General features: G+C 66.0%; 72 protein-coding genes and 1 pseudogene. 35 read left to right on the top strand and 38 right to left on the bottom strand.

Translation table 11 applies throughout. The features are described from left to right. A partial coding sequence (locus tag FFS09_RS16955) for a hypothetical protein (protein WP_212745116.1) occupies window positions 1–258 on the bottom strand: 258 nt, incomplete at its 3' end. Between the two features lie 82 nt (window positions 259–340). Here FFS09_RS16955 and FFS09_RS16950 point away from each other — a divergent pair. From FFS09_RS16950 to FFS09_RS16935, 4 genes are read left to right on the top strand one after another with little or no spacing between them, the layout of a single operon-like run. Further along, window positions 341–1,348 (top strand): zinc-dependent alcohol dehydrogenase, encoded by a 1,008-nt coding sequence (locus FFS09_RS16950; protein WP_137920072.1) that lies wholly within the window; start codon window positions 341–343, stop codon window positions 1,346–1,348. A 12-nt stretch (window positions 1,349–1,360) separates the two neighbouring features. Beyond that, the gene (locus FFS09_RS16945) at window positions 1,361–1,792 is read left to right on the top strand and encodes a 6-pyruvoyl trahydropterin synthase family protein (protein ID WP_137920071.1); all 432 of its coding nucleotides are present in this window, start codon (window positions 1,361–1,363) and stop codon (window positions 1,790–1,792) included. 4 nt (window positions 1,793–1,796) lie between these two features. Further along, window positions 1,797–2,846 carry a glycosyltransferase family 4 protein gene (locus FFS09_RS16940; RefSeq protein ID WP_137920070.1) on the top strand — a complete coding sequence of 350 codons (1,050 nt, stop codon included), beginning with the start codon at window positions 1,797–1,799 and terminating at the stop codon, window positions 2,844–2,846. Then, window positions 2,843–3,676, top strand: a complete 834-nt coding sequence (locus tag FFS09_RS16935) for a class I SAM-dependent methyltransferase (RefSeq protein ID WP_137920069.1) — start codon at window positions 2,843–2,845, stop codon at window positions 3,674–3,676. Before FFS09_RS16940 ends, FFS09_RS16935 begins: the two co-directional genes overlap by 4 nt. On the opposite strand, the gene FFS09_RS16930 is transcribed toward FFS09_RS16935, so the two are convergent. Together FFS09_RS16930 and FFS09_RS16925 are read right to left on the bottom strand one after the other, a co-directional pair. After that, entirely contained in the window at window positions 3,670–4,620 is a 951-nt protein-coding gene (locus tag FFS09_RS16930) for a RibD family protein (protein ID WP_137920068.1), read from the bottom strand. The genes FFS09_RS16935 and FFS09_RS16930 overlap by 7 nt on opposite strands. A gap of 4 nt (window positions 4,621–4,624) precedes the next feature. Further along, the gene (locus FFS09_RS16925) at window positions 4,625–5,191 is read right to left on the bottom strand and encodes a hypothetical protein (protein ID WP_137920067.1); all 567 of its coding nucleotides are present in this window, start codon (window positions 5,189–5,191) and stop codon (window positions 4,625–4,627) included. A gap of 152 nt (window positions 5,192–5,343) precedes the next feature. Here FFS09_RS16925 and FFS09_RS16920 point away from each other — a divergent pair, with 152 nt between their 5' ends. The 3 genes from FFS09_RS16920 (at window position 5,344) to FFS09_RS16910 (ending at window position 7,769) form a co-directional block, all read left to right on the top strand. Then, window positions 5,344–6,237, top strand: coding sequence for a universal stress protein (locus FFS09_RS16920; RefSeq protein WP_171020071.1), 894 nt, complete (start codon window positions 5,344–5,346; stop codon window positions 6,235–6,237). Between the two features lie 30 nt (window positions 6,238–6,267). Next, complete coding sequence (locus tag FFS09_RS16915; RefSeq protein ID WP_137920065.1) at window positions 6,268–6,894, top strand: FMN-binding negative transcriptional regulator; 627 nt, start codon at window positions 6,268–6,270, stop codon at window positions 6,892–6,894. Window positions 6,895–6,992: 98 nt separating this feature from the next. After that, entirely contained in the window at window positions 6,993–7,769 is a 777-nt protein-coding gene (locus FFS09_RS16910; protein ID WP_137920064.1) for an SGNH/GDSL hydrolase family protein, read from the top strand. On the opposite strand, the gene opgC (FFS09_RS16905) is transcribed toward FFS09_RS16910, so the two are convergent. The 3 genes from opgC (FFS09_RS16905) to nhaA are packed head-to-tail and all read right to left on the bottom strand — an operon-like array spanning window position 7,744 to window position 11,478. Further along, a complete protein-coding gene (gene opgC, locus FFS09_RS16905; protein WP_137920063.1) occupies window positions 7,744–8,910 on the bottom strand; it encodes an OpgC domain-containing protein in 1,167 nt (388 codons plus the stop codon). The two genes, FFS09_RS16910 and opgC (FFS09_RS16905), sit on opposite strands and share 26 nt — an antisense overlap. A gap of 41 nt (window positions 8,911–8,951) precedes the next feature. Next, complete coding sequence (opgC, locus tag FFS09_RS16900) at window positions 8,952–10,097, bottom strand: OpgC domain-containing protein (RefSeq protein ID WP_137920062.1); 1,146 nt, start codon at window positions 10,095–10,097, stop codon at window positions 8,952–8,954. A gap of 25 nt (window positions 10,098–10,122) precedes the next feature. Then, complete coding sequence (gene nhaA / locus FFS09_RS16895; RefSeq protein ID WP_171020070.1) at window positions 10,123–11,478, bottom strand: Na+/H+ antiporter NhaA; 1,356 nt, start codon at window positions 11,476–11,478, stop codon at window positions 10,123–10,125. A 123-nt stretch (window positions 11,479–11,601) separates the two neighbouring features. Here nhaA and tadA point away from each other — a divergent pair, with 123 nt between their 5' ends. Both tadA and FFS09_RS16885 read left to right on the top strand, forming a co-directional pair. Beyond that, on the top strand, window positions 11,602–12,987 hold the full coding sequence (gene tadA / locus FFS09_RS16890) for a tRNA adenosine(34) deaminase TadA (RefSeq protein WP_252374408.1): 1,386 nt from the start codon (window positions 11,602–11,604) through the stop codon (window positions 12,985–12,987). A gap of 26 nt (window positions 12,988–13,013) precedes the next feature. After that, window positions 13,014–14,012, top strand: coding sequence for an LD-carboxypeptidase (locus tag FFS09_RS16885; RefSeq protein ID WP_137920061.1), 999 nt, complete (start codon window positions 13,014–13,016; stop codon window positions 14,010–14,012). 15 nt (window positions 14,013–14,027) lie between these two features. Here the strand turns inward: FFS09_RS16885 and FFS09_RS16880 are convergent, their stop codons facing one another. Beyond that, window positions 14,028–14,360, bottom strand: coding sequence for a hypothetical protein (locus FFS09_RS16880; RefSeq protein WP_137920060.1), 333 nt, complete (start codon window positions 14,358–14,360; stop codon window positions 14,028–14,030). A 277-nt stretch (window positions 14,361–14,637) separates the two neighbouring features. On the opposite strand from FFS09_RS16880, the gene FFS09_RS16875 reads away from it, so the two are divergent. Both FFS09_RS16875 and FFS09_RS16870 read left to right on the top strand, forming a co-directional pair. After that, the gene (locus FFS09_RS16875; protein WP_137920059.1) at window positions 14,638–15,582 is read left to right on the top strand and encodes an adenylate/guanylate cyclase domain-containing protein; all 945 of its coding nucleotides are present in this window, start codon (window positions 14,638–14,640) and stop codon (window positions 15,580–15,582) included. Window positions 15,583–15,649: 67 nt separating this feature from the next. Further along, on the top strand, window positions 15,650–18,157 hold the full coding sequence (locus FFS09_RS16870) for a penicillin acylase family protein (protein WP_137920058.1): 2,508 nt from the start codon (window positions 15,650–15,652) through the stop codon (window positions 18,155–18,157). A gap of 9 nt (window positions 18,158–18,166) precedes the next feature. Here the strand turns inward: FFS09_RS16870 and FFS09_RS16865 are convergent, their stop codons facing one another. The 6 genes from FFS09_RS16865 to FFS09_RS16840 all read right to left on the bottom strand — a co-directional run bounded on the left by FFS09_RS16865 (window position 18,167) and on the right by FFS09_RS16840 (window position 23,490). After that, entirely contained in the window at window positions 18,167–18,967 is an 801-nt protein-coding gene (locus FFS09_RS16865; RefSeq protein ID WP_137920057.1) for an ABC transporter ATP-binding protein, read from the bottom strand. A 31-nt stretch (window positions 18,968–18,998) separates the two neighbouring features. Continuing rightward, the gene (locus tag FFS09_RS16860) at window positions 18,999–20,138 is read right to left on the bottom strand and encodes a succinylglutamate desuccinylase/aspartoacylase family protein (RefSeq protein ID WP_137920056.1); all 1,140 of its coding nucleotides are present in this window, start codon (window positions 20,136–20,138) and stop codon (window positions 18,999–19,001) included. Between the two features lie 22 nt (window positions 20,139–20,160). Further along, window positions 20,161–20,874, bottom strand: coding sequence for an ABC transporter permease (locus FFS09_RS16855; RefSeq protein WP_137920055.1), 714 nt, complete (start codon window positions 20,872–20,874; stop codon window positions 20,161–20,163). A 10-nt stretch (window positions 20,875–20,884) separates the two neighbouring features. Next, window positions 20,885–21,574 carry an ABC transporter permease gene (locus FFS09_RS16850; RefSeq protein ID WP_171020069.1) on the bottom strand — a complete coding sequence of 230 codons (690 nt, stop codon included), beginning with the start codon at window positions 21,572–21,574 and terminating at the stop codon, window positions 20,885–20,887. 8 nt (window positions 21,575–21,582) lie between these two features. Beyond that, window positions 21,583–22,428: an L-arginine-binding protein AotJ gene (aotJ, locus tag FFS09_RS16845; protein ID WP_137920054.1), complete on the bottom strand. Its 846-nt coding sequence runs from the start codon at window positions 22,426–22,428 to the stop codon at window positions 21,583–21,585. A gap of 114 nt (window positions 22,429–22,542) precedes the next feature. Beyond that, window positions 22,543–23,490, bottom strand: a complete 948-nt coding sequence (locus tag FFS09_RS16840; RefSeq protein ID WP_171020068.1) for a LysR family transcriptional regulator — start codon at window positions 23,488–23,490, stop codon at window positions 22,543–22,545. Window positions 23,491–23,621: 131 nt separating this feature from the next. Between FFS09_RS16840 and FFS09_RS16835 the strand changes: the two genes are divergently transcribed. The 8 genes from FFS09_RS16835 to FFS09_RS16800 all read left to right on the top strand — a co-directional run bounded on the left by FFS09_RS16835 (window position 23,622) and on the right by FFS09_RS16800 (window position 33,233). Next, window positions 23,622–24,635, top strand: a complete 1,014-nt coding sequence (locus FFS09_RS16835) for a Bug family tripartite tricarboxylate transporter substrate binding protein (RefSeq protein WP_171020067.1) — start codon at window positions 23,622–23,624, stop codon at window positions 24,633–24,635. A gap of 1 nt (window position 24,636) precedes the next feature. Continuing rightward, on the top strand, window positions 24,637–25,848 hold the full coding sequence (locus tag FFS09_RS16830) for a CaiB/BaiF CoA transferase family protein (RefSeq protein WP_137920051.1): 1,212 nt from the start codon (window positions 24,637–24,639) through the stop codon (window positions 25,846–25,848). Window positions 25,849–26,413: 565 nt separating this feature from the next. Continuing rightward, the gene (locus FFS09_RS31420; protein WP_289509308.1) at window positions 26,414–26,905 is read left to right on the top strand and encodes a type IV pilin protein; all 492 of its coding nucleotides are present in this window, start codon (window positions 26,414–26,416) and stop codon (window positions 26,903–26,905) included. Further along, window positions 26,899–27,516 carry a GspH/FimT family pseudopilin gene (locus FFS09_RS16820; protein WP_137920050.1) on the top strand — a complete coding sequence of 206 codons (618 nt, stop codon included), beginning with the start codon at window positions 26,899–26,901 and terminating at the stop codon, window positions 27,514–27,516. The genes FFS09_RS31420 and FFS09_RS16820 overlap by 7 nt, the downstream gene beginning before the upstream one ends. Before the next feature lie 11 nt (window positions 27,517–27,527). Further along, window positions 27,528–27,971, top strand: a complete 444-nt coding sequence (locus FFS09_RS16815) for a type IV pilus modification PilV family protein (RefSeq protein ID WP_137920049.1) — start codon at window positions 27,528–27,530, stop codon at window positions 27,969–27,971. Beyond that, window positions 27,968–29,098 carry a PilW family protein gene (locus tag FFS09_RS16810; protein WP_137920048.1) on the top strand — a complete coding sequence of 377 codons (1,131 nt, stop codon included), beginning with the start codon at window positions 27,968–27,970 and terminating at the stop codon, window positions 29,096–29,098. The genes FFS09_RS16815 and FFS09_RS16810 overlap by 4 nt, the downstream gene beginning before the upstream one ends. A gap of 26 nt (window positions 29,099–29,124) precedes the next feature. After that, entirely contained in the window at window positions 29,125–29,790 is a 666-nt protein-coding gene (locus FFS09_RS16805; protein ID WP_137920047.1) for a pilus assembly PilX family protein, read from the top strand. 32 nt (window positions 29,791–29,822) lie between these two features. Beyond that, entirely contained in the window at window positions 29,823–33,233 is a 3,411-nt protein-coding gene (locus FFS09_RS16800; protein WP_137920046.1) for a pilus assembly protein, read from the top strand. 58 nt (window positions 33,234–33,291) lie between these two features. Here the strand turns inward: FFS09_RS16800 and FFS09_RS16795 are convergent, their stop codons facing one another. Next, on the bottom strand, window positions 33,292–35,271 hold the full coding sequence (locus tag FFS09_RS16795) for an ATP-binding protein (protein WP_137920045.1): 1,980 nt from the start codon (window positions 35,269–35,271) through the stop codon (window positions 33,292–33,294). A 122-nt stretch (window positions 35,272–35,393) separates the two neighbouring features. On the opposite strand from FFS09_RS16795, the gene FFS09_RS16790 reads away from it, so the two are divergent. After that, complete coding sequence (locus FFS09_RS16790; protein WP_137920044.1) at window positions 35,394–36,128, top strand: response regulator; 735 nt, start codon at window positions 35,394–35,396, stop codon at window positions 36,126–36,128. Window positions 36,129–36,149: 21 nt separating this feature from the next. Here the strand turns inward: FFS09_RS16790 and petA are convergent, their stop codons facing one another. Beyond that, window positions 36,150–36,764, bottom strand: coding sequence for a ubiquinol-cytochrome c reductase iron-sulfur subunit (gene petA / locus FFS09_RS16785; protein ID WP_137920043.1), 615 nt, complete (start codon window positions 36,762–36,764; stop codon window positions 36,150–36,152). A 203-nt stretch (window positions 36,765–36,967) separates the two neighbouring features. Between petA and FFS09_RS16780 the strand changes: the two genes are divergently transcribed. Continuing rightward, on the top strand, window positions 36,968–37,312 hold the full coding sequence (locus tag FFS09_RS16780) for a hypothetical protein (RefSeq protein WP_137920042.1): 345 nt from the start codon (window positions 36,968–36,970) through the stop codon (window positions 37,310–37,312). Window positions 37,313–37,319: 7 nt separating this feature from the next. Then, the gene (locus FFS09_RS16775) at window positions 37,320–37,757 is read left to right on the top strand and encodes a hypothetical protein (RefSeq protein WP_137920041.1); all 438 of its coding nucleotides are present in this window, start codon (window positions 37,320–37,322) and stop codon (window positions 37,755–37,757) included. On the opposite strand, the gene FFS09_RS16770 is transcribed toward FFS09_RS16775, so the two are convergent. The 4 genes from FFS09_RS16770 to FFS09_RS16755 all read right to left on the bottom strand — a co-directional run bounded on the left by FFS09_RS16770 (window position 37,754) and on the right by FFS09_RS16755 (window position 43,270). Further along, window positions 37,754–38,977 (bottom strand): PepSY-associated TM helix domain-containing protein, encoded by a 1,224-nt coding sequence (locus tag FFS09_RS16770; RefSeq protein WP_137920040.1) that lies wholly within the window; start codon window positions 38,975–38,977, stop codon window positions 37,754–37,756. The two genes, FFS09_RS16775 and FFS09_RS16770, sit on opposite strands and share 4 nt — an antisense overlap. Before the next feature lie 14 nt (window positions 38,978–38,991). After that, the gene (locus FFS09_RS16765) at window positions 38,992–41,418 is read right to left on the bottom strand and encodes a TonB-dependent siderophore receptor (protein ID WP_252374407.1); all 2,427 of its coding nucleotides are present in this window, start codon (window positions 41,416–41,418) and stop codon (window positions 38,992–38,994) included. Window positions 41,419–41,525: 107 nt separating this feature from the next. Then, window positions 41,526–42,638, bottom strand: coding sequence for a FecR family protein (locus FFS09_RS16760; protein WP_171020064.1), 1,113 nt, complete (start codon window positions 42,636–42,638; stop codon window positions 41,526–41,528). A gap of 80 nt (window positions 42,639–42,718) precedes the next feature. After that, window positions 42,719–43,270 (bottom strand): sigma-70 family RNA polymerase sigma factor, encoded by a 552-nt coding sequence (locus tag FFS09_RS16755; RefSeq protein WP_137920038.1) that lies wholly within the window; start codon window positions 43,268–43,270, stop codon window positions 42,719–42,721. A 315-nt stretch (window positions 43,271–43,585) separates the two neighbouring features. Here FFS09_RS16755 and FFS09_RS16750 point away from each other — a divergent pair, with 315 nt between their 5' ends. The 8 genes from FFS09_RS16750 (at window position 43,586) to FFS09_RS16715 (ending at window position 62,924) form a co-directional block, all read left to right on the top strand. Further along, on the top strand, window positions 43,586–43,996 hold the full coding sequence (locus FFS09_RS16750; RefSeq protein WP_137920037.1) for a hypothetical protein: 411 nt from the start codon (window positions 43,586–43,588) through the stop codon (window positions 43,994–43,996). Between the two features lie 489 nt (window positions 43,997–44,485). Continuing rightward, the gene (locus FFS09_RS16745; protein WP_137920036.1) at window positions 44,486–55,465 is read left to right on the top strand and encodes a peroxidase family protein; all 10,980 of its coding nucleotides are present in this window, start codon (window positions 44,486–44,488) and stop codon (window positions 55,463–55,465) included. 85 nt (window positions 55,466–55,550) lie between these two features. Then, window positions 55,551–55,853, top strand: coding sequence for a hypothetical protein (locus FFS09_RS16740; protein ID WP_137920035.1), 303 nt, complete (start codon window positions 55,551–55,553; stop codon window positions 55,851–55,853). A 33-nt stretch (window positions 55,854–55,886) separates the two neighbouring features. After that, window positions 55,887–57,569 carry a type I secretion system permease/ATPase gene (locus FFS09_RS16735; RefSeq protein ID WP_137920034.1) on the top strand — a complete coding sequence of 561 codons (1,683 nt, stop codon included), beginning with the start codon at window positions 55,887–55,889 and terminating at the stop codon, window positions 57,567–57,569. Between the two features lie 19 nt (window positions 57,570–57,588). Then, complete coding sequence (locus tag FFS09_RS16730; protein ID WP_137920033.1) at window positions 57,589–58,926, top strand: HlyD family type I secretion periplasmic adaptor subunit; 1,338 nt, start codon at window positions 57,589–57,591, stop codon at window positions 58,924–58,926. Between the two features lie 34 nt (window positions 58,927–58,960). Continuing rightward, window positions 58,961–60,745, top strand: coding sequence for a multicopper oxidase family protein (locus FFS09_RS16725; protein ID WP_252374406.1), 1,785 nt, complete (start codon window positions 58,961–58,963; stop codon window positions 60,743–60,745). A gap of 52 nt (window positions 60,746–60,797) precedes the next feature. Continuing rightward, window positions 60,798–61,421 carry an SCO family protein gene (locus FFS09_RS16720; protein ID WP_137920032.1) on the top strand — a complete coding sequence of 208 codons (624 nt, stop codon included), beginning with the start codon at window positions 60,798–60,800 and terminating at the stop codon, window positions 61,419–61,421. Window positions 61,422–61,535: 114 nt separating this feature from the next. Further along, complete coding sequence (locus tag FFS09_RS16715; protein WP_252374405.1) at window positions 61,536–62,924, top strand: TolC family outer membrane protein; 1,389 nt, start codon at window positions 61,536–61,538, stop codon at window positions 62,922–62,924. 82 nt (window positions 62,925–63,006) lie between these two features. Here FFS09_RS16715 and FFS09_RS16710 read toward each other — a convergent pair whose 3' ends face one another. The 9 genes from FFS09_RS16710 to mltG form a co-directional block, all read right to left on the bottom strand. Next, on the bottom strand, window positions 63,007–63,621 hold the full coding sequence (locus FFS09_RS16710) for a hypothetical protein (protein ID WP_137920030.1): 615 nt from the start codon (window positions 63,619–63,621) through the stop codon (window positions 63,007–63,009). Window positions 63,622–64,056: 435 nt separating this feature from the next. Then, entirely contained in the window at window positions 64,057–65,568 is a 1,512-nt protein-coding gene (locus FFS09_RS16705; protein WP_137920029.1) for a tripartite tricarboxylate transporter permease, read from the bottom strand. A 16-nt stretch (window positions 65,569–65,584) separates the two neighbouring features. Continuing rightward, entirely contained in the window at window positions 65,585–66,073 is a 489-nt protein-coding gene (locus FFS09_RS16700) for a tripartite tricarboxylate transporter TctB family protein (protein ID WP_137920028.1), read from the bottom strand. Window positions 66,074–66,199: 126 nt separating this feature from the next. Then, a complete protein-coding gene (locus tag FFS09_RS16695; RefSeq protein WP_137920027.1) occupies window positions 66,200–66,871 on the bottom strand; it encodes an ankyrin repeat domain-containing protein in 672 nt (223 codons plus the stop codon). A 17-nt stretch (window positions 66,872–66,888) separates the two neighbouring features. Next, entirely contained in the window at window positions 66,889–67,719 is an 831-nt protein-coding gene (locus tag FFS09_RS16690; RefSeq protein ID WP_137920026.1) for a TatD family hydrolase, read from the bottom strand. A gap of 74 nt (window positions 67,720–67,793) precedes the next feature. Beyond that, window positions 67,794–68,165, bottom strand: coding sequence for a PilZ domain-containing protein (locus FFS09_RS16685; RefSeq protein ID WP_137920025.1), 372 nt, complete (start codon window positions 68,163–68,165; stop codon window positions 67,794–67,796). 35 nt (window positions 68,166–68,200) lie between these two features. Beyond that, window positions 68,201–69,235: a DNA polymerase III delta subunit-related protein gene (locus tag FFS09_RS16680; protein ID WP_137920024.1), complete on the bottom strand. Its 1,035-nt coding sequence runs from the start codon at window positions 69,233–69,235 to the stop codon at window positions 68,201–68,203. Next, window positions 69,232–69,891, bottom strand: coding sequence for a dTMP kinase (gene tmk / locus FFS09_RS16675; protein WP_137920023.1), 660 nt, complete (start codon window positions 69,889–69,891; stop codon window positions 69,232–69,234). Before tmk ends, FFS09_RS16680 begins: the two co-directional genes overlap by 4 nt. 28 nt (window positions 69,892–69,919) lie before the next feature. Further along, window positions 69,920–70,921, bottom strand: coding sequence for an endolytic transglycosylase MltG (gene mltG / locus FFS09_RS16670; RefSeq protein ID WP_137920074.1), 1,002 nt, complete (start codon window positions 70,919–70,921; stop codon window positions 69,920–69,922). 74 nt (window positions 70,922–70,995) lie between these two features. Here mltG and ygfZ point away from each other — a divergent pair, with 74 nt between their 5' ends. Then, on the top strand, window positions 70,996–71,940 hold the full coding sequence (gene ygfZ / locus FFS09_RS16665; protein WP_252374404.1) for a CAF17-like 4Fe-4S cluster assembly/insertion protein YgfZ: 945 nt from the start codon (window positions 70,996–70,998) through the stop codon (window positions 71,938–71,940). A gap of 20 nt (window positions 71,941–71,960) precedes the next feature. Further along, on the top strand, window positions 71,961–72,797 hold the full coding sequence (locus FFS09_RS16660; RefSeq protein WP_137920021.1) for an NRDE family protein: 837 nt from the start codon (window positions 71,961–71,963) through the stop codon (window positions 72,795–72,797). A gap of 19 nt (window positions 72,798–72,816) precedes the next feature. Here FFS09_RS16660 and FFS09_RS16655 read toward each other — a convergent pair whose 3' ends face one another. Genes FFS09_RS16655 through FFS09_RS16640 form a run of 4 tightly spaced genes read right to left on the bottom strand, consistent with a single transcriptional unit; the run spans window position 72,817 to window position 76,199 of the window. Further along, complete coding sequence (locus FFS09_RS16655) at window positions 72,817–73,836, bottom strand: TRAP transporter substrate-binding protein (RefSeq protein WP_137920020.1); 1,020 nt, start codon at window positions 73,834–73,836, stop codon at window positions 72,817–72,819. A gap of 38 nt (window positions 73,837–73,874) precedes the next feature. Next, window positions 73,875–75,167, bottom strand: coding sequence for a TRAP transporter large permease (locus tag FFS09_RS16650; RefSeq protein ID WP_212745115.1), 1,293 nt, complete (start codon window positions 75,165–75,167; stop codon window positions 73,875–73,877). A 4-nt stretch (window positions 75,168–75,171) separates the two neighbouring features. Beyond that, window positions 75,172–75,663, bottom strand: a complete 492-nt coding sequence (locus FFS09_RS16645; RefSeq protein ID WP_137920019.1) for a TRAP transporter small permease subunit — start codon at window positions 75,661–75,663, stop codon at window positions 75,172–75,174. Next, a complete protein-coding gene (locus FFS09_RS16640; protein WP_137920018.1) occupies window positions 75,660–76,199 on the bottom strand; it encodes a gluconokinase in 540 nt (179 codons plus the stop codon). The genes FFS09_RS16645 and FFS09_RS16640 overlap by 4 nt, the downstream gene beginning before the upstream one ends. Window positions 76,200–76,381: 182 nt before the next feature. On the opposite strand from FFS09_RS16640, the gene gntR reads away from it, so the two are divergent. Continuing rightward, window positions 76,382–77,407 carry an HTH-type transcriptional regulator GntR gene (gene gntR, locus FFS09_RS16635; protein WP_252374403.1) on the top strand — a complete coding sequence of 342 codons (1,026 nt, stop codon included), beginning with the start codon at window positions 76,382–76,384 and terminating at the stop codon, window positions 77,405–77,407. Window positions 77,408–77,436: 29 nt separating this feature from the next. Here gntR and FFS09_RS16630 read toward each other — a convergent pair whose 3' ends face one another. After that, window positions 77,437–78,303 carry a YbgC/FadM family acyl-CoA thioesterase gene (locus FFS09_RS16630; protein WP_137920016.1) on the bottom strand — a complete coding sequence of 289 codons (867 nt, stop codon included), beginning with the start codon at window positions 78,301–78,303 and terminating at the stop codon, window positions 77,437–77,439. Between the two features lies 1 nt (window position 78,304). After that, the gene (locus FFS09_RS16625) at window positions 78,305–79,291 is read right to left on the bottom strand and encodes an alpha/beta hydrolase (RefSeq protein ID WP_137920015.1); all 987 of its coding nucleotides are present in this window, start codon (window positions 79,289–79,291) and stop codon (window positions 78,305–78,307) included. Between the two features lie 93 nt (window positions 79,292–79,384). Here FFS09_RS16625 and gbd point away from each other — a divergent pair, with 93 nt between their 5' ends. Then, window positions 79,385–80,521 carry a 4-hydroxybutyrate dehydrogenase gene (gene gbd, locus FFS09_RS16620; RefSeq protein ID WP_137920014.1) on the top strand — a complete coding sequence of 379 codons (1,137 nt, stop codon included), beginning with the start codon at window positions 79,385–79,387 and terminating at the stop codon, window positions 80,519–80,521. Between the two features lies 1 nt (window position 80,522). Here gbd and trhO read toward each other — a convergent pair whose 3' ends face one another. Then, on the bottom strand, window positions 80,523–81,461 hold the full coding sequence (gene trhO / locus FFS09_RS16615) for an oxygen-dependent tRNA uridine(34) hydroxylase TrhO (RefSeq protein WP_137920013.1): 939 nt from the start codon (window positions 81,459–81,461) through the stop codon (window positions 80,523–80,525). Between trhO and FFS09_RS31585 the strand changes: the two are divergent. Beyond that, window positions 81,460–81,588 (top strand): annotated as a pseudogene (locus FFS09_RS31585) (Fic family protein); the annotation flags it as partial. The gene trhO and the pseudogene FFS09_RS31585 overlap by 2 nt on opposite strands. Before the next feature lie 369 nt (window positions 81,589–81,957). Here FFS09_RS31585 and FFS09_RS16605 read toward each other — a convergent pair. The 3 genes from FFS09_RS16605 to FFS09_RS16595 all read right to left on the bottom strand — a co-directional run bounded on the left by FFS09_RS16605 (window position 81,958) and on the right by FFS09_RS16595 (window position 84,856). Then, window positions 81,958–83,052: a patatin-like phospholipase family protein gene (locus FFS09_RS16605; protein WP_137920012.1), complete on the bottom strand. Its 1,095-nt coding sequence runs from the start codon at window positions 83,050–83,052 to the stop codon at window positions 81,958–81,960. Between the two features lie 39 nt (window positions 83,053–83,091). Then, window positions 83,092–83,916, bottom strand: a complete 825-nt coding sequence (locus FFS09_RS16600; RefSeq protein ID WP_137920011.1) for an HDOD domain-containing protein — start codon at window positions 83,914–83,916, stop codon at window positions 83,092–83,094. A gap of 112 nt (window positions 83,917–84,028) precedes the next feature. Continuing rightward, a complete protein-coding gene (locus tag FFS09_RS16595) occupies window positions 84,029–84,856 on the bottom strand; it encodes an HDOD domain-containing protein (RefSeq protein WP_137920010.1) in 828 nt (275 codons plus the stop codon). Window positions 84,857–85,049 lie beyond the last annotated feature (193 nt).

Genomic DNA, 85,049 nt, shown 5'->3' with positions numbered 1-85,049 from the left:
GTTGGCGGGGCCGAAACGCGGGTGGGGGTGGCTGGGCAGCGCGTGCCAGACCAGCCCCGCGCCGGCCGCGAAGCCCAGCAGGGCCTTGAGGCGGTAGTCGATGCCCAGACCGGCCATGTCGCCCATGAACCACGCGAGCGCCGCCACCCCGGCGGCCACCGCGATCAGGTCGCGCGCGGCGTCCCGGCGCAGGGCGCCGACGTCCTGCGTCAGGTCGTTGTGGGAGGCGTGGGATGGGCTGGCGGTTTTCATCGGCATCGGGTTCGTCCGTGGTCAGGCACCGGGTTCTCGGCGATCATGCACGCTCTCTTCCTCCGACACCACTTTCGCCCTTTCGTTCATGTCCCTTGTCGCTGATGCATCCCTGGTAACCGCCCAGGCCTGCTGGGTCGTCGCGCCCGGGCAGGCCGAGATCCGCAGCGAAACGCTGCCCGCCCTGGCGGAGGGCGAGGTGCGCGTGCGCACCCTGCACACCGGGGTGAGCAGGGGCACCGAAGGCCTGGTGTTTCGCGGCGAGGTGCCGGCCAGCGAGGCGCAGCGCATGCGCGCGCCATTCCAGGCCGGTGAGTTTCCCGGTCCGGTGAAGTACGGTTATGTGAACGTGGGCGTGGTCGAGGCCGGCCCCCCCGAGTTGCTGGGCCGCACGGTGTTCAGCCTGTTCCCGCACCAGACCGTGTTCCAGGTGCCGGGCTCGGCGGTGGTGCCGCTGCCGCCCGGTGTGCCCGCGCCACGCGCCGTGCTAGCCGCCCACCTGGAAACCGCCATCAACGCGCTGTGGGACGCCAACCCCAGCCCGGGCCATCACATTGCCGTGGTCGGCGGTGGCACGCTCGGCCTGCTGGTGGCCTGGCTGGCCGCGCGCCTGCCCGAGGGCACGGTGCAGGTGGTGGACACGAACCCGTCGCGCGCGGGCATCGCGGCCGCGCTCGGCGCGGGCTTTGCCCTGCCGGAGCAGGCGCAGCCCCAGGCCGATCTGGTCATCCACACCAGCGCGCAGGCCGCCGGCCTGGCCACCGCGCTGGGCCTGGCCGCCTTCGAGGCCACTGTGCTGGAACTCAGCTGGTATGGCAGCCGCCCCGTCAGCGTGCCGCTGGGTGGGGCCTTTCACTCGCAGCGGCTCACGCTGAAAAGCTCGCAGGTTGGCCATGTCGCCGCGCGCCAACGTGACCGCTGGAGCCACCGCCAGCGGCTGGAACTGGCGCTCTCGCTGCTCACCGAACCGGTGCTGGACCAACTCATCACCGACACCGCACCGTTCGCCGAACTGCCGCGGGTACTCGCGCGCCTGGCTGGCCCCGACGCGCCCGACACGCTGTGCCAGCGCATCGACTATCCCCCACCACCCTAGGACTTCACACCGATGTACGCCGTCAACGTCAGAGACCATTTCATGATCGCCCACAGCTTCCAGGGCGAGGTGTTCGGGCCCGCGCAGCGCATGCACGGCGCCACCTACGTGGTCGACCTCGAACTGCGCCGCGAGGCGCTCGACGCCGATGGCATCGTGGTCGACATCGGCCTGGCCACGCAGGTGCTGCGCGATGAACTCGCAGCGCTCAACTTCCGCAACCTGGACGAGGTGCCCGAGTTCAAGGGCCGCAACACCACCACCGAATTTCTCGCGCGGGTGGTCTTCGACCGCATCGCCGCGCGCATCGCCGCCGGCGCGATGGGGCCACACGCCGCACCCACCGCGTCGTCCAGCGGTCTGCAACACATGCGCGTGACGCTGCACGAATCGCACGTGGCCTGGGCCGCCTACGAAGGCGCACTGCCGGTGCAGGGCGCCTGAACATATGCCAGTGCGCGCCTGCCACATCCTGATTCCGGGCGACTGGAACACACCCACCGGCGGCTACACCTACGACCGGCGGCTGGTGTTGGCGCTGAGGGAGCTGGGCTGGTCGGTGGACGTGCACGAATTGCACGGCACCTGGCCGCACCCCGGTGCGCCCGACCTCGCCGCCGCGTCGGCCTGCATCGCCGCCTTGCCCGATGGCGCCCTGGTGGTCGCCGATGGTCTGGCCTTCGGTTGCCTGGCCGATGCCGTGCGTCCACACGCCGGGCGGCTGCGCTGGGTGGCGCTGGTGCACCACCCGCTGCACCTGGAAACGGGGCTGAGCGCGAACGACAGCGCGCAGTTGCGGGCCAGCGAGTCGCAGGCGCTGCAGTTCGCGCGGCAGGTAGTCGTGGTCAGCCACAGCACGGCGGCCGAGGTAGTGGCCCTGGGTGTGCGCCCTGACGACATTGCCGTGGTGGAGCCTGGCACGGATCCCTCGTTGCCACGTCCCAGTCCCCGCCCAGACGGCCCGGTGCAGTTGCTCTGCGTGGCCACGCTCACGCCCCGCAAGGGCCACGCTGTGCTGCTGCAGGCCCTGGAAGGCCTCGTGCATCTGCCGTGGGTGCTGCACCTCGTGGGCAGCGCCGAGCGTGACCCTGGCACCGCCGCGCGCCTGCAGGCCCAAGCCCAGCCGCTGGGCGAGCGCGTGGTCTGGCACGGCGAACTGCCCGGTGCGGCGCTGCACGCGCACTACGGCGCGGCCGACGTCTTCGTGCTGCCTTCGCTGTACGAGGGCTACGGCATGGTGGTGGCCGAGGCCATCGCGAACGGGCTGCCGGTGGTGTGCACCGACGGCGGCGCCTTGGCCCACACGCTGCCCAGCGCGGCAGGCCTGCAGGTGCCTGCGGGCGACGTGCCGAGCTTGCAAGCTGCGCTGGCGCGGGTCATTGCCGAACCCGCGCTGCGCGAGCACCTGGCCGCCGGTGCTCGAGCAGCGGCGGGCCAACTCCCCACGTGGCCGCAGCAAGCGGCGCTTTTTGCCGCGGTGCTGGAAGGCGTGGTATGAGCCGCAAGGAGACCTTCAGCGCCGATTGGCTTCAACAACGCGAACCCTTCGACAGCGCCGCGCGCAACGGGGCTGCAGGGCGTATGCAATTGCTGTCCCGGCTGACGCCGCCACAGGGCTCGCCCTGGCGCGTGATCGATCTGGCCTGCGGCACCGGCGCCAACCTGCGCTGGCTCGCGCCCCGGCTGGGCGGGCCGCAGCAGTGGTTGATGGTGGACCACGATGCCGCTTTGCTGCGGCGCATTCCGTGGGATTTTTCGGGCGCCGGTTTTCAGGCCAGCACGGTGCGCCAGCAGACCGATCTCGCGCGGCAACTCGATACCTTGCCCTGGCACGCGGCCCACCTCGTCACGGCCTCGGCACTGCTGGATCTGGTGAGCGCCGAATGGCTGCAGCGGCTCGTGGCCCACGCCATCGCCGCGCGCGCGGCGCTGCTGTTCGCGCTCAGTGTCGATGGCAGGCACCAATGGACGCCGCAGGACCCACATGACGCCACCGTGGACCGCCTTTTTCGCGCCCACCAGCGGCGTGACAAGGGGTTTGGCCCAGCGTTGGGCGCGGACGCGATCGCGGCCTGCCGGCGTGCGTTGCGCGCTGCCGGCTACCGCGTGTTCACCACTTCAAGCGACTGGGTGCTCGATGGCCACGAACAACCGCAGGCCGCCGCACTGCAGCGCGCGCTGATCGGTGGCATGGCGGCCGCGGCGCGCGAGCAGGATCCGGCGTCACAGGCCACGCTGCAGGCATGGTGCGAAAGACGGCAAGCCGCCGTGGCCGACAGCCGCCTGCGCGTGGGGCATGTCGATCTGCTGGCCTTGCCGCCTCATTGAAGCGCAGCGGGGCGCAGGTCCAGATCCCAGAGCATGTCTTCGCCCAGCGCCAGCGTGCGCGCGCGTGGGCGCGGGCAGTCGGCCATCACGTCGTGTGCCGGCACCTGCAGGCCGCGGCGGCCGTTGCCGATGAGCACCGGGGCCACCACAAGGTGCAGGCGGTCCAGCACGCCGGCCTTGAAGAAGCGCGACACCGTCGTGCCGCCGCCTTCCACGAACAGGATGCGCAGGCCGCGTTGGCCCAATGCGGCCACGGCGCGTTCCGGCCGGCAGATGGCGGTGTCGTCGAGCAGGCCGTCCACCGCCAGCACCTCGGCCGGTTGAGTCCCCGTCGGTTCGCCCAGGCGCGCCCGGGCCTGCGGCGCATGGCGCGCATCGCACACCCAGAGGCTGGGTGCCTGGCCATCGCGGAACACGCGGGACTGGCCATCGAGCCGCGCCGAGGGGTCCATCACCACCCGCACCGGTTGCGGCCCTGGCACGCGGCGTGTGGTGAGCTGCGGGTTGTCGATCGCCACCGTGCCCGCGCCGACGATCACCGCGTCGCACAGCGCGCGCAGGCGGTGCAGGTGCAGCAGGCCGTGTGGGCCATTGACGTAATAGGAGTCGCCCGTGGCGGTGGCGACGAAGCCATCCAGGCTCTGGCCCATCTGGGCCACCACCCAGGGCGATGCGAGCCGGGCCGTGCGCGCATCGAGCAGCGGCTTGTAGAGCTTGAACAAGGCAACACTGCGTTCGCTGAACGGGCCTACAAGCGCCCAACTGTGGCCGGAAGGGTTGGTCAGCCGTTGCGTTGGGTGGGGCGAGGCGGCTGCCTGGAGCATCTGCAGCCACAGCGCTGGCCAATCGTCAGGAATGTCGGTGGCGCTCGCGGGGACCGCGGAAGAAGGCTCGGCCTTCGGCATGGGGGGCGTGATCACTTCGCATGTTTTTGCCCTGCGCATGGCGTTACCTCCACTGCGGGGTGTAGTACAGATCGTCTTCGCCCGCAGAGCCCTGGGGCGGCTGCGCGCTGAACAAGGACAGGGCAATGAGCAGCGCGGCAACGAAGGCCGGCAGGAGCGCCGCGAGCGGCACCCGCAAGCCCGACGCGGGCCGCCACCACACCCACAAGCCCAGCACCGCCGTGGTCGCCGCCACCATCAGTGCCAGTTGCGCGAGCAGCAAGGAGCCGCCGAGACCGCCCACGGCGGCCAGGCCCAGCGCGGCCACCGTCAAGGCGGCGGACAGCACCACGCCACGCAGGCGGTGGGTGTTCTGCCCGGGCGCGAACCACAGCCAGGCCCCGGCCATCAGGGTGGCCAGGAGCACGATCCAGGGCAGCTTCTGCACGCGCGACAGGGCGGGCCAGTCGAACCCGGGCAACAGCGCCAGCGCCGCCAGCAAGCCCAGGGCCGCTCCCAGTGGCGCCCAGCGCGGGCCCGCCATGCGGGCGAGCAGCCAGACCGCGAGCCACGCCATCAGCGGGGGCAGCACCAGGCTCTGGATGGCGGGGTGGTTGAACAGCGCGTTCATGATGTGCCCATCATCGCAGCTTGCTTGCGCGGTGGGCAGCCCCTGTGGATAGTTGATCCAGCTCAAAGGCCGCCGCAGCCCCATGCTTGCAGAGCGGTTATGGTGAGCGCCTGTATTGCATCAGCCCTTGCATGCCCGAAAGGAGCTTTGATTTGAACCTGCCCGCCGTCCCTCGCCACATCCTGCTGGCCACCGACCTCGGCAGCCGCAGCGACCGCGCGCTCGATCGCGCCGTGCTGACCGCCCGCCAATGGCAAGCCCGCCTGATCGCGCTCACCGTGGTGGAGAACGAGCCCGTCGAAGCGGCCAGCTCGGTGCTGGCGCGTGCGACCGGGCAGATCGGTGGCGACCGCATGCGCAAGGTGCGCGCCGAACGCCGCTTGCGCGCGGACCTGGTGGGCGAAGACGACTTGCAACTCATGCCCATGGTGGAGCAGGGCCCGGTGACCGACACGGTGCTCACCGTGGCCACGGCCGAGGGCTGCGGGCTCATCGTCACCGGCGTCGCGCGCAACGAGGCCTTGAGCCGCGTGGTGCTGGGCTCGACCGTCGACGCCCTCGTGCGCCGCTCGCCCGTGCCCCTGCTGGTGGTGCGCAACCGCGCGCGTGCACCGTACCGCCACGTGATCGTGGCCAGCGATTTCTCGCCGGCCTCGCGACACACGCTGCGGCGCGTGGCCAACGACCTGTTCCCCGACGCCGAACTCACGCTGTTCCATGCCTTCGACAACCCCTACCCGGCCATCGGTGGGGTGGACCAGGCCAAGGTGCGCGCCGATGGCCTCGCGCAAGCCGAACGCGACGCCGAAGACTTCATTCGGTCTTGCGAGCTCCCCGAGAGCACGCACGCACGGCTACGGACCTGGCTGGAGCACGGCGACCCCGGCATGCTGCTCAACGCCCACGGACAGGAGCACCCGGACGATCTGGTCGTGCTGGGCACGAAGCAGCGCGGCGGTGTGCTCGGCCTGTTGCTGGGCAGCGTGGCGCAACGCATGCTCGAAATCGCCGAGAACGACGTGCTGGTGGTCCCCAACGGCGCCTGAACACCAGGGCCATCATGCATGATGGCAGCCATGTACCTGCCACCCCAATTCGCCGCCAAGGACCCCGCGATCGCCCTGGAGCTGATGCGCGCCCACCCCTTCGCCAGCCTGATCTCGGTCGACGACGACGGCCTGCCTTTCGTCACGCCTTTGCCGCTGCACCTGCTGGAGGAAGAGGGCGGTCTGACGCTGCTGGGCCATTGCGCCAAGCCCAACCCGCACGGGCGCTACCTGCAGGCCCGCCCCAAGGCCGTGGTGAGCTTTCTCGGCCCGCACGCCTACATGACGCCGCGCGTCTACCCGGACCTGGTGCGCGTGCCGACCTGGAACTACCTCGCGGTGCACGCCACGGTGCAGGCACGGCTGCTGGACCACTTCGACGACAAGGACCGCCTGCTCAAGCACCTGATCCACGACCACGACCCGGCCTATGCGGACCAATGGCGCGGCCTGGACGAGGACTACCAGCGCAAGATGGCGCAGGGCATCGTGGCGTTCGAGCTGCGTGTCACCGAACTGCAATGCAAGGTGAAGATCAACCAGCACCGGCCCGAGTCGCATGCCGCCCTGCTGGCCGCCTACGATGTCGGCAACCCCGACGAACGCGCCCTGGCGGGCTGGATGCGCCGGCTTGGGCTGGCCGGCGGTGTTGCCTGAGGCCAACCCCTGATAGACGGGAAAAATACGCTTATTTACACTGCTGACGTCTGAACTTTCCGGGCCTGTGGCGGGTCCATTCAGCGCCTCAACCTCCGATGTCCGCCTTGCCCCACACCTTTCCCCGTCCGTCGCGCCCTGCGTTCTTCATCCGGAACCTCATCCTGGCCTGCGTGCTGGGGGCTGGCATCGCCCAAGGCGCATTCGCCGAGCCACCGAAGCCGGTCAGCGTCCCCGTCCCCGCCGCCGCACCGCCGGCAACGCTGCAACTGGCGGCCATCGACCCCCGCTGGACGGCCAGCATGGAGGCTTTCGCCGCCGCCGACCTGCGCCAGGCGCCCCAGCCCGGTGGGGTCGTGTTCGTGGGCAGTTCGTCGATCCGCATGTGGAACGACCTCGAAACCAGCTTCGCCGACCATCCGGTGGTGATCAAGCGCGGATTTGGCGGCTCCCAGCTGATCGATTGCGTGAAGCTGGTCCACCGGCTGGTGCTGCCGTACAAGCCGCGCCTGGTGGTGGTGTACGCCGGTGAAAACGATCTGGCCGAGGGCGTGTCGCCGTGGGCCGTGACGCAGCGGTTCGCCGACTTCGTGCAATCGGTCAAGGCCGAGCTGCCCCAGGCCCGCATCGCTTTCGTTTCCATCAAGCCCAGCCCGTCGCGCGCGGGCATGCTCGCCGCCGTGCGCGAGACCAACGCGATGATCAAGGCCTACAGCCAGATCGAACCCCAGCTCGATTTCATCGACGTGTTCTCGCCCATGCTGGGTGCCGACGGCCAGGCCCGCCCCGAACTGTTCCTGGGCGATCGCCTGCACCTCAACGCGGACGGCTACACCATCTGGCAACGCGTCATTGCCCAACACCTGAAGAGCTGAGCGCGCGTTTGCGCCGCCGGGTGCGGTGCTCGGCAAGCCTGTGGTCGTACGCCAACGACGCGCGCGCCGTCACCCACAGCGTGTAGAAGCCGACGAACAGCACCAGTCCGTCCACCGACCACGGTCGTCCGGGTTTGACAGGCCCGAACACCGCGAGTGCCAGCAGGGCCACCACCAGGTGCGCGCAAAACACCGGCAAGGCCGCTCGGCCCAGGGTTTCCAGCACGCGCCAGCGCGGCAGGTGCTGCTGGAGCCAGGGCGCGAAATGCATCACCAGCACCATCAGCGCGAGCAGGTTGATCAGGCGCAAAGGGCCGAGGTGCCACTTGTCGAACATGAGGTTGACCGGCGATCCGTCGGGCATCGGAGTTTGGCCGACCGCGTGGCGCCACACGAAACCCACCAGTGCGAGTGCAATGGCCAGCAGCACCATCCAGCGCGGGAAGCGTGTGGGCGGGTGATCGGGCTGGCTGTGCTGGGTGCCCAGCCACAACCCGAGAACCCACAGGAACTGCCAGGCAAAGATTTCGAAGGCGCCCATGTCCTGGTAGCGCACCGGCAGGTCAAACCAGCCCGTGGCCCAACCGTAGAACGCCGGCCCCAGGCCGAACTGCGCGCCCACCCACAACAGCAGGCTGAACGCCATCACCGTGCGCCAGCCATGCGCCATGCCGTGCAGCAGCACCAGCGGGCTGAGCAGCATGAACACGATGTAGATCGGCAGGATGTCGAGCAGCGCCGGGCTGTACAGCAGCAGGCCCGCGCTCAGCGTGGCCACCACGGGCCGTTCCAGAAAGAAGGACAGCAGATCGGTCACAGCCCCCTCGCGCAGCGCCACGCCGATGCCGGCGATGACGGTGAACGCGAAGAGCACCAGCGCGAGCTGGCAGGCGTAGAGTTTGAGGGCGCGGTTGAAGAAGGCCCTTTTCATCGCCTCCGGGCCCTTGTCGTCCGCCGCGGCCGAGTACACCCGGCCCGCCATGTAGGCCGACAGCAGCACGAAACCCTCGGCCGCCGACACATAGCCCAGTGGCTGGCCCAGTGGGTCGGCCAGGCGCGTGGGCAGGTGTGTGAGCGTCATCAGCACGAGCATCAGACCGCGCAGGGCATCGAGTTCCCACTGGCGTTCGGCCTGGCTCATCTTGTGTGGGGGCGTGAGAGGCCCCGAAAGTTCCCGCTGGCCTAGTGGGTTGTCGAGCGCGCGCTCAAGAACGGCAACATGCCCTGCCAACCCTTGCGATCGCGCTCTTCACCCAGCAGCGCCACGGCGAACAGGCCCGCGAACGCGGCGAGCAGCAAGGTGACGTCGGTGCTCCAGGGTCGGACCACCTGGGTCGATCCGAAGAAGGCAAGGGTGAACAGCGCGATCACGATGTGGGCGCAGAACACCGAGAGCGAGTGCCGCCCCAGCAGCTCCAGCGGCTGCACGCGTGGCAGCACCCGAACCAGCCAGGGGCCGGCCGATACCAGCACGATGAACACGCTGGCGAAGTTCAACACGCGCATCGGCCCGAGCGACCATTTGTTGAGCAGCATGTCGACGGCCGGCAACCAGGGCAGGGGCGCCTGGCCGGCGATGTGCCGCCACGCCAGCATGCCCAGCGCGTACGACGCGGCCGGCACCAGCAGCCACAACGGCATGCGCGGCAGCGGTTCGGTGCGTGCGCCGAGCCACAGGCCGGCGATCCACAGGGCCTGCCAGGCCGTCCAGTGGAAGGCGCCGGTGTCCTTGTAGGGAATGGACAGGCCCGTCAGCTCCACCGCCGCGCCGTACAAGGCCTGGCCCAGGCCCCATTGTTCGCCCAGCCAGACCAGGCCGCTGACCATGAGCATGCCGCTCCAGCCGTGTCGCAGGCCGCGGCGCAGCAACCAGGGGCTGGCCAGCATCAGCACGATGTACATCGGCAGGATGTCCAGCAGCGGCGGGTTGTAGACCAGCAGGGCGGCGCCCACGACCGCGGCCTTGGGGTCGATGAACAGAAACTCCAGCAAGCCCGTCACGCCACCCTGGCGGTTGTGGACGCCGAGCCACGCAATGAGCGTGAACGCCAGCAGCAGCAAGGCCAGCTGGCAGAGGTAGAGCTTGAGCGCGCGCTCGTGAAAAGCCGCCTGCATGGCTTGCAGGCCGTCGCGCCGTGCGCGCTTGCCATAGACGCGGCCGGCCATGAAGGCCGAAAGAAACACAAAGCCCTCGGCCGCCGAGACAAAGCCGAACGGCTGGCCCGATGGCAACGAATACATCGTCGGCATATGGGTCAGCGTCATCAGGACGAGCATGAGGCCGCGCAGGGCATCCAGCTCCCAACGTCTTTGGGGGGCTTGTGGCATCAGGGAAAACGAGGATAGCCCGCGATCATGCCAGAGGTGCGAGCCGGCGCTCGCGCCGTGCCAGCAAGAACCCCCAGGTCAGACCGAGCACGGCCGCCATCAGCGACGCCAGCAGCACACCCAGCTTGGCGGCGTTGAGCAGGTTGGCGTTGTCGAAGGCCAGCGTCGCGATGAAGATCGACATCGTGAAGCCGATGCCCGCCAGCAGGCCGACCAGGCACACGCCGGACCAGGTCACGCCCTCGGGCAGGCGGCACCAGCCCAGGCGCACGGCCAGCCAGCTCGCCACGAGCACACCCAGCGGCTTGCCCAGCACCAGCGCCAGCAGCACCCCCACCGTCACCGCCTGCGCACCGTTCTGGCTGAGGTCCACGCCGTCGAGCGTGACGCCCGCGTTGGCCAGGGCGAACAGCGGCATCACGCCATACGCGACCCAGGGGTGCAGCGCCATCTGCACGCGGGTCACGGGTGGCAGCACCTCGCGCTGCGCCTGCCGCAATTCTTTCAATGGCCCCGCGAGTTCGTGCGGCGTGAGGTCGGTGCGTGTGTTCAGGTCATGGACCGCGCGGGTGGCCATGTCCAGCGGCCGCTCGCGCATGCGCCCTGGCAGCACGGGTGTCATCAGACCCAGCACGACGCCGGCGAGCGTGGGGTGCACGCCGGTCTGCAGCAGACCCACCCACAAGACCGCGCCCGGCACGATGTAGGCCCAAGCCGAGCCCACGCCGATCTGTTGCAGGCCCAGCACCATCAGCATGCCCATGCCGGCCACCAGCAGGCCGCTGAAGTCCAGCCCGCCCGAGTAGAAGAGCGCAATGATCAGCACGGCCACGATGTCGTCGATGATCGCCAGCGCCAGCAACAACACGCGCAGGTTGCCTGGAATCGAGCGGCCCAGCAGCGCCAGCACGCCGACGGCAAAGGCGATGTCGGTGGCCGTGGGCACCGCCCAGCCGCGCAGCTGGGTGGGGTCGCTGTTGAACGCCACATAGATCAGCGCGGGCACCAGGACGCCGCCCAGGGCAGCGGCCAGCGGCAAGGCCGCGAGCCGGAAACTGGCCAGCGCGCCTTCGTGGATCTCGCGCCGGATTTCCATGCCGACCACCAGGAAGAACACCGCCATCAGCGCGTCGTTGATCCAGAAGTGCAGCGACTGGGACACCACATGGCTGCCCAGGCCGATCGACAGAGGTGCGTGCCACAGCGCGTGGTAGCTGGCTGCCGCGGGCGAGTTGGCCCACACCAGCGCAATGGCCGCGGCCAGCAGCAGCACGATGCCGCTGACGGCTTCGATGTGCAGGAAGCGCTCGAGGGTTGAGAAGGCGCGCTCGGCCAGGATCTGGGCGCGAGGCAGGGTCTGCCGAGAAGCTTGTTGGTTCATAGGTCGTGGCAATCCTGCGCGGCGGCCCGACCAGCGCATGAACCTGTTTCGCCGCAACATGCGGCGCGAACACCCGACGGTATTTTACAAGGTGGGACGTGGACGCTGACCTACACTCGCCGCATGCCCGATACGCCCGCCCCAGACGACGCCCATTGGATGCGCCTGGCACTGGCCGAAGCCCGTGCCGCAGGAGAGGATGGCGAGGTGCCGGTGGGTGCCGTGGTGGTGAAGGACGGCCAGGTGATCGCCACCGGGCGCAACGCACCCATCGACGGGCTCGACCCCACCGCTCACGCCGAAATCGTCGCCTTGCGCGCCGCCGCGCAGGCCCTGCGCAACTACCGGCTCGATGGCTGTTCTCTCTACGTGACCCTGGAACCCTGCGCCATGTGCAGCGGCGCGATGCTGCATGCCCGTCTGGCGCGCGTGGTGTTCGGCGCGGCCGATCCCAAGACCGGCGCCGCAGGCTCGGTCCTCAACCTGTTCGGGCATCCGCAGATCAACCACCAGACCGTGGTGCAGGGCGGTGTGCTGGCCGAGGAGGGCGCGCAACTGCTGCGCGGTTTTTTCAAGGAGCGCCGCGTGAACCCTCATCCCTTGCGCGACGACGCCCTGCGCACGCCCGACGAGCGCTTCAACGCGCTGCCGGATTACCCCTGGGTGCCCAACCATGTGAGCGACTTGCCGGCGCTGGCGGGTCTGCGCATGCACTACCTGGACGAAGGGCCGAAGACGGGCGCGCCATTGACCTGGCTCTGTCTGCACGGCAACCCGGCGTGGAGCTACCTGTACCGCAAGATGATCCCGACGCTGCTCGCCAGTGGCGCGCGCGTGGTCGCGCCCGACCTCATCGGTTTTGGCCGCAGCGACAAACCCAAGAAGGACAGCGCACACGCGTTCAACTGGCACCGGCAGGTGCTGCTCGAATTCATCGAGCGCCTCGACCTGCGCCACGTGGTGCTGGTGGTGCAGGACTGGGGCGGCCTGCTCGGCCTCACCCTGCCCATGGAAGCCCCGCAGCGCTACGCCGGCCTGCTCGTGATGAACACCACCCTGGTCACGGGTGAGGCTCCGCTGTCGCCCGGCTTCCTGGCCTGGCGCAAGATGTGCGAACAGAACCCGGAGTTCGACGTGGCGCGCTTGTTCGCGCGCGGCAACCCGCACATGTCGGCGGAAGAATGCGCGGCCTACAACGCACCGTTTCCCGATCGGGGCCACCGCGCCGCGCTGCGCGCCTTTCCCCCCATGGTGCCCGAGCACGCAAATGACGACGGCGCGGCCATCAGCCGGCGCGCGCGCGACTTCTGGTCGACCCAATGGCAAGGCCAGAGCCTGATGGTGATCGGGCAACAAGACCCGGTGCTGGGTGAGCCCGTCATGCGCGCGCTGCACACATCGATTCGCGGTTGCCCGCCGCCGATGCTGCTGCCGCAAGCTGGCCATTTCGTGCAGGAACATGGCGAGGTCATTGCCCAGGCCGCCGTGCGCCATTTCGCCCCGCGATAATCCCACCCTTTGCCTGCTTCCAAGCCATGAGCCTCGACGATCACGTTTGCAGCCCCACCTGCGGTCACGACCACAGTCACAGCCACGGCCCGCGCCACATCTACATCTATTCCCCCTCCAGCGCCGTGCGCGACAAGGCCGCCTTCCGCCGCGGTGTGGCGCGCCTCAAGGCCTTGGGCCACGAAGTGGAAATCGACGAAACGGCGCTGAGCAGCCACACGCGTTTCGCCGGGGACGACGCCACGCGCCTGGCCGCGATCGGCCGGGCCGCTGCCAGCGGCGCCGACGTGGCGCTGATCTCGCGCGGTGGCTATGGCCTCACGCGCATCGTGGGCGAGCTTCCATTCAAGGCCATCACCAAGGCCATCGAGCGCGGCACGCAGTTCGTGGGCCTGAGCGATTTCACGGCCCTGCAGATGGCGTTGCTGGCCAAGACCGGTGCCACCACCTGGGCCGGCCCGGCACTGGGCGAAGACTTCGGCGCAGAGGCGCCCGACGAGATCATGGAAGCCTGCTTCGACGACCTGCTGGTCGGCCACGGCGAAGGCGCGGGCTGGCGCTTGCCGGTGTCGGACGGCAAGGCACTCCAGAGCAAAAGCACCCCCGACAAGCCCTACCGCCTCAAGGTGAACGGCGCCACCCTCTGGGGCGGCAACCTGAACGTGATCTGCGCACTGGTCGGCACGCCACACCTGCCGGCCATTGAAGGCGGCATTCTGTTTCTGGAAGACGCCAACGAGCACCCCTACCGCATCGAGCGGCAACTCACGCAGTTGCTCAATGCCGGCATCCTCGGCAAGCAGAAGGCGGTGCTCATGGGTTCGTTCAACCGCTTCAAGCTGGTGCCGGGTTACGACCGCGGCTTCAAACTGCAAACGGTGATCGACTGGCTGCGCACGCGCACCAAAACGCCGGTGTTCACCGGCCTGCCGTTTGGCCACGTGCCCACCAAGGTGCTGCTGCCCGTGGGGCGCAAGGTGGATCTGCTGGTGGAAGGGCGTGACGCCCTGATCTTCTGGGGGTGATCCCCTGAGGGCGCCTTAACGCCGGGTGCGGCTGGCGTCCATGAGGCTCTTGGGGATGAGCCCCTGAAACACCGGTGAGAGGCTCTGCACTCGATGCACCGCAAGCGCCTCGCCATGCAGGCGGCTCAGCACGGCGACCATTTCGGCGCGGGCGTACCACAGACCGTGTGCATCGCGCACGTACCGGAGCTTGCGCGTGAGCTCCGGGTTGGCCTTGGCGCCTTCTTCGCCCAGCACCGCCAACATGGCTTCGCGCACAGGCTCCAGGGATTCGGGCGAATCCTTGCGCACCTCTGGGCTCAGAAGTGCGGAAATGCTGTTGCGGATACCGGGTTTGAACCAGCGCATGGAAGTGGCCTCAGCGACTTTGTATCAATTGGATGCAGGATACCCCCCAGAAGTACAACACCGCAATCCCGAAACGGTGACACGAACTAAAAAAACAACAAATAAATCAGTCGCTTACCGCCGACTTTTGAATTATTTCCTGAGCTGTTAATACCTTCTTACACTTTTGTGGTGTCCGAACGGTCCGTGCACATCGGTGGTATTCATCCGACCATTGCGCCCCATCCAGATACCCGGGGGTGGTGTGTTGTAATTCGGACGTTATTCCTTGCGTCCTATGGCTGAACTGACCATTGCTTTCGTGGATTTGACCGGTAGCGTCTCGGTGTTTGAAACACTGGGCAACGACCGTGCCACCAAGGCCGTCACCAAACTGACCCAGTGGATCGGTTCGATGGGCGCCGAGGGCGGCGGTACCGTGGTGAAGATGCTGGGCGACGGCGTGTTGATGTCGTTCGCCAACAACCGCCAGGCCGTCGACGCCATGCTGAACATCCAGCAGGAACACGCCAAGCGGCTCCTGCAATGGCCCGACCGCCTCAAGCTCATGATGCAGATCGGCATGGCGCGCGGTCAGGTGGTCGTGGTCGATGGCGATTGTTTCGGGGACGCCGTCAATGTCGCCTCTCGGCTGAGCGACCTGGCCGGGCCCGAGCAGATCATGGCCACCGACACCGTCATCCGCAAACTCGGGCCGCGCAACAACGTGCGCAGCCGCAGCCTGGGTCCCATGCGCATCAAGGGCAGGGTCGAGCCGTGCGAGGTGTTTCGCATCGAGTGGCAACCCGAGATGCTGTCCGAATTCCTCACGCTGCCGGCCGATCTGCAAGCGCTCGGGCCGGCGAAGGATGCGGTATACGGCGGCATCGAACTGACCTGGCTGGACACCGGCCAGGCCTTCAATCTGACCGACTTGCCGATGAAGATCGGCCGTGTGCCCGAAGCCGACTTTGTCGTCAGCGACCCGCGCGTCTCGCGCCTGCACGCCTCCATCGACATCCGTTCGGGCAACTACGTGCTCGAAGACATCAGCAGCTACGGCACCTGGGTGCGCTTCGTGGGGGGCGACCACGTCATCGCCTTGCGCCGGCAGGAATGTCTGCTGCACAGCGACGGCGAAATCGCCATGGGCGCGCCCTTCAGCGATTTCAGCGCGCCCACCATTGCGTTCCGGCTCGTGGATGGCAACGCCGCGATGGGCCCTGGCGGCATCCGCGGGTAACCGCGAAGGCCGCGGCACGCGCCCCCATGGGCGCGGATGACGACAGCACAACTCCTGGAGACATTCCGTGCGCTGGATCAAACGACTCTTTGCCCTGTTGTTGTTGCTCGTGGTGGCCTGCGCGGCGCTGCTGGCTTTCTACGCTTTCCGCTCCTTGCCGAAGATGGATGGCAGCCTCAACCTCACGGGCCTGTCCGCACCGGTCAAGGTGCAGCGCGACGCGAGCGACGTCACCCACGTGCTGGCGAGCCGCCCGCGCGACGCCTGGATGGCCATCGGCTACGTGCACGCGCAGGAACGCGGTTGGCAGCTCGAATTCAACCGCCGCGTGATGCGCGGCACGCTGTCCGAGGTGCTGGGCCCGAACACGCTAGAGACCGACAAGCTCATGCGCACGCTGGGTATTCGCGAGGCCGCGCGCCGGCAGTTCGAGGGCCTGCCCAGCGATGCGAAGCTGGCCCTCCAGGCCTACAGCGAGGGCGTGAACGCGTTCTTCGCCCACACCGACCAGGCGCTCTCACCCGAGTTCCTCTTGCTTGGCATCGACCCGCGCGAAGACGCGCGGGCCGGCCGCTACTGGGACCCGCTGGACAGCGTGGGTTGGTCGCTGATGATGGCGCTGGACCTCGGCGGCAACTGGGGCACCGAGTTCGCGCGGCTGTCCGCACTGGAAGCGATCGACACCAAGGCCCTGTGGGAATTGCTCCCGCCGTATCCCGGGGAGCGACCCGCGGCCACGGCCGACCTCGCCAGGCTGTACCGCGACCTCGGCGTCTACCGCACCAAGGCCGTCACGACATCGGCCGCGCCGGCTTCTGAAACGTCCACCGGTATCGTCGCCTCCGTGCGCGAACAGATCGGCGCCGACATGCAGCGCTGGGCCAACGAGTTGGGCCAGAGCGACGGCAAGGGCTCCAACAACTGGGTGGTGAACGGCTCGCGCACCGCATCCGGCATGCCGCTGCTGGCCAACGACCCGCACCTGGGGCTGAGCGCGCCGGCCATCTGGTACTTCGCGCGCCTGCAGGCGCCCGATGCCGATGGCGTCAAGGGCATGGACGTGATCGGCGCCACGCTGCCGGGCACGCCCTTCGTGGTGCTGGGCCGCACCGAGCAAGCGGCCTGGGGCTTCACGAACACCGCGCCCGACGTGCAGGACCTCTACCTCGAACAGATCAATCCGGCCAACCCGGCGCAGTACCGCGTGCCATCCACCGGCAGCGAACCCGCCTGGGCCAACTTCGGTCTGCGCATGGAAACCATCCAGGTGAAAGGCGAGCCCGACGTGAGCCACATGGTGCGCAGCACGCGCCACGGCCCGGTGCTCAGCGACGCGCAGGCGATCCATGGCAAGGTTCTGGACACGGGCCGGTTCGTGCTGTCCTTGCGCTGGACGGCACTGGATACCGACAACCGCAACGTGATTGCCACGATGGAGTCGAACCGTGCCCAGTCGGTCGACGATCTGCTGAAGGCGTTCCGCGACTTCCACTCGCCGATGCAGAGCGTGGTGATGGCCGACCGCACCGGCCGCATCGCCTTCAAGGCCGCGGGCAAGGTGCCGGTGCGCGCACCGGAGAACGACATTCGCGGCATTGCGCCCGCGCCGGGTTGGGACACGCGTTACGACTGGACGGGCTGGATTCCCTACGAGGAAACGCCGCAGGACGACGGCGCCGCGCGCGGCTGGATCGCCACCGCCAACCAGCGCATCCACGCCGCGGACTACCCGCACTTCCTCACGCAGGACTGGGTCGCGCCGTACCGCCAGGAGCGCATCGAGGCGATGCTGGAGCAGACGCCGAAGCACACGCTGGAATCCTTCCAGGCCATGCACGCCGACCAATACGCGGCCGCCACGGTGCGCCTGTTGCCGTTCCTGCAGAAAGCGAACTCGGACCACCCCCTGGCCGCCGCCGCACAGGCCGCGCTGCGCGACTTCAAGGGCGAGATGCGGGCCGACGCGGCTGCGCCGCTGATCTACACCGCATGGGTCGACGCCTTCACGCGCCGCACGGTGGGTGAGCGCGTGGGGCAGGAACGGTTCGCGGGCATGTACGGCAAGCGGCTGTTCCGAAGCGGGGTCGAAGGCATTCTGGAGCGCGACGACGCGAACTGGTGTGGCGCAGCGCGCTGCGCCGCGGCCAGCGGTCTGGCACTGACCGATGCGCTCAACCGGCTGCAGGCCGCGCATGGGAACGACGTGTCGACCTGGCGCTGGGGCAATGCCCACCCGGCCATCTCGATCCACCGTCCCTTCAGCAATGTGAAGCCGCTGGCAAAGCTCTTTGAGGTGCGCACCCCCACGGGGGGCGATCCGTTCACGGTGAACGTGGGCCAGTACCACCTGGACAAGGCGGACGCCCCCTTTGCCAACCGCCACGCCGCCAGCCTGCGCGCGGTCTACGACCTGGCCGACATGGACAACTCGCGCTTCATCTACCAGACCGGGCAGAGCGGCAATGTGCTTTCGGGCCGGTACCGAGACATGAGCGACACCTGGGTGGCCGTGCAGTACCGCACCCTGACGATGAAGCCCGAGCAGTGGCGCTCGACGCTTGAGCTCAGGCCCTAGAGGCCCGGTTTATTTCAGATTGCCCGAGAGGAATTGCGCCAGCCGTTCGCTCTTGGGCCGCGCCAGCACTTCCTTGGGCACGCCCTGTTCCTCGATGCAGCCCTTGTGCAGGAAGATGAGGTGCGACGACACCTCGCGCGCGAAGCCCATTTCGTGCGTCACCACCACCATCGTGCGGCCTTCCTCGGCCAGCAGGCGCATGACGCGCAAGACCTCGCCCACCAGTTCGGGGTCGAGCGCGCTGGTGGGCTCATCGAACAGCATCACATCCGGCTCCACCGCCAGCGCCCGCGCAATCGCCACGCGCTGCTGCTGGCCGCCGCTCATGTGCGAGGGGTAGCGGTCTTCGACGTCGCGCAAGCCCACGCGCTCCAGGTAGCGGCGCGCGGTCTCGACGGCCTTGTCTTTCGGGACACCCAGCACGTGCACCGGCGCTTCGATGATGTTCTGCAGCACCGTCATGTGGGCCCAGAGGTTGAAGTGCTGGAACACCATGGCCAGCTTGGTGCGCAGGCGCTGCAGCTGCGCCGCGTTCACCGCGCGCAGCTCGCCATGGCGGTCGGCCTTGAGCTGCAGCTCTTCGCCGCCGAGCACGATGCGCCCGCTGTTCGGGTTTTCCAGCAGGTTGATGCAGCGCAGCAGCGTGCTCTTGCCCGAGCCCGAGCTGCCGATCAGGCTGATGACGTCGCCGGCGCGCGCTTGCAGCGACACGCCTTTGAGCACTTCGTTGGAACCGAAGCGCTTGTGAATGTCCTGGACCTCCAGCAGGGGGCGGCCGGGCGTTCGGGTGGCGTTGGGTTCTGCAGTCATGGTGGTCGATGCCCGGAATAAAAAGGAAACCTCAAGCGCCCAGCAGGTCGCCCGAGCGAAACGGTGTGGCGCCCGCGATCTTGCCGACTTCACCGCCGGCCACCACATAGCGCTCGCGCACGGTGGCGTAGAGCACGCCGGCCACTTCGGCATGCACGTTGTGCACGCGCGCCTGGCCGGTGGCGGTGGGGTCGATGACTTCGGCCACCACGTCGCCCACGGCCAGCGTGGCGCCGGGCCGGGCCAGGAACACCAGCACACCCGGCAACGCCGAGCGCAGGGTCTGCGAGCCTGCCAGCGGCGTGGCCTGGCAGGCCATGGGTGGCAGGGTGGGGCGCGTGGCCGTGGCCAGCGCGCCCGCGTGTTCGAGGAATGCGACGATGGCCCGCGCGTCCTGGCGTGCAAGGTCGTGCGACACATCGCCTTCGCCGCGCAACTCCACTGTGGTGCTGGCGCAGCCCTGTGGCAAGGGCGCGTTCACACCCGCGGCCTTCAACGCGGCGGCCAGTTGCCACCACAGGCCCGAGAGGCGTTCGTCGAACGGGCCACCGCCCGACTCGTGCGCGAGCAGAACGGCCTGGCAGCCGAGCAGGCGGGCCAAGGGTTCGAACGCGGGCCAGCAGGCTTCTTCGCTGTAGAGGTGCATCACCGCGTCCATGTCGCAGTGCAGGTCCAGCACCAGATCCGCGTCGTGAGACAGCAGCAGCAACTGGCGGCGCTGGCTCTCGAGTTCGCTCGTGGGTTGCCACTGGGTGAGCCATTGGCCGACCAGTCGCCGCACCGTGGCCACGTTGGCGTTCGGATCTTCGCCCATGAGAGGCGTGGCGTCGGCCAGTATGGCGGCGGCCATGTCGGGATAGTGGCGGTTGAAGTTCTCGGCTGTGCCGAACTCGAAGCGCCCCGCGGGCCGGTGGAGCAGGCGCTGGTTCAACCCGATCGGGTTCGCGGCGGGCACCAGGATCACCTCACCCTGCAAACGTCCGGCCTTTTCAGCGGCGTCCAGGAACTGGCGCAGGTGGTGGGTGACCAGCATGCCGGGCAATTCCTCGGCGTGCAGGCTGGCCTGGATGTAAACCTTGGGGCGCGCACCTGGCGTGCCATAGTGAAAACCGACCAGGGTCTTCTGGCTGCCCAGGCTCGGGCTTAGCAGGGGGTATTCGATGCGTTGCATGGGGCAAACCTTGCCACGCTCTTCAGTGACCGCGTGGCGCCAGGTGGGCGAGGAAGCGGCGTTCCGCGAGCTTGAACATGCCCACCAGGCTGAACGTGATGGTGAGGTAGATCGCGGCCGCGAAGATGTAGGCCTCGAACGGCAGATAGTAGTCCGAATAGATGCGGCTCGCGGCGGCGGTCACGTCGAGCATGGCGGGCACGGTGCTGGCCAGGCTGGTGGCATGCAGCATCATCACCACCTCGTTGCTGTAGGCCGGCAGCGTGCGGCGGATGGCGCTGGGCAGCACGATGCGGCGCATGGCCATGCCACGGCTCATGCCCATGGCCTGCGCGGCCTCGATCTCGCCGGCCGAGGTCTCGCGGATCGCACCGGCCAGCATTTCGGCGGTGTAGCCCGCCGTGTTCAGGCTGAAGGCGAGCAGGGCGCAGAAGAAGGGCTCCTTGAAGTGCGTCCAGGGCCACACCGTGTCCCAGCGCGCCTGGATCCAGTCGAGCTGGCCCAGGCCGTAATAGATCATGTAGAGCTGGATCAGCAGTGGTGTGCCGCGGATCACATAGGTATAGGCGCCGACGATCCAGCGCAGCGGCGCGATCGAACTCGTCAACGCCAGCGCAAACAGCACCGCGAGCACGGTGCCCACACCGAGCGAGGACAGCAGCAACCACAGCGTGGTGACCAGACCGTCGCCATACATGGCGAGGTTCTTGGATTGGAAGATGACTTCCCACTTCATGCGTTGGTGCTCAGGTATTGGCGCGTTTCACGCCCAGACTGAAACGCCGATCCAGCCAGCGCAAGGCCCACAACGACACCGAGGTGTAGATGAGGAACAAGGCCGCGGCGAAGAGGAAGAACGTGAACGGTTCGCGCGTGGCCGCGCTGGCCTGCTTGGACAGGTAGGTCATTTCCTGCAGACCAATCAGGCTGACGAGCGCCGTGGCCTTGATCAGCACCAGCCAGTTGTTGGTGAAGCCGGGCAGGGCGTAGCGCACCATCTGGGGTGCGGAGATGCGCATGAAGGTGCGCACCGGGCCCATGCCGAAAGCCCAGGCGGCCTCCATCTGGCCTTTGGGAATCGAGAGAATGGCGCCGCGAAACGTCTCGGTCATGTAGGCGCCGTAGATGAAGCCGATCGTGAGCATGCCCGCCAGAAACGGGTTGATGTCGATCGAGGACTTGCTGCCCATCGCGGCCAGCAAATGGTTGAGCCCGATGGTGCCGCCGTAGAAGATGAGCAGCATCAGCACCAGTTCGGGAACGCCCCGCACCAGTGTGGTGTAGACCGTGGCCAGCCCCACGAGAAGGGGGCGGCCCGAGAGCTTGGCCACCGCACCCAGCAGGCCCAGCAAAATGGCCACCACGAGGGCGGCCAGTGAGACGCCCACCGTGAGGAGGGCGCCTTGCAGGATCGAGGCGAAGTAGCCGGACAACACGGAACGGCTTAGTTGCCGTACACGTCGAAGTCGAAGTACTTCTTGGCGACGGTGTCGTAGACGCCGTTGGAACGGATGGCCTTGATGCCGGCGTTGAGCTGGTCCTTGAGCGCGGTTTCGCCCTTGCGAAGCGCCACACCGACGCCAGTGCCGTAGTACTTGGCTTCGTTGAGCACAGGGCCGACGAAGCCGTAGCCCGCGCCTTCAGGCTTGCGCAGGAAACCGCCGTTCACTTCCACCTGGTCGGCCACCGTGCCGTCCAGACGACCCGACTTGATGTCGAGATAGACCTGGTCTTGTGCTTCGTAGGGAACGATGCTGGCGCCTGCAGGCTTGAGCTCACCCATGGCGTATTTCTCCTGCGTGCTGCCCTTGAGCACGCCGATCTTCTTGCCCTTGAGCGACTTCGGGTCGGTGTACGGTGTGCCGGTCTTGACGACGATGCGGCTGGGGGTGAAATAGTACTTGTCGGTGAAGTCCACCACTTGCAGGCGCTCTTCGGTGATCGACATGGAGCTGATGATGGCGTCGTACTTCTTGGCTTGCAGGCCGGGGATCATGCTGTCCCACACCTGTTCGACAAACACGCACTTGCGCTTGATTTCATTGCACAGGGCGCTGGCGATGTCCACGTCGAAGCCGGTGGGCTTGCCATCGGCAGTCTTGTACGTGAAGGGTTCATAGGTCGGGTCGATGGCGACCTTCAGTTCCGGCATTTCGGCCGGCGCTGGCGCGGGGGCTGTCGCAGGTGCGGCGGCCGGTGCAGCGGCCTCGGGTTTGGGCGCTTCGGTTTTTCCGCAACCCACCAGGGCAGCGGCGCCAATCAGGCTCAGTGACAGCAGCAATGTCTTCATAGATCAACCTTTGAATATGCGTGCCGGGGTGGCACGGGCGGCGAAATCATTGTAGTTCTGGGCTTGGAGCAACTTGGTGGGCAAGGCACAGTATTTGCCCTAAGGACAAAGCAACTATCGCGCCGGAACCGGGACCGTCCTCGTGAGTTCGATCAGGCTGTTCTTGATGTCGCGCACGGCCGGGATCGTCAGCAAATCGTGCCGCGTGACAAACACCATGCGGTCCGGTGGAAATGGCGTGCTCAGCCGGATCGGGCGCACCTTGCCGAGATCGGCGTAGTAGCGCACCGAGCTCATGGGCGCAATGGTGAGGAAATCGGTATTGCGTGACATCACGGCAAAGCTGGCGTGAAAGGAGGGCGACTCGATCACGGGAATGGGGGCCGGGATGCCCTGGCTCATGAATGCCATGTCGAATGCTTGGCGCGTATAGGTCCCGCGCGGCGCCACCGCCCAGGGCGCGCCCACGAGGGCCGACAGTGGCACCGAGCGTTTGCGCGAAAGTGGATTGCCGGGTGCGCATGCGATCTCGTACGGGTCGTTCCCCAGTTGGGTGATGTCCAGCGTGTCCACGGGCTGGCCGTGGTAGTTTGGGTCCAGCCGGCCAATGATGCAGTCGATCTCGCCGTCGAACAATTGATCCATCAGGTTGGCCACCGCGTCCTCGTGCAGATAGAGGCGCGGCATGTGGCCATGGGTGCGCAACTGGTGCACCAGGTCCGGCGCCATCGAGATGCCGGCCAGTCGAAGAATGCCGATTCTCACCATCGGGTGCTCGGGCGCGGCGCTCACCATGTCCGGGATCAGGTCGATGGCGTGCATGGCCGGGCGAACCCGTTCCAGCGCGCGGCGCCCGCTGTCGGTCAACAAGCCGCCGCGCGTGCTGCGGTCGACCAGCGTGCAGCGCAACACACGTTCCAGTTCCTGCAGCAGCTTCGTCGTCGTGGGCTGGCTGATGCCGAGGCATTCCGCGGCCGCCGTCAACGAGCCGTGTTGCGAGATCAGGTCGAGCAGGCGCAGGTGGCGCACACGCAAATGGTCCAGGCGAGAGGGGGTCGACATGCCGCCCATACTATTCCGAAATGGAATGGCGTACTTCAAAACCAATAGTTCCAAGGAAATTTGTGCCACACCACAATCGCACCGTGCGCAGCCACGAAACGGATGGCTCGACGACCACACGGAGACACGACATGACAAGCCCACACCGCACCACCTCGCCCCACTGGCAGCGCCGACGTATCGCGCTCGCGGGCATTGGCATCGCCCTGCTCACAGGGACCGGCGCTGCACTCGCCAACGATGCGACGACATACCCGCAACGCCCTGTTCGCCTGGTCGTCAGCTACGGCGCCGGCAACGTCACGGACGTTCTCGCGCGCGTGATCGCCGAGAGCCTGGCCACCAAGTGGGGCCAACCCGTGGTGGTGGAAAACAAGCCCGGCCAAGGCGGCAGCCTGGGTGCGCAGATCGCCGCACGGTCGGCGCCTGATGGCTACACGCTGCTGTTCTCGGCGATGGCGGCGATGGCGGTGAACCCGCACGTGTATGCCAATGTGGGGTACGACCCGCGCCGCGATTTCGCGCCCATCGTCAATGTGGCCTACCCCGATTTCATCGTGGTGGCAAACCCGCAACTGGGCGTGAAGACGTGGGCGCAGCTGATCGACTACAGCAAGAAGAATCCGACCGCGCTCAACTACGGCACGGCGGGCAACGGCACGGTTCCGCACCTGAACATGGAAGCCATCAAGCAGCGCACCGGGCTGCAGGCGCAGCACGTGCCCTACAAGAGCGCGCCGGCGGTGTTGACCGACGTGATGGGCGGGCGTTTGCAGCTCCAGCAGGAAACATCGGCCGTGCTGCTGCCGCAGATCAAGGCCGGCAAGGTGGTGGCGCTGGCGGCTGGCCCGAATCGCCATCCCGATCTGCCCGACGTGCCGTCGCTGGGCGAGGTCATCCCCGGTTACGCACCCGTCATCCCCTGGCTCGGCATGTTCGCGCCCGCGGGCACGCCGGAGGCCATCGTGAACAAGGTCAACCGAGACGTGCGCGAAATCCTGTCGCAGCCCACGATGAAGGCGCGGCTGGCGGGGCACGGGTTGAGTGTTGCCGACGGCACGCCCCAGGCGTTCGCGGCCACCTTGCAGAAAGACCATGAACGGCTGGGCCAGCTGGCGCAGCAACTCCATTTGAAGGTGGACTGACTTGACCGCCACGCATACCGAGGGCTCGACGCCCAGCCGTCCGGCGCCGTTGAAAGGCGTTCGTGTGCTCGACTTCACCACCGTGCTGTCGGGCCCGTACGCCACCTACCAGTTGGCGCTCCTGGGCGCTGACGTGATCAAGGTCGAGAAGCCGGGAGGAGGGGACTGGGCGCGCGAAGGCGCAGCCGTCCTCGATGCACCGGATTTGTCGGCCCAGTTCGTGGCGCAGAACGCGGACAAGCGCTCCATCGTGGTCGATCTCAGCACGTCCGATGGGCTTGATTGCGCATTGGCCTTGGCCGACCTGTGCGACATCGTCGTCGAGAATTTCGCGCCCGGCGTCGCGGACCGCCTCGGTATCGGCTATGAGGCGGTGAAGGCGCGCAATCCGGATGTGGTGTATTGCTCCATCTCGGGCTACGGGCAGGACGGCGAGATGAGCCGCCGCCCGGCGTACGACCACGTGGTGCAGGCCGCCAGCGGCGTCACGATGCTGACCGGCTCGCCAGAGAATGTGCCCAACCGCATTGGCCCGCCGATGGTGGACTACCTCACCGGCGTGCACGGCGCGTTCGCCGTTCTGGCCGCTTTGATGGAGCGGGACCGCACCGGGCAGCCGCAGCGCATCGACGTGGCCATGCTCGACGCGACGCTGGTCGCGATGGCCTCCACGGTGTCGGTGCTGAAGAACGCCGGCATCGCGCCGCGCGCCAACGGCAACACCGCCGCCAGTGGCAGCCCCATGTCGGGCATTTTCCCGACCGCCGATGGCCTGTTGTCGATGACGGCGAACAACGAGGGGCAGTTTCAGCGTGCCATGCAGGTGCTGGGGGCCGATGAAGCGGCGGCCGACCCGCGGTTCTCCACACCCCAAGCGCGCGGCCAACATGTCGATGCCTTCCGTGCGTTGCTGGCGCAGCGCCTGGCCACCCGATCGGCCAGCGAGTGGGAGACCCGGTTTTCCGACGCCCACGTGCCGGTGGCCCGTGTGCGAAATCTCGGGGAAATCCTGAGCGAACCTCATATGGCGGTGCGGGGCGTGCAGCAACTCGTGGCGGATCGACGCACCGGCGCCATGCTGCACGTGCCTTCGATCGGCTTCAAGTGGAACGGGCGTCCCTTGGGGCCCCGCCAAGGGCCACCGCGCCTGGGCGAGCACACCGATCAAATTCTCGATGAGCTGGGCGTTCCTGCGGAAAGCTGCCCCAAGTAGGCATTTGCGACGTATAGAGCCTGCTCCGAGCGCCAACGCCACCAAGGCGCTCGACGAGGCAGCGGGCTTCCCATACAAGCTTCTTCGGCATACGGTGGACCACCCGGTCATCGCTACCGTCCGAACCTGACCGGCTGCCATTGCAGCCCGTGCGCTCAACCGAGCGCATGACATCCACCTTGAAGAACATCCGCCGAGATGCGGGTCCGTCGACGCACGCCTCAGACCCGAGCGCGCCTCAAGCCGGTGATTGAATTCAAATTTTAATAATAAAGTTTGTGTTTAATAGTTCAAAAGAAGCACCATCAGAAGAATTTGACAAATAATTAACAGATGAGTTGATTATTAATGGCTACGCTTATCTTTTTGGGCGTAGCGTTTGCCATTCGAAGTGCTCGTCGCACTGCGACACGTGGTCGATTTCGGGTGCCTTCCGGTCGCCCTGCCGGTGTCGTGCTACGTTATAGTTTGTGGTAATTGAGTAGGCCGTGACGACGCAATTTGATGAATTTGATTGAAATTTTATTAATTTCCTGAATTGCTCTGATTTTGCAGGAGTTTCAAATTGAAAACAAAAAAAATCGCTCTTAGAAAATCAAAAAAATCCTCGACCGGATTTACCTTGGTCGAGTTGATGATTGTCGTGGCAATCATCGGAATTCTGGCGAGCGTGGCCTATCCGTCGTACCAGAACTATGTCAGGCGCGGGGCTGTTCAGGAAGCATTTGGCGCTTTATCCGATTACCGCGTCAAGATGGAGCAGTATTACCAGGATTACCGTGGATATGGTGCTGCTGGTGGTGTGGTTTGCGCGAATGGAACGGGTGCGCCCGCATGGAATACTTTTGCACCGGTTGGTGCAAAATTCACCTATGCCTGCGCGCTGGGAAGCGCTACCGACAATCAATCCTACACATTGACGGCGACGGGATCCAACGGAATTGCGGTGGGAAATGTATTCACGCTGACCAGCGGCAATATCAAGGGAACGACGAAATTCAAGAACCAGACGGTGACAGGCAAGGCCTGTTGGCTGGCCAGGGGAGATGAATGCTGATGCATCGAACAGGCGAAAAGTCGCGTCACAGCGGCGTTTCGCTGATAGAAGTTGCCATCACGCTGGTGATTCTGGCGTTGTTGATCGCGTTGGGGGCGCCGAGTTTTCAGACCTGGCTCCTGAATACCCAGATCCGGAACTCCGCAGAAGCCATGACGACAGGCCTGCAGCTCGCCAGGGGAGAGGCCGTCAAACGCAACCAGGCCGTGCGATTCACGCTCGTCTCACCCGACAACCCTGCCATTCTGGACGACACCTGTGTTGTGTCGGCTGAGGGAACGTCGTGGGTGGTCAGCCTGGACGACCCCACGTCCAAGTGTGCGGCCGACCCATCCAGTTCGGTCGTTCCCCGCATCGTGGCGAAGAAGGCGGGCGGCGAGGGCGGTGCCGCAGCCACGGTGGAAGGGACCGATGCCTCGGGCAATGCCTCATCGTCAGTGACCTTCACCGGGTTCGGGCTCACCAACGGTGCCGCCAACGCGTTGGCGCGCATCAACGTCACCTCGCCAACCACCGGAACGCGCTCACTTCGCTTGCAGATTTCAAGTGGCGGCGCCGTGCGCCTCTGTGATCCGGTGGTCACCGACACGACCGACCCTCGCAAATGCTGAGTTTGGCAACCATGAAACATCGAAAAATTCCATCACGGTTTCCGCGTGATTTTTCCTCCAGGACATCAGGGCGCGGCATTGTCCTGATCGAGGCATTGGTGGCCGTGCTGCTGTTCACCGTGGGTGTGCTCGCATTGGTCGGGCTTCAGGGCGCGATGACGCGGAACCAGACGGAAGCCAAGTTGCGAGGCGATGCCAGTTTCCTGGCCAACGAAATCGTGGGAACGATGTGGGGTGATGCCGGCAATGTCGGGAGCTATGCCACGGCGAGCTGTGCGTCCTATGCCCGCTGCAATGAATGGAAAACCAAGGTTGAGCGTGTGATGCCGGGCGGTACGGTGGCCGTGGCGGTGGGCAGCGGTGCCACGGCGGGTGCTGTCACGGTCACGGTGAGCTGGACAACCCCGGGCGATGGCACACACAACTACACCACTTCAACGGTGATTCAGATATGAGATATCCGTATTCGAAGACATCGGTATCGCCCGTTGTTCATCAACACGGTGTGACGTTGATCGAATTGATGGTGGGAATCGTGATCGGGTTGCTCGCCGTCCTGGTCATCAGCCAGACCATGGCATTCAGCGAGGCGCAAAAACGATCGACCACCAGTGGCGCCGATGCGCAGGTCAATGGCACGCTGTCGCTGTACACGCTGGAGCGCGATCTCAAGGAAGCGGGTTACGGGCTCACGGCGGTCAATTCCTCATTGGGCTGTGAAATTCGCTCCAGCTACAAAGGCACCGCATCCAGTTTTACGCTCGCGCCGGTGGTGATCACCGCTGGCGCATCGGGTGCGCCCGATACCGTTCGGGTGCTGGGCAGCAACAAGGACAATTTCTCTGTTCCCGCCTTGATCGTCAAAGACCATCCCGCCAATGCCGCCAACTTCTTCGTGAATTCAGGCGTTGGCATTGCAGACGGCGATTTCATGTTGGCCGTGCCGGAGACGCCGGATGCCAGCAATTGGTGCAGCTTGTTTCAGGTCACGGACAGCAAATCGGGATCCGGCCCCGGCCTGGGCAACAACCAGGTGTTGCACAACAGCGGACAAAGCGACTGGAACAACCCGGGTGGCTCCACAATATTTCCTGCCGGAGGTTACAACACCGGGAGTTACCTGCTCAATCTGGGTGCAATCATCAACCGCTCGTACAGCATTTCTGCCGGTTTGAATTTGCAGCTCTCCACCTTTTCCTCTGCGTCGGGCGCTGTCACCACCCAGGATCTGTTTCCCAACATTGTCCAGTTGCAAGCTTTTTACGGCAAGGACACCAATGCCGATGGGGCCGTCGATACGTACGACAAGGTGACACCCACTACCCAGGCCGGCTGGACGCAGATATTGACCGTGCGAATCGGAATTGTGGCCCGCAGCACCCAGTTCGAAAGAGACATTGTCACGCAGTCGAGTCCCCAGTGGGATGTGGGCACCGCCATGTCGGTATCCGGTGCTGTCGACTGCGGTGCTTCCAAGTGCGTGTCGATCAAGATTGACAACCTGCCCGATTGGCAGAGGTACCGCTACAAGGTGTACGAGACCACTGTGCCATTGCGAAACATGCTGTGGCGCTCGACGTGAAATTCAGTGTGCCCGTGAAAATGACCATGATGTCCAAAAGCATGCATTCCCCGAACAATCCATCAAGAACGCAGCATGGGGTTTCCCTGCTGTTTGCTTTGATTGCGCTGATTTCACTGGCTTTTGCCGCACTCGGGCTGGTTCGGATGGTGGATACGGGCTCATTGGTGATTGGCAACATTGGATTCAAGCAGGATGCCACGGCGGGCAGTGATCTGGTCGCCAACGAGGCCCTCACCTGGCTCGCCGGAAAGAACACGGGAAACACATTGGACAAGGACGATGCCGCCAACGGCTATTTCGCCAGTAGTCTGGATGTGTTGGACCCCACTGCCAATGGCTCGTTCGGCAATGCCCGTGCGCTGGTGGACTGGAACAGTGACGACTGTGCTTACGCCGTCGAGGGAACCTACGCCAACTGCATCACCCCAAGCGCCGCTACCACCTACGGCACGAACACCGGCCGCTGGGTGATCACACGCCTTTGCAAAACCGCAGGTTCGCCGGACGCCGGCAACGGTTGCTCGGTGCCGCTGAACAAGGTTGCCGTGGAAACCGGTGGTGGCGAAATCAAGTATGGCGGTGGTGTGCGGTTCACGCCTGCGTCAGGCGGACCCTTCTACCGCATCATCGTTCGCAATGTCGGCGCGCGCGGCACGGTCAGTTTCACCGAAACCATCGCCTATTTCTGAGTGAGTCAGGCACAGCATTTCCGGAGCAATTCATGGTGAACCCATCCCTCTACCGCTCGGCGGCCCGCGCCTTGTTTGTGTTGCTGCCGCTCGCCCTGCCGGCCGCAGGCCTTCATGCAGGCCCCAGCATTGGCGATTCGCCGATTGCCACCACGCCCAGTACGACCATCCGCCCCAATGTGATGTTCGTGCTGGACGATTCGGGGTCCATGGACGATGACTTTCTTCCAGACGGGGTTGGCTACAAAAATCTCTGCTTTGGCGCGGCCTCGATCAACCGGATCTTTTACGACCCCACCAAGAAATATGCGCCACCGCCCAAGGCGGATGGCACCTTGTTTCCGGATGCCACCTTCACCAGCGCGAAGAAGGATGGATTTTCTTCCTCATCGTCGACGGTGGATCTCAGCAAACTGTCCAACCTGTCCACGCCCGAGACCGAGATTGCCAAGAACACGGATTCGAGATTTTATTACTCGACCCACACGGCGACCGGATCGCCAAAATGCGGCAGTGGTTACAGCCGCACCAATTTCTCATTCGTGATCGATGCGAACTCGATCGCCGCTCCTTCCGGTCTGGATGCAAAGACAAATTACGCCAATTGGTACAGTTACTATCGCACCCGAATGTTGACAACGCGGTCGGCTGCGGGGCGTGTGTTTGTCGATCTTGATGCCAGTCGGTTTCGCATTGGTTTCGCCTCCATTCACACAACATCGGTTACCGACGGTACCGAGTTTTTGAATATCCGCAATTTTGATAGCGGGACCCAGAAGGCTGATTTCTTTTCGCGCCTGTATGGAACAGCACCCAGTGGCTATACGCCGCTGCGGTCGGCATTGGCCCGGGCCGGGCGCTATTACGCGAACAAGATTTCAGGGCAGACGGACCCTGTTCAATATTCTTGCCAGCGCAACTACACGATTCTCTCCACCGACGGATACTGGAATTCGAACGATGAACCGACCGGCTGGAACCAGCAACTCGGCAGCACGTCCAATTTCGGCAATCAGGATGGGCCCACGGTTTCCGGTGTCGAGCGACCGCAACTAGACGACGTAAAAAGCGGCACGACCACCGGTGGCAACGGTGCGTCCAATACGCTGGCCGACATCGCGATGTACTACTACAAGACCGACTTGCGCACGACGGAGCTCAGCAATTGCACCGGTGCCGTGTCGGGTCAGGACGTATGCACCAACAACGTCTCCCCGGTGACCGCGGATGCCGCCACGCACCAGCATATGAACACCCTGACGCTCGGCTTGGGTGTGTCCGGACTGCTCAACTACGACCCCAACTACCTCACGCAGGCTTCCGGCGACTTCTTTGACCTGAAGCAGGGCAGCAAGGCCTGGCCCAACCCCATTTCGAACTCTGGCGCAGAGCGGATCGACGACCTGTGGCACGCCGCAGTCAATGGACGCGGCAAGTACTACAGCGCGAGCGACCCGACGGAGGTGGCCGCCAGTCTGGAGCAATCGCTGCAAGCCATCGACTCACAGCGGGGCTCGGGTGCAGCTGCCGCGACGTCCAACCTCCAGCCAGTGGCAGGCGACAACTTTGTGTTTCTGGCCACCTACCAGACCCAGTTCTGGGTCGGAGACCTCCACGCGCTGACGATCAATCCCACCACCGGCGTGGTGTCCAACACGGCACTGTGGAGGGCGGCGACGCGCCTCAATACGAAAGTCGCCGCGACCACCGACACCCGGAACATCTATTACTTCGATGTGTCGACGACGAACAAGCTCAAGTCGTTCGAGTACACGAACCTGTCCTCAACACTCAAGGCGAACTTTGACAGCCTGTGTCCGGCTACTGGCACGGCCAAACTGAGCCAATGCGCCACGCTCGGGGCGACGGAGAAAACCGCGGCCACGGGCGATAACCTGGTGAAGTACCTCCGCGGACACAAGGGCCTGGAGAACGCGAGCGGTAACGCAACCAAGGTGTTCCGCAACCGCGTGGACGATCAAGGCACAAGCAACGTGCTGGGCGATATCGTGAACTCGGTGCCGGTCTATGTGAAGAAGCCGAGCTTCAAGTACGCGGACACCGGTTACGCGACATTCAAGGCGGACAACGCCACGCGCGCGGGCACGGTGTACACGGCGGCCAACGACGGCATGCTGCATGCGTTCGATGCCGACACTGGCGATGAGCGCTGGGCCTTCGTGCCCACGGCCGTGATGGGCAGCATGCACCGGTTGGCAGACGAAAACTACGCGAATTCGCACCGGTTCCTGGCCGATGGCGCGCCCACGGTGGCCGACATCCACGATGGCACCGCATGGAGCACCGTGCTGGTGGCCGGTTTGAACAAGGGCGGGCGTTCGTACTACGCACTGGACGTGACCGATCCGGCCGCACCCAAAGCGCTGTGGGAATACACGGAAGCCGACCTGGGCTACACCTTCGGCAACCCAATCATTACCAAGCTCAAGAGCGGCACCTGGGTCGTGATGTTCAGTTCGGGCTACAGCGATGGCACGCTCAGCGGCAGTGGCAACGGTTATCTCTATGTGCTCAACGCGAAAACGGGCGCCCTGATTTCCAAGATCCCGACCTACACCAGCGGTACCACCGCGGCGGGCACCACCACGGCGCCGAGCAACCTGGGCGCCATCAACGCCTGGGTGCAGAGCACGCTCGACAACACCGTGGCGCGCGTCTATGGCGCCGACATGCTGGGCAACGTGTGGCGTTTTGATGTGGACAACAACCTGGCCCCCAGCGGCAATGAAGCCTTCCTGCTGGCCCAGGCCCGCACCAGCAGCGGCGCGGTGCAGCCCATCACGACGAAGCCGGAGTTGTCGGAAGTCAAGGTCGGCGGGACCCGGTACGCGCTGGTGACCGTGGGCACGGGCCGCTATCTTTCCATCGACGATCCGGGCGACACCACGCTGCAGTCGGTCTACACCTTCAAGGACACGCTCTCCACCACATCGCTGGGCGTTTTGCGCGACAACACCAACATGGTGCAGCAGACGCTGGGCGTGCTGACTGGCACCACCCGCAGCGCCCGCACCATCGTGTCGCCCAAGACCGTGTCGTGGTCGACCCGCGACGGTTGGTACATTGACTTCAGCCTGAGCACCGGCGAGCGTGTGAACGTGGACATGACCAGCCAGCTGGGCATTCTCACGGTCGGCACCAACATTCCGGAGACCAATGCCTGCACCACGGGTGGCACATCGTGGCTGTACTTCTTTGACATCACCAGCGGTTCATTCCTCAGCACATCCAAGGACGCGGCCGCCGGGTACTTCCTGGGCAACAGCCTGATCGAGGGCTTGACGACGATCCAGAACACCACCGGTGCGACACAGACCATCGTCGTCAACAACAAAGGTGAGATCACCACCGAGAACAACCCACCGCCACCGCCCAATGCCGGGAGCGCGCGGCGCATCTCCTGGCGTGAGCTGAAGAACTGACGCCAGGCCCGATCCATGCCGGTGCGAAGGCGTCGGCAGTGCGCTTCAGTCCCTCCACTCAATGGATGAGTTCGGCGAGCGTGCGAGCAAGCTCACCGCGCCGCAGGGGTTTCATCAGCACGCGGGTCACGCCCGCACTGCTGGCGCGGCGGGCCAGCAGCGCGCCACCGTAGCCACTGACCAGCACCACCGGCAGCCGCGGCGCCAGCGCCCGCAAGGCACTGGCGAGTTGCGTGCCGCCAAGCCCGGGCATCCGCTCATCGGTGATCACGGCGGCAAACCGTTCTGGAGCTTCGGTCACGGCTTGCAGCGCATCGCGGGCATCCGCGCAACACACGGGTTCGTAGCCCAGCCCGGTCAACAGTTCATCGGCCAGGGCCAACAGCGCGGGCTCGTCGTCGACCACCAGCAAGCGCTGGCCGGTGCCTTCGGGCACCGCCGTGGAAGCCTCTGCCGGCATGGGCAGCGCGTCGGTGCACTCGGGGAGGTACAGGCGAAATCGGGCCCCCTGGCCCGGCTGGCTCTCGACGTCGATGCCGCCGCCGAACTCCGCCACCACGCCAAAAACCACCGCCAGGCCGAGACCCGTGCCCCCCTGGTTGCCGCGCGCGGAGAAGAAGGGCTCGAACAGGTGCTCCATGACCTCGGGCGTGATGCCCACACCCTGGTCGGCCACACTCAGCGCCAGGTAGTGGCCCACGGGCAAAGGCGAGTGCGACAACACCTGGGGTTCGGTGACATGCCGGCGTTCGAGCCGAACGCTGAGCATGCCGCCGTCGGGCATCGCTTGCAGGGCGTTGGTGCACAGGTTCATGACCGCCTGGAACACTTGTGTCGCGTCACCGCGCAGCCGCGCGCCGGGCGCGTCGAGCTTGCGCTCCAGCACCACGCGGGGACCCAGTGAGGCGGTCAACAGCGCTAGCACCTCTTCGACGACAGGCGCCAGCTCGAAAACCGTCGACGCACGCGCACCGCCACGGCTGAACGACAGGATGCGCTCGATCAGCGATTGGCCCCGCTGGGCCGCCTGCAGCACCTTGCCCAGGTGCCGAGCCTGGTCGCTGCCAGGCGCGGCAGCGTCATGCGCCATCTCGCCATACCCGACGATGCCCGCCAGCACATTGTTGAAGTCGTGCGAGACACCGCCCGCCAGTGCGCCCAGCGCTTCCAGTCGGCTGGTGCGGGTCAGCTGCACCTGCAGGGCGTGTTGCGCCGCCAGCCGCTGCCGCTCGGACCGCGTCACGATGTGCACCGCCGCCGCCATGGTGATCAGCAGAAACCCCAGCGCGGCGATCGACAACTTCAGCGCACCTCGCCAACCCGCGAGCACGGCACCGAGTTCGCGAGACACCACCACATCGAGACCGTAGCGCGGAACCCGGTGCGCGCCCACGAGGTGGTCGCTGCCGTTCAGACGGTCCACGGTGACCCCGGCCAGCAGCACGCCATCGCTGCGGTAAATGGCCATGCGCGCATCGGCCGCGGGCAGGGCAACACCGAAGGCCCCCAACAACTTGTTGGCAGGGATGGCGGCGACGATCCAGCCGGCCGGGTGGCCGCGCACGGCGTCAACGCGAAACGCCAGTGCAACCTGTGTCTCTGAATCCTTGGCTTCAACGAAGGGCCGGCTCAACGCGGTGGCGTCGGCCGTGAGCGTTGCCAGTGGCGGCAGGAAGGTCCGCAGGTCGGGCGGCGGCGTGGCTTCTGACGACGCGATCAACCCACGGTCTTCGCCCAGCAGCCACAGCGCCGTCACCATGGGCATCAGGGCCGCGCGTGTCTGCAGCGCCTGGACGGTTTTGCTGCCGGTGGTGGGCAACTGGCGCTGACCGAGTTCGAGGCCCAGGGCTTGCAAACCCTCTTCGGCGCCACGCAAACCGCGATCGAGTTCGTCGGTCAAGGCCAGCGAGAGCAGTTCGAGTTCCCGCCGCTGGTTGTCCAGTGCGGTGCGGTGCAATTGCCAGAGTGCCAGCGAAGTGGCAGCCGCCACCAGCAACCACAGCGCCGCCGCGAACAGCCACGGGCGCCACGCGGCCATCGGGCGGGAGGAGGGGGCGGGGTTCGATCGATTCACAAGTGGATCAGCAGCGGTTCAGCGGAGCACCTTTGCGCGTGGGTGTCCAGTATGCGCCGCAGGCCTGCGGTACGATGAAACCACCCATGAACACCACCACCGTTGTTCCCCATATTCTCGTGATCGACGACGATGCCGACGTGCGGGATCTTGTGGTGGAGTACCTGGGCAAGAACGACATGCGTGTGAGCGCCGGCCGATCGGGTGCGGAGATGTTTGCGCTGTTCGACCAGGAGGCCATCGACCTGGTGCTGCTCGACCTCAAACTGCCCGGCGAGGATGGCATGCACCTGGCGCGTGCCTTGCGCGAGCGGGCCACGGTGCCCATCGTGCTGCTGACCGGGCGCAACGAGGAGGCCGATCGCGTCATGGGCCTGGAGCTGGGCGCCGACGACTACGTCACCAAGCCGTTCAGTCCGCGCGAGCTGCTCGCGCGCGTGCGGGCGGTGCTGCGCCGCTACCAGGTGCAGGCTACGCTGCCCGAGCGCGACAACACGCGACGGGCTTACCGCTTCTCGGGTTGGGAGCTGAACCTGCGCACGCGTCGCCTGCTGTCGCCGGCGGGGGCGTCGGTGGACCTGTCCAATGGCGAGTTCAGCCTGCTCAATGCGCTGTGCCGGGCGCCACGGCGCGTGCTGAGCCGCGACCAGTTGTTGTCCTTGTCGCGGCTGCATGAAGGCGAGGTCTACGACCGCACGATCGATGTGCAGATCCGCCGTCTGCGCCTGAAGATCGAGCTTGACCCGACCCACCCCACGCTGATCCTCACCGAGCGGGGTGCGGGGTACCTTCTGGCCAGCGACGTCGAGACGCTGTTCTGACCGGATCAACGCACCGGCTCGTCACGCGGGCGCGGTGTCATTGCCGATCTCAAGCCGCGTGCCGCTCACATATTGATGCGGTGGCACCTCGAGGTTGCTCGGCGCCGGCTTGTTCTTGAACACCCGTCCCGCGCCATCAAACGTCGAGCCATGGCAGGGGCAGAAGAACCCGCCCGGCCAGTCGGCGGGCAGGTTGGGATTGCCGGCGCCAGCGGGCACCGAAGTGGGCGAGCAGCCCAGGTGGGTGCAGATGCCCACGGCGACGAAGAACTCGGGTTTGATCGACCGCGCGGGATTCTTCGCGTAGGCGGGCTGCTGCTCGCGGTTCGAATTCGGGTCGGCCAGTTCGGCGTCGTGGCCTTGCAGCGCGGCCACCATCTCGGGCGTCCGGTGCACCACCCAGACCGGCTTGCCTCGCCATTCCACGATCGTGGTGGCGCCGGGCGGGAGCGCCGACAGGTCGACCTCCACCGGCCCGCCAGCGGCCTTGGCCCGCTCGCTGGGCGCGAACGACGCAACGAATGGGACCGCGGTGGCGACGGCCGCCGCGCCACCCATGGCGGCGGTGGTGGTGAGCCAGATGCGCCGCTGGTGGTCGGGCGGGTGGACGGGTTGGGTGTGCGGCTTGGAGGACATCGCGGCGGTCGGTCACAGGTCGTCTGCATGGGTAATGGGACGCTGACGTGAAGGGATATTGCAATGGCGCGGGCCGGGTGGCATTGCAGGGAGCGCCATGGCAGATGACATTTGTCATCTGGCGCGTGGACATCTGCAACCTCCAGGCGCCACGGGAGTCATAGAGTGAAACGCATCCAACCCGGCGAACAGAAAGGCAGAGCATGTCGAACAACCTCCCGATGACGATGTTTGTGGATGCGATGGTGGGCGCGACCGCCTACGCGCACCCACACCCCGAAGCGCACGACTTTGCGCACTCGACGGCTGCCATGGCCCATGTCGAGCGTGCCCGTGTCGATCTCTATTGCGACCACAACAACCTGGCGATCGCGGCCATTCGGGAGGCGCGCCGCGAGCTGAAGACCACGTCCAGCCCAGGGGTGGCCGACGCGCTGGCCGCACTGGACGAGGCGTCCTGGATGACGCGTCACAACGATTTCCTGCGCGCGGAACTGGCGCTCGAACACGCGCTGATGGTCATGCGGGCCATGTCGGGCCGGCACTGAGCTCACCATGAGCGCAACGCCCGAGCCGTCCGCAGGCGGCCACCCCCTCAAGTCCGAGGAGGGCAGGGCCATCCCCGAACTGGTGGCCGAGGTGTACGAGACCGCGCTGCCGGTGGACCGAGGACACATGCTGGAGCAGCTGTTGCGCCCCTTGGGCGTGCTGTCTCTCGTGGCCATTGCCGGTGGCGTGTTCGCGAAGATCCGGTTTCGCAGCGGCTGGCAGGAGATGCACGTCCGCATGGAGGACCTGCCCGGGGTGCAGTCCACCGACATCATCGCGCTGGTCGACCATGCGCAACAGGTCAGCATCGAGGCCGTGGATGGTCTGGCCCGGCTGGTGCTCGGGTCACCCGCGCTGTCTGGGTCGGCCGCGGCGATGCTGCTCGTGGCTTTGCTGCTGCAGCGTGCGCGCCAGACCCGGGTGGATGATTCCGGCGACAGTTAGCGGGCGCCTCCCGAACTGCCGTATGAGAGGAGGGCGCGGACCGCGAACCCACGCGAGCGGCGCTTGCGCGCCCAGATCACCACGCCCGTGACGCTGAGCATGGCCACCACCAGACCCATGAGCGAGATCAGGATGCGCCCCGGCAAGCCCAGGATGCGGCCCGAATGCAAGGGGAACTGTGCCTGCATGAAGATGTCGCCCGCGGTGCCTTCGCCGGGGAAACGCCCACCCACCAGTTCGCCGCTTCGACCATCGACGTAGAGCCAGGCGTTGCCCAGTCCACCGTCGGCATGGTCCTGCCCCGGCCAGAAAAAGCCCACGCCATACAGCCCATAGCGTCCGGCATGGAAAACCCCACCGGCTGGCCGCGTCCAGCCCCGGCGCGTGGCTTCGGCCTGTGCTTGTTCAATGGCTTGTTCCCGCGACAGCACCGGCTCGATCGGCGCATGAAGGGGTGTGGGTTGGCGCAACTCGAACGGCGTGGGTGTCACGGATGAGAACAGGGACACCACGGGCATCATGACCTCGCGGCCGAGGTTCATCGAGACCGAGGTGATGGCCAGCATCAACAGCAGCGCCCACACCCACACGCCACCGGAGCGGTGCAGATCGAAGTTCAGCTTGGGCCATCCGTGGCGGGTGCGGAAGGCAAACGACTTGCGCCATCCCTTCAGGCTCGGGAACGAGATCCAGAGCGCGATGAAGCAGTCGAGGATCCACACCACCGAGATCACACCCATCACCCACATGCCGAGTTCAACCGCGCCCACATCGGGAATGTGCAGGCTGTAGTGCAGCTTGTAGAGAAACGGCAGCAGGTTCTCGCGCGAGAGGGAGATGGCACCCCACTCGCGCGTGCCCTGTACCTCACCGGTGGCCGGGTCCAGCGCCACCTGGTTGAAGCCGAGTTCGAAGGGCTTGCCCGTGGCGGGATCCACGCGCGCCTCCACCGACACGCCCAGCGTGTGGCCGGGCTCGATGGCCAGTGGCATGTAGCCGACGCGCAGGCGCGGGTCGGCCGCCTCCAGTCGCCGGGCCATTTCCAGTGGTTCCAGCGGTGCCGGGGAGACACCGCTGCGCGCTTCGAACAGCTGCGGGTTCAGCCACTCGTCGAGCTCGTGGTCCCACGAGATGACCGAACCGGTCAGGCCCGCGACGAACAGAAAGAGCGCGATGAGCAAACCGGCCCACCGGTGCAACAAGGCCAGAACGGAACGCATGGTGAACGGCCCGCTCAGAACTTGTAGGTGGCTTTGAGCCAGACGTTGCGCGGGTTGCCGTAGGTGTAGCCGTTGTAGCCACCGAGCCCGTTGTAGTAGTGCTTGTCGCCCACGTTTTCGATGTGCAGCGATGTGCTCAGGTGGCGGTTGATGTCGTAACGCGCCATCAACCCGAAGACCGTCACGTCACCCTGCGTGGCGCGGCCAAGCTCGTTGAACTCGTCGTAGTGGATGCTGCTCTGGTGGCTCACGCTGCCCCCGAGAGTGAGCTTGCTCCAGTCGCCCGGCAGGCGGTAACTGGCGGTCATGCGCAGCAGCCGGCGCGGGTATTGCGGGTTGAGCAGCATGCCATCCATTTCGCGCTTGGCATGGTAGGTGTAGCCTGCCAACACCTGCAGGCCAGGCAGCAGTTCACCCGAGGCGGTGAGTTCGAAGCCCTTGCTCTTCGCGCCCTGCACCGCGCGGTAGGGAATGCTGCCGTCGGGCAACAGCGGTCCACCGGCTTCCTGCACCGCCAGGTTGGTTTCGCGGGTCGTGAAGATGGCGGCGCTGGTGTTGAGCCGGCCACCGAAATGCTCGCCCTTGACGCCCAGCTCGATGTTCTGGCCGCGCTGCGGTGAGAGCAACGCGTTGTTGCGATCGCGTGCCGTGTTCGGTTGGAAGATGTCCGTGTAGCTGCCATAGACCGAGAAGGTCTTGCTCACGTCGAACACCGCGCCGACATAGGGCGTGATCACGCCCGTCTCGCGTGAGCTCGGGTAGATCGTTCGTCTGCCAGCGGTCCAGTCGACCAACGAAGACTCGGACGTGTACCAGGTGGCCCGCGCGCCGAGGATCACCGACAGCGGATCGGTCAGTCTCAGGCGGGTCGATGCATAGACCGCTTTCTCGATGGTGGTGCCGGGCTGGGTGTAGAGCGGAAACGGGAACGCCGCGGGCGCCGGGAAGTTCTGCAGCTCGTAAAAGTTCAGCGGCCGGCGATCGACACCGCCCGCGACGGCGGAGTTGGTGTCGACGCTGTAGCGGTAGTGGTTGTAGTTCGCGCCCAGCACCGCTTCGTGGGTGCGGCCGAAGGCGGAGAAGGGCCCCTTCAGGTGAACGTCCACCGCCTTGTTGGTGCCCTTGGCCGGGTTCTCGCGGATGTCGATGGTGGAGGCGCCGGTCTGGCCGTCGATGGCGCGGTAGATGCTCAGGTCGCCCGAGGCGCGCTTGCGTTCGCTCTCGAGGTAGCTCACGTCCACCTTGAGCTCCCAGCCGTTGCCCAGGCGCTGGTTCAGGTTCGCGAACAGCTTGTCGCTGAACATGTCCCAGTAGCTCCAGGGTGCGCTGGAGTTGAACGAGCGGGGCAGGGTGGAGCGCGTGCCGTTGGAGAAGAAGAGGGGGCTTTGGCCGTAGTTGGCGCCGTCGATGGCGGTCTTCTGGTGTTCGTAGCCCACGGAAAGCACGGTGTCTGGCGTGAGGTCGGCCTCCAGAATGCCGTAGAGCGCGTCTTCCGCGCGCTTCTTGTTCTGGATGAAACTGCGGCCATCGCTGCGCGCCGCCACGAACCGCCCACGCAGCGTGCCGGCGGTGTTGATCGGGCCGCCCACGTCGACCTCCGCGCTGTAGCGGCTCCAGGAGCCGATGCCACCGGAAACGTGGCCCGCGAATTCAGAGGTCGGGCGCTTGCGCACGAGGTTGATCGCGCCACCGGGCGACCCCACACCGTTGAGCAGGCCTGCCGCGCCTCGAATCACTTCCAAGCGGTCGTACAAGGTCGTGCTGATCATGCTCGCCTCACCCGCCACGCTGTTGAAGCCCAGCGTCGGCACGCCATCGATCATCGTGTTCAGCGGAAAGCCGCGCGACGAGAACGTCACGCGCTCGTCGTTGCGGTCGGCCACGATGCCTGGTGTCTGGCGCAGCACATCGTCGAGGTTGATGAGGTTCTGGTCTTCCATCTGCTGGCGCCCGATCACGCTGACGGACTGCGGCGTCTCGCGCAGCGACAGATCCATGCGCGTGCCCGCGCCCGTGGCGCTGGTGGTGTAGGAGCCCGTGCCTTCGGTGGTGCCGCTGCGATCGGCGCTCGCGGCCACCACCACAGGAGCCAGTGTGGCTTCGGAGACGGTCGAAATGGGCCTGATCACCATGGCCGCGCCATCCAGCGTGGCCACCAGGCCGCTGCCCGCGAGCAGACGGTCCAGCGCCTGACGCGGCGTGAGTTGACCGGAGATCGCTGGCGCGGACTTGCCGGCCACCAGGGCCGGTGGCGCGATGAGCTCGATGCGTGTCTGTCGCGCCCAATCATTGAGCGCCTGCCCCAGCGGCTGAGCCGCCATGTTGAGTTGCACGGGCGCGTTGAGCAGCGCCTGGGCGCTTTGTGCGTGGACGAGGGGACTGCCGATGGCAAGTGCGATGGCGAGGGCCAGCGGGGCGGGCCGAAACACGGGGCGGTTCATTGAGTACGTTCTCCTGCGGATGATTGCGTTGATGCTTTCACCCGGGTAGACGCACGAGACGAAGCAAACCCTATGTCAAATGGAAATCATTTTTGTTTGGAGACACGTCACGGCGCGCGCACAATTTCCAGCTGGTCGCCCGATTCCTGCAGGCGCACAGGAGCAGCCTGCGGCAACACCTTCACGAAGTTGTCGAGCCGTGAAGGGTTGAAGGTACCGGTCAGGCGCAGGCCGGCCACGGCGGGGTCGCGCAGCACGAGCCGCGTGTTGCCGTAGCGTTCCAGCTCGGCCAGCACCTGGTCGAGCCGGGTATTGTCAAAACTCACGCGGTTGTCGCGCCAGGGCGCGATGCCGCCGGCCGACAGAGGCGTCACTGGCGCTAGCGTGCCGTGTGCATCGCTGGCGACTTGCTGGCCGGCGGACAGGAGCACTGGTGCGCTAGCCGCCTCCACCGTTCCATCCGGCGCGATGCGCTCGACCTTGACGCGACCTTCTTCCACCGCCACGCGAACACCATCGTCTCCCGCTGTGCCGGGCGTGTGGCGCACCGAAAAGCGCGTGCCGACGACGGTGATGCGCAGGGGCCCGGCCAATACCTCGAACGGTCGCGCGGCATCGCCTTGCACGCTGAAGACCGCTTGGCCTTCGGGCAGTTTTACTTCCCGGCGGTCGCGGTAGTAGCCGACCTCCACGCGCGTGGCGGTGTCCAGCCGCAGCCGACTGCCGTCGGGCAGCGGCACCTCGAGTTGTTGCCCGCGTTGTGTACTGAACGTCTGCGCGAACACGGGCTGAGCCTGGTCGTGCGACCAGATCAACATGCCTGCGCCGCCCGCCATGAGAGCGATGGCCGCCGCCGAAAAGGCAGGGACGAGAAAACGGCGCCGCGTTGGCACTGCGGTTGATGCAGTGCGTATCCATGATCGGTCGCGTGGCGCCTGGGCCACCTTCGTGGATGCGACCGTCGCGGCCTCGGTGGCCAGATCGTCTGCCAGATTGGCACGCAGGATCGCCAGCCCGTTGCTGGGCAGTTGATCGAGCGCGGTCCATTCCGACTGCTGGCGGTCATAGGCAGCTCGGTGAGCGCTATCGGCGTCGAGCCAGGCCTGGAAGAGGGCTTCTTCACGCGTGTCGAACCCGCCGCCCGTGCGGCGGACGAACCAGTCCAGGGCTTCGCCATCGATGCCTTGGGAGTCGGTGTGGGGGTGTGGTGACAAGCTCATGGCGCTCTCACAGAGGTAGACGCACGAGCCGGCCCAAACCCTATGTTCACTCTGCAAAAAAGGTCGTGGTGCCTGCTTCTTCATTCCTGGCTGCGTCTTCTTCTGCGCAGTGGGGGCGCGGACGGGGCATTGTCATCGACACCGTCGCGGCAACGTTTGCATGCTTCCACCGCACTGCGGACGTGCTGCTCGACCATCTTGACGCTGACGCCCATGTGCGCCGCTACTTCGACGTGTGTGAGTCCATCGAACTTGTGCAGGATGAATGCTTGGCGGCAGCGCGGCGGCAGGCTGTCGATGATGGCCAGGATGGCGTTGACCATCTGTTGAGATTCCAGCGCCGCATCGGGCTCAAGGGCGGTTGGCCCGACCGTGTTCTCGGGCTCATCGGAGTCCACGTCATCGTCGGGCTCGGCGAACCGAGCGCGGACATCGCCGCGACGGCCCTGGTCGATCAGGAGGTTTCGTGCGGTCTTGTACAACAGCGCCCGGGGATCACGAACCATGGACCCAGCCTGCTGGGAGGCCAGCACGCGGGCGTAGCTTTCCTGAGCCAGGTCGGCCGCCGTGGCGCGGTCGGAAACCTTGCGGGACAGAAAGCTCAGCAGTTCTCGGTAGTAACGGGTAACCAAGGCGTTGAAACCGGCGATGAAAGTCCCTTAGCCGAGTGGCTCAGGAATGGGGAGGGGTCGCATTGGCTTTTGGACATGCGAACCATTCTCATTATCAACGATGGCATCCGCTGCTTTAACTTAACATAATATACATCGTAGAACTTCAAGAAGATATCAACCTGACCTGAAGGATCAGCGATGGCTCCAGTTCTCGCGCGATCCAGACTGGCGTATTGCCCATACTGCCTGTCCTTCAACGATTCTTGCGAACGCTGGTACATCCGCAGAGAATGTGTGCGTCGGGCTTGACCGAGTGCACACGCGAGAAATTGCATGCCTCTGAGACAGTTCATCCAGACCGTGTTCGTCGCCGCTTGTGCGATGGCGCTCCTGCCCGCCAACACCGCGATCGCCGCCGAATGCCTGCCCCCAGCCTGTGCTGCAGACGACAGCGCGGCCGGAGGTGTTCCGGATGGAAACTTCGCCACCGATGCGGTGGCGGCAGTGGCGGCAACGCCCCCTGTTCCGGCTGCGCCAAAGATCAAGGACGATGACGGTCCCGGCTCGGCCATCTTCAGCCCGTTCGCGAGCGTGCAAGACCGAGCGAAGCGCCCGCCCCTCGCAATGCTTTTCGCGAACAACACCAGAGCAACGGCACTGGCCATCGCGCTGCTCATCGCATTGCTCGTGACACTGGCCGGCGTTGCCGTGTTCTCCTTCTTCATTCGTCGCGACCATCCGTAGTCATGTATTGGTAGTCAAAATGGTGGTTAAAAAAAATGAATTGCATTCTTTAGAAGACCCGCACACAATTCGACACGTATTTACGAATCGACCCACCGCCTGCCACTTGCTTGCAGAAGCAACAGCTCCCGGCGTGCCGACCTAGATCACTCCAAGTAATTTTGCGATGGAGGAGTCACATGAATAGGTCATCAGGCGAAGCCCGAAAGGGATGCGGACTGCATCCCCTTCTCTGCCCTCAACACAACGACCCCCGTCGCTCCATTGACGTTGGCCATATCGCCCAGCTGCGATACATGACCGGCCGACGACGACCCTAGCAATCAGCTAGGGGCGTGACCGCCCTCGGGTCACGAACGCCTCCACTCCCTCTGCACCCGTCGCTGGACCGACCAGCACGACTACCCCTGAGCAACGCTACAAGGGCCATGTGCCATGTACGCGGGGTCGGGACTGCGTTGATCGTCGATTGTCTTCAGGAGCATCAAAATGGCCACGCTAATCAAGTCCGATCTAGAGTTCATCCTTCAGCAGATTCTTATTGCGGAAGCACAAGCGGCGGGAGCGGACCCCGCGAGCCTGGTGCCGAACACTTTTGTGCCATTTGGTCTGAGAACGGTCGACGGTTCGTACAACAACCTGATGCCTGGCCAGAGCCAGTACGGCACCGCGGACAACCCGTTCCCGCAGCTGGTGCCGCAGACCTACAGCAACGAGCAGGACGACACTTTCGGGCCGATCACCAACACCGACTACGGCAGTGCCGGGCATGTGGTGGACGCGGATCCGCGGCTGATCAGCAACCTGGTGGCCGACATGACCAGCAACAACCCGGCGGCCGTGAGCGCGTTTGTCAACGCCGGCCTGGGCACACTCGACGAAGCCGGTGTCTTGCGTGACCTCGACGGCAATGTCATTCCCGCCGGCACTTTGCTCGACATCCCGAACGTCTCGCCCGACGAAGGCCTCTCGGCCCCGTACAACTCGTGGTTCACCTTCTTCGGCCAGTTCTTCGACCACGGCCTTGACCTGGTCAACAAGAACAGCAGCGAGACCATTTTCATGCCGCTGCAGCCGGACGACCCGTTGTTCGACGACGCCCCCGGCGCCCCGAACTTCATGGTCCTGTCGCGCGCCACACGCGACGCCAACGGCGACCAGACCAATCAGACGACGCCCTTCGTCGACCAGAACCAGACCTACACTTCGCACCCCTCGCACCAGGTGTTCCTGCGCGAGTACGCCCTCGACGCCAGTGGCCGTCCGGTGGCCACAGGCGCCCTTCTCGATGGCGCCGATGGCGGTCTTGCCAACTGGGCCCAGGTCAAGGCGCAGGCACTCATGCTGGGCATCCAGCTCGACGACGCCGACGTTCTGGACCTTCCCCTCCTCGCGACGGACCAGTTCGGCAAGTTCATCCCCGACCCCGTCACCGGCTTCGCACAGATCGTTCTGCAACCCGCTGACGTCGGCGGGCCGCTGGACCCGGACGGCAACGGGCTCGCCTCAGGCACGCCCGGCACGCCCATTGATGCGAGTCTGGGCGTTCGCACCGGCCACGCCTTCCTCAACGATATCTCGCACGCCGCGGCTCCTGTGTTCGTGGGTGGCGTACTGGCACCGGACAGCGACGCCGCCATTGGCCTCTCGGAACCCGGCACGTATGACAACGAACTGCTCGACCGCCACTTCATCACCGGCGACGGCCGCGGCAACGAGAACATCGCGCTGACCGCCGTCCACCACGTCTTCCACTCCGAACACAACCGGCAGGTCGACGAAATCAAGGCCACTGTGCTGGCAAGCGGCGACGCCGCGTTCATTGCTTCGTGGCAGTTGCCCGACGGATCCTGGAACGGCGAGCGCCTCTTCCAGGCCGCTCGCTTCGCGACGGAAATGCAATACCAGCACCTGGTGTTCGAAGAGTTCGCGCGCAAGATGCAGCCGCAGATCGATGCCTTCCTGCCCGAGACCAACTACGACACGACCATCAACCCGGCCATCGTCGCCGAGTTTGCGCACGCGGTGTTTCGCGTCGGCCACACGATGCTCACCGAAACCGTCGATCGGCTCGACCCCAACTTCGCATCGAGCGACCTCGGGCTGGTCGAGGCCTTCCTCAACCCCGTGGCCTTCAACAACGACGGCGCGCTGTCGCCCGAGGCGGCAGCGGGTGCCATCATCCGCGGCATGACGCGGCAGGTCGGCAACGAGATCGACGAGTTCGTCACCGACGCGGTCCGCGACCAGTTGCTCGGCCTGCCGCTGGACCTCGCGGCCATCAACATCGCACGCGGCCGCGACACCGGCGTGCCCACCCTCAACGAGGCGCGCCGCTCGTTCTACGGGTCGACCTCCGACCCGCAGCTCAAGCCCTACACCAGCTGGGTCGACCTGACGCAGAACCTCAAGCACGAAGCGTCGGTGATCAACTTCATCGCTGCCTATGGCACCCACGACGAGCTCGTGGCCGCCGATGTCGACACGCTTGCCGAGAAGCGCGCGGTGGCCGCCGCACTGGTCTTCGGCGGCAGCGCGGTTCTCAACGCCGGTACCGCCGAGGAGCGCACCTTCACCGCAGAGGATGGCGACCGGCTCGACTTCCTCAACAGCACCGGTGCCTATGTGAGTGGCCCGAACGGCGTGACAACCACCGGCGTCGACGATATCGACCTCTGGATCGGCGGCCTGGCCGAGAAGCAGATGCCCTTTGGCGGCCTGCTCGGTTCGACCTTCAACTTCGTCTTCGAAAGCCAGATGGAAGCGCTGCAGAACGGCGACCGCTTCTACTACCTGTCGCGCCTGGCCGGGTTGAACTTCCTCACCGAGATGGAGAACAACACCTTCGCCAAGCTGGTGATGCTCAACACCGATGCGACGCACCTGCCTGCCGACATCTTCTCGACCCCCGGCCTGATCCTCGAGGTCAACCAGGCCCAGCAGTTCACGGGCCTGGGTGTCGATGGCCACGATGACCCGACCGAGGGCGGAACCGAGCTGACACCGCTGGTGATCCGCGACGACCCGACCACCGCCGCCGTTGAAACCAACTACCTGCGCTACACCGGCGACGAGCACGTCGTGCTCGGCGGCACCGACAGCAACGACACCTTGATCGCCAGCATCGGGGACGACACCATCTACGGCGATGGCGGCAACGACCGCATCGAAGGTGGTGACGGCAACGACCAGGTCGACGGCGGCGACGGCGACGACATCATCACCGACCGCGGCGGCGACGACGTGCTCAAAGGCAACGCCGGCCACGACGTCATCCAGGGCGGCAACGGCGCCAACCTGATCATCGGCGGCGACGGCAGCGACTTCATCATCACCGGCGAAGACGTGTCGGAGGTGTTCGCCGGCCAGGGCGACGACTTCATCCTCGGCAGCAAGGGCAACCTGCCCACGCTCGGCAACGAAGGCCACGACTGGATTGAACTCGGCACACAGGACGGCACCACGGGCGACAGTTCCGACCCGCTGTTCCGCGACGGCGTCATCGGCAACGACGTGCTGATCTCCGGCGGTGGCTTCGACGAGCTGATCGGCGAAGGCGGCGACGACATCTTCAGCGGCTCGGACGGTGAAGACCACTTCGACGGTGGCTCGGGCTTTGACTGGGCCATCTACAAGTTCGACAAGTACGGCGTGACCGCCGACATGATGGTCAACGACTTTGTGGTGCCGCCGGTGGTCAACTCGAGTGCCGGGATGATGGACCGCTTCGCGTTCACCGAAGGCCTGTCGGGCTCGGCCCACGCCGACTTCCTGCGCGGCGACAACGCCGACACCACGGAGATCCTTCAAGCCGGCTTCACGGGCAGCGTGTTGACCAACATTGCGCTGATCGATGGCCTGCAGGACGTTCTGCCGGCCGGCACCACATCGTTTGGCGCGGGCAACATCATTCTCGGCGGCGACGGCAGCGACCTCATCGAGGGACGCGGCGGCAACGACATTATCGACGGCGACGCCTGGCTCAACGTGCGGATCGCCGTGTCGGGCGTGCCCGGTCTCACCAGCGTCGACAGCATGAAGGAACTGGTGCCGCGCATGCTCTCGGGCGAGATCAACCCGAGCCAGCTCAGCATCGTGCGCGAGGTCCTGATGTCCGACGGGCCCGACTATGACACCGCGATGTTCTCCGGCCTGCGCGCCAGCTACACCGTCACCACCGGCGCGGACGGACGCACCACCGTGACCGACAACGTGGGCACCGACGGTACCGACATCGTGCGCAACGTCGAACGCCTGCAGTTCTCCGATCAGGCCGTGCTGCTGTCCGGCACCAACAATGGCCCTGCCGGCGCGGTCACGATCAGCGACGACACGCCGCAGATCAACCAGTTGCTGACCGTGTCGCCTCTGCTCACCGACGCGGACAACCCCGGCGGCGTGGTGAACGGTCCGATCAGCTACACATGGCAGTACGAACCCGACCCGGTGCGCTTGCCCGGTGTCTTCCGAGACATCGTCGATCTCGGCGGTGGTGTGCCGGCCTCGGTCAACGGCCCGACCTTCCGGGTCACCGGGGACCTTGATGGTCTGGCCATTCGGGTGCGCGCGGTCTACAAGGACGCCAACGGCGTGATCGAGACCGTGTATTCGGACGCCACCGACCCGGTTGCCGGCGTTGCGGTGGTGGTGCCTCCGGCCCCCCTGCCCTCCGAGGCGCTGGTCGACAGCGCGGGCGTGCGCTTCATCCAGTCCGACCTGCAGTTCATCCTCGAGCAGATCAAGATCTCGGAACGGCACGCGGCCGGCGAGGAGCTGATGGACATCTTCGGGAACCCGCGTGCGCCGCTCGGCGTGCGCACGGTGGATGGCACGTACAACAACCTGGTGCAAGGCCAGTCCGGCTTCGGCGCGGCCGACGGGTCCTTCCCTCGTCTGGTCGATCCGGTGTTTCGCGACGACCAAGACGGTGACTCGATCGTCCTTGGCCCGGGCGCGCCTCTGACCAACACCAACTACGGCACCAATTCGAACGTGGTCGATGCCGACCCGCGCATCATCAGCAACCTGATCGTCGACATGACGAGCAACAACCCGGCGGCGATCAGCGCGTTCGTGGACGCCGGCCTGGGCACGCTGGACGAAAACGGCGTGCTGCTCGACCTCGATGGCGTGCCGATTCCGGCCGGCACCCTGCTGGTGATTCCGAACACAGCGCCTGACGAGGGCCTGTCGGCGCCGTTCAACGCCTTCATGACCTTCTTCGGCCAGTTCTTCGACCACGGTCTCGACCTGGTGCAAAAGGGCGGCAATGGCGCGATCTTCGTGCCGCTTCAGGAGGACGACCCGCTCTTCGTGCCCGGCGGCAACAGCAACTTCCTGGTGCTCACGCGCGCCACGCAGGTCGCGGGTCCGGGCGCGGACGGCGTGCTGGGCACCGCCGACGACACCACGCATGAAGCACGCAACCTCACGACGCCCTTCATCGACCAGAACCAGACCTACACCTCGCATTCTTCGCACCAGGTGTTCCTGCGCTCCTACGAGCTTAATGCCGAGGGCAAGCCCGTGGCGACAGGGGCACTGATTACCAACCGCGACCTCGGCGCAGACGGCATCTTCGGCACCGATGACGACGTCGAGCTCGGCGGCATGGCGACCTGGGCGGTGGTCAAGGCGCAGGCACGCGACCTTCTGGGCGTCGAACTCGACGACATGGACGCGCTCAACCTGCCCCTCGTCGCAGCCGACGAATACGGCAACTTCATTCCCGACCCGGTCACCGGTTTCGTGCAGATCGTGCAGCAGGTTGGCGGCACGCTGGCCTCCGGCACGCCGGACGCACCCATCAACGCCAGTCTGGCCGTGCGCACCGGCCACCCCTTCCTGGCCGACATCGCGCACACCGCCAACCCGGTGAGCAGCCAAGGAGCACCGCTGCAGGCCGACGCTGACGACATCGTTGGCGGCACACCGGCCGCGGGCTTCTACGACGACGAGTTTCTCGACGCCCACTTCATGGCCGGCGACGGACGCGTCAACGAGAACATCGCGCTGACCGGCATCCACCACATCTTCCACGCCGAACACAACCGGCTCGTGGAGCACACCAAGGCCGTGATCATGGCCACGGGCGACCAGGCCTTCATCGACGAATGGCACCTGCCCGACGGCTCGTGGGACGGCGAACGCCTGTTCCAGGCGGCGCGCTTCGGCACCGAGATGCAGTACCAGCACCTGGTGTTCGAAGAGTTCGCCCGCAAGGTGCAGCCGCAGATCGACATCTTCTTCGCCGCCACCCAGGTCTACGACACGGAGATCAATCCGGCGATCGTGGCCGAGTTCGCGCACACGGTGTACCGCTTCGGTCACTCGATGCTGACCGAAACCGTGGACCGCTTCGACGCTGACTTCAACATGATCCCGAGCGCCGAAGATCCCACCCAGCAGATGGGGCTGATCGAGGCCTTCCTGAACCCGCTCCAGTTCGCGCCCGGCGGCATCAGCGCCGACGCGGCGGCTGGCGCGCTGGCCCGGGGCCTCACGCGGCAGCAGGGCAACGAGATCGACGAGTTCGTGACCGATGCCTTGCGCAACAACCTGCTCGGCCTGCCGCTGGACCTCGCGGCCATCAACATCATGCGCGGACGCGACACCGGCGTGCCGACGCTCAACGCCGCTCGGCGCGACTTCTACGGCGTGACTGGCGACGCCCAGCTCAAGCCCTACGAGAACTGGGTCGACTTCATGCAGCACATCAAGCACGAAGCCTCGGTGGTCAACTTCATCGCCGCTTATGGCACGCATGCAACCCTGCTCGCCGCCGACACGGTGGACGAGAAACGCGCGGCGGCCATTGCGCTGGTCTACGGCGGCATTGATGCGCCGGAGGACCGGCTCGACTTCCTGTACGGCCGCAATGCCTATGCCAACGCGGCCGGCACCACCACCACCGGTGTCGACGCCATCGACCTGTGGATCGGTGGCCTGGCCGAAAAGCAGATGCCCTTTGGCGGTCTGCTCGGCTCGACCTTCAACTTCGTGTTCGAAGAGCAGATGGAAAAGCTGCAGGACGGCGACCGCTTCTATTACCTCGAGCGCACGCAGGGGCTCAACTTCCTCACCGAACTCGAGAACAACTCCTTCGCCCGGATGGTGATGGCCAACACCGACGCCTCGCACATGCCGGGCGACGTCTTCACGGCCCCTGGTTTCACACTGGAAGTCGATGCGTCGCGGCAGTTCACCGGCCTCGGGCTGGAGGGACGCGATGACCCGACCGGTGAAGGCAGCCTGACACCGCTGGTGCTGCGCAACGACCCCGGCACCTCGACGCCCGATGCGAACTACCTGAAGTACAGCGGTGAAGACCACGTCGTACTCGGGGGCACCGCCGGCGACGACACCATCATCTCCAGCCTTGGCGACGACACGCTGTGGGGCGATGCGGGCAATGACCGGCTCGAAGGCGGCGACGGCAACGACTTCGTCTTCGGCGGCAGCGGCGACGACATCATGACGGACCTCGGCGGCGACGACAACATGCAAGGCGGTGACGGCAACGATGCGATCCATGGCGGCAATGGCGCCAACCTCATCCTCGGTGGCCATGGCAACGACTTCATCGTGACGGGCGAAGACCCGTCCGAAGCCTTCGGTGGAACCGGCAACGATTTCATCCTGGGCGCGCGCGCCAACGAATTCGTGTTCGGCAACGAAGGCGACGACTGGATCGAACTGGGCATGGCCGATGGCAGCGCCGGCGAGAACTTCGACGCCCTCGGGCGCGACCAGGCAGTCGGCCACGACGTCTTCATCGGCAACACCATCTCCGACCGCATGGACGGCGAAGGTGGCGACGACATCATGTTCGGCAACGGTGGCCAGGTGGACCGTTACGAAGGCGGCTCGGGCTTCGACTGGGCCGGCTTCAAGGACGATCCGTTCGGTGTCACGGCGGACCTGCTGCTGCGCGCCTTCGACGAAACGCCGGTGCCCGTGTCCAACGCCACGGTGCTGGCACGCTTCACCTCGATCGAAGGGGTGTCGGGCTCGGCCCATGCCGACATTCTGTCCGGCGACGACAACGACGCCACCGCCATGGCACTCTCCGGGGCCACCGGCAGCGTGCTCACCAACATCAGCCTCATCGAGGGTCTGCAGGAGCTTCTGGACGAAGTGCTCGGCGTCGGCATGGGGCTGGAGGACCCGGTGACATCGTTCGCCGGCAACATCCTGCTCGGCGGTGCCGGTAGCGACCTGCTCGAAGGCCGCGGCGGCAACGACATCATCGACGGTGACGCCTGGCTCAACGTGCGCATCAGCGTGCGGGCGAACGCCGATGGCACGGGTGCGGAGATCGCGAGCTACGACACCATGACCGATCTGGAGCTGCAGGGGCGCGTTTTCGACGGCATCTACAACCCCGGCCAGCTCACGATCGCGCGCGAGATCCTGATGGCCGACACCCCCGACTGGGACACCGCGGTGTTCTCGGATGTGTTCGGGAACTACGAAGTCACCTTCATCGAGAACGACGTCTGGCAGGTGGCCCACGTGGTGGATGGCGTGGCGGGTTCGGATGGCATCGACGTGGTGCGCAACATTGAACGCCTGCAGTTCTCGGATGGGGCGGCCTTCATCGCTGAAGAAGGCTTCAACTTCGATCCGGAAGGCCTGCTGACGATCAGCGACACCTCGCCCGCCATCGGCGAACCGCTCACCGTCTCGGCGCTCGGCGTGACCGACCTGGACAACGTCAGCGGCACCAACCCGACGGGCGCCATCACCGGCCCGATCGCGTACTTCTGGCAGGCCGAGGTCCGCCCCGGTATCTTCGAGGACATCCTGATCGAGAACGATGGCGGAGAAGTCTCGCGGGCCACCGGCCCCACTTTCACGCCGCGGGTCTTCGAAGACGGGCTCGCGCTGCGGGTGCGGGCGGTCTACAAGGACGCCAACGACGTGCTTGAGAACGTCTACTCCGCCGCCACCTCGGTGGTCGGTGCGACCAATGACGCGGCGGTCGGACAACCCACGATCAGCGACACCACACCCACCGAAGGCCAGACGCTCACCGCCGCGACCCTGGGCATCAGCGATGCCGATGGCATGGTCGGCGTCGTTTTCAGCTACCAGTGGCAACAGGCCGTCAACACCGGCGTGGGCGGCGGCGGCGCCGGCTTCACGAACATCGCGGGTGCCACGCTGCAGACCTTCACGCCGGGTGCCGCTCAGGTCAACCGGGAACTGCGGCTGCAGGTGAGCTTCACCGACAACGGCGGTACCGTGGAGACCGTGACCTCGGCCGTGACCGTCGTGACCGGCGACTCGATCCCCGCAGCCGCCGCGGCCCAGGTGCTCAACGGCACGGAAGGCCAGGACATCATCTTCGGTGGTGGCGGCGCGGACTCGATCAACGGGCTCGGTGAGAACGACATCATCGACGGCGGCGCCGGCGCGGACAGCATCAACGCGGGTGCCGGCAACGACACCATCAACTACCTCTTCGGCGAAGGTACCGACACCGTCGATGGCGGCGTCGGCCTGGACAGCCTCAACGTCACCGGCACCGCAGCCGCGAACAACCTGGCCGTCACGTTCGACGGCGCGGCACTCACCGCGGTGGCGGGTGGCACGGTGGTCAACGTCGAATCCGTCACGGCCAACCTGCTGGGCGGCGTCGACACGCTGACCTACGCGGGGGCGGTGGCGGTCACGGTGAACCTGTCGACCGGCACCGCCTCCGGCTTCAGCAGCATCGCGGGCATCGAGAACGTGGCGACCGGCGCCGGCGCCGACGTGCTGACCGGCGACGCGCAGGCCAACTCGCTGAACGGCGGCGGTGGCGACGACCGCTTCGTCGCGACACTGAACGACGGCAACGACACCTACACGGGTGGTGCCGGCAACGACACCTACGACCTGTCGGCGGTCACCGCTGGCGTGACCATCACCCCCACCTCCGCCATCGGGGCGCAGACCGGGACCGATGTGCTCTCCGCGATCGAGAACTTCATTGGCAGCCAGGGCGATGACACGATCACCGTCAACGGCGGTGTCAATGTGATCGATGGCCAGGGGGGCAACGACGTCATCGACGCCGGCGCCGGCAACGACATCGTGGTCGGCGGGCTGGGCAACGACACGCTCAACGGCGGCGCCGGGAACGACACGCTGGCTGGCAGCGAAGGCGATGACATCTTCAACTACCTGATCGGCGATGGAACCGACACCATGGATGGCGGCGTGGGCAACGACCGCGTCAACATCCGTGGCACCGCAGCGGCCAATTCGCTGGCCGTGTTGCTGGCCGGAACCGCGATTGCCGCCTTTGCCGGCTCCCAAGCCACCAACGTCGAGGCCATCACGCTCGACATGGACGCTGGCGCCGACACCTTGAACTACGGCGCGACCACCACGGCGCTGACCATCAACCTCGGGACCGGATTGGCCACGGGCTTTGAATCGGTCGCCAACGTGGAGAACGTGACCGGCGGCGCGGGCAACGACCTGATGACCGGCAGCGCCGCAGCCAACACGCTCAATGGCGGTGGCGGCAACGACACCTTCTTCGCCGTCGCGGGCGACGGCAACGACAGCTACCTGGGCGGCGCGGGCATCGACACCCTCGACCTCTCGGCCACCACGGCGGGAGCCACGGTCACGGCCACCGCTGCGAGCAGCGCGGACATCGGGTCCGACACGCTCAACTCGATCGAGGTCATCCTCGGCAGCCAGGGCGATGACAACATTACCGGCAACGCTGGCGCCAACATCATCGACGGTCAGGGCGGCAACGACGTCATCAATGCCGGTGCCGGCGACGACGTCGTGCTGGGTGGTGCCGGCAACGACACGATCAACGGCGAGGGCGGCAGCGACACCGTGATCGGCGGTATCGGCAACGACACGGCGACCGGCGGTGCCGGCAACGACACCTTCTTCGCCATGGTGGGCGATGGCGACGACAGCTACACCGGTGGCGCCGGCGCCGACACCTACAACCTGGCGGGAACGGCCGCCGGCGCGACCGTGACGGATGTCAGCGCCAGCAGTGCTGAGATCGGCAACGACCTGCTTGCCACGATCGAGAACGTGATCGGCAGCCAGGGCGACGACAGCATCGTCTTCGACACGGGCGCCAACGTGGTCGACGGCCAGGCCGGTGCCGACTTCCTCAGCACCGGTGCCGGGGCCGACCGGCTGACCGGCGGTGCCGGCAACGACACGATGGCGGGCGGCGCGGGCAACGACGTCTTTGTCTTCGCCGCCGGCTTCGGCAACGACACGATCCTCGACTTCGACGCCACCCCGGCCGGTGGGCAGGATCAGATCGACATCTCGTCGTTCGGCATCAACGCGGGCACCTTCAACCTGCGCGTGGTGATCGCCGATCTGGGCAACGACAGCAGCGTCGCGATCGACGGGCTGGACAGCATCGTGCTGCTGGGTGTCAACGGTGTCGGCACCAACGCCGTCACGCAGGCGGACTTCCTGCTGTCGGCCTGAGCAACAGCGTGCGAGGGGTGCGAGGCCTACCAAGGCCCCGCACCGCGAATGCCTTCGATATCGAAACGAACACGAGGAGCCCCACATGAACGACACAGCCAAGACCACTCCCGACACGGTGACGGCCGAGCGCCCTGCCCCACAGGCCGAGCGTCGCACGGTGTCCGATCCGCGCGACGTCGCCACCCTGGTCATGTCGCGGATGAGCGTGGTCAACGCGAAGAAGGACGAGCTCACGATCGCCATCAAGGGGCTGAGCGATGTCACCCAGCAACTCGCGCACGCCTATGCCGAGCAGATGAAAGTGATCGAGAAGCTGGTCAAACGGGTCAAGGCACTCGAGGCGGCGGACGCCGCCCGGGGCCTCAACGGCAGCAAGCCCAGCTGAGCGCAGCGGCGTTGCAACACGGAGGACCCGCGCATGAAATCACTGTGGACCGAACTCCGTCCGTTGCTGGGCTACATCGCAGCGTTCTCGTTCTTCATCAACCTGCTGTTCCTGGTGCCCGCGTTCTTCACCTTGCAGGTGTTTGACCGGGTCATCTCGACCAACAGCCACGAGACGCTGCTGGTGCTGCTGGCCGGCACCGGCGTGGCGCTGCTGCTCCTGCTGATCCTGGACTACCTTCGCACGCGTTTGCAGAACGTGGTGGGCGTCCTGGTCGACGAGCGGCTCTCGCCGCCGGTGGTCAACGCCATCGTGGAGCGCGCCGCACGCATACCCACCGGCACCCGGACCGAAGGCATCCGAGACGTGGCGGCGCTGCGTTCCGTGTTCTCCGCCAACGGGCTCATCGCCGTCTTCGACGCGCCCTGGGTGTTTGTCTACGTGGCCGTGATCTGGATGTTCCATCCGGCGCTGGGCATTGGCGCCGCACTCTCGGCCCTGCTCATGCTGGGCCTGGCATGGCTCAACGACCGCATCAGCCGCCAGTCGCTCGAGACCCTGCAGAACGAAGGGCGCCGGGCGGCCCAGTATGTCGAGAGTTCGCTGCGCAACGCGGAGGTGCTGCAAGCCCTGGGCATGACCCAGCGGCTGCTGGTGCGCTGGCGCGCGCTGCAAGGCCAGATCGCCGCGATGCAGACCAGCGCCAGCCGCAGCACGGTCGCGTTCACGGCCGGCACCAAGGCGGTCCGCCAGGCCATCCAGATCCTCATGCTGGCCCTGGGTGCCTACCTCGTGCTCAGCCAGCAGGCCTCCGCCGGGGTCATGATCGCGACCAGCATCCTGCTCGGGCGCGCCGTGCAGCCGGTCGAGCAAGTGGTGGGCAGCTGGCGCACGCTGATCGAAGCGCGCGCGGCCTACCGGCGCCTGCTGGAACTGTCGAAGGATTTTGAGCGCGTCGAACCGCGCGTGGTCATGCCACGGCCCGAGGGGCGGCTCACCGCCGAGAACATTTCCTATCGGGCGCCCGGCACGGAGACCATGGTGTTGTCGAACATCGTCTTCACCCTCACGCCTGGCGAAGCCCTGGCCATCGTCGGCCCGAGCGCGGCCGGGAAGTCCACCCTGGCGCGCTTGCTCACGGGTGTGTGGACGCCGAGTGCCGGCCGGGTGCGGCTCGATGGCGCCGACGTGTCGTACTGGTCGCGTGACCAGCTGGGCCCGTTCATTGGCTACGTGCCACAGGACATCGAACTCTTCGACGGCACGGTCGCCGACAACATCGCGCGGCTGGACACGGTCGATTCGGAAAAGGTCGTCGAAGCCGCCACGCGCGCCAACGCGCACGAGTTGATCCTGGGGCTGCCCCAGGGTTATGACACGCCGGTCGGCGAGCACGGCTCGCGCCTGTCCCCCGGCCAACGCCAGCGCGTTGCGCTGGCCCGCGCGCTCTACGGCAACCCGCAGCTGGTGATCCTGGACGAGCCGAACTCGAACCTGGACGGCGCTGGCGAAGTGGCGCTGGCCCAGTCCATGAGCGGCTTGCGCGAAGCTGGCGTGACCTCGGTCGTGGTCACGCACCGCCCCTCGCTGATCGCCCACGTCGACAAGATCCTGGTGCTCGCGGCCGGGCGCATCAAGCAGTTCGGTCCCGCCAGCGAAGTCATGAAGGACATGCAGCGCCAGGCGCAGGCCGCTGTCGATCAGAAGGTGGCCTGAAAGACCCTAGGGATGAACCATGAACACCTCGACACGCCCCGTCCCCCCCACAAAACCGGCGCACTCCACCCAGGAAGAAGCCCGCAGGCTGGCCCGCGCCGGCTGCTGGACCATCGCCTTGTCGATCTTTCCGATCGGCCTCTGGATGAGCATGGCGCCGCTGTCGATGGCCGTCGTCGCGCCGGCCTTCGTCAAGGTGGATCTGAACCGGCGACCGGTGCAGCACCTCGAAGGCGGCACCGTGCGCGCGGTGCTGGTGCGCGACGGCCACCATGTGAAGGCCGGCGACCCCATCCTGATCCTGGGTGACGTGAGGATCGATGCCGACCGCAACCGACTCTTCTACCGCGTGCTCGTGGAACGGGCCGCGCTGGCCCGTCTCGAGGCCGAGCATGCCGTCGCCAGATCCCTGGAGTTTCCCGCTGAGGTGGTGAAGGCGGCGCAGACGGATGAGCGCATCCGACATGCCCTGCAGAAGGAAACGGGCCTGTTCCAGGCACAGCGCCACTCGCTGGAAAGTGCGACAGCGCTGATGCGCACGCAGCGCGATCGCGTCGAGCAGGAGATCATCTCCGTCAACGCGCAGATCGATCAGGCGAAGAACTCGCTGGCCCTGCAGCGTCAGGACCTGGAGACCAACCGCGGCTTGATCGCCGAGGGGTTCATCTCCACCAGCCGCATCTCGCAGATCGACGCCACGGTGATGGAGTACGCGGCGAAGGTCGAGGAGCGGCGCACGGAACTCGCGCGCGCGGCCCAGCGCCTGGTGGAGATCGACATGAAGATCCAGTCGATCCGCAACGACTACGTGAAGGCCGCCAGCGACCAGCTCAAGGCCACGACACAGCGCCTGAGCGAGATCGAGCAGGAGCTGCGCAAGTCGGAAGACGCCGCGCTGCGCCAGGTCGTGGCCGCCCCGGCCAGCGGCGAAGTCATCGACCTCAAGTTCACGTCTCCCGGCGCGGTGGTGGGCCCCGGAGAGGCGATTGCGGACATCGTGCCGAGCAACACGCAACTGTTGATCGAAGCCCACATCCGCCCGGAAGACATCAGCAACGTCCGGCTCAACCAACACGCGCGGATCAAGTTCACCGCGTTCAAGTACCGCAACACGTCGATGGTGACCGGACAGGTCAGCTACGTGTCGGGTGACAGGCTGATCGAGCGCCAAACCAATCTGCCCTACTACAGCGTGATGATCCTGGCCGACGCCGAGTCGCTCAGGTCCATCGGCGATTTCAAACTCCAGGCAGGTATGCCCGCCGAGGTCTACATCGAAGGCGTCACGCAGACGGCCCTTCAGTACATTGCCGAGCCCATCACCACCACGATCCGCAGATCAGCCAGGCAAATGTGAGAAGTCTGTTCGTTGTCAACGAGGGGAATAGATCATGCGCAAAGATTCCATTCAACGCGAGCCAGGCGATTCCACCGTGTCTGGGACCCGACGAACCTGGCTGAAGGCCTCGATCGCGGCCACGGCGGCACCCATGGTGCTGACACCGAGCAAGACCAGTGCGCAGCCCACGCCTCTACCGCCCAGTCCGCCGACGACCCCATGGATCGAGGAACTGCCGACGCAGATCACGCCGCTGTCGCCGCTTGCTTCGTTGAGCCCGTCCCCATCCCTCACCGCGAATCTGGTGGACGGCGAGTGCGGGCGTGGCGAACACCAGCGCTACGCCGACCTCACCCTGCCCGGTGTCGTCGGCACACCCCTGCTCTACCAACTGACGGCAAAGGAAAACCCGCTCTGGCAGTTCAACGGCAACAACCCCTACTACCCACCCCAGCCGATCTGGGGGTATGAAGGCCACACGCCGGGCGTGACCACACCAGGCCCCACGATTTATGCGCGCTATGGCCAGTCGATCATCTGCCGCATCCGCAACGAACTGCCGCAGAACCACATCGGATTCGGCTCGCCCGAAATCACCACCCACCTGCACAACATGCACACCCCCTCGGAGAGCGACGGCTTCGCGGCCGACTTCTACAGCGCGACGCAAAGGGGATTGACGCTGTCCGCGCCGGGGACATTCAACGACCACTTCTATCCCAACCTCTATGCCGGTTTCGACGAGTCCGGCGGCATCGGCGATTCGCGCGAAGCCTTGGGGTCGCTCTTCTACCACGACCACACGGACGGCGTGACCGCCCCGAACGTTCTCAAAGGCCTGTTCGGGCGCTACATGATCTTCGACCACCTCGATACCGGCGACGAGACCACCGGGCTGAAGCTGCCGAGCGGCGCCTACGACTACCCGCTCAGCTTCTCGGACAAGCGGTTCGACTCGGGTGGCCGATTGACGTTTGACGAACTCAACCCCGAGGGCGTGCTGGGTGACAAGATCGTCGTCAACGGCAAGATCGAGCCGGTGCTGCGCGTGGCACGCCGCAAGTACCGGCTGCGGTTGCTCAACGTCGGGCCGACGCGCTTCTACGAATTCGCGCTGCAGAACACGGGTGCGAATATCGTGTACCCCTACACCCAGATCGCCAGCGACGGCAACCTGTTGCCGGCACCGATCCAGAACGTGCTGCGGGTCCGGCTCGCGCCGGCCGAGCGCGTGGACATCGTGGTGGACTTTTCGCGCTTCCCGCTGAACACCACGCTGTACCTGGTGAACCAGCTGACGCAGGTCGACACGCGCAGGCCCGCTGTGTTGCAGGCGCCGGGCACGCGCGTGCTCAAGTTCATCATCGACCGCCCTGCCCCCACACCCGACCTGAGTGTGGTACCCAGCGCACTGCGCCCGCTGCGCGATCTCCCCAGTGCCGCCCAACTCGCCGCACTACCCGTGCGCACCTTTGTCTTCCAGCGCAACAGCGGCATGTGGAACGTCAACGGCGAGTTCTTCGATCCACTCACGCCCCGGGCCACGGTTCCCATGGGCGCCACGGAGATCTGGGAGTTCGTCAACCCGGACAACGGCTGGCAGCACCCCATTCACGTGCACTTCGAAGAGGGGCGCATTCTCAGCAAGAGTGTCAACGGCGTGAACCAACCCATACCGGTGAACGAGCGCGGCCGCAAGGATGTCTTCATCGTCGGCGAACTCATGACCATGAGAGTGCTTTTGCGCTTCCGCGATTTCAAGGGCAAGTACGCAATGCACTGCCACAACCTCACGCACGAGGACCACGCCATGATGATCCGTTACGACATCGTGTGAGGCCAGCGGCCCATGCGCGATGAGCGTCGTCGATCCATTTCAGGAGACTTTCATGAACTACCGCAGACATGTACTGGCCGGACTGGGCGCCGCTTCGCTGTGCGCGGTCGGCCTGCCCACCGCCGCCGCCAATTCCACGGCGAAGACACGGGGGGCGCGCCGCATCCCGAACGTCGAGTTGAAGACGCACACCGGCGCCACCGTGAACTTCTACGACGACCTGGTAAGGGGAAAGATCGTCGCCATCAACATGATGTACGCGGACTGCGACGGCATCTGCCCGACCATGACCTACAACCTCGCGCGCGTCCAGGAACGCCTGGGCCAGCGCGTGGGCAAGGACATCTTCATGTACTCGATCACCATCCGGCCCGAGATCGACACCGTGCAACACCTGGCCGAGTACGCCGACATGCATGGCGTCAATCCCGGGTGGCTGTTCCTGACCGGGAGCCGCAAGAACATCGATCTTGTGCGCTACGCACTCGGGTTCTACGACCCGGACCCCAGTGTCGACAAACAGATCAACCGCCACACCGGCATGGTGCGCATCGGCAACGACGCCTATGACCGCTGGGCCATGACGCCCGCGCTGGCCAGGCCGGAACAGATCGTGGGGGCCATCCTGCACGTGGATCGCAAGCTGCCGCCAAGCGGTGTGCGCCGGCTCGCCTGATCCCACAACGCCAGCCGCACAGCGGAGGACCGTCTGCACACGCCCCGACGCCGAACCCGACCCGGTGGGCTGGCCCAGTGCCTGCCGCCCACCGCGAAGGCTTTCGTCCCGCCGTTGGCCGTCTTGTTCGCCGCGGTCCTTGCGTTGCCGGCCCACGGCCAGAGCCTGGTCGAGCTGTACGAGTTGGCGCGCGGTTATGACGCCGTCTACCAGGCTGCGCGTGCGCAGCACGACGCCACGTTGGCGCGGGCGGCGCAGGCCAAGGCCGGCCTTCTGCCGACGGTGGGGCTGTCGGCCGGTGTCGCGCACACCCGGCAAGAAGTCACGCCCGAGAATGCCCTGACTTCGCGCGGGTTCAACACGAGGAACATCGGCATCAACGCAACCCAGCCCATATACCGCCCCGCCAACTGGGCGATCCATGAACAGGGCAAGCGCCAGAGCGACATCGCGCACGTTCAGCTCAGCCAGGCCGAGCAGGACCTGGTGGTGCGAGTCGCCCAGGCCTACTTCGACGTGCTGGCCAGCCAGGACAGTGTGGCGCTGGTGCGCGCACAGAAGGTCGCCGTGGGCGAGCAGCTCGCCTTCGCCCGGCGCAACTTCCAGGTCGGCACCGCGACCATCACCGACTCGCGCGAGGCGCAGGCCCGCTACGACCTGGTCATTGCCCAGGAGATCGCGGCGGAAAACGATCTGCAGGTCAAGAAGATCGTGCTCGACCAGCTGGTGGGTCGCCCTGGCAGTGTGCCGACACCGCTGGCTGTGCCGGTGACGCTTCCCACGCTGGTGCCGAACAACATCGAAGAGTGGGTCGCGCAGGCCGACGTGGGGCACCCGTCGATCCTGCAGGCCCAGTTGGGGCTGGACGTCGCCGGGCTGGAAGTGCGCAAGGCCGAAGCCGGCCACCTGCCCACGCTCGATGCCACCCTGGGTTACAACGTCACCCGCAACCCGCAAGGCACCACCACCACCCCGGAGCGCTCGCGCATCAAGGCCGCGTCCGTGGGTGTCGTGTTCAACCTGCCCTTGTTCGCCGGCTACGCGACCGAGAACCGCATCAAGGAAACGCTGGCACTCGAAGAGCAGTCGCGCGCGGTGCTCGAATCGACGCGCCGCAGCGTGTCACAGGCCACCCGGGCCGCCTTTCTGGGGCTGGTGTCGGGGACCGGCCAGGTGAAGGCGCTCGAAGCGGCCGAAGCGTCCAGCCAGGTCGCACTGGACGCCAACCGCATGAGTTACCAGGTGGGCGTGCGCATCAACATCGACGTGCTCAACGCGCAGACCCAGTTGTTCCAGACCAAACGCGACCTGGCGGTGGCGCGCTACACCGTGCTGCTCGGCGACCTCAGGCTACGGCAGGCCAACGGCACGCTGCGGCCGGAGGACTTGCGCGCCATCAACGCCATGCTCGCGACCAACGGCCGCAGCGCGGTCGACAGCACGGCGCGGATCGCCGTGCCGATGCCACTTCCGCCGCTTCCACCACTGGCGCCGACCCGCTAGCTTTTGCGATAGATCGACTGGCCAGCAAAAAGGGCGACCCGGATGGATCGCCCTTTTGCCGTCGTCAGACGCGACGCAAGGTTCACTGGGCGCCGACGAAGCGGGTGCCTTCAAACGCGCGGGACTCGCTGGTGCGGTACTGTGCCCAGGCCAGCAACAGCATCAGCCCGATGAAACCACCGGCAATCAGCACCGGGTAGGCCGCAAGGATCTGGGGCAGCGAGTATTTCCAGTTCAGCGGACGGCCCACGCCCAGCAGCGCGGCATAGAACCACGACACCGCCGACGCCGAACCGGCGAACACGGCGAAGCTGCGCTGGGAGAACGACATGTTCAACAAGGTGCCAGCCTTCTTCATCAGTGGCAGCACACGGTGGTGCAGCAGGACGCCGTTGAGCGTCAGCAAGCAGACCACGGTGATCTTGGCCTGCAGCTTGGGGTTGGCGAAGTACTCCCAGCCTTTGAACGAGGCGTCCAGCGCGATCATGGCCACGCCGGTGGCCCAGAGTGCGACCAGGGCCATGGCCACGGTGTTCTGCAGGTCCTGCAGGTGTTTCGGGTCCATGCGCTCGCGGGGATCGCCCGAGATGAGCTGCTTGACCATGGCGATGTCGCTCATGAGGATCAGCCCGAGTGCCGCGCAGCAAGCGATCAGGTGGGCGTAAACGATGGCCATTCGCGTAAGTTCAAATTCCATGTGGGATGTGTCCGGTGAAGAGTCAAAGGCAGCCCCGACTGAAGCGGGCTCGGAGGCTCGATGGAAGACGCATCAAAGCCGAGGCGTTAATGTCTCCATTTCTCGACAGTTCACCTGTTCGCAGATGCAACGAGTCGTCCGACTGCCCTTGTCACCAAGCGTTACTCAAATCCATAGCAGCTGTTTCAGACAAGCAGTGCTCCATTCTCCGAATTGATCCCCCATTTGGGGGATGTGCCAAGGCCTTTTCCCTAACGCCCTGTAGCAGTTCTCACGCGGTTCAAGTGGTTTGCGGTCCTTTTTGAATTAACGACGGTTAAGTTTGTGAATTTCAGGGTGCTGCTTCACGCAAGCGCCCAAACAAAAAAGCCCAAACCGTTCTGCAACGGTTTGGGCCTTTTGATGACCCGGGCGCTTGCGCACCCGGGCAATCGATCACTCTTCCACGAAAGCTTCTTCGCGTTTCTTCTTGATCGAGGGCAGCAGCACGATGAGCAGCAGCAAGGCAGCGACCGCGAGCAGCGTGGCAGAGATCGGACGGGTCACGAACACCGACCAGTCACCGCGCGAGATCAGCAGCGCACGGCGCAAGTACTCTTCCATCATCGGCCCCAGGATGAAGCCCAGCAGCAAAGGCGCTGGCTCACAACCGAGTTTGATGAACAGGTAACCGATCACACCGAACAGCGCCACCATCCAGATGTCGAAGTTGTTGTTGTTGGTCGAGTACACACCGATCGCACAGAACAGCACGATGGCCGGGAACAGCCAGCGGTAAGGCACGGCGAGCAGCTTGATCCACATGCCGATCAGCGGCAGGTTCAGGATGATCAGCATCGCGTTGCCGATCCACATGGACGCGATCAGACCCCAGAACAGTTCCGGGTTGCTGGTCATGACCTGTGGGCCAGGCTGGATGTTGTGGATCGTCATCGCACCCACCATCAGCGCCATCACGGCGTTGGGCGGAATGCCCAGCGTCAGCAGCGGGATGAACGAAGCCTGCGCACCGGCGTTGTTGGCCGACTCGGGACCCGCCACGCCGCGGATGTTGCCTTGACCGAACGGGACTTCGCCCGGCTTCATCTTGACCTTCTTCTCGATCGTGTAGGCCGCAAAAGCGGACAGCAGCGCACCACCACCGGGCAGGATGCCCAGGCACGAACCCAGTGCCGTGCCCCGCAGAACGGCCGGCACCATGTTCTTGAAGTCCTCCTTGGTCGGCATCAGGCCGTGCACCTTGTCGGTGAACACGGAGCGCTCGCCTTCGGGGTGGGACAGGTTGTGGATGATTTCGCCGTAGCCGAACACACCCATGGCAATCACGGTGAAGCTGATGCCATCGGTCAGTTCCGGGATGTCGAAGCTGAAGCGGGCCACGCCCGAGTTCACGTCGGTACCGACCAGACCCAGCAGCAGACCCAGCACGATCATGGCCAGCGCCTTGACGAGCGAGCCGGAAGCCAGCACCACCGAGCCGATAAGGCCGACGATCATGAGCGAGAAATACTCGGCGGGACCAAAGCTCAGGGCGACCTCTGTCAGTGGAGGCGCGAACGCGGCCAGCCACAAGGTGCCGACGCAACCCGCGAAGAACGAACCCAGACCGGCAGCCGCCAGCGCTGGTCCTGCCCTTCCCTTCTTCGCCATCTGGTGCCCGTCGATCACGGTGACCACCGACGAGGATTCACCCGGCAGGTTGACCAGAATAGCCGTCGTGGAGCCCCCGTACTGGGCGCCGTAATAAATACCGGCCAACATGATCAGCGCAGCCACAGGTGGCAGGCCGTAGGTGGCGGGCAGCAGCATGGCGATGGTGGCGACCGGACCAATGCCGGGAAGCACACCGATCAGCGTACCGAGCAGACAGCCGATCAGCGCATACAGGATGTTCTGAAAGGTAAAGGCGACGCCGAAGCCCAGCGCCAAGTTGTCAAAGAGTTCCATTCGAAAATTCTCCGGATCAGGCGGTCAGGAACGCAGGCCACACCGGGAACTGCAGATTCAATGCGTACACGAAGGCGAAATAGCTGCCCACAGCGAGAATGGTGGCCAGGATGACCGACTCCTTGACACTGCAGTTGGGCCGGGCGAAGCCCGCAATCACCACCAGCGCATAGATCGCGATGATCAGGCCGAAGGCGGGGATGCCGAGCGCGGGGACGCCGACCAGCAGGACGCCGAATGCCAGGTTGGCACCGATGATGAAGCCCAACGGTCGCCAGGCGAAACGTCCGACGGGGTCACCGTCCCTTGCCTTGCTCTTGAACGACTGCGCTGTGATCAAGAGGCCCAGGATGGTGAGCACGACACCGAGCAACAGGGGAAAGTAGCCTGGGCCCATGCGTGCTGCGTTGCCAACGGTGAAGTTGGTGGCGCCGATGCCGAATGCGACGCCGACGGCGGTGAACATCAGTCCTGCGAAAAAGTCTTTTTGACTAGCCATCTTCACGACGGTGTCTCCTTATTTTGTGGATCAGCGGGCGATTGTGAGGCGACTCGGTCAAATGGCCCATGTGGGTTACACCTACTTTTGGCCGAATCAAACAGGGGAAAAGTCGTTCCAGTCAGCGTCTCCTTACCACTTTCCTTTGGGCTGACGTGCGCGCACAACAGCCGAAATCTTCTCGGCCGAAGCGGCGCGCCCAGCGCGTTGTGCGAAATCGATGGCGGTCAACCCCTTCTGGTTTTTGATCAGGGGGTCGGCCCCTTCGTCCAGCAAGAGTTGGACCACCCCGGGTTGGCCGTATTGAGCGGCCATCATCAGGGGCGTGGTGCCGTTGGGGGACTCGGCGTCTATGTAGGCGTGGTGTTCCAGCATCAGGCGCACCATGTCGGCGCTGGCGTTGCCGGGATGGGTGGCGGCGTAGTGCAACGGCGTCCAGCCGGTTTTGTTGACCTCGGCCTGGCGTGCGATCAGGCGGCGCGCCAGGTTCAGATCGCCTTTGAGCGCCGCCATCATCAAGGCGCTTTCGTCCTTGGCCGTGCGGGCTTCGATGTTCACCGACTTTTCGTCCGCGAGGTAGTTGGCCACGGCGCTTGAGCCATCGCGAATGGCCAGCACGAGCGCGGGATCGCCGGCCTCGTTGCGGGTGTTCAGGTCAAAACCGCGCTGGGCCAGCTGACGCAGCCCGGGCACATCGTTGCGCTTGATGGCGGTGAAGAAGTCGTCGAACGAGCTGGCCTGCAAGGTAGATGTGAAGCTCAGCAGCAGTAAAAATACCCATTTAAAAACAATGTGGTTTTTCATGTTTTTAATGTGAATATTTAAATATTGTCAGCGGGCTGGCACGCGCCCACGCGATCAAATAGCTGCTCGAAATTGCGGCTCGTGGCTTCGGCCACGGCTTCCACCGGAATGCCTTTGATCTCGGCCACCTGTTTGGCGACCCAGGGCACCCAGGCCGGCGAGTTTGTTTTCCCCCGGTGGGGCATCGGCGCCAGATACGGGCTGTCGGTTTCGATCAGGGTGCGGTCCAGGGGCACGAAGGCAGCCACTTCGCGCAGCTCGGCCGCGTTGCGAAATGTCAGGATGCCCGAGAAGGACACGAAGAAACCGAGGTCCAGCGCGGCGCGCGCAACCGCCATGGTTTCCGTGAAGCAGTGGAACACGCCTTTGGACACGGGTTGGCTCTGGCCAGAGCCGGAACGAAGCCCGCCCTCTTCCGCCAGGATCGCCAGCGTGTCGTCCGACGCGCTGCGGGTGTGGATCACCAGCGGCAAGTCGGTCTGGCGCCCGGCGCGGATGTGGGTGCGAAAACGTTCGCGCTGCCACTCCATGTCGGCCACAGTGCGTTCGCCCAGGCGGTAGTAGTCCAGGCCGGTCTCGCCAATGCCGATGACCTTGGGTCGCGCCGCGCCGCGCAAGAGATCGTCGAGCGTGGGTTCCTGGATGTCTTCGTTGTCCGGGTGCACGCCGATGGTGGCCCAGAGATGGTTGTGCGCCTGCGCCAGGCCGTACACGTCTTCGAACTCTTCGAGCGTGGTGCAGATGCACAGCGCGCGGTCGACCTGCGCTTGCGCCATGTCCGCAAGGATCTCGGGCAATCGGGCGCGCAGCTCGGGAAAGCTGAGGTGGCAGTGGGAGTCGGTGAACATGGGGGAGAGAAGGCGCCGGCACGAAAAAGCCGAAGGGCACACATTGTGCGCCGCATCGGCGGGCCGGGTCTGGCTCAGAGTGTCTGTGTGGCGCGGTCCGAGCCCAGGCTGGAGCCCAGGACTTCTTCGATTTTGAGTTTGAGTTGGCGCGACTTTTCGTCGGACGGGAAACGGATGCCCACGCCTTGTGTGCGTGCGCCCTGCGCCTTGGCGGGCGTGACCCAGGCGACCTTGCCGGCCACCGGGTAGCGCTGCGCATCGTCGGGCAGGCTGAGCAACACATACACGTCATCGCCCAGGCGGTATTCACGCGCCGAGGGGATGAAGATGCCACCGTCTGCAAACAAGGGAATGTAGGCAGCGTACAAAGCCGCCTTCTCCTTGATGGAGAGCTGGATCACGCTCGGTCGGGCGGTCGCTGCCGATGGAGAGGGGGTGGTGCTCATGAGGGGCGAGTTTAGCGGCAATGGTCTGCCTGGGATCAAGGTGTTTTGCGCCCTACCCCGCTGGCCAGCACCTGCCGCGTTCGCGCGGCCCAGGCTTCCTGGGTCAGGTTCGCGTTGTAGGGGTGCTCCACCGTGCGCGCGGCGGCGATCAGCTCGCGCGACCATTGGGCCAATGCAGCCCAGCGCGGCGCGGGCGGGAGTTGTTCGGTGGGAAAGAAGCGCGCGGGCGCACCGGCCGCGCGGGCCATCAGGTCATGACACAGCTTCTGCAAGACCGCCAGTTGCTGCGCGGGTGGCCAGCCCGCCAGCGTGCCCCAGTCGCCTCGGGTCAGCGCTTGCGGCAGTTGCGCCCATGTGGCGCCTTGCAATCCTGTGGCAGCCCAGGCCAGCGCGTCGTCGGGGCGGCCCCCCGCAGCCTGCAACCACACGCCAGCCTGGGCGCGGTCCGCGGGTTTGCCGGCCGCACTCGCCTGCTGCACCAGCCAGTCCAGGGCCTCGGACTCGGTCGGCCACGCCATGGCGTGCGTCTGGCAGCGGCTGCGAATGGTGGGGAGCAACTGGTGGGCAGCTTCGCTGGCGAGCACGAAGCGCACTTCGCCCAAGGGCTCTTCCAGCGTCTTGAGCAAGGTGTTGGCCGACTCCATGTTCATGCGCTCGGCCGGGTGCACCAGGATCACCTTGGTGCGGCCGCGCGAACGCGTGAACTGCGTGAACGACACGGCCTCGCGGGCCGCCTCCACACGGATGAACTTGCTGGCCTTGCGCTTCTTGTCGTCGATTTCCTTCTGCGCGACTTCGTCCAGCGGCCACCCGAGTTCCTGGCACAGCGTCTCGGGCATCAGCACGCACAGATCGGCATGCGTGCGCACGTCGATGGCGTGGCAGCTGCCGCAAACGCCGCAGGCGCCGTCGGCGGTGGGCTGCTCGCAGAGCCAGGCGCGGGCGAGCGCGAGCGCCAGGTCGTACTGCCCCAGACCCGAAGGACCCGCGAGCAACAGGGCGTGCCCCCGATGGCCGAGCAGGTTGCGCAGTTGGCCATGCAACCACGGTGCGAGGTTCGTCGCGCTCACGCGGCGGCCCCGGAAACCTGCAGCCAGCCGCGCTGCTCCACCGCCTGGCGCACCTGCTGCCAGACCAGTTCCTTGGGCCGATCGGACGCAATGCGCGCGAAACGACCGGGCGCTTCGCCCAGGCGCGCGGCATAGCCCGCTGCCACGCGCTCGAAGAAGGCTTGCGGCTGCGATTCGAAGCGGTCAGGCGCGCGGGCCGCGGCCAGGCGTTGCGCGGCCACCGAGGGCGGCAGGTCGAACCACACGGTCAGGTCGGGCTGGCGCAGTTGCTCGCTGCCTGGCCGGGACTGCACCCAGTGTTCAAGCTGGCGCAGCACGCCGAGATCAAAACCCCGTCCGCCGCCCTGGTAGGCGAAGGTGGCGTCGGTGAAGCGGTCGCACAGCACCACCTCGCCGCGTTGCAATGCGGGTTCGATCACCTGCTGCAGGTGGTCGCGGCGCGCGGCGAACATCAGCAAGGCTTCGCTCAACGGGTCCATCGCGTCGTTCAGCACGAGGTCGCGCAGCTTTTCAGCCAGCGGCGTGCCACCGGGTTCGCGCGTGAGCGTCACGTGGCGCCCGGCCGCGCGGAAAGCGTCGGCCAGGGAGGCGATGTGCGTGGATTTGCCCGCGCCATCGATGCCTTCGAAAGTGATGAAGAGTCCGGCCGAGGGCATGTACTAAGGAGAGATCGGGTGTGCGGGATCAGCGGCGCAGGATGTAGCGCTGCACCGCCGCGTTGTGTTCTTCGAGCGTGGCGCTGAACTGGCTGGAGCCGTCACCGCGCGAGACGAAATAGATGGCGTTGGACTCGACGGGACGCACCGCCGCCAGCAGCGAGGCCATGCCCGGCATCGCGATCGGCGTGGGCGGCAGGCCCGCCCGGGTGTAGGTGTTGTAGCGCGTGTCGGACTCCAGGTCGACCCGACGCAGGTTGCCGTCGAACCGCTCGCCCAGGCCGTAGATCACCGCCGGGTCGGTCTGCAGGCGCATGCCGATGCGCAGGCGGTTGGAGAACACGGACGCCACGCGCCGGCGGTCGCTCTCCAGGCCGGTTTCCTTCTCGACGATGCTGGCCAGAATCAGCGCCTCGTCCGGCGTGCGCAGCGGCGACGCGCCGTCGCGCTGTTCCCAGACCTGGGTCAGGCGCTGTTCCATGGCCTGTGCGGCCTGCTTCAGCACGCTGGAGGCGGGCGCGCGCGTGACCACGCGGTAGGTGTCGGGGAAGAAACGGCCCTCCGGGTGCCGGCCCGGGTAACCGATGAGCGCCATGATGTCGTTGTGGCTCATGCCCTCGATGTCTTGCGTGAGGTCGGGCGAGCTGCGCACGGCCTGCAGCACCTGGCGGATGTTCCAGCCTTCCAGCAGCGTCACGCTGCGCAACGCTTGCTCTCCGCGCACCAGCTTGGACAGCAGCGTGCGCGGCGTGGTGTCGGGCGCAATTTCGTAGGTGCCGGCCTTGATGTCGCGCGCCTGGCCCGAAAAGCGGAACCACGCGTAGAGCAGCGCCGATGGCGCGTTCACCCCGGCCGAGGTCAAGGTGTCGGCCACGGTTTGCGCCGACGACCCTGGCGCAATGGTCACGAGCAGCGGCTTTTGTTCGGACGCGGCCAACGGCAGCGGTTGTTGCAGCCACCACAAGCCGCCGACGGCCGCCAGCATGCCCGCCAGCAAGGGCACAAGCAGCAACAATTTGAGCAGGCGGATCACAGGCTTGGGCTCGTCAGGGACAAGGCGTGGAGGGGCAACGGGGAATCGAGCCGACCATGATAATCCACGCGATGAGCACCTCGACGATCCCCCATAGCACCCCTACCGGCCTCGCCACGAGCGGGGTCACGCCCCTCTCGAACCTGGGCGTGATCCGCGTCGAAGGCGAAGACGCCGCGACCTTCCTGCAAGGCCAGCTCACGCAGGACTTTTCCCTGCTCGCGCTGTCCGAAGCGCGCCTGGCCGCGTTCTGTTCGGCCAAGGGCCGCATGCAGGCGAGCTTCGTGGGTTTCAAGCGCAGCCAGAACGAAGTGCTGCTGGTGTGCAGCCGCGACCTGCTGGCGACCACGCTCAAGCGCATGACCATGTTCGTGTTGCGCGCCAAGGCCAGACTCAGCGATGCCAGCGAGGCCTTTTCGCTCTTCGGCCTCGTGGGTAACGCCGTGCCGCCCGCGCTGCCCGACGCACCCTGGAGCCAGTGGCGCGATGGCGAAGCGAGCGTCGTGCGCCTGTACCCCGCCGAAGGCCTGTCGCGCGCATTGTGGGTGGCACCGGCGCAAACCGAAAACCCGGCGGGTGAGCCCCTGGCCGAGCCGCTGTGGCAGTGGCTTGAGGTGCGCAGCGGCGTGGCCACGCTGAGTCAGCCGGTGTTCGATGCCTTCGTGCCGCAGATGCTGAACTACGAATCGGTGGGCGGCGTGAACTTCAAGAAGGGCTGCTACCCCGGCCAGGAAGTGGTGGCACGCAGCCAGTTCCGCGGCACCCTCAAGCGCCGCGGCTATGTGGTGCACGGCGACGCACCCATGGTGGCGGGCGACGAAGTCTTCCACAGCCGCGATGCCGAACAACCCTGCGGCACCGTGGTGCAGGCCGCGCCAAACCCCGCTGGCGGGTTCGACGCCATTGTCTCGATGCAGACCAACGCCGCCGAGGAAGGCAGCCTGCACACCGGCAGCGCCAGCGGCCCCGCGCTGCGGTTGTTGCCCCTGCCCTACCCCTTGCTCGACGACATCTGACCGCGTCAATCGGTGCGACCATGTGCCTCATTGCCTTTGCCCTTCACGCCGACCCGAGTTGTCCGCTGCTCATCGCGGCCAACCGCGACGAATTCCTGAACCGCCCCACGGCCGCCCTGCAACGCTGGTCACTGGCCGACGGCACCGAGATCGTGTCCGGGCGCGACCTGCGCGACGGCGGCACCTGGCTGGCCTTGAGCCCGCAGGGGCGCGTGGCCATGCTGACCAACGTGCGGCAGTCGCTCGCCGGTCCGGGGCCGCGCAGCCGCGGCGAGCTCGTCACCCGCTGGCTGCAGAGCGATGGCGATGAAGACCGTTTCGCGGGCACGATCGATCCGGCCGCCTACGCCGGTTTCAATCTCGTGATGGGCGATTTCCACCGCGACCGCTGGAGCTGGTTAAGCAACCGCGATCCCGAGACGCCGCACGAACCCCGCGCGCCGGCACTGCACCGCAAACCGCTGGGTGCGGGCGTGTACGGTCTGTCCAACGCCAGCCTGGACACCCCCTGGCCCAAGACACTGCGGCTCAAACAGGCGGTGAACGAATCGCTGGCCGGGCTGCGCGAACACGCCGCCGCGCCGGACGACTGGATGAAGCCGCTCACGCGCACGCTGATCGACACCGGGCCGGCCGATCCGCCCACCTTGCCGCACACAGGCGTGCCCGACGACATGGAGCGCGCCCTCTCCAGCCCGTTCGTGCGCATGCCCGATCGCGCCTACGGCACGCGCAGCAGCCTGGTGGTGAGCACCCAGCCGCGCGCCGCGGGCTGGGAGGTGCGCATGGACGAATGGACGCACGACCCCCTGCCGTTCGATCCGGCCTCGCACCGGCGCGAAACGCTGAGCTGGTGACAGGCCCGAAGGCCGTCCTTTACTTCGCGGCGCGCGCCTTCGCCACGGCGGCCTGCGTTTCCTTCCACAGGTCTTCGCCCACGTTGGTGGCGATGCCGGTGTTCACCGCGGCGAGCTTGTCGCGCATGCGGTTGGCTTCGGCCGGTGACAACTGGTTGACCTGCATGCCCTTGCCCTTGAGGTCGGCCAGCGCCTTGTCGGCTTCGGCGCGCGTGTCCTGGCGCTCGAAGTCGCGGCTCTTCTTCGCGGCATCCAGCAGCACCTTCTGCTCGGCCTTGCTCAAACCATCCCAGTACTTCTTGCTCACCAGCACGATCCACGGGCTGTAGACGTGGTTCGTCACGGTCAGGTACTTCTGCACCTCGTAGAACTTGCTCGAGAGGATGGTGTTGTACGGGTTCTCCTGGCCGTCCACGGTCTTGGTTTCGAGCGCGGTGAAGAGTTCGGAGAACGGCAGCGGCACGGCGTTGGCGCCCAGGGTCTTGAAGCTGTCGATGAACACGTTGTTCTGCATCACGCGCAGCTTGATGCCGTCCATGTCTTCCAGCTTGGTGACGGCGCGCTTGTTGTTGGTGAGGTTGCGGAACCCGTTCTCCCAGTAGACGAGGCCCACCAGCCCCTTTTCCTGCAGCTTGTCCATCACCTTCTGGCCCACCGGGCCGTCGAGCACGACGTCGGCTTCCTTGGCGTTGTCGAACAGGAACGGCGTGTCCCAGATCGCCATTTCCTTGGTGATGCCCACCAGCGTGGCGGTGGATCCCACCATCATTTCCTGCGCGCCACCAATCAGCGCCTGCTGCATCTGCACGTCCGAGCCGAGCGCGGCAGCACCGATGGCGCGCACCTTCATCTTGCCGCCCGAGGCCTTCTCGACTTCTTCGGCAAACAACTTGGTGGCGCGGCCCTGGTTGGAGATTTCGTTCAGGCCGTAGCCGAAGCGGATGATGCGCGGCTTGATGTCCTGCGCCCAGCTGGCGAAGGGTGCGGCGAGCGCGGCCGCCGCGGTGGCGGCGATGAGGGTGCGGCGAAATACGGTCATGACAGTCTCCTTCGAGTGGTATGTGAAATATGAAAACGTCAACGCATCCAGGCCACGGGCGCGGTGACGATCTGCGGGAACACGATGAAAAGGCCGAGAACGATGAGGTAGGTCAGCAGGAACGGGTTCACGCCCTTGATGACCTGGTGCATGGGCAGGCGCCCCACACCGGCCACCACGTTGAGCACGGTGCCCACGGGCGGCGTGACCAGGCCGATGGCGCCGTTGAGCACGAACATCAGGCCGAAGTACACCGGGTCGATGCCCGCCTTCACGGCGATGGGCAGCATCACCGGCGCGAAGATCAGGATGGTGGGCGTGAGATCAAGCGCGGTGCCGATCGCCACCAGCACCAGCATCATCACCACCATCAGCACGCGCGGGTGCTCCACCAGCGGACCGAGCCAGCCGGTGAGCGTGGATGGCAGGTCGGCCAGCGTGATCATGTAGCTCGCCACGGCGGCGCCAGCGCACAGGAACATCACCACCGAGGTCGTGCTGGCGGCACGCACCAGCGCGGCGTACAGGTCGGGCAGGCGCATCTCGCGGTGCACGAAGAAGGCGATCACCAGTGCGTAGAACGCGGCCACGACGGCGGCCTCGGTCGGCGTGAACACGCCGGTCTTCATGCCGCCGATGATGATCACCGGCATGACCAGCGCCCAGACCGCGCGGCCCGTGAGGCGCAGGCGCTCGGCCATCGGCACCGGTGGCGAACTGGTCAACGTCATCTTGCGCAGCACCACGCGCCAGGCCACCACCAGTGCCACACCCATGACCAGGCCGGGCACGATGCCCGAGATGAACAGCGCGGAGATCGAGGTGTTGGTGGTGACGCCGTAGATCACGAACGCCATCGACGGCGGGATGATCGGACCGATGACGCTGCCCGCGGCGATCAGCCCGGCGGACGAGGCCACCGGGTAGCCGTGCTTGCGCATCATCGGCAGCAGGATGGCGGACATGGCCGCGGCGTCGGCCAGCGCCGAGCCCGACATGGCCGAGAGCAGCACCGCCGCGCCGATGGCCACGTAACCCAGACCACCGCGCACGTGGCCGACCCAGGCTTGCGCCATGTCGATGATGCGCCGGCTGATGCCGCCCGAGTTCATGAGCTCGCCGGCCAGGATGAAGAACGGCACCGCCAGCAGCGGAAAACTGTCGATGCCGGCCACCATGTTCTGCGCCAGCAACTGCGTGTCCCAGAAATCCATCACCCAGGCCATGGCGGCCCCGGTGAGCAGCAGCGCGAACGCCATGTTCATGCCGATGCCCATGAGCACCAGCATGCCGGAGATGAAGACCACGAAGGCCAATGCTTCAACGCTCATCGTGTCACTCCATGTCCACCGCGTGGCCCAGGTCGAGCGGCGTGCGCCGCGCGATCTCGATCAGCACCATGAGGCCGATGGCCAGCGAGCACAGCAGCGCGGGCAACGGCAGCAATGCGACCGGGTAGCCCAGCACCACCGAGTGGCTGTCCATGCCCACCACCACCTGCTGCCACGCGCCACGGCCCAGCAGCACGCAGGCCAGCAGCACCAGGAGACGGATGGCCAACGTGGCGGATGCAAACGCCCTGGGCTTGTCACGCAACGCGCCGACCAGGCTGGTGAACGCCATGTGCTGGCCCAGCGGGTAGGCGGCGGTCGCACCGAGGAACACCATCCAGACGAACAGCAGGCGCGAGAGTTCTTCGGTGGCGTTGATGCCGCTGTTGAAGCCGTAACGCAGCACCACGTTGCCGAACACACAGACCACCATGCCCAGCAGACACAGCGCCAACAGGGCTTCGGCCCCGTGTTTCAAAATTGGGCCCGGTTTCATGAGAGGTTCTCCAGGGAGGAAAGGGCTTGGGTGCCGCGCACCCAGCGCACCACCGCAGAGGCGAGATCGTTCAGTGGCTGCGCGGCGTCCAGCGGCAACACGCCGGGCTCGTCGCGCGGGTCTTCCAGCGTGGCGAACTGGCTGGCCACCAGGCTCACCGGGAACAGGTGCGCCGGCCGCGCCGCCACGCGTTCGCGCGCCTGCGCCTGCGTCAGTTCGAGAAACACGAAGCGCAGGCCGGGTGCGGCCTCGCGCAGGCGGTCGCGGTAGCGCCGCTTGAGCGCCGAGCAGGTCAGCACCACGCCCTGCGGGTGCGACCGCAACTGCTCGGCCAGGGTGTCGAGCCAGGCCGCGCGGTCGTCGTCGCTCAGCGCGATGCCGCTGCGCATCTTGGCCACGTTGCTCGGGGCGTGGAAGTCGTCGCCTTCCAGCAGCGGCAGACCCAGTGCCTGGGCGCAGAGCTGCCCCAGGCTGGACTTGCCGCAACCCGCCACGCCCATGACGACGAGGGAGGTGTTTTCGGGCCGGATATTCATTTGGTAGCGCTATCCAAAAGGTTCGAAAAAAAAGACCGGTCCATATGCCAGCCATCGTCGCCCGTTTGTTGGGCGCTCTCATGGCAACATACGGGGAAATTCAGGGTAAGTTCGGGTGCCGATGCACTTCGGACAGCGCTATCCTATCGCCAGTCCAGCGCCATCAAACACGGGGAAAACCCTTGGAACCGACCGAACGCAAGCGACGCCACAGCGGCCGCACCACCCTCAGCGACGTGGCGCGGGCCGCCGAAGTCAGCCCCATCACCGCCTCGCGCGCGTTGCGCGGCGAGCGCAGCGTGGCGCCCGAACTGGTGGAGCGTGTGAAGCGCGCGGCCGAGCAACTCGGCTATGTGCCCGACCCGGCCGCGCGCGCCCTCGCCTCCCAACGCAGCACACAAGTGCCGGTGCTGGTGCCGCTGCTGTCGAACGCCCTTTTCGTCGACGTGCTCGAAGCCGTGCACCGCACGTTGCTGCCGCACGGCTACCAGACGCTGATCGGCGTGACGCACTATGAGCCGCGCGAAGAAGAGCAGTTGCTGCGCAGTTACCTCGCGCACCGCCCGGCGGGCCTGCTGGTGACCGGCTTCGACCGCACCGAGGCCGCGCGCCAGATGATCGCGGCCAGTGGCGTTCCCTGCGTGCACCTGATGGAGCTGACCCAGGCGCCCGGCGTGTACTGCGTGGGTTTCTCCCAGATCGAGGCGGGGCACGCCATCACCGAGCATCTGGTGCAGCGGGGTCACAAGCGCATCGCCTTCGTGGCGGCCCAGCTCGACCCGCGCACCATGCAGCGCGCCGAAGGCTACCGCCGCTGCCTGCGCGCGCATGGCCTGTACGACGCAAGGCTGGAGCTGCTGAGTCCCCAGCCATCATCGATGCGGTTGGGCGGTGAGTTGCTGGAAGACCTGCTGCGCACGCGGCCCGAGGTCGACGCCGTGTTCTTCTGCAACGACGACCTCGCGCAAGGGGGTCTGCTGACCGCGTTGCGGCTGAAGATCGACGTGCCGGCGCGCATCGCCGTGGCGGGCTTCAACGATCTGTCGGGCAGCGACCAGATGGTGCCGCCGCTGACCACGGTGCGCACGCCACGCCGCGCCATCGGCGAGGCCAGCGCGCAAATGCTGCTGAGCCTGATGCGCGGCGAGGCACCGCCGCGGAACTCGGTGAACCTGGGCTTCGAGCCGCTGATCCGCGGCAGCAGCTGAGGACGGCAGGCCCGATCGAAGAAGGCGGGTCAGAGCTTCGCCACCATCTCCTGGTGCGCAATCCCCGCCTCCTCAAACGGCTCCCCCCGCCGCTCGTAACCCAGCCGCGCGTAAAAACCCTCGGCGGTGTTCTGCGCGTGCAGCATTACTTCCTTGTCCCCACGCTCTCGCGCCGCGCCCATGAGCGCGTGCAACACATCGCGCCCCAGACGCCCGCCGCGCAGCGAGCGCTCCACCGCCATGCGGCCGATGCGCGCCACGCCGGGTTCGTGGGGCAGCAGGCGGCCTGTGGCCACCGGTCGGCCGAGGCGGTTGTAGGCCACGGCGTGCACCGCCACCTTGTCGGCCTCGTCCCACTCCAGCTCCTTGGAAATGCGTTGCTCTTCCACAAAAACATCGGTGCGCAGGCGCTGCGCGTCGGCACCGAGTTCGTCCCATGACCCCACGCGCACTTGCGCCATGGCTTCGCCGGCCTCGTAGCCCAGGAGCGTGTCGCGCAAGGCCGCAGGCACCGGGCGCGAGGTCTGCGTGGCCGGGTCGGCGAACACGTAGATCAGCTCACCGGTGATGAGGTGTTCGTTGCCGCGAAAGATCGCGCCGGTGAAGGTCAGCGACGTGTTGCCCACGCGGCTGAGTTTCATGCCCACGTCGATCTGGTCGTCGACCCGCGCCGAGGCGTGGAACTCCACCGTGGCCTTGACGACGTAGAGGTCGCCTTCGAGCTGCTCCATGCTCTCGTGGTACGGCAGTGCGAGTGCGCGCCAGTAGTCGCTGATGGCGGTATCGAAGTACATCAGGTAGTGCGCGTTGAACACGATCTTCTGCATGTCCACCTCGGCCCAGCGCACGCGCATGCGGTGGAAGAAACGGAAATCGGAACGGGACAAGGAAGGCATCTCAAACAACTCCAGAAAAGGCTTGGCGCAGCGCGGCGGCGGCGTGTTGGTGGGCGGTCCTGGCTTCGGGAAGGGCGCGACCGAAATTGATGAAGCTGTGCACCACGCCGGCGTAGATCTCCAGATCCACCGCCACGCCGGCATGGCGCAAGCGGTCGGCGTACATCACGCCTTCGTCCACCAGCGGGTCGCATTCGGCCAGGCCGATCCAGGCGGGCGCGACGTCGTCCAGTTCGCGCACGTGGCCGCTTTCGTCCACCCCGTCGAGCGGGGCAAAGCGCCAGTCGTCGCGGTCGGCGGGGCTGCGCACGTATTGGCCGAAGAAGTAGGTGATGAGCGCTTCGTCGAGCAGAAAGCCCTGCGCAAAGGTCTTGTGCGACGCGGTGTCCTGATGTCCGGCGCAACCGGGGTAGAACAGGCATTGCAAGGCCAGCGGCCAACCGGCGTCGCGCGCGGCGATGGCCGTGACGGTGGCGAGCGTGCCACCCGCGCTGTCGCCACCCACGGCGATGCGCGTGCCATCGAGCCCGAGCGCGCCAGCCTGCTCGCGCAGCCATACCAGGCTGTCCCAGGCGTCGTTCGCCGCGGTCGGGAATTTCGCCGCGGGCGCGAGCCGGTAGTCCACCGACACCACCGCGCACGGCGCCAGGTGCGCGAGCTGGCGGCAGAGCGGTTCGTGCGTGGCCACGCTGCCCACGGTGAAGCCGCCACCATGGAAGAACAGCAGAACGGGCAAGGGATGCTCGGACGCGGGCGCGAACAGGCGCGCATGCAGCGTCTGCCCATCGCGCGTGGGCACGCGCAGGTCTTCCACACGGGCCAAGGGATGCGCTGCAATTTCCAGCACGCCCGCGCCGGCTTCGTACGCGGCCTTGGCCTCGTCGGGCGACAAGGTCTGCAGCGGTGGATGCCCGGCGCGCTCGATGTTCTCTAGGAGGCGGCGCGTGACGGGCGTGAGCAGGGTACGGGGATCGGCTCGGCGTGACATGGGCTCCGATTGTGGCTGTCTTTTGTGTGACCCGTGCGCCATAGGCAAGGCCCTATGCCGCCCGTATAGTTTTCGCTTCACGGAGACAACCCCATGGCCCAGATTCTTTACGTCACCAACATCCTGATCGACTTCGGCGCGCTGGCGCAGTTGCAGGCCGAATGCGAGCGCGTGGGCATCACCCGCCCGCTCATCGTCACCGACGCGGGGGTGAAGGCCGCGGGCCTGCTCGACAAGGCCATCGCCGCCCTGCCCGGCCTGAACCCCGCGGTGTTCGACCAGACGCCGTCCAACCCCACGGAGGCCGCCGTGCGCGCGGCCGTCGAGGTGTACCGGCAGGCGGATTGCGATGGCCTGATCGCGCTCGGCGGTGGCAGCGCCATCGACTGCGCCAAGGGCGTGGCGATAGTATCCACGCACGAAGGCCCGCTCAGGACCTACGCCACCATCGAGGGCGGTTCACCGAAGATCACCGATCGCGTGCCGCCGTTGATTGCGGTACCCACCACCGCCGGCACGGGCAGCGAAGTGGCGCGCGGTGCGATCGTGATCGTCGACGACGGCCGCAAGCTCGGCTTTCACAGCTGGCACCTGGTGCCCAAGACCGCCCTGCTCGACCCCGAACTCACCCTGGGCCTGCCGCCGATGTTGACGGCCGCTACCGGCATGGACGCGATCGCGCATTGCATGGAAACCTTCATGGCGCCGCCTTTCAACCCGCCGGCCGATGGCATCGGCCTCGACGGCTTGCAGCGCGGCTGGGCACATATCGAACGCGCCACGAAAGACGGGCAGGACCGCGAGGCGCGTTTGAACATGATGAGCGCGTCCATGCAGGGCGCGATGGCGTTTCAAAAGGGCTTGGGATGCGTGCATTCCCTCAGCCACAGTCTGGGCGGCGTGAACCCGCGCCTGCACCACGGCACGCTCAACGCCATGTTCCTGCCGGCCGTGATCCGCTTCAACGCCGAGGCCGAGTCGATGAAGAAGGACAACCGCCTGCAACGCATGGCGCACGCCATGGGTTTGTCGAGCGGCAACGACGTGCCCGACGCGATCAAGGACATGAACCAACGGCTGGGGCTGCCCTCGGGCCTGGTGGCCATGGGCGTGACACCGGACCTTTTTGACCGGGTGATTGAAGGCGCGTTGGCCGACCACTGCCACAAGACCAATCCGCGACTGGCCAGCGCGGACGACTACAAGGCGATGTTGCTCGCGTCGATGTGATTCATTCGCGGTGCTCGGGCATGCGCGCGCCCACGTGCACCTCGCCACGCGCCTCGGCCAGTTCCACCTGGCGCTGGCGCTCCGCCAGGCGTTCTTTCTCTTCCGGGCTGCGCTGGTCGTGGCAGTGGGCGCAGCTCACGCCCTTGACGTAATGCGGCGAGGCTTTGTCCTCCGGCCCGAGCGGCCAGCGGCATGAGCGGCACAGCTCGTGCGGCCCGGTCACCAGGCCGTGGCCCACGCTCACACGTTCGTCGAACACGAAGCAGTCGCCCCGCCAGGCGCTCTGTTCGGGCGGCACTTCTTCCAGGTACTTGAGGATGCCGCCTTCGAGGTGGTAGACCTCGTCAAAGCCGCGCATCTTCATGAGCGCGGTGGACTTTTCGCAGCGGATGCCGCCGGTGCAGAACATCGCCACCTTGGGTTTGCGCCCCTCCCCTTGCAGCGCGGGCTGGGCATCGAGCCAGGCCGGCAGTTCGGTGAAGGTCCTGATGTTCGGGTTCACCGCGCCTTCGAAGGTACCGATGGCCACTTCGTAGTCGTTGCGGGTGTCGATCAGCAGCACGTCGGGGTCGGCCAGCAAGGCGTTCCAGTCCTGCGGCTTGACGTACTGGCCCACGGTCTTGCTCGGATCGAGCCCAGGCACGCGCAGCGTGACGATTTCCTTCTTCAGCCGCACCTTCATGCGGTGGAACGGCGCGTGGTCGCTCCAGGATTCCTTGTGCGGCAAACGCGCAAGGCGCGGGTCCGCGCGCAGGTGGGCCAGGACCGCGTTCACCCCCGCCGCTGGGCCAGCGATGGTGCCGTTGATGCCCTCGCGCGCCAGCAGCAGCGTGCCCTTGACGCCGTTCGCCTCGCAGCAAGCCTGCAGCGGATCGCGCATGTCGACGTGATCGGGCAGATCGACGAACTGGTACAGGGCGGCGGTGAGAAAGGCTTTCATGGCTGCAATTATCCCGCGCCCGGTAGAGGCGATCCTGGCGAAAAGCTATGTGGCCGCCGCCGCCGCGCACCACCGGCTGGTGTGGATTCACCCCTTCTGCGATGGCAATGGCCGTGCCGCACGCTTGCAAACCGTGGCGGTGCTGCAGTCGCTGGGCCTGACGCACGGCCTGTGGTCTCCGCTGCGAGGCCTCGCGCGCGGCGCCGACGCCTACAGCGAAAAGCTGGCCAATGCGGATATGCCGCGCATGGGCGACCTGCACGACCTCTTCGCCACCGAGGGCGAATTGCCGCGAAGGGACTTTTCCAGCATGACGGGCTTGGGCGAGCGCACGGCCACGACGCAGATCGGCAAGTTGCTCGAGGCCGGCTTGCTCGTGACGGACACGCCGCGTGGCCCCGTGCGCCTGGGCATTCCCCTGCACGCGCTGCGCTTCATGTTCCCCGGGCTGTGGCCTGAAGCCGAGGCCGACGCGGCGTCGGGTGAGTCAGCGGAACTAGAGCGGATCAACGCGCGAGAGATCGGGTTTCTCCAGCCACAGCGCGAACTCATCAGCCAGTTGCTGCGCAGCGCTGGTGGCCGCGTTCCACACCTGCATGCGCGCGGCGAGGTTCTGGCCGTAGCGCGTGAAGTCGTTGCGGTCGGGCAGCTTGCCGTTGGGCAGCGCGCGCACCCAGTCGGGATCGGGCGCGAGCACCAGCATGGCATCCAGTGCCGGGCTGCTGCGGTGCCGGCCCGTCCAGGCCTTGTCCAGCCAGCCCGGTACCACCGCACGCTGGAAGTGCGGGTAGAGCACGAGGGGCGATGTGGCCGGGGGTTGGTATTGCAGGTGCATGTGGTAGTCGGTCAGGCCGCCGTCCCAGTAGGTGCCGGGCGGCGCGCCCGCGATGCTGCGCACCGGGCGCAGCATGAAGGGGATCGAGCAGCTCGCCTGCAACGCGTCCAGGAAATTGTCCGACAGCATCGCCACCTGGCGCGTGCGGTAGTCCAGCGTGGCGAAGGGCAGCTCGCTCATGGCGCCACTGCCCGGTGGCACGGACGAAAACACCACGCGTTCGAGCCAGGCGCCCAAGGCCTTGCGGTGCACCGCATTGACGGCGTACGCGCTCAGGTAGCCCAGGGGCGTGCGCAAGCTGCCATCCCGGTGCAGCAGCAGGCGCCCGCGAGAGGTGACGATGTGCAGGCGGTAGCGGTGATGTCCCAGGACTTCGTTTTCCCGTCCGCCGTAGAACAGGCGCAGGTTGTCGCCAAACCGCTCGCTCACCTGGTTGGCGGTGGCGCGTTTCTGGCCGGGCGGCAGCTCGTAGTGCTGCGCAATGTAGTCGCGCTCAAGACGCTCGAATGCGGCCCGTGGATCGTTCAGGCAAGCGGTGGCCATGCGCCACGCGCCAATGGAGGCGCCCACGAGGTGCACGGGCTGCGAGCTCCGGAGCAGCCAGTCGCCAAAGAGAAACCGGTCGAGCGGGCCGAGGATCAGGCCTTTGGGGCCCCCGGCTGCCGCAGGGATGACGCCGACGTGTTGTGGAAGCAGGCCGTGTTGTTCAAGATGACGCCGAGCCCGAGGGCCGGCGTAGAGGCGAAGCGCTGGCATAAGGTTGCGATTTTCGCGCAACCCGATGCGTTGACATCCTTATGAGGTCTCGCTGGCCTCGGACTGGCGCGAGATCGACGGTATCTGCTCGGCCACCACGGTGTCGGGGTCGATGCCGAGCACCAGCCCGACCGGGTCGGGGTAGGTGTTGATCAGCACTTCCGAGCGCATCTGCTGTTCTTCGGCGCGGGCACGCCAGGAGCCGATATGGATCACCCCTGCCATCGGTTCGTACACGTCGTTGTCGAACGGCGCGGTCTGGTGGAGGATGGCGTTGATCATGCGTTTGGGGAAGTGCCATTCGCGCGCCAGCGCCGCGCCGACCTCGGCGTAGCTGTAGCCGAACAGGCCACGCTCGGCCTTGGCGCGCTTGAGATCGAGCATGGGCACGCTGCGGTCGAGGTCGATCATCGCTTCAGGCATGCCCACGTGCATCACGAGCTCGCCAATGCCGTGGACGAGGCCGGCGGTGAAGGCGGTGTTCTCGTCCATCTTGATCGGCAGCGCGATATAGCGCGACAGACTGGCGGTGTTGAGGCTGTAGCGCCAGAACTGGTTGAGGTTGACGCCACCGACGGTGTGAAAGCCTTCACCGAGCGACGCGGCGATCACGAGGGCGCGCACCTTGATGAGGCCCAGCACGTTGATCGCATCGCGCGCGGTGTACACCGAACGGTTCAGCCCGAAGAAGGCGGAGTTGGCGGTCTTGAGCAGCTTGGCGGTGAGCACCGGGTCGTTTTCGATCAGGGCTGCCGCGAGCATCGCGTCCACGTCCTCCTGGTCAAACGTCTCGATGAGTTTGCGAACCACCTTGGGCACCGAGGGCAGTGCATTCGGTTGCTTGAGGAGCCTTTCGAGTTGCATGGAGTTTTGCCCTTCTGGGTTGCGCAGCGATCAACGGGTGGTTTCTTATGTCTTCGGCGGCGGCCCGTCGCACTTGAGACTTTTTTCCGACGTGACGCAGGCGGAAGTTGCATCAGTCGATGAAAGCGGCCAAGGCCTGGCTGAACGACCATTCGGTGGGGTCCTTGCCCAGCACGCTGTCCAGATCCAGGCCGAGGCTCAGACCGACCATGTCGGGGAATGTCGCGGCCAGGCCGCCATCGTCGAGCTGGATTTCTTCGGCCCGCGAGCGCCAGGACGCCAGGTGGAGCACGCCGCCCAGCGAGTCGTAGGCCTCCGCCTCAAATGGCGAAATCTGGTGCTTGAGCGCGGAGACGATGCTGGACGGGAACTGCCATTTTTCGGCCATCGCGGCACCGACATCGGCGTAGGAGTAGCCCAGCACCGAGCGCTCGACCTCGGCTCGGCGCAGATCCAGCGGTGGTGTGCCCATGTCGATGGGACCGATCACGTCGGGCATGGCGATGTGCATGAGCAGATCGCCAATCGCATGCACCAGTCCGGCGGTGAAGGCGTTGCCGTCGTTCTGGCGCAGCAGGGCGGCCAGCGAGCGGGAGATGTCGGCCACGCGCAGGCTGTAGCGCCAGAACTGCATCATGTCCACGCCGGGCACGTTCTTGAAGCTCGAGCCTAGCGCGGCTGCCATGACCAGCGAGCGCACGTGCGTCATGCCCAGCAAGGACACCGCTTCCTCGGCGCTGCCGATCTGGCGGCTGACGCGAAAGAAGGCCGAGTTGGACAGGCGCAGCACACGGGTGGTGAGCGCCGGGTCTTGCGACACCAGGTCGGCCACGCGCTTGGGGCTGGGGTCATCCTTGTTCATCTCGGCCAGCAGGTCCGAGACGGTGCGCGACATGGCAGGCAGGGCGCGCGGGTAGTTCAGGAGGGCTTCGAGTTCCATGAGGCGTTGAAGTCCGGTGAAGAGGGTTTTTGAATGTCCTCCTTATCGGCAGCGGGCCCGCCAACTTGAGCCCGCCCTACCCCGTTCGCGCTCGGCTACCGCTTCAGCTTGGCAAACGCCGACGCCATGGCCGAGGCCACAGGCGCCGGTGGCGAGGTATACCCACCACCCTGCCCGCCCGGACGGCCACCAC

Origin of the sequence: Hydrogenophaga sp. 2FB (genome assembly GCF_005503365.1) — a bacterium.
GTDB lineage: Bacteria > Pseudomonadota > Gammaproteobacteria > Burkholderiales > Burkholderiaceae_C > Hydrogenophaga.
The sequence above is the reverse complement of the archived record's forward strand: the minus strand, read 5'-3'. Positions and strand labels throughout refer to the sequence as shown.

What these genes read in the sequence shown, in the direction of transcription:
- FFS09_RS16950 (WP_137920072.1), top strand. Translation starts at nt 341, where the DNA reads ATGTCCCTTGTCGCTGATGCATCCCTGGTAACCGCCCAGGCCTGCTGG.
- FFS09_RS16945 (WP_137920071.1), top strand. Translation starts at nt 1,361, where the DNA reads ATGTACGCCGTCAACGTCAGAGACCATTTCATGATCGCCCACAGCTTC.
- FFS09_RS16940 (WP_137920070.1), top strand. Translation starts at nt 1,797, where the DNA reads ATGCCAGTGCGCGCCTGCCACATCCTGATTCCGGGCGACTGGAACACA.
- FFS09_RS16935 (WP_137920069.1), top strand. Translation starts at nt 2,843, where the DNA reads ATGAGCCGCAAGGAGACCTTCAGCGCCGATTGGCTTCAACAACGCGAA.
- FFS09_RS16930 (WP_137920068.1), bottom strand. Translation starts at nt 4,620, where the DNA reads ATGCGCAGGGCAAAAACATGCGAAGTGATCACGCCCCCCATGCCGAAG.
- FFS09_RS16925 (WP_137920067.1), bottom strand. Translation starts at nt 5,191, where the DNA reads ATGAACGCGCTGTTCAACCACCCCGCCATCCAGAGCCTGGTGCTGCCC.
- FFS09_RS16915 (WP_137920065.1), top strand. Translation starts at nt 6,268, where the DNA reads ATGTACCTGCCACCCCAATTCGCCGCCAAGGACCCCGCGATCGCCCTG.
- FFS09_RS16910 (WP_137920064.1), top strand. Translation starts at nt 6,993, where the DNA reads ATGTCCGCCTTGCCCCACACCTTTCCCCGTCCGTCGCGCCCTGCGTTC.
- opgC (WP_137920063.1), bottom strand. Translation starts at nt 8,910, where the DNA reads ATGAGCCAGGCCGAACGCCAGTGGGAACTCGATGCCCTGCGCGGTCTG.
- opgC (WP_137920062.1), bottom strand. Translation starts at nt 10,097, where the DNA reads ATGCCACAAGCCCCCCAAAGACGTTGGGAGCTGGATGCCCTGCGCGGC.
- nhaA (WP_171020070.1), bottom strand. Translation starts at nt 11,478, where the DNA reads ATGAACCAACAAGCTTCTCGGCAGACCCTGCCTCGCGCCCAGATCCTG.
- tadA (WP_252374408.1), top strand. Translation starts at nt 11,602, where the DNA reads ATGCCCGATACGCCCGCCCCAGACGACGCCCATTGGATGCGCCTGGCA.
- FFS09_RS16885 (WP_137920061.1), top strand. Translation starts at nt 13,014, where the DNA reads ATGAGCCTCGACGATCACGTTTGCAGCCCCACCTGCGGTCACGACCAC.
- FFS09_RS16880 (WP_137920060.1), bottom strand. Translation starts at nt 14,360, where the DNA reads ATGCGCTGGTTCAAACCCGGTATCCGCAACAGCATTTCCGCACTTCTG.
- FFS09_RS16875 (WP_137920059.1), top strand. Translation starts at nt 14,638, where the DNA reads ATGGCTGAACTGACCATTGCTTTCGTGGATTTGACCGGTAGCGTCTCG.
- FFS09_RS16865 (WP_137920057.1), bottom strand. Translation starts at nt 18,967, where the DNA reads ATGACTGCAGAACCCAACGCCACCCGAACGCCCGGCCGCCCCCTGCTG.
- FFS09_RS16860 (WP_137920056.1), bottom strand. Translation starts at nt 20,138, where the DNA reads ATGCAACGCATCGAATACCCCCTGCTAAGCCCGAGCCTGGGCAGCCAG.
- FFS09_RS16855 (WP_137920055.1), bottom strand. Translation starts at nt 20,874, where the DNA reads ATGAAGTGGGAAGTCATCTTCCAATCCAAGAACCTCGCCATGTATGGC.
- aotJ (WP_137920054.1), bottom strand. Translation starts at nt 22,428, where the DNA reads ATGAAGACATTGCTGCTGTCACTGAGCCTGATTGGCGCCGCTGCCCTG.
- FFS09_RS16840 (WP_171020068.1), bottom strand. Translation starts at nt 23,490, where the DNA reads ATGTCGACCCCCTCTCGCCTGGACCATTTGCGTGTGCGCCACCTGCGC.
- FFS09_RS16835 (WP_171020067.1), top strand. Translation starts at nt 23,622, where the DNA reads ATGACAAGCCCACACCGCACCACCTCGCCCCACTGGCAGCGCCGACGT.
- FFS09_RS16820 (WP_137920050.1), top strand. Translation starts at nt 26,899, where the DNA reads ATGCTGATGCATCGAACAGGCGAAAAGTCGCGTCACAGCGGCGTTTCG.
- FFS09_RS16815 (WP_137920049.1), top strand. Translation starts at nt 27,528, where the DNA reads ATGAAACATCGAAAAATTCCATCACGGTTTCCGCGTGATTTTTCCTCC.
- FFS09_RS16810 (WP_137920048.1), top strand. Translation starts at nt 27,968, where the DNA reads ATGAGATATCCGTATTCGAAGACATCGGTATCGCCCGTTGTTCATCAA.
- FFS09_RS16805 (WP_137920047.1), top strand. Translation starts at nt 29,125, where the DNA reads ATGATGTCCAAAAGCATGCATTCCCCGAACAATCCATCAAGAACGCAG.
- FFS09_RS16800 (WP_137920046.1), top strand. Translation starts at nt 29,823, where the DNA reads ATGGTGAACCCATCCCTCTACCGCTCGGCGGCCCGCGCCTTGTTTGTG.
- FFS09_RS16795 (WP_137920045.1), bottom strand. Translation starts at nt 35,271, where the DNA reads ATGGCCGCGTGGCGCCCGTGGCTGTTCGCGGCGGCGCTGTGGTTGCTG.
- FFS09_RS16790 (WP_137920044.1), top strand. Translation starts at nt 35,394, where the DNA reads ATGAACACCACCACCGTTGTTCCCCATATTCTCGTGATCGACGACGAT.
- petA (WP_137920043.1), bottom strand. Translation starts at nt 36,764, where the DNA reads ATGTCCTCCAAGCCGCACACCCAACCCGTCCACCCGCCCGACCACCAG.
- FFS09_RS16780 (WP_137920042.1), top strand. Translation starts at nt 36,968, where the DNA reads ATGTCGAACAACCTCCCGATGACGATGTTTGTGGATGCGATGGTGGGC.
- FFS09_RS16775 (WP_137920041.1), top strand. Translation starts at nt 37,320, where the DNA reads ATGAGCGCAACGCCCGAGCCGTCCGCAGGCGGCCACCCCCTCAAGTCC.
- FFS09_RS16770 (WP_137920040.1), bottom strand. Translation starts at nt 38,977, where the DNA reads ATGCGTTCCGTTCTGGCCTTGTTGCACCGGTGGGCCGGTTTGCTCATC.
- FFS09_RS16765 (WP_252374407.1), bottom strand. Translation starts at nt 41,418, where the DNA reads ATGAACCGCCCCGTGTTTCGGCCCGCCCCGCTGGCCCTCGCCATCGCA.
- FFS09_RS16760 (WP_171020064.1), bottom strand. Translation starts at nt 42,638, where the DNA reads ATGAGCTTGTCACCACACCCCCACACCGACTCCCAAGGCATCGATGGC.
- FFS09_RS16750 (WP_137920037.1), top strand. Translation starts at nt 43,586, where the DNA reads ATGCCTCTGAGACAGTTCATCCAGACCGTGTTCGTCGCCGCTTGTGCG.
- FFS09_RS16745 (WP_137920036.1), top strand. Translation starts at nt 44,486, where the DNA reads ATGGCCACGCTAATCAAGTCCGATCTAGAGTTCATCCTTCAGCAGATT.
- FFS09_RS16740 (WP_137920035.1), top strand. Translation starts at nt 55,551, where the DNA reads ATGAACGACACAGCCAAGACCACTCCCGACACGGTGACGGCCGAGCGC.
- FFS09_RS16735 (WP_137920034.1), top strand. Translation starts at nt 55,887, where the DNA reads ATGAAATCACTGTGGACCGAACTCCGTCCGTTGCTGGGCTACATCGCA.
- FFS09_RS16730 (WP_137920033.1), top strand. Translation starts at nt 57,589, where the DNA reads ATGAACACCTCGACACGCCCCGTCCCCCCCACAAAACCGGCGCACTCC.
- FFS09_RS16725 (WP_252374406.1), top strand. Translation starts at nt 58,961, where the DNA reads ATGCGCAAAGATTCCATTCAACGCGAGCCAGGCGATTCCACCGTGTCT.
- FFS09_RS16720 (WP_137920032.1), top strand. Translation starts at nt 60,798, where the DNA reads ATGAACTACCGCAGACATGTACTGGCCGGACTGGGCGCCGCTTCGCTG.
- FFS09_RS16710 (WP_137920030.1), bottom strand. Translation starts at nt 63,621, where the DNA reads ATGGAATTTGAACTTACGCGAATGGCCATCGTTTACGCCCACCTGATC.
- FFS09_RS16705 (WP_137920029.1), bottom strand. Translation starts at nt 65,568, where the DNA reads ATGGAACTCTTTGACAACTTGGCGCTGGGCTTCGGCGTCGCCTTTACC.
- FFS09_RS16695 (WP_137920027.1), bottom strand. Translation starts at nt 66,871, where the DNA reads ATGAAAAACCACATTGTTTTTAAATGGGTATTTTTACTGCTGCTGAGC.
- FFS09_RS16690 (WP_137920026.1), bottom strand. Translation starts at nt 67,719, where the DNA reads ATGTTCACCGACTCCCACTGCCACCTCAGCTTTCCCGAGCTGCGCGCC.
- FFS09_RS16685 (WP_137920025.1), bottom strand. Translation starts at nt 68,165, where the DNA reads ATGAGCACCACCCCCTCTCCATCGGCAGCGACCGCCCGACCGAGCGTG.
- tmk (WP_137920023.1), bottom strand. Translation starts at nt 69,891, where the DNA reads ATGCCCTCGGCCGGACTCTTCATCACTTTCGAAGGCATCGATGGCGCG.
- ygfZ (WP_252374404.1), top strand. Translation starts at nt 70,996, where the DNA reads ATGAGCACCTCGACGATCCCCCATAGCACCCCTACCGGCCTCGCCACG.
- FFS09_RS16660 (WP_137920021.1), top strand. Translation starts at nt 71,961, where the DNA reads ATGTGCCTCATTGCCTTTGCCCTTCACGCCGACCCGAGTTGTCCGCTG.
- FFS09_RS16655 (WP_137920020.1), bottom strand. Translation starts at nt 73,836, where the DNA reads ATGACCGTATTTCGCCGCACCCTCATCGCCGCCACCGCGGCGGCCGCG.
- FFS09_RS16650 (WP_212745115.1), bottom strand. Translation starts at nt 75,167, where the DNA reads ATGAGCGTTGAAGCATTGGCCTTCGTGGTCTTCATCTCCGGCATGCTG.
- FFS09_RS16645 (WP_137920019.1), bottom strand. Translation starts at nt 75,663, where the DNA reads ATGAAACCGGGCCCAATTTTGAAACACGGGGCCGAAGCCCTGTTGGCG.
- FFS09_RS16640 (WP_137920018.1), bottom strand. Translation starts at nt 76,199, where the DNA reads ATGAATATCCGGCCCGAAAACACCTCCCTCGTCGTCATGGGCGTGGCG.
- FFS09_RS16630 (WP_137920016.1), bottom strand. Translation starts at nt 78,303, where the DNA reads ATGCCTTCCTTGTCCCGTTCCGATTTCCGTTTCTTCCACCGCATGCGC.
- FFS09_RS16625 (WP_137920015.1), bottom strand. Translation starts at nt 79,291, where the DNA reads ATGTCACGCCGAGCCGATCCCCGTACCCTGCTCACGCCCGTCACGCGC.
- gbd (WP_137920014.1), top strand. Translation starts at nt 79,385, where the DNA reads ATGGCCCAGATTCTTTACGTCACCAACATCCTGATCGACTTCGGCGCG.
- trhO (WP_137920013.1), bottom strand. Translation starts at nt 81,461, where the DNA reads ATGAAAGCCTTTCTCACCGCCGCCCTGTACCAGTTCGTCGATCTGCCC.
- FFS09_RS16605 (WP_137920012.1), bottom strand. Translation starts at nt 83,052, where the DNA reads ATGCCAGCGCTTCGCCTCTACGCCGGCCCTCGGGCTCGGCGTCATCTT.
- FFS09_RS16600 (WP_137920011.1), bottom strand. Translation starts at nt 83,916, where the DNA reads ATGCAACTCGAAAGGCTCCTCAAGCAACCGAATGCACTGCCCTCGGTG.
- FFS09_RS16595 (WP_137920010.1), bottom strand. Translation starts at nt 84,856, where the DNA reads ATGGAACTCGAAGCCCTCCTGAACTACCCGCGCGCCCTGCCTGCCATG.